The organism is Bradyrhizobium sp. WSM2793 (assembly GCF_000379585.1).
Taxonomy (GTDB): domain Bacteria; phylum Pseudomonadota; class Alphaproteobacteria; order Rhizobiales; family Xanthobacteraceae; genus Bradyrhizobium.
In genome coordinates, this window is the sequence record NZ_KB902774.1 from 115,093 (window position 1) to 207,176 (window position 92,084).

The 92,084-nt window shown below is 62.0% G+C and carries 78 protein-coding genes and 1 pseudogene (1 of these 79 running past the window's edge); 27 read left to right on the plus strand and 52 right to left on the minus strand.

The genetic code is table 11. The annotated features are described in order from the left end of the window. The 3 genes in view from A3AS_RS0109640 to rfaD are tightly spaced (at most 12 nt apart) and all read right to left on the minus strand, a layout consistent with a single transcriptional unit that may run on beyond the window. A protein-coding gene (locus A3AS_RS0109640; protein ID WP_018317387.1) for an O-antigen ligase crosses the window boundary here: on the minus strand, positions 1-690 show its 5' portion. It extends 597 nt beyond the left edge of the window; the window shows 690 of its 1,287 coding nt (coding positions 1-690); it begins with the start codon at positions 688-690; its stop codon lies off the left edge, out of view. Continuing rightward, on the minus strand, positions 687-2,171 hold the full coding sequence (rfaE1, locus tag A3AS_RS0109645) for a D-glycero-beta-D-manno-heptose-7-phosphate kinase (RefSeq protein ID WP_020508654.1): 1,485 nt from the start codon (positions 2,169-2,171) through the stop codon (positions 687-689). The genes A3AS_RS0109640 and rfaE1 overlap by 4 nt, the downstream gene beginning before the upstream one ends. A gap of 12 nt (positions 2,172-2,183) precedes the next feature. Continuing rightward, positions 2,184-3,164: an ADP-glyceromanno-heptose 6-epimerase gene (rfaD, locus tag A3AS_RS0109650; RefSeq protein ID WP_018317389.1), complete on the minus strand. Its 981-nt coding sequence runs from the start codon at positions 3,162-3,164 to the stop codon at positions 2,184-2,186. A gap of 159 nt (positions 3,165-3,323) precedes the next feature. On the opposite strand from rfaD, the gene waaF reads away from it, so the two are divergent. Beyond that, the gene (waaF, locus tag A3AS_RS0109655) at positions 3,324-4,388 is read left to right on the plus strand and encodes a lipopolysaccharide heptosyltransferase II (protein ID WP_026201840.1); all 1,065 of its coding nucleotides are present in this window, start codon (positions 3,324-3,326) and stop codon (positions 4,386-4,388) included. A 36-nt stretch (positions 4,389-4,424) separates the two neighbouring features. Here the strand turns inward: waaF and A3AS_RS0109660 are convergent, their stop codons facing one another. From A3AS_RS0109660 to A3AS_RS0109670, 3 genes are all read right to left on the minus strand, one after another. After that, entirely contained in the window at positions 4,425-4,808 is a 384-nt protein-coding gene (locus A3AS_RS0109660; RefSeq protein ID WP_026201841.1) for a type II toxin-antitoxin system HigA family antitoxin, read from the minus strand. Beyond that, positions 4,808-5,104, minus strand: coding sequence for a type II toxin-antitoxin system HigB family toxin (locus A3AS_RS0109665; protein ID WP_026201842.1), 297 nt, complete (start codon positions 5,102-5,104; stop codon positions 4,808-4,810). Before A3AS_RS0109665 ends, A3AS_RS0109660 begins: the two co-directional genes overlap by 1 nt. 277 nt (positions 5,105-5,381) lie before the next feature. Then, positions 5,382-6,419: a glycosyltransferase family 4 protein gene (locus tag A3AS_RS0109670; RefSeq protein ID WP_018317393.1), complete on the minus strand. Its 1,038-nt coding sequence runs from the start codon at positions 6,417-6,419 to the stop codon at positions 5,382-5,384. Positions 6,420-6,545: 126 nt separating this feature from the next. Between A3AS_RS0109670 and galE the strand changes: the two genes are divergently transcribed. The 3 genes from galE (at position 6,546) to A3AS_RS0109685 (ending at position 10,216) form a co-directional block, all read left to right on the plus strand. Then, complete coding sequence (gene galE, locus A3AS_RS0109675) at positions 6,546-7,559, plus strand: UDP-glucose 4-epimerase GalE (RefSeq protein WP_018317394.1); 1,014 nt, start codon at positions 6,546-6,548, stop codon at positions 7,557-7,559. A gap of 118 nt (positions 7,560-7,677) precedes the next feature. Further along, positions 7,678-9,480 (plus strand): ABC transporter ATP-binding protein, encoded by a 1,803-nt coding sequence (locus A3AS_RS0109680; protein ID WP_018317395.1) that lies wholly within the window; start codon positions 7,678-7,680, stop codon positions 9,478-9,480. 34 nt (positions 9,481-9,514) lie between these two features. Next, positions 9,515-10,216, plus strand: a complete 702-nt coding sequence (locus tag A3AS_RS0109685) for a fumarylacetoacetate hydrolase family protein (RefSeq protein WP_018317396.1) — start codon at positions 9,515-9,517, stop codon at positions 10,214-10,216. A 75-nt stretch (positions 10,217-10,291) separates the two neighbouring features. Here the strand turns inward: A3AS_RS0109685 and A3AS_RS0109690 are convergent, their stop codons facing one another. The 4 genes from A3AS_RS0109690 to A3AS_RS0109705 all read right to left on the minus strand — a co-directional run bounded on the left by A3AS_RS0109690 (position 10,292) and on the right by A3AS_RS0109705 (position 13,360). Beyond that, on the minus strand, positions 10,292-10,750 hold the full coding sequence (locus tag A3AS_RS0109690) for a nuclear transport factor 2 family protein (protein WP_026201843.1): 459 nt from the start codon (positions 10,748-10,750) through the stop codon (positions 10,292-10,294). Between the two features lie 326 nt (positions 10,751-11,076). Beyond that, the gene (locus tag A3AS_RS0109695) at positions 11,077-12,006 is read right to left on the minus strand and encodes an aspartyl/asparaginyl beta-hydroxylase domain-containing protein (protein ID WP_018317398.1); all 930 of its coding nucleotides are present in this window, start codon (positions 12,004-12,006) and stop codon (positions 11,077-11,079) included. A gap of 128 nt (positions 12,007-12,134) precedes the next feature. Beyond that, positions 12,135-12,308, minus strand: a complete 174-nt coding sequence (locus tag A3AS_RS47110) for a hypothetical protein (RefSeq protein ID WP_157644247.1) — start codon at positions 12,306-12,308, stop codon at positions 12,135-12,137. Between the two features lie 128 nt (positions 12,309-12,436). Continuing rightward, on the minus strand, positions 12,437-13,360 hold the full coding sequence (locus tag A3AS_RS0109705; RefSeq protein WP_018317400.1) for a LysR family transcriptional regulator: 924 nt from the start codon (positions 13,358-13,360) through the stop codon (positions 12,437-12,439). A 214-nt stretch (positions 13,361-13,574) separates the two neighbouring features. On the opposite strand from A3AS_RS0109705, the gene A3AS_RS0109710 reads away from it, so the two are divergent. From A3AS_RS0109710 to A3AS_RS0109720, 3 genes are read left to right on the plus strand one after another with little or no spacing between them, the layout of a single operon-like run. Continuing rightward, entirely contained in the window at positions 13,575-14,285 is a 711-nt protein-coding gene (locus tag A3AS_RS0109710; RefSeq protein WP_018317401.1) for an SDR family NAD(P)-dependent oxidoreductase, read from the plus strand. Between the two features lie 19 nt (positions 14,286-14,304). After that, positions 14,305-14,541 (plus strand): 4-oxalocrotonate tautomerase family protein, encoded by a 237-nt coding sequence (locus A3AS_RS0109715; protein ID WP_026201844.1) that lies wholly within the window; start codon positions 14,305-14,307, stop codon positions 14,539-14,541. A gap of 32 nt (positions 14,542-14,573) precedes the next feature. After that, positions 14,574-15,827, plus strand: a complete 1,254-nt coding sequence (locus A3AS_RS0109720) for an MFS transporter (RefSeq protein WP_084674815.1) — start codon at positions 14,574-14,576, stop codon at positions 15,825-15,827. An 18-nt stretch (positions 15,828-15,845) separates the two neighbouring features. Here A3AS_RS0109720 and A3AS_RS0109725 read toward each other — a convergent pair whose 3' ends face one another. The 5 genes from A3AS_RS0109725 to A3AS_RS0109745 all read right to left on the minus strand — a co-directional run bounded on the left by A3AS_RS0109725 (position 15,846) and on the right by A3AS_RS0109745 (position 22,060). Next, entirely contained in the window at positions 15,846-17,312 is a 1,467-nt protein-coding gene (locus A3AS_RS0109725) for an NAD(P)/FAD-dependent oxidoreductase (protein WP_026201845.1), read from the minus strand. A 49-nt stretch (positions 17,313-17,361) separates the two neighbouring features. Then, positions 17,362-17,781 (minus strand): nuclear transport factor 2 family protein, encoded by a 420-nt coding sequence (locus tag A3AS_RS0109730; RefSeq protein ID WP_018317405.1) that lies wholly within the window; start codon positions 17,779-17,781, stop codon positions 17,362-17,364. Between the two features lie 166 nt (positions 17,782-17,947). Continuing rightward, positions 17,948-19,369, minus strand: coding sequence for an adenosylhomocysteinase (gene ahcY / locus A3AS_RS0109735; RefSeq protein ID WP_018317406.1), 1,422 nt, complete (start codon positions 19,367-19,369; stop codon positions 17,948-17,950). Positions 19,370-19,445: 76 nt separating this feature from the next. Beyond that, positions 19,446-20,642, minus strand: a complete 1,197-nt coding sequence (gene metK / locus A3AS_RS0109740) for a methionine adenosyltransferase (RefSeq protein WP_018317407.1) — start codon at positions 20,640-20,642, stop codon at positions 19,446-19,448. 62 nt (positions 20,643-20,704) lie between these two features. After that, positions 20,705-22,060: a hypothetical protein gene (locus tag A3AS_RS0109745; RefSeq protein ID WP_018317408.1), complete on the minus strand. Its 1,356-nt coding sequence runs from the start codon at positions 22,058-22,060 to the stop codon at positions 20,705-20,707. A 177-nt stretch (positions 22,061-22,237) separates the two neighbouring features. Between A3AS_RS0109745 and A3AS_RS0109750 the strand changes: the two genes are divergently transcribed. Both A3AS_RS0109750 and A3AS_RS0109755 read left to right on the plus strand, forming a co-directional pair. Continuing rightward, positions 22,238-23,326, plus strand: a complete 1,089-nt coding sequence (locus A3AS_RS0109750) for a TIGR02281 family clan AA aspartic protease (RefSeq protein WP_018317409.1) — start codon at positions 22,238-22,240, stop codon at positions 23,324-23,326. 102 nt (positions 23,327-23,428) lie between these two features. Continuing rightward, complete coding sequence (locus tag A3AS_RS0109755) at positions 23,429-25,153, plus strand: caspase family protein (protein WP_018317410.1); 1,725 nt, start codon at positions 23,429-23,431, stop codon at positions 25,151-25,153. 155 nt (positions 25,154-25,308) lie between these two features. Here A3AS_RS0109755 and A3AS_RS0109760 read toward each other — a convergent pair whose 3' ends face one another. The 6 genes from A3AS_RS0109760 to A3AS_RS0109785 form a co-directional block, all read right to left on the minus strand. Then, a complete protein-coding gene (locus A3AS_RS0109760; RefSeq protein ID WP_018317411.1) occupies positions 25,309-26,427 on the minus strand; it encodes a cobalamin-independent methionine synthase II family protein in 1,119 nt (372 codons plus the stop codon). Positions 26,428-26,451: 24 nt separating this feature from the next. Then, complete coding sequence (locus A3AS_RS0109765) at positions 26,452-27,168, minus strand: ABC transporter ATP-binding protein (protein ID WP_018317412.1); 717 nt, start codon at positions 27,166-27,168, stop codon at positions 26,452-26,454. Then, positions 27,161-27,916, minus strand: coding sequence for an ABC transporter ATP-binding protein (locus A3AS_RS0109770; protein ID WP_018317413.1), 756 nt, complete (start codon positions 27,914-27,916; stop codon positions 27,161-27,163). The genes A3AS_RS0109765 and A3AS_RS0109770 overlap by 8 nt, the downstream gene beginning before the upstream one ends. Continuing rightward, positions 27,913-28,941 (minus strand): branched-chain amino acid ABC transporter permease, encoded by a 1,029-nt coding sequence (locus A3AS_RS0109775; protein ID WP_018317414.1) that lies wholly within the window; start codon positions 28,939-28,941, stop codon positions 27,913-27,915. The genes A3AS_RS0109770 and A3AS_RS0109775 overlap by 4 nt, the downstream gene beginning before the upstream one ends. A gap of 8 nt (positions 28,942-28,949) precedes the next feature. Beyond that, positions 28,950-29,819 carry a branched-chain amino acid ABC transporter permease gene (locus A3AS_RS0109780; protein ID WP_018317415.1) on the minus strand — a complete coding sequence of 290 codons (870 nt, stop codon included), beginning with the start codon at positions 29,817-29,819 and terminating at the stop codon, positions 28,950-28,952. A 181-nt stretch (positions 29,820-30,000) separates the two neighbouring features. Then, entirely contained in the window at positions 30,001-31,179 is a 1,179-nt protein-coding gene (locus A3AS_RS0109785; protein ID WP_018317416.1) for an ABC transporter substrate-binding protein, read from the minus strand. 479 nt (positions 31,180-31,658) lie between these two features. On the opposite strand from A3AS_RS0109785, the gene A3AS_RS0109790 reads away from it, so the two are divergent. Further along, positions 31,659-31,952 carry a hypothetical protein gene (locus A3AS_RS0109790; protein ID WP_018317417.1) on the plus strand — a complete coding sequence of 98 codons (294 nt, stop codon included), beginning with the start codon at positions 31,659-31,661 and terminating at the stop codon, positions 31,950-31,952. A 75-nt stretch (positions 31,953-32,027) separates the two neighbouring features. Here A3AS_RS0109790 and purU read toward each other — a convergent pair whose 3' ends face one another. Beyond that, positions 32,028-32,891, minus strand: a complete 864-nt coding sequence (gene purU, locus A3AS_RS0109795) for a formyltetrahydrofolate deformylase (protein ID WP_026201846.1) — start codon at positions 32,889-32,891, stop codon at positions 32,028-32,030. A gap of 175 nt (positions 32,892-33,066) precedes the next feature. Between purU and A3AS_RS0109800 the strand changes: the two genes are divergently transcribed. Continuing rightward, entirely contained in the window at positions 33,067-33,906 is an 840-nt protein-coding gene (locus A3AS_RS0109800; RefSeq protein ID WP_018317419.1) for a uroporphyrinogen-III synthase, read from the plus strand. 5 nt (positions 33,907-33,911) lie between these two features. On the opposite strand, the gene A3AS_RS0109805 is transcribed toward A3AS_RS0109800, so the two are convergent. The 4 genes from A3AS_RS0109805 to A3AS_RS43350 form a co-directional block, all read right to left on the minus strand. After that, a complete protein-coding gene (locus A3AS_RS0109805) occupies positions 33,912-35,357 on the minus strand; it encodes an adenylate/guanylate cyclase domain-containing protein (protein ID WP_018317420.1) in 1,446 nt (481 codons plus the stop codon). Between the two features lie 137 nt (positions 35,358-35,494). Then, on the minus strand, positions 35,495-36,175 hold the full coding sequence (locus tag A3AS_RS0109810) for a redoxin domain-containing protein (protein WP_018317421.1): 681 nt from the start codon (positions 36,173-36,175) through the stop codon (positions 35,495-35,497). Positions 36,176-36,196: 21 nt separating this feature from the next. Next, positions 36,197-39,514 carry an adenylate/guanylate cyclase domain-containing protein gene (locus A3AS_RS0109815; protein WP_018317422.1) on the minus strand — a complete coding sequence of 1,106 codons (3,318 nt, stop codon included), beginning with the start codon at positions 39,512-39,514 and terminating at the stop codon, positions 36,197-36,199. A gap of 172 nt (positions 39,515-39,686) precedes the next feature. After that, positions 39,687-42,821, minus strand: a complete 3,135-nt coding sequence (locus tag A3AS_RS43350; protein WP_198293689.1) for a CHAT domain-containing tetratricopeptide repeat protein — start codon at positions 42,819-42,821, stop codon at positions 39,687-39,689. 375 nt (positions 42,822-43,196) lie between these two features. On the opposite strand from A3AS_RS43350, the gene A3AS_RS0109825 reads away from it, so the two are divergent. Continuing rightward, on the plus strand, positions 43,197-44,459 hold the full coding sequence (locus A3AS_RS0109825; RefSeq protein WP_018317424.1) for an MFS transporter: 1,263 nt from the start codon (positions 43,197-43,199) through the stop codon (positions 44,457-44,459). Positions 44,460-44,463: 4 nt separating this feature from the next. Here A3AS_RS0109825 and A3AS_RS0109830 read toward each other — a convergent pair whose 3' ends face one another. Next, positions 44,464-45,138, minus strand: a complete 675-nt coding sequence (locus A3AS_RS0109830; protein WP_018317425.1) for a Crp/Fnr family transcriptional regulator — start codon at positions 45,136-45,138, stop codon at positions 44,464-44,466. Positions 45,139-45,475: 337 nt separating this feature from the next. Here A3AS_RS0109830 and A3AS_RS0109835 point away from each other — a divergent pair, with 337 nt between their 5' ends. The 6 genes from A3AS_RS0109835 (at position 45,476) to A3AS_RS0109860 (ending at position 52,625) form a co-directional block, all read left to right on the plus strand. After that, positions 45,476-46,297 (plus strand): ABC transporter ATP-binding protein, encoded by an 822-nt coding sequence (locus A3AS_RS0109835; RefSeq protein WP_026201847.1) that lies wholly within the window; start codon positions 45,476-45,478, stop codon positions 46,295-46,297. Then, positions 46,294-48,225 (plus strand): long-chain fatty acid--CoA ligase, encoded by a 1,932-nt coding sequence (locus A3AS_RS0109840; RefSeq protein WP_018317427.1) that lies wholly within the window; start codon positions 46,294-46,296, stop codon positions 48,223-48,225. The genes A3AS_RS0109835 and A3AS_RS0109840 overlap by 4 nt, the downstream gene beginning before the upstream one ends. Before the next feature lie 118 nt (positions 48,226-48,343). Further along, positions 48,344-49,237, plus strand: a complete 894-nt coding sequence (locus A3AS_RS0109845) for a branched-chain amino acid ABC transporter permease (protein ID WP_018317428.1) — start codon at positions 48,344-48,346, stop codon at positions 49,235-49,237. A 3-nt stretch (positions 49,238-49,240) separates the two neighbouring features. After that, complete coding sequence (locus A3AS_RS0109850) at positions 49,241-50,314, plus strand: branched-chain amino acid ABC transporter permease (protein WP_018317429.1); 1,074 nt, start codon at positions 49,241-49,243, stop codon at positions 50,312-50,314. Positions 50,315-50,358: 44 nt separating this feature from the next. Next, positions 50,359-51,642 carry an ABC transporter substrate-binding protein gene (locus tag A3AS_RS0109855; protein ID WP_018317430.1) on the plus strand — a complete coding sequence of 428 codons (1,284 nt, stop codon included), beginning with the start codon at positions 50,359-50,361 and terminating at the stop codon, positions 51,640-51,642. Positions 51,643-51,785: 143 nt separating this feature from the next. Continuing rightward, on the plus strand, positions 51,786-52,625 hold the full coding sequence (locus A3AS_RS0109860; RefSeq protein ID WP_018317431.1) for an ABC transporter ATP-binding protein: 840 nt from the start codon (positions 51,786-51,788) through the stop codon (positions 52,623-52,625). A gap of 4 nt (positions 52,626-52,629) precedes the next feature. On the opposite strand, the gene A3AS_RS0109865 is transcribed toward A3AS_RS0109860, so the two are convergent. Beyond that, positions 52,630-53,784: an AGE family epimerase/isomerase gene (locus tag A3AS_RS0109865; protein ID WP_018317432.1), complete on the minus strand. Its 1,155-nt coding sequence runs from the start codon at positions 53,782-53,784 to the stop codon at positions 52,630-52,632. A gap of 86 nt (positions 53,785-53,870) precedes the next feature. Between A3AS_RS0109865 and A3AS_RS0109870 the strand changes: the two genes are divergently transcribed. Further along, positions 53,871-55,094 carry a phenylacetate--CoA ligase family protein gene (locus tag A3AS_RS0109870; RefSeq protein WP_018317433.1) on the plus strand — a complete coding sequence of 408 codons (1,224 nt, stop codon included), beginning with the start codon at positions 53,871-53,873 and terminating at the stop codon, positions 55,092-55,094. Between the two features lie 348 nt (positions 55,095-55,442). Here A3AS_RS0109870 and A3AS_RS0109875 read toward each other — a convergent pair whose 3' ends face one another. Next, positions 55,443-55,823, minus strand: coding sequence for a DUF5681 domain-containing protein (locus A3AS_RS0109875; protein ID WP_018317434.1), 381 nt, complete (start codon positions 55,821-55,823; stop codon positions 55,443-55,445). 727 nt (positions 55,824-56,550) lie between these two features. Then, positions 56,551-56,826: a helix-turn-helix transcriptional regulator gene (locus A3AS_RS44925; RefSeq protein ID WP_018317435.1), complete on the minus strand. Its 276-nt coding sequence runs from the start codon at positions 56,824-56,826 to the stop codon at positions 56,551-56,553. A gap of 53 nt (positions 56,827-56,879) precedes the next feature. Between A3AS_RS44925 and A3AS_RS0109885 the strand changes: the two genes are divergently transcribed. The 5 genes from A3AS_RS0109885 to A3AS_RS48235 all read left to right on the plus strand — a co-directional run bounded on the left by A3AS_RS0109885 (position 56,880) and on the right by A3AS_RS48235 (position 61,356). Next, positions 56,880-57,686 (plus strand): YqaJ viral recombinase family protein, encoded by an 807-nt coding sequence (locus A3AS_RS0109885; RefSeq protein WP_018317436.1) that lies wholly within the window; start codon positions 56,880-56,882, stop codon positions 57,684-57,686. A gap of 71 nt (positions 57,687-57,757) precedes the next feature. Then, complete coding sequence (locus A3AS_RS44930; protein WP_084674811.1) at positions 57,758-57,985, plus strand: hypothetical protein; 228 nt, start codon at positions 57,758-57,760, stop codon at positions 57,983-57,985. A 19-nt stretch (positions 57,986-58,004) separates the two neighbouring features. Then, entirely contained in the window at positions 58,005-59,183 is a 1,179-nt protein-coding gene (locus A3AS_RS0109895; RefSeq protein ID WP_018317438.1) for an ERF family protein, read from the plus strand. Positions 59,184-59,680: 497 nt separating this feature from the next. Continuing rightward, the gene (locus A3AS_RS46530) at positions 59,681-60,118 is read left to right on the plus strand and encodes a recombinase family protein (protein ID WP_198293690.1); all 438 of its coding nucleotides are present in this window, start codon (positions 59,681-59,683) and stop codon (positions 60,116-60,118) included. Further along, positions 60,082-61,356, plus strand: a complete 1,275-nt coding sequence (locus A3AS_RS48235) for a recombinase family protein (protein ID WP_198293691.1) — start codon at positions 60,082-60,084, stop codon at positions 61,354-61,356. Before A3AS_RS46530 ends, A3AS_RS48235 begins: the two co-directional genes overlap by 37 nt. A 655-nt stretch (positions 61,357-62,011) precedes the next feature. Here A3AS_RS48235 and A3AS_RS48240 read toward each other — a convergent pair. From A3AS_RS48240 to A3AS_RS0109960, 11 genes are all read right to left on the minus strand, one after another. Continuing rightward, a complete protein-coding gene (locus tag A3AS_RS48240) occupies positions 62,012-62,308 on the minus strand; it encodes a hypothetical protein (protein ID WP_198293692.1) in 297 nt (98 codons plus the stop codon). A gap of 107 nt (positions 62,309-62,415) precedes the next feature. Continuing rightward, positions 62,416-62,628, minus strand: a complete 213-nt coding sequence (locus tag A3AS_RS44935; protein WP_084674812.1) for a hypothetical protein — start codon at positions 62,626-62,628, stop codon at positions 62,416-62,418. An 823-nt stretch (positions 62,629-63,451) separates the two neighbouring features. Then, complete coding sequence (locus tag A3AS_RS0109915; protein ID WP_018317441.1) at positions 63,452-64,012, minus strand: HAD-IIIA family hydrolase; 561 nt, start codon at positions 64,010-64,012, stop codon at positions 63,452-63,454. A 590-nt stretch (positions 64,013-64,602) separates the two neighbouring features. Then, positions 64,603-65,325: an SDR family oxidoreductase gene (locus A3AS_RS0109920; protein ID WP_245283179.1), complete on the minus strand. Its 723-nt coding sequence runs from the start codon at positions 65,323-65,325 to the stop codon at positions 64,603-64,605. A gap of 8 nt (positions 65,326-65,333) precedes the next feature. Next, a complete protein-coding gene (locus A3AS_RS0109930; protein WP_245283180.1) occupies positions 65,334-66,695 on the minus strand; it encodes an FAD-binding oxidoreductase in 1,362 nt (453 codons plus the stop codon). A gap of 5 nt (positions 66,696-66,700) precedes the next feature. Continuing rightward, entirely contained in the window at positions 66,701-67,555 is an 855-nt protein-coding gene (locus A3AS_RS0109935; protein WP_018317445.1) for an NAD(P)-dependent oxidoreductase, read from the minus strand. Beyond that, positions 67,552-68,778 (minus strand): class I SAM-dependent methyltransferase, encoded by a 1,227-nt coding sequence (locus tag A3AS_RS0109940; RefSeq protein WP_018317446.1) that lies wholly within the window; start codon positions 68,776-68,778, stop codon positions 67,552-67,554. Before A3AS_RS0109940 ends, A3AS_RS0109935 begins: the two co-directional genes overlap by 4 nt. After that, positions 68,775-69,326 carry a dTDP-4-dehydrorhamnose 3,5-epimerase gene (rfbC, locus tag A3AS_RS0109945; protein ID WP_026201848.1) on the minus strand — a complete coding sequence of 184 codons (552 nt, stop codon included), beginning with the start codon at positions 69,324-69,326 and terminating at the stop codon, positions 68,775-68,777. The genes A3AS_RS0109940 and rfbC (A3AS_RS0109945) overlap by 4 nt, the downstream gene beginning before the upstream one ends. Beyond that, positions 69,323-70,408 (minus strand): CDP-glucose 4,6-dehydratase, encoded by a 1,086-nt coding sequence (gene rfbG, locus A3AS_RS0109950; RefSeq protein WP_018317448.1) that lies wholly within the window; start codon positions 70,406-70,408, stop codon positions 69,323-69,325. Before rfbG ends, rfbC (A3AS_RS0109945) begins: the two co-directional genes overlap by 4 nt. Beyond that, positions 70,408-71,175, minus strand: a complete 768-nt coding sequence (gene rfbF / locus A3AS_RS0109955) for a glucose-1-phosphate cytidylyltransferase (RefSeq protein WP_018317449.1) — start codon at positions 71,173-71,175, stop codon at positions 70,408-70,410. Before rfbF ends, rfbG begins: the two co-directional genes overlap by 1 nt. A 165-nt stretch (positions 71,176-71,340) precedes the next feature. After that, on the minus strand, positions 71,341-72,288 hold the full coding sequence (locus tag A3AS_RS0109960; RefSeq protein ID WP_018317450.1) for a glycosyltransferase family 2 protein: 948 nt from the start codon (positions 72,286-72,288) through the stop codon (positions 71,341-71,343). A gap of 953 nt (positions 72,289-73,241) precedes the next feature. Here A3AS_RS0109960 and A3AS_RS0109970 point away from each other — a divergent pair. Next, the gene (locus tag A3AS_RS0109970) at positions 73,242-75,614 is read left to right on the plus strand and encodes a hypothetical protein (protein ID WP_157644248.1); all 2,373 of its coding nucleotides are present in this window, start codon (positions 73,242-73,244) and stop codon (positions 75,612-75,614) included. A gap of 258 nt (positions 75,615-75,872) precedes the next feature. Here A3AS_RS0109970 and A3AS_RS0109975 read toward each other — a convergent pair whose 3' ends face one another. The 10 genes from A3AS_RS0109975 to rfbC (A3AS_RS0110030) all read right to left on the minus strand — a co-directional run bounded on the left by A3AS_RS0109975 (position 75,873) and on the right by rfbC (A3AS_RS0110030) (position 89,514). After that, entirely contained in the window at positions 75,873-76,139 is a 267-nt protein-coding gene (locus A3AS_RS0109975) for a hypothetical protein (protein WP_018317453.1), read from the minus strand. Positions 76,140-76,346: 207 nt separating this feature from the next. Further along, a complete protein-coding gene (locus A3AS_RS0109980; protein WP_018317454.1) occupies positions 76,347-76,679 on the minus strand; it encodes a hypothetical protein in 333 nt (110 codons plus the stop codon). A gap of 171 nt (positions 76,680-76,850) precedes the next feature. Next, positions 76,851-82,463 (minus strand): glycosyltransferase, encoded by a 5,613-nt coding sequence (locus tag A3AS_RS0109985; RefSeq protein WP_026201850.1) that lies wholly within the window; start codon positions 82,461-82,463, stop codon positions 76,851-76,853. Next, positions 82,456-83,820: an ABC transporter ATP-binding protein gene (locus A3AS_RS43360; protein ID WP_049814835.1), complete on the minus strand. Its 1,365-nt coding sequence runs from the start codon at positions 83,818-83,820 to the stop codon at positions 82,456-82,458. The genes A3AS_RS0109985 and A3AS_RS43360 overlap by 8 nt, the downstream gene beginning before the upstream one ends. After that, positions 83,810-84,628: an ABC transporter permease gene (locus tag A3AS_RS0110000; RefSeq protein WP_018317457.1), complete on the minus strand. Its 819-nt coding sequence runs from the start codon at positions 84,626-84,628 to the stop codon at positions 83,810-83,812. The genes A3AS_RS43360 and A3AS_RS0110000 overlap by 11 nt, the downstream gene beginning before the upstream one ends. 344 nt (positions 84,629-84,972) lie before the next feature. Next, positions 84,973-85,995 carry a hypothetical protein gene (locus A3AS_RS0110005; protein WP_063707555.1) on the minus strand — a complete coding sequence of 341 codons (1,023 nt, stop codon included), beginning with the start codon at positions 85,993-85,995 and terminating at the stop codon, positions 84,973-84,975. A 71-nt stretch (positions 85,996-86,066) separates the two neighbouring features. Continuing rightward, positions 86,067-86,936 carry a glucose-1-phosphate thymidylyltransferase RfbA gene (gene rfbA / locus A3AS_RS0110015; protein ID WP_026201852.1) on the minus strand — a complete coding sequence of 290 codons (870 nt, stop codon included), beginning with the start codon at positions 86,934-86,936 and terminating at the stop codon, positions 86,067-86,069. A gap of 14 nt (positions 86,937-86,950) precedes the next feature. Then, positions 86,951-87,835 (minus strand): dTDP-4-dehydrorhamnose reductase, encoded by an 885-nt coding sequence (gene rfbD / locus A3AS_RS0110020; RefSeq protein WP_026201853.1) that lies wholly within the window; start codon positions 87,833-87,835, stop codon positions 86,951-86,953. Positions 87,836-87,843: 8 nt separating this feature from the next. Beyond that, positions 87,844-88,893 (minus strand): dTDP-glucose 4,6-dehydratase, encoded by a 1,050-nt coding sequence (rfbB, locus tag A3AS_RS0110025; protein WP_018317462.1) that lies wholly within the window; start codon positions 88,891-88,893, stop codon positions 87,844-87,846. Between the two features lie 12 nt (positions 88,894-88,905). Continuing rightward, on the minus strand, positions 88,906-89,514 hold the full coding sequence (gene rfbC, locus A3AS_RS0110030; protein ID WP_018317463.1) for a dTDP-4-dehydrorhamnose 3,5-epimerase: 609 nt from the start codon (positions 89,512-89,514) through the stop codon (positions 88,906-88,908). Between the two features lie 285 nt (positions 89,515-89,799). Between rfbC (A3AS_RS0110030) and A3AS_RS0110035 the strand changes: the two genes are divergently transcribed. Continuing rightward, positions 89,800-90,657, plus strand: a complete 858-nt coding sequence (locus A3AS_RS0110035) for an ABC transporter permease (RefSeq protein WP_157644249.1) — start codon at positions 89,800-89,802, stop codon at positions 90,655-90,657. Positions 90,658-90,662: 5 nt separating this feature from the next. Beyond that, positions 90,663-91,448 carry an ATP-binding cassette domain-containing protein gene (locus A3AS_RS0110040; RefSeq protein ID WP_018317465.1) on the plus strand — a complete coding sequence of 262 codons (786 nt, stop codon included), beginning with the start codon at positions 90,663-90,665 and terminating at the stop codon, positions 91,446-91,448. Between the two features lie 150 nt (positions 91,449-91,598). Here the strand turns inward: A3AS_RS0110040 and A3AS_RS0110045 are convergent. After that, positions 91,599-92,084: pseudogene (locus tag A3AS_RS0110045) on the minus strand (protease); the annotation flags it as partial.

The window sequence follows — 92,084 nt, forward strand, 5'->3', positions numbered from 1 at the left end:
CACGCCGAACATGATCGGAACGGTGACGAGCGCTGTGCGTGACACCACCACGAACGTCATGTTGACGAAGAAGCTCAGTGCCAGCGCCGTCAGCAGCCCGGCGAACCAGTATCGCTTCTCACGCAGCAGCATCACGATCGGATAGGCGAGCGCGACCGCGCAAAGCGCGAATTCCTGGCTCTGGTTGATGTAATTCTTGACGAAGATGCCGCGCTCGGCCGGATCGGTCTTGAGCGCGAGATTCGGGTAGAAGGCGACCAGCCAGGACATCACCGACAGCAGGGCGCAGGACGCCAGGAAGGCGATGAAGATCCAGCGCCCGCGCGGCGAGCGCTCGAAATGATAGAACAGCACCGGCAGCACCAGCAGCTTGATGGTCGGATTGACCGCATAGAAGCGGGCGCCCCAGCTCGCGTCCGACCACAGCGTCCCCACCAGCGCGAGCAGGACCAGCGCGATCGGGGCCGCGCAGATCGGACGCGTCAAGGATTGCAGGAACGCGCGGACGTCGAGAAACGGCACCATGCAAATCAGCATCAGCGCGCTGAATATCCCCGCCAGCGAGGTCGACCACGGCAGCGAGGCCGCGGTCAGGACCGCAAATATATCGACGGTCTCGCGCCAGGCCGCCGGGCTGCGCAGGCGGCGAAGCAACATTCCGCCGGTCGTCTCGCGTGCCAGTGCCGTCACTTGCCTCCTCCCCGGGCGCGATGGACCAGCGCCGTCGTGCTGAAGCCCTGCAGGATGTCGACCAGCACGACGGTGCCGCCCGCGGCCTCGACGACCTCGTGGCCGACCACCTGCTCGCGGGTGTAGTCGCCGCCCTTCACCAGCACGCCAGGCTTGATCCGGGTGATCAGGTCGATCGGCGTGTCCTCCTCGAAGATGACGACGAGATCGACGGCCTCGAGCGCGGCGAGCACCTCGGCACGCGCGCGCTCGTCCTGGACCGGCCGCTCGGCGCCCTTGAGCCGCCGCACCGAGTCGTCGCTGTTGAGCCCCACGATCAGGCGGTCGCAGGCGGCGCGCGCCGCGGTCAGCACCTTGACGTGGCCGGGATGCAGGATGTCGAAGCAGCCATTGGTGAAGCCGACGCGCTGGCCTTGTGTTTTCCATTCGGCGAGTTGCGCATCGAGTGCGGCCGGCTCGAGCACGATCTTCTCCTCGGCCGCCAGAGTGGCATGCGGCAGGATCTTTCGGCGCAGCTCGGCCGCGCTCACACTGGCGGTGCCTTGCTTGCCGACGGCGACGGCGGCAGCGGCATTGGCCATGCGCAGCGCCGTGTCCCAATCCGCGCCTGTAGCAAGCGACACCGCGAGCGCGGCGGCGACGGTGTCACCGGCGCCGGAGACGTCGCGCACTTTCACCGGGAAAGCCGGAACGTGAACCGCCGCGCCATTGCGCGGCACCAGCGTCATGCCGTGCTCGCCCTGGGTGACCAGGATCGCCTCGCAATCGGCGAGCCGCATCACGTCCTCGCTGGCCTCGACGATGCTCTGCACCGTCTCGGCGCGGCTGCGGGTCGCTTCGGAGAACTCCTTGCGATTGGGCGTCAGCAGCGTGGCGCCGCGATAGATCGCCCAGTTCAGGCTCTTGGGATCGACGATCACGGGCTTGCCGAGCTTTCGCGCGGCATCGATGGCGTGGCGGATGACGCGCGCCGTCAGCACGCCCTTGGCGTAGTCCGACAGCAGCACGATGTCGGCGCGCGCGATCTGCGGCAGGATCGCCTCGATCAGCTTCGTCTCGATGTCATCGGAAGCAGGCGCCGCCTGCTCCCAGTCCGCGCGCAGCATGTGCGTGGAAAAATACTCGGAGACGAAGCGGACTTTTCGCGTGGTCGGGCGCGTGGGATCGCACACCAGCACGCTTTCGATGCCGGCGTGCCCGTCCAGCGCCGCCTTGAGCCGTGCACCGGCATCGTCCTCGCCGACGAGGCCGACGAAGATGCAGCGCGCGCCCAACGAGGCGACATTGCGCGCGACATTGCCGGCGCCGCCGATATGGATCTCGCTGCGCTGGGCCGCGATGACGGGCGCCGGCGCTTCCGGCGAGATCCGCGACACCTCGCCATAGACGAACTCGTCCAGCATGATGTCGCCGATGCACAGCACCGTGCGGCCTGAGATGGCCTGCGCGAGGGCGTCGAAATCGAGAATGGGCGTCGGCATGGTCAAAAGGCCTCAGCGGAAGCGGTCGGGCCGGTCGAGGTAATCCCCGACATAGGCCTTCACCGCATCCTCGAGCGTCGTGAAGCCGCCGTTATAGCCGGCGCGGTGCAGGCGATCGACCTCGCTCTGGGTGAAATACTGGTAGGCCCCGCGGATCTGCTCGGGCATGTCGATATATTCGATGTTGGGCCTGGTGCCGAGCGCCGCATAGGCCGCCAACATCAGATCCCTGAAGCTGCGCGCCTTGCCGGTTCCGACATTAAAGATGCCGGATACCGACGGCGTCGCCAGCAGCCACATCACGACGCGCACGACGTCGTCGACATAGATGAAATCGCGGCGCTGATCGCCGTCGGCGATGCCCTCGCGATGCGACTTGAACAGCTGCACCACGCGGCCTGCCTTGACGTCGTCGAAGCGGCGCGCCAGCACGCTCATCATCGAGCCCTTGTGATACTCGTTGGGGCCGAACACGTTGAAGAATTTCAGGCCCGCCCATTGCGGCGGGAGCGGATCGCCGTTCGCTACGCGCCCGGCGACCGCGAGATCGAACATGTGCTTGCTCCAGCCGTAGAGATTCATCGGCCGCAGTTTCTTCAGTGCCGGCAGCGAGGCGTCGTCGTCAAATCCCGTCTCACCGTCGCCATAGGTTGCCGCCGAGGAGGCGTAGATGAACGGCACCGCGCCCGCCGTGCACCAATCGAGCAGGCGCATCGACAGGCGGAAATTGGTTTCGAACACGAGGTCGCCGTCGGTCGCGGTGGTCGCGGAAATCGCCCCGAGATGGATCACAGCCTCGAGCTTGCGGCCCTTCAGCCAGTCCATCAGCTCGGCCGGCGGGACAATATCCACAAGCTGGCGCTTGGCGAGGTTCCGCCACTTGCCCTCGTTGCCCAGGAAATCGCAGACCACGACGTCGCTGCTGCCCGCGTCATTGAGCGCGGCCACGACATTCGACCCGATAAAACCGGCCCCGCCGGTCACCAGCAACATTCCGAAATCCCTGCCCGATCTTTGCGGCCCGGTCCTGCCGTAGCGCATGAGCCGCCAAAGTGTAAGCGGTTTTGGGATTGAGTGGTCTGCCGGCTTTACCTGCCGGCCTGGAGCGGCTACCGAACCGCCACAATCAGATCGTCTCGGCCCTATTAACGAATGAACCAAGATTCGACACTTAGCGGAGATGCAGATCGGAGCGACACCCGCCCGATTCTGATCATTCCCTACATGTGGATCGGCGATTTCGTCCGGAATCACACCGTTGTCCGGGTCCTCAAGGAGCGCTGGCCGAACCGGCCGGTCGATCTTCTGACCACCTCCCTGTGCGCCCCGCTGGTCGATTACATGCCTGGCGTGCGCGAGGGGATCGTCTGGGACCTGCCGCGCGGACGCCTCGCCGTCGCCCGCCAGCTCGCCCTGGGGAAACTCCTGCGCGAGCGGAACTACGGCACGGCCCTGGTGCTGCCCCGGACCTGGAAGGCGGCCATCGCCCCCGCCCTCGCCGGCATTCCTGAACGGGTCGGCTTCGTCGGCGAGTTCCGGTTCGGCCTGCTCAACCGCTGGCGCTGGGGCGAGAAGAAGCTGCCGCGCTTCATCGACAAGAACGCCGCCCTGGCCCAGCCCGACGGCGCCCCGCTGCCGGCGGAATGGCCGGTACCGCAATTGCGGGTCCCGGCCGACGATATCGTCCGCTGGCGGCAGGCCAACGGAATCGGCGCCGGCGCGGCAGTGGCGCTGGCCCCCGGCTCGGTCGGCGTCTCGAAGCGCTGGACCTACTATCCGGAGGCCGCCCGGCTGCTGGTCGAGCGCGGCCTCGAGGTCTGGGTGGTCGGCGGCCCCGCGGAAAAGGGGCTGGCCCAGGAGATCGTCGCGGCCGGCGGCTCAGGCGTGCGGGACCTCACCGGCAACGATCTGCGCAACGGCGTGCTGGCCATGGCGGCGGCCGGCGTCGCCATCTCCAACGATTCCGGCCTGATGCACATCGCCGCTGCGCTGGGCACGCCCACCATGGGCATCTTCGGCCCGACCAGCCCCTATCTCTGGGCCCCCCTCAACGGTCTCGCCGCGACCGTGGTCCAGGACAAGGAAGTGCTGCCCTGCCAGCCCTGCCAAAGCACGGTCTGCAAGATGAACGACCACCGCTGCATGCGCGATATCGCAGCGAGCGAGGTGGTGGCGATCGCGCAGCGGGTGCTGGGGGAGGCTGGAAAGCCGGCTTAGAATTGAGCGTGGCGCCCGCGGAAGCCGGGCATGAGATCAAGCATGCGCGCGCGTCAGTTCGTAGGGAGCGGTGAGAGCATCAATTGGAATGCTCCATTCCTTGCTGATGATGCGGATCATGTCCAGCGTCAGCGGACGGACACGATTCAAGATCTCGGACGCTCTGTTGCGACCAATCAGACCCGCCAACTCTGACTGCGACCGTCCCATGGACTCGATCGCGAAATGGAGAACGTCGACTGGATCGCCGCGCGAGGTCGCGAAGTGATTGTCTTCGTATTCCTTGATGAGTGAAGACAAAACTTCGAAGCGATCACCATCGGGCGTGCCAGGCGCCGGCTCGGCCTGGAAATAACGAGATACTTCGCCGATAGCCCAATCGTAATCCTGTTCATTGCGAAGAGGCCTTACGTCCATCATCACACGGTCTCCGCGTCTATTCCGTCATATTCTTTGTGCGTGCCGACGAACTTGATGAGAGCAGTTTTGAATGTGTAGGAGAAATGAACCACAAGGCGATACTTGTTGCCGCCGATGTCGAAGATCGCTCTGTTATCGCCAACGAAGTCCACGTTGTTTCCGAACGCCTTCTTCAAGTCGGCCGGACCGCTCCAATCGCCTTTGGACACGATCTCATACCAAGTCCCCAAAGGGGTCCGCGCCTTGGGGTATCGCTCACAGAAGACCTTCAGTGCCCTTCTTGCGATAACGTTCATTGCCATAGCACGTTCCCGAAATGGGATCAATCGAAAATTCCCATTACGGGAACAAAATCGACTTCCGCTGGCCTTAACGCTAACCGAGAAGGCGCAATTTGACTGTTGGGCGCGAACAGGATCGGATTGTCTAGAGATGTTTTGCCCAACGAGTCAAATCGATTTCGTAAAATCGGCAGCCGGACGAACCCATCGCCAAGCCATTGATTCCGCTCATCCCGGCTACTGTGCATGGGGTTGTTTTCGCGTTTTTTGCTTTCGGCCCTCGCGGCGTGGCTCAGAGCAGCGGCCGATAGACCTCGCCGATCCGGGCCGCTTCCGCATCGAGGCTGAACTTTGCGAGCACCCGCGCTCGGCCCCTCTCGCCCATCGCCGTCGCGGCATCCACATCGCGCATCAGCGGCTCCACTGCCGCAGCCAGCGCATCGGCATCGCCGGTCGGGACCAGCACGCCGCTCACGCCATCCTCGACCACCAGCTCGGCCGCGCCGGCGCGTGCGGCGACGAGCGCGCTGCCGGCCGCCATCGCCTCGATCAGCGTCAGTCCAAAACCCTCGTTGCGCGAGGTGAAGGCGTAGATCGTCAGCCGCTGGTACCAGCGCTGCACCGCTTCGATCGGCAGCTCGCCGGTGATGACGATGCGCGAATGCAGGCCGGCCGCTTCGATCTGCTTTTTCAGCTCGTTCGCAAAGGCCATCTGCTCGGCCGTGACCTGACCAACGATCACGGCGGTGAAATCGGGATAGCGCGGCAGCAGCCGGCACATCGCGTCGACGAACACGTCGGTGCCCTTCTGCGCGCGCACGCGTCCAAAGCAGCCGATGGCGTAACGGCCGGGCAGCGCGGCCTCCGTGAACGCAACAGCGCGGTCGGTCGGCGGCGCATAGATGTCGGTATCGACGCCATGCGGGATCACGGTCGCCTGCACTTTCAGGAACGAGGCCGAGAGATCCGACGTCGCGATGATCGCGTCCATGCGCCGGATCAGCCAGCGCGTGATCCAGCTGTGGTGCCGCTGCGCCGCCGAGGTGAACACGAGTTTCAACGGCCAGCCGAGCGCGCGTAGCGCGACACCCGCGATCATCTCGTTGTTGCGCCGCGCATGCCAGATCAGCGGCGCCTTGCGGCGCCATAGCTTGAGGAAATCGGCAACGCTCAGCCGCGCAATCCCAGCCGGCGCGTGCGAGCCGAACCAGGCGGCGCGGTACAGTTTCGCCAGCCGCGGCGCCACCATCCGGTTGGTCGCGGTGACCCCGGAATAGCGCCTGTGCAGATTTGGCACGATCACTTCGAGATCGCCGGGGGAATTGGCCACGTCATGCTCCGTTTCGCAAAGTCCCTATACGCAACATTAAGCATAGTGACCAGTTCAGCCGCGCCGATACCCCCTCTTCACCACGCAAGCGCTAACTTTGCGCGTTGATCGAAGACGGGTGAGATCATGACTGTGCTAGTCACCGGCGGCGCCGGCTATATCGGAAGTCACACGGTCCTTGCGCTGGCGGAAGCCGGCGAGGATGTCGTCGTGATCGACGATCTCTCGACCGGTTTCTCCGCCTATCTGCCCGAGGGCGTGCCGCTGTTCATCGGCGATGCCGGCGACGAGAACCTGCTCGAAGGCGTGATCGCGCAGCACAACATCGAGAGCATCATCCATTTCGCAGGCTCGGTGGTCGTGCCGGATTCGATGCGCGATCCGCTCGGCTACTACCGCAACAATTTCACGACCGCGCGCAACCTGCTCAATGTCGCCGTCAAGCGCGGCATCGGCCGCTTCATCTTCTCCTCGACCGCCGCCGTCTACGGCAATCCGGACCAGGTGCCGGTGCCCGAGCTCGCGCCGACGCGGCCGTTGTCGCCCTATGGCTCGTCGAAGCTGATGACCGAGATCATGCTGCACGACGTCGCCGCCGCCTACGGCATGCAGTACGTCACCTTGCGCTATTTCAACGTCGCCGGCGCCGATCCGCAGGCGCGCATCGGGCTTGCCACCGTCGGCGCCACCCATCTGCTCAAGATCGCGGTCGAGGCCGCGACCGGCCAGCGCGCCAAGATCGACGTGTTCGGCACCGACTATCCGACCCCCGACGGCAGCTGCATCCGCGACTTCATCCATGTCACGGACCTCTCGCAGGCGCATCGTTCGGCGCTGGCCTATTTGCGCAACGGCGGCGCCTCGACGACGCTCAATTGCGGCTATGGCCGCGGCTATTCGGTGCTGGAGACCATCGACGCCGTGCGCCGCGTGTCGGGCCGCAGCTTCGCCGTGCAATACGCCCCGCGGCGCCCCGGCGACATCATGACCATGGTCGCCGACACCAGCCGCATCCGCGGCCTGCTGGACTGGAAGCCGCAATACGAGGACCTCGAGACCATCGCGGCTCACGCCTTGGCGTGGGAAGACAAGCTGTTCCATGAGCGCCATGGCGAGCTCCGCCACGCCGCCTCGGCCTAGATTCCATCTGAGCGCAAGCCCTTAATTGGGCTTGAAAAACCCCGCTTGAGCGGGCACAGAGGCCCTTCGATCCCTGACGTGCGGGCAGGCTTTGTCCTGCGCCGTCAATGGACACCGGATGGCCCAGTTTCCAAAGAAAATCACCGACGATCCCTATGCGGCAGCGGTCCTGATTCGCCGCCTGGTCACGGAACAGGGGGTCGTCTATTGGCGGCGCTACCTCGTCGCCTTCGCACTGATGGCGGTCGCCGCGGGCGCAACGGCAGGCGCGACCTATGTGCTCGGCCAGGTCATCAACCAGGCCTATGTCGACAAGAACATCCCGGGCATCGCGATGTTTTCCGGGATCACGGTGATCCTGCTCTTCATCAAGGGCGTGGCGACCTACGGCCACATGGTGATCCTGACCAAGATCAGCAACGCCATCCTCGCCACCAACCAGCGCCAGCTGTTCGCAAAGCTGATGCGCGAAAGCGTCGGCTTCTTCTCCGAGCGGCATTCGTCCGAGTTTTTGGCGCGGCTGACGGCCGGCGCCAAGTCGATCACCGACGTCCTCAACATGCTGGTCAACGCTGTCGGGCGCGACCTGTTGATGCTGCTCGCCATGATCGGCGTGATGGTGTGGCAGGATCCGGTGATGTCGTTCATCGGCCTCGTCGTGGTGCCGCCGGCGATGCTGGTGCTGCGCAAGCTGGTCAAGCGGATCAAGGGCCTCGCCTACAACCAGTTCACCGGCACCGCCGACATCATGGAGACCATGCAGGAATCGCTGCAAGGCATCCGCACGGTGAAGGCTTTCACGCTTGAAGACACCATGCAGAGCCGCATCGACGAGAACATCGCCATCGTCGAGCGCAACGCCAACAAGATGGCGCGCGTCGCCAACCGCTCCAACCCGCTGATGGAAATGCTCGGCGGCTTCGCGGTCGCCGGCTGCCTGCTCTATGGCGGCTACAGCGTGGTCGCGCTCAATGCCACGCCGGGCGCGTTCTTCTCCTTCATGACCGCGTTCCTGATGGCGACCGAGCCGGCCAAGCGGCTGGCGCGGCTCAACATCGATTTGAACAGCCAGCTCGTCGGCGCGCGCATGCTGCTCGAAGTGGTCGACAGCCCGGCGAGCGAGCACTCCGACGACGACAAGCCGGCGCTGAAGCTCTCCGACGCCCGGATCGAGCTGCGCGACGTCAGCTTCTCCTATCGCGCCAATGAGACTGTGCTCAACCGGATGAGCTTTACCGCCGAGCCCGGCAAGGTCACCGCGCTGGTCGGCCCCTCCGGCGGCGGCAAGTCGACCGTGCTGGCGCTGCTGCTCCGCTTCTATGAAGTGACGCAAGGCGACATCGTGATCGACGGCCAGTCGATCGGCGCAGTCTCTCGCAAGTCGCTGCGGGCGCAGACCGCCTATGTCGGGCAGGACGTCTATCTGTTCCGCGACACCATCCGCAACAACATCGCCTTCGGCCGGCCCGGCGCCAGCGAGGACGAGATCACCGAGGCGGCGAAAGCGGCTTGCGCGCATGATTTCATCATGGGCTTCCCGCTCGGCTACGACACGCCGGTCGGCGAGCACGGCACGCAGCTTTCAGGCGGCCAGCGCCAGCGCATCGCCGTGGCGCGCGCGCTGATCAAGAATGCACCGATCATTCTGTTGGACGAAGCCACCGCTGCGCTCGATTCCGAATCCGAGCGGCAGGTGCAGGAGGCGATCGAGCATCTCTGCCAGAACCGCACCACCATCGTGATCGCGCATCGCCTGCACACCATCATGCATGCCGACGCGATCCTGGTGATCGAGGGCGGCGAGATCGTCGAGCAGGGCCGGCATGACGAGCTGCTCCGCCGCGGCGGCCGCTATGCCTCGTTCTTCCGCCTGCAACACTACGATGCCGGCGCTCTGGCGCCGATCAGCGCAACCGCATAGAGTTCCACTTCACCTCAAGAGCAGCGAGACCCGCATGAACGCCGCCTCCTACGTCATCCCGCTTCCGCCCCAGGCTTCACTTCCCGTCGTCGGCGAAAGCGGCCGCTATCCGGTGCGCCGCATCTGGTGCGTCGGCCGCAACTATCTCGAGCACATCCGCGAGATGGGCAATGACGAGCGCGCCCCGCCGTTCTTCTTCGCCAAGCACGCCGACATGCTGGTGCCTGATGGCGCCACCATTCCCTATCCGCCGCTGACCAAGGATTTGCATCACGAAGTCGAGCTGATCGTCGCGATGAAGAGCGGCGGCCTGAACATTCCCGCCGACAAGGCGCTGGATCACGTCTATGGCTATGCCGTCGGCATCGATCTCACCCGCCGCGACCTCCAGATCGCCTCGCGCAAGAAGGAGCGTCCCTGGGAGATCGGCAAGTCGTTCGACGGCTCCGCGCCGTCCTCCGCGATTCAGCCGGCCTCCAAGATCGGCCATCCCGCCAAGGGCAAGATCTGGCTCACGGTCAACGGCAAGGAAGCCCAGAAGGGCGACCTGACCGAGCTGATCTGGAACGTGCCCGAGATCATCTGGCAGCTCTCCCAGCAGGTGAAGCTCGCCGCCGGCGACATCATCATGACGGGCACCCCCGCCGGCGTCTCCCAGCTCCAGCCTGGCGACAAGCTCGAATGCGGCGTCGACGGCGTCGGCACGCTGAAGGTGAGCATCGGCCAGCCTGAATAGGCCGCACGACATCCGGAAATCGAAAGGCCCCGGACGTGTCCGGGGCCTTTTGCATTTCGGGCGGACGGGGTGGATCTACCAGGCCTTCACCGGCCGATTGGCGTGGCTCACCTGCGGCACACCGCGATTGAGCGACATGTGCGAATGCACGCACAGCCAGCCATCGGCATTCTTCGCAAAGATCATGGTCGCACGGCCCGGGCGCGGAAAGGCGCCGCCGTCGGAATGATAGCCCGTGCTCGTCCACGGCGCGATCACCGTGGCCATCGTGCCGTCGCGGGATGCCAGGACCGAGGTCTGATCGAGCACAAAACGGAAGTCCGTCGTCTTCGGCCAGACATTGTCCCATTGCGTCGAGACCCACTGATCGAGGCCGGGGATGACGTCGTTATGCGTGCCGAAGGCAAGCACGTCCGGATGGAAGAGCGGCCGCGCCGAGGCGTAGTCGACTTCGCGGACGTAGCCCGCGAAGGTTTCCAGCCACGCCAGGAAGAATTGCTTCGTCTCGCTGTCGGCGGTCGGCAAGAGGGCCATCACCTGCTCCATCTTCGGCTACGTGATCACGGCAAGCCTTGTTGCCATGGGACAGACCTTCCAGCAAGATATGGACTTACCTGTCGACCGCGGCCTTGCTCAATCAGAGCCAAATGCAAAGATACGCAGAACTGCGAGGTTATCAGCGCCCTGATGCTCCGCAGGGCACAAACACCATCACTAGACACGCGCGGGATCACCGCAGGGATCGCAGGGCGGATTAGCGTAGCGTAATCCGCCAACGCATCGTGCCACACGGGAATCGTCAATCGCCGATATGCCGAATGGTGGATTACGCTTCGCTAGTCCATCCTACACATCCGCACTTAACGCAGCGCCGACAACACGATGAGGCCGAGGATCAGCGCGGTCAGCGAGTATTTCAGCGCATAATAGACGTTGCGATTCCACGCCTTGACCTTGCGGCTGGCGAGGTGGATCTCGTAGAGCTTGCCGAACACCCTGTTGAGCACGCCGACATTCTCGCCGTCGACGTTCTGGGTCGCCGACGCCTTGACGATGTGATGGCTGACCCAGCGGTTGATCGCGGTCATGAAGCCGAATTTCATCGGGCGCTCAACGTCGCAGAACAGGATGATGCGGTTGACGTCGGTCGCATTCTCGGCGCTGTGGATGAAGGTCTCGTCGAACATGAAGGCCTCGCCGTCACGCCAGACGCATTCGACGCCGTCGACCAGGATGCGGCACTTGTTCGAGTTCGGCGTGACGAGCCCGAGGTGGTAGCGCAGCGAGCCCGCGAACGGATCGCGATGCGCCCCTAACTTGCCGCCCGGCGGCAGCATCGCGAACATCGCGCCGTGCACGCTCGGGATCGCGTTGAGCAGCTCCACCGTCTTCGGGCACAGCGTGCGCGCCGAAGGCAGGAAGTCGTCATACCATTTCAGGTAAAACCGCTTCCAGCCGCTCTTGAAGAACGAATAGAAGCCCCAGTCGTTGTTCTTCGCGGCGGCACGGATGAAGCCTTCGTCGAACAGGCGAACCGCCTCGTCACGGATCGTCTCCCAGTTCTCGTTGAGCGGCTTCAACTCCGGAAATTGCTCGACCGGGATCACCGGCTTGTTCGGCACCGCCGAGCCCGCATACATCAGCACATTGTAGGGCGCGAGATAGGTCGAGTGATCGCCGAGCTGGCGCGCAAAGCGCAATCGCTGCTTGCCGCGGAAGTGAACGTAAATCGTCGAGGCCGCAAGCACATAAAGGATGACAAGTTGCGGTGCAAAAAGCTGTTTCAGCATATCCCCGTTCCCCAGAGACTTAGCTGAGGACGTCATCTACCTTGAGCCGGGCCGAGCGGCAATATATTCACCGCTGCGCTGCGGTCACACTGGCGAGAGCGCAGGGATGGCCCGCCGAAACCAGCCGGCTACGCCCGCGACAGTGCCTGCAGACCCTTGAAGGTCAGGCGTTTGGGGTCGGTCACCCCGGCGAGATAGAGCTGGCGGATAAAGGCTACGACAGCGCTGCGGTCGCAATCGGTCAGCGCGACGACGGCGTCGACCGCGATCTTCTGGGCTTCCATTAGGCTCACCTCGGCCATGCGAGTAACCCCGGCCGGGACAGGCTAGGAGTCCGCGGTTAATCCGGCGTTAACCGTTCGGGGCAGCGTCGCCGATTCCTCCTCGCGGCCGAATACGTAAAACGACGCATTGCCGGGCGCGCGGTAGCTCAGTGCGCACTCACGCTCTTCCTCAGCTGCGCAAAGTGCTTTTTCAGCCGCGGCACGGCAAAATCAGTAAAGGCCCGCACCTTCGGCACGGAGAGCCGACCCTGCGGGCAGATCAGGTGCGCCGGCATCTCCGGATCCTTCTCGCCGGCCAGCACGATCTCGAGCTCGCCGCGCGCAACCTGCTCGGCCACCTGGTACGAATACATCCGCGCGACGCCGCGGCCGGCAACGGCGGAGGCTACGGCCGCGTAGGTGCTGTTGACGATAAGACGCGGCGTGAACTGCACCGTACGCGGCACCGACCCACCGGCCTGCGGCGCGAAGGTCCAGGAATTGGGCAGATGGGCCATCGCCACGATCTGATGCTTGGCAAGATCGCCGGGCTCGGTGATGCGGGGATGCTGCTTCAGATAGCGCGGGGCCGCGACGACCACGCGGCTGATCTCGCCGACCCGCATCGCCACCATTGCCGAGTCCGCGAGAGGGCCGATGCGAAGCGCGATGTCGATGCCCTCCTCGATCAGATTGACCGCGCGATCGAACAGCAACAGCTTGGCCGACACCGTCGGACAGGCGTCGAGAAATGCATCCAGAATCGGCCGCAACACTATCTCGCCCGACACCACGGGAGCGGTGATCGTGAGCAGGCCGCGCGGCGCCGACCGCGGTCCGGCCGCAATGTCGTCGGCCTCCTCCAGCTCGGTGAGCACGCGACGGCAGATCGCGACATAGCGCTCGCCCTCCTCGCTGAGCTTGATCGAGCGCGTCGTCCGGTGCAGCAGCTCCGCGCCGACGCGTTCCTCGAGAAAGGCGATGGCGCGGCTCACCGCCGCCGGCGAGCGGCCGAGCTTGCGGCCGACGGCAGCCAAGCTGCCCTCGTCCACCGCAAGGACGAACACTTTCATCGCATCCAGACGATCCATGCCTTCCCGTTGCCCCCTTGGATTCCGGCCGCAGGCTAGGCGTTCCCCTCCGCGGCGACAACCGTCGCCAGGCGCCGACCCGGCATTCGTACGCGCCGCGAAAGAGTGTCTGACGGACGGCGGGCATTCGCGGCCGGGCTGCCACAGCGTACCTCAGGACCCAAGCCAGCCGAGTGCTGACGCAGGTTCTCAAGGCCAACAACAGGAGCCCGTCATGGGTATCGAGCAGAAAGTCGCCATCATCACCGGTGCTTCGCAGGGCATCGGCGCCGCCCTGGTCCAGGGTTTTCGCGATCGCAACTACCGCGTCGTCGCAACGGCACGCTCCATCAAGCCGTCGGGTGACGACGACGTCCTCGCCGTGGCGGGCGACATCGCCGAGCGGAGCACCGCCGAGCGTGTGGTTTCGCAGGCCGTCGCCCGCTTCGGACGCGTCGACACGCTGGTCAACAATGCCGGCATCTTCGTCGCAAAGCCGTTCACGCAGTACACGGCCGAGGATTACGCGGCGGTGATGGGCACCAACGTCGCGGGCTTCTTCCACATCACGCAGCTCGCCATCGCCGAGATGGAGAAGCAGGGTTCGGGCCATGTCGTTCAGATCACGACCACGCTGACCGATCAGGCCAATTCGAACGTCCCCTCGGTGCTGGCCTCGCTGAGCAAGGGCGGCCTGAACGCCGCGACCAAGTCGCTTGCGATCGAATACGCCAAGCGCGGCATTCGCGTAAACGCGGTCTCGCCGGGGATCATCAAGTCGCCGATGCATCCGGTCGCGACGCATGCCCAGCTCAACGCGCTGCACCCGGTCGGTCACATGGGCGAGATGTCCGACATCGTCGAAGCCGTCCTTTATCTCGAGGGCGCCTCCTTCGTCACCGGCGAGATCCTGCATGTCGACGGCGGCCAGAGCGCCGGCCACTGAGCGTGAGAGGAGAGCCACGATGCCCATCGTCACCATCCAAGTGACCCGCGAAGGAACGACGCCGGGGGCGGCGTCGCTCACCGTGGAGGAGAAGGCCGCGCTGATCAAGGGATCGAGCCAGCTGCTGCTCGACGTGCTCGGCAAGCCGCTCGATTCGACATTCGTCGTGATCGAGGAAGTCGACACCGACAATTGGGGCTGGGGCGGCCTGCCCGTGCCGGAGTTCCGGCGCCGTCGCGCCGCCCAGACAGGATGATCCGCGCGCGATCGTGCGCGCAGGAGGATGACATGACCAGCGCAGATCTGAAACCACACGCCGAGGCTCGGCCGCATCCGAGGACGGCATCGGCTTCACGAGAGGCTTCGTCAAAGCAACGTTCTTCGCAACAGACCTGGCGATACGCGGTGGCGGGATTGTCCGCCTCACTCGTCGGACTTGGCCTCGCCCGCTTTTCCTACACGCCGCTGATCCCCGCCCTGATCGCTGCAAACTGGTTCAGCGCATCGGATGTCGTCTATCTCGGTGCTGCGAACCTCGCCGGTTATCTCGCTGGCGCGCTCACCGCACGGCGTGCCGCCAGTCGGATCGGCGCGGTTCGCGCGCTGCGGGCGATGATGCTGCTTGCGACCCTCTCCTTCTTCGCCAGCTCATCGCCGGTGTCGTTCACCTGGTTCTTCGCCTGGCGCTTCCTCTCCGGCCTCACCGGCGGAATCATCATGGTGCTGGCGGCCTCCGTCATTCTGCCGCACACCTCGGCCGCAAGGCGCGGCATCGTCGGCGGCGTGATCTTCGCCGGCGTCGGCCTCGGCGTCGCCGCATCAGGCACGCTGGTGCCGCTGCTGCTGCAACAGGGCTTGCAGCAGAGCTGGTATGGGCTCGGCGTGCTCTCCGCCCTGCTCACCCTCGCAAGTTGGTGGAACTGGCCTGCCAAAGCGAACAGCGACACTGCGCCTTCTCAAACCAAGCACCAAACCTCGTCCATCGCCCGCGCGCTGATGATCCAGTACGGCCTCAACGCGGTGGCATTGGTGCCGCACATGGTCTTCATCGTCGATTTCGTAGCGCGCGGCCTCGGCCAGGGCATTGCCGCTGGATCGCGCTATTGGGTGCTGTACGGCCTCGGCGCCATCGTCGGTCCGCTCGTCACCGGCCATCTCGGTGACCGCGCCGGGTTCGGTCCGGCGCTGCGGGCGGCCTTTCTGATCGAGGCGGCCGCCGTGCTGCTGCCGACCGTCAGCACCGCGCCTCTTTCGCTGATCGTATCGAGCATCGTGATCGGCGGCTTCACGCCCGGCATCGTGCCGCTGGTGCTCGGACGCATCCATGAACTCGTTCCGCACTCTGGCGAGCAGCAGCGCGCGACCTGGAGCCATGCCACTACCAGCTTTGCACTGTTCCAGGCCGCGGCCGCTTACGGCTTCTCCTGGATCTACGCGCAGACCGGCGGCGATTATCAGGTGCTGTTCGCACTCGGCGGCGGCGCGGTGGTGCTGGCGCTCGCGGTCGACCTTGCAATGGCGCTTGCCAGGCGCAAGGCGTAACGACCGGCGGCGGCGCGATCAGGAATATCGCATCACGCCGTCGTCGATCCGGCCGAAGCGCAAGGATACGATGTCGAGCGCGTAGTTCTGGTACAGCCGCCACGGCTGCTTGGAGCCCTGCTTCGGCATCTTGGCCACCGAGCGCTGCACATAGCCCGAGGTGAAGTCCAGCGACGGCTGCGCGGTGATCTCGGGGTCGTCATTATGCGGCACGCACTGGCGGAAATTGTGCCGGTCCATGTAGTTGATGAGCCGGCAGACGTATTCGCAGGTGAGGTCGCATTTCAGCGTCCAGGACGCATTGGTGTAGCCGAAGGCCGAGGCCATGTTGGGCACGTCGGCATACATCATGCCCTTGTAGGTCAGCGTATTGGCGAAATCGACGGCACGGCCGTCGACACTGACGTCGAGACCGCCGACGACCTGAAGCACCAGCCCGGTCGCCGTCACGATGATGTCGGCCGCAAGTTCGTTGCCATCCTTCAGGCGAATGCCCTCGCACGTGAACGTGTCGATCTCGCTCGTCACGACGGCGACGCGCTGCTCGCGGATCGCCTTGAACAGGTCGCCATCAGGCACCAGGCAGAGCCGCTGGTCCCAGGGATTGTAGCGCGGCGTGAAATGGGTGGCGACGTCGTAGTCCGGACCGAGCGCCATCTGCACGCCCTTGAGGACGAGCTCCTTGACCTTCGCAGGCCGGCGCCGGCTGAGCTGGAAGAAGAACATCCCCCACATCACGTTGCGCCAGCGGATGACATGATAGGCGAGCCGCGTCGGCAGATTTCGGCGGATCTTGTTGGCGACGGGATCCTGCGCCGGGCGCGACACCACATAGGTCGGCGAGCGCTGCAGCATGGTGACCAGTGCCGCCTTCTTGGCGAGCTCCGGCACCAGCGTCACCGCGGTCGCGCCCGAGCCGATCACCACGACGCGCTTGCCCGCGTAGTCGATGTCCTCGGTCCATTTTTGCGGATGCACGATGCGGCCGGCGAAATCAGCGGAGCCCTTGAACTCCGGCGTGTAGCCCGCCTCGTATTTGTAATAGCCCGAGCACATGAAGAGAAAATTGCAGGTGAAGCGCACCAGCTCCGTCGCGCCCTCGCCCGTGATGCGCTCGGCCTCGATGGTCCAGCGCGCGTCCGGCGTCGACCACGAAGCCCGCTTGACGCGATGGCGGAAGCGGATGTGCTTCTCGATGCCGTTCTCGGCCGCCGTCTCACGCACATAGTTCAGGATCTGCGCCCCGTCGGCGATCGCCTTCGGATCGGTCCACGGCTTGAACGAATAGCCGAGCGTGAACATGTCGCTGTCGGAGCGGATGCCGGGGTAGCGGAACAGGTCCCAGGTGCCGCCGATGCAGTCGCGCCCCTCCAGGATGACGTAGCTCTTGGTGGGGCACTTGGTCTGCAAGTGATAACCCGCGCCGATGCCGGACAGCCCGGCACCGACGATGAGGACGTCGAAATGTTCTTTGGCTTCGGTCATGGCGTTCTCCCTCGTCATAGCATGGGCAGCGCCGCACCGAATTGCAACATCACGGGACGGTGGCGCCGTACACTGTGGCGGTGTCGAAATACTCGTGGAATTCGACCACCTTGCCGTCCTTGAAGCGCCAGTAGTCGACCTTCGGTGTCTTCGCGACCTTGTTGGTCTTCTTGTTCGTCCACGCGCATTCGCCGCGCGCGAAGACGGTGTCGCCCTGCGCGACGAATTCGTTCATCGTATAGTACTGCATGCTCCAGTCGGCCAGCAGGCCGTCGAAATAGCTGCGCAGCGCATTGCGATCGTCATAACGCTTGGCAAAAGGCACCGCCGCAGCTCCCTGCGGAATCGAATCGAATTTGATTTGCGGGCCAATGACATGGTCGAACCAATAGTCGACGTTCTTGCCCTTGCTCTCGCTCCACTCGCGATAGGCTTCCTTCAGAAGCTGAACGTTGGCTTCGCTGGACATCGCATTCCCTCCATATGCATTTTGACAATGAACGTAGGAAAAAGCGGCCGCCCGCTCCGGAAGTGGCAGGCTTGTTTCGGCTCTACCTGAAAGCGTACCACAGGAAGGCCCAACAAAAAAAGGCCCCGGATCACGCCGGGGCCTTTGTGTCGCAACTGCGTGCGGATCAGTAGCGGTAGTGGTCCGACTTGTACGGACCTTCCTGCTTGACGCCGATGTAGTCGGCCTGGTCCTTGCGCAGCTCGGTGAGCTTGACGCCGATCTTGGCGAGGTGCAGGCGCGCGACCTTCTCGTCGAGCGACTTCGGCAGCACGTAGACTTCCTTCTTGTACTTGCCGTCATTGTTGTTGGCGAACAGCTCGATCTGCGCCAGCGTCTGGTTGGTGAAGGAGGCCGACATCACGAACGACGGATGGCCCATCGCGTTGCCGAGGTTCACGAGGCGGCCTTCCGACAGCATGATGATGCGATGCTTGTCGGGGAATTCGATCTCGTCGACCTGCGGCTTGATGTTGGTCCACTTCAGGTTACGCAGACCCGCGATCTGGATCTCGTTGTCGAAGTGACCGATGTTGCAGACGATGGCGCGATCCTTCATCGCGCGCATGTGCTCGATGGTGATGATGTCCTTGTTGCCGGTCGCGGTGACGAAGATGTCGGCGCGGGGCGCGGCGTCTTCCATGGTCACGACTTCGTAGCCTTCCATCGCGGCCTGCAGCGCGCAGATCGGATCGATTTCCGACACCATGACGCGGCAACCGGCCTGACGCAGCGAGGCCGCCGAACCCTTGCCGACGTCGCCGAAGCCGGCGACCATCGCGACCTTGCCCGACATCATCACGTCGGTGCCGCGGCGGATGCCGTCGACCAGCGATTCACGGCAGCCATAGAGATTGTCGAACTTCGACTTGGTGACGCTGTCGTTGACGTTGATGGCGGGCCACAGCAGCGTGCCGGCCTTCTGCATGTCATAGAGACGATGCACGCCGGTGGTGGTCTCTTCGGACACGCCCTTGATGCTCTTGGCGATCTCGGCGAAGTAGCCCTTGGGCTTTTCCTTGAGCTGCTTCTTCAGCAGCGCGAAGAAGACTTCCTCTTCTTCCGAACCCGGCTTGTCCAGGAACGCAGCGTCGCCGTTCTCGGCGCGCAGGCCGAGATGGACGTACATGGTGGCGTCGCCGCCGTCATCGAGGATCATGTTCGGGTGACCGCCGCCGTGCCAGTCGAACAGTTTTGCGGTGTAGTCCCAGTACTCGGTCAGCGTCTCGCCCTTGACGGCGAAGACGGGGATGCCGGCGGCCGCGATCGCGGCGGCAGCGTGGTCCTGCGTCGAATAGATGTTGCAGGAGACCCAGCGAATGTCGGCGCCGAGGGCTGCCAGCGTCTCGATCAGCACGCCGGTCTGGATCGTCATGTGCAAGGAGCCGGCGATGCGGGCGCCCTTCAGCGGCTGCTTCGGGCCGTACTCTTCGCGGGTGGCCATCAGGCCGGGCATCTCGGTCTCGGCGAGCGAGAGCTCCTTGCGGCCGAAATCGGCGAGCGAAATGTCCTTGACGATGTAATCGGTGAAGCCGGGCTTCGCGTTCATTGGAGGTTCCTGTTTGTTTGGCTCGTCGTTCCGGACCCGCTCGCGAAACGAGCGAACCCGGAATGACGCAAGTGAATCAGAGCGCGCGCTTGAGCTGCTCGACGAGATCGGTCTTCTCCCAGGAGAAACCGCCCTCGTTGTCAGGCGTGCGGCCGAAATGGCCGTAGGCCGAGGTGCGCGCGTAGATCGGGCGGTTGAGGTCGAGATGGCTGCGGATGCCGCGGGGCGTCAGATCCATCGCCTGCGCCGCCGCCTTCTCGAGCTGCTCCTCCGGCACCTTACCGGTGCCGTGGGTGTCGATGTAGATCGACAGCGGACGGGCCACGCCGATCGCGTAGGCGAGCTGCAGCGTGCAGCGGTCGGCAAGGCCGGCGGCAACGATGTTCTTGGCGACGTAGCGCGCAGCATAAGCCGCCGAGCGGTCGACCTTGGTCGGATCCTTGCCGGAGAACGCGCCGCCGCCATGCGGGGCCGCGCCACCATAGGTGTCGACGATGATCTTGCGGCCGGTCAGGCCGGAGTCGCCGTCCGGACCGCCGATGTAGAACTTGCCGGTCGGGTTGATGTGCCAGATCGTCTTCGGCGTGATCCAGTCCTTCGGCAGCGCCTCGCGCACATAGGGCTCGACGATGTCGCGGATCTGCTTGGACGAGATGTCCTCGACCAGGTGCTGATGCGAAACCACGATCTCGCGCACTCCGACCGGCTTGCCGTTCTCGTACTGCACGGTGACCTGGCTCTTGGAGTCCGGACCGAGCACCTTCTCCTTGCCGGAGTGACGGGCTTCGGAGATCAGGCGCAGGATCTTGTGGGCGTAGAAGATCGGCGCCGGCATCAGATCGGGCGTCTCGTTGGTGGCGTAGCCGAACATGATGCCCTGGTCGCCCGCGCCCTCTTCCTTGACTTCGCCCGGCTGCAGCGCATCGACGCCCTGGGCGATGTCGGCCGACTGCGGATGCAAGAGGATCTCGATGTCGCAGGTCTTCCAGTGGAAGCCTTCCTGCTCGTAGCCGATGTCCTTGATCGCGCCGCGGACGACGCCCTCGATCTGCTCGTTGGTCACCGACTTCGGACCGCGGGTCTCACCGGCGATCACCACCTTGTTGGTGGTCGCGAGCGTTTCGCAGGCGGCGCGGATCTGCCAGGGGTCGATGCCGGCCTTCGGCCCTTCGCGGTAGAACAGATCGACGATCTCGTCGGAGATCCGGTCGCACACCTTGTCCGGATGGCCCTCGGACACGGACTCGCTGGTGAAGAGATAGGACGCGCGCATCAGTAACCCCTTGTTCCGCCGCTGAACCGGCGGGCGTTTGCGATGTTTACCTGTGGATGATGTCAATCACGCCGGCGCGAGATGACGTAGGATTCGTCGAGAAACCAGAGCCCATTGTACTTCCGCAGCACGTCCCTGGCGGCATCCAGAGTGCGGCCGTTTTGAGTCATTTCTGTCAACCGGTCGTCCTCAATCTGAGCGACATACACCGCCGCATTCCACGCTGCAAAGGCCGTCGAGGTTCCGATCGTCCCGGTTACCTCGTTGGGCAGCGCTTCCATATCATACCTGAAGATCGAGCGGTTATCCGCATATGCATTAAAATTTAAGTCGCGGCCCAACGAACCAAGTTCGTACTTAACGGCGCGCAATAGCTCATGACGGCTCACAGCGAAAGGATTTTCTCCGGGCCAGATCGCCTGGATCATTTCCATGCCCGGATCCTGGCCATGGGAGTGGATTCCGATCAGACGGCCTCCCGGCCGAAGCGCCCGCGCCAGGGGGGCGATGATCCGCTTGGCCCGGAAGTTGACCGAGGACAGGGCGCGGTAGGGCTGGGATGCGATGACGAGGTCGAAATTGGCTTCGGTCTGGCCCGGCCGCGGAATGGTCGAATCCAGCAAGAACCTGTGGTCCTCGCGATAGAGCACCAGGACGACCGGCCGCTCGTACAGCGGCATGGCGGTGCGTGGGCTGATCGCGGCACGCCAGTTCTGCTCGAGGAACGGCCTCAGCTCCGCGATCTGCTGCTCGAACTCGCCCGATGAGGCGCCCCGCAGCGGGACCTCGTGCCAGACGGTCGCCGCCGCCGCCGCAGGCGATGCCGGCGTCAGCCAGGGCGCCTCCGAATAGAACATGTTGGTGAAGACGAACACCGACGCCGGATGCTCGAAAATGCGATCCGGCACCTTCTCCAGCGTCAGGCGCAGGTCCTCCAGGCTGAGCTCCTTGCCGGCGACATAGAACGGCATGTGCGGGTAGCGCTGGTGCGTCGCGCGCAGCACCCGCGCCAGCACCGTGCCGTCGCCGACGCCGGCGTCGAACACGCGCAGGGCCGGCGGGCGCGGATGGATGGAGGAAAGCTCCAGCGCGACCCTGTCGGCGATCACCCGCTTTTCGCTGCAGGTGTGGACGAACAGCAGGTATTTCTGGCGGTTCTCGAAGAAACGGAAATTGCCGCGTGGATCACGCTTTTCGGGCGGCACCTGAAGCCCGCGCGGCGGCGGCACGCCGCCGGCCATGGACGCCGCCATATAGGCCTGGATCCGGTCCAGCGTATCGATGGTGATGCGCTTGCCCTCGCGCAGGCGATGCACCAGCTTCCCATCGTTCACTGCGCGCCGGCCGAACGTCGATTCCGCCATGTCCGCCTTGCGGCAGAACTCTGTGATCTGGCTCAGGATTTCGTCGTTTTTCATGGGTGGGAACTTGGTGGGCAGAGCTGTTGGGCACTGTCCTCTAACAAATTCTGCCCACTCAGGGAATACCCTGGAATTGCTCCACGTGCTGTTGATTGGCGGCGCTGCGCCGAATGGGGACACTCCGTGCCTACACTTATCGGTATACATGGCGGACAAGGATGTTCGGGGCTGGATATGTTCAGGTCGTTTTGGCTTGCAGCGATATTGCTCACTGCGCTCACAGGTATTGGTCACGCGGGCTACCTGACCGACAATCCCGACGAAGTCTTCCAGTCCGTCTATGCGCGCATCGGGCCACTCCCGGTCGCCGCCGCGCGCGACCCATCCGTCTGGCTGAAGCTGGAAGAGCTCAAGCGCGAGCCCTGCGACCAGAAGAGCATCGATGATCTTGCGCAGTGGCTCGACAAGCTCGGCTATCGGCGACAGGCCGCTGACGGACTCTTCAATTTCGTCAAGAACTGCGGAGCGCCGCTGACCGCACTGAACAAGGCAGTCAGCATCTACATAAGACTGACCGACTACCCGAAAGCCGTCGAAGCGGCGGACGAGTACGTCAGGCGCGCCCCATCCGACCAAACCGCGCGCTACCTGCGCGGCATGGCGCTGGATGGCGCCGGCGACTATCGCCGCGCGCTGACCGACTACTCCGACACGATCGAGCTTTTCGCCGGCGACAAGAAGATGGTGTCCAGCAGCGTGTTCCTGCGCATGGCCAACGCCTACGCCGCCTTGAAGCAGTTCTGCGAGGCGACAGCGCCGATCAACCGTTGGGTTGCGTTCGATCCCGCCACGCGCGACACCAGCAAGACCCAGAAGATCATCGCCGACTATGAGCGACAGGGTAATTGCGTCTCGTCGAACGAGCTTCGCAAGGAGAGCTTCCCATTGCAGGGACAGAGAGGCGTCGTCACCGCCAAGGCGGAGATCAACGGCGTCCGCGGGCTGTTCGTGCTCGACACAGGTGCAAGCTATGTGTCGGTGAAGTCGGCCTTCGCAAGCAAGGCCAAGATTGCGGACGGCGGCGCGAGCGAGATCACGCTGAACACCGCCAACGGGCAGATCAAGGCTAAGCTCACCAAAGCCGACAAGGTCGCGCTGGGCAAGCTCGAGGCGACCAACGTGCCGATCGCGGTTCAGAGCAGCGACGACAAGAGTTATGGGCCAGGCATCGACGGCCTCCTCGGCATGAGCTTCCTGTCGCGGTTTGAGGTGCAGATGGCGCGTGGATCGATGGAGATCCGGACCCGGCAGCCAAGGAAGTGACTTCGCGGCTGCCTGGGTAAGCCCGGGCGTGAACCGGGACATAGGCCGGCGCGACCAAACGGCTGAAACCACCGTCGAAATCCGCCTGTCGCCGAGGTCTGCTTGCGCCGCCTGCTGCTGATCCCCGCTCTGCTTGCCGCCCTGCTCTGGTCTGCGCCCGTCTTCGCACAGGCGCGCAATCAGCTCGGGCCGCTCTGCACCACCGACACGACGCCGGCGGACAAGATGATCGACGCCTGCTCCAAGATCATCGGATTGAAGGTGTTTCGGGGCGAGCAGGTCGCGACGATCTATTTCTGGCGCGCGGTCGGCTGGAACAAGAAGGGGGATTACAGCAAGGTCATCGCCGACGTCACCGAGGCGATCCGGCTGCAGCCGAGCCAGGCGGCCTTTAATCTCAGGGGATCGGCCTATTACGACAAGGGCGAGTACGACATCGCGATCGCGGACTTCGACGACGCGCTGAAGCTCGGCCCGCCCAGCGGCATCATCTTTCACAACCGCGGCAACGCCTGGCGCGGCAAGGGCGACTACGCCAGGGCGATCGCCGACTATGACGCCGTGATCAAGTCCGATCCGAAATCCGCGTTCTCGTTCCAGAACCGCGGCATCTCAAAGGAGGCGCTCGGCGATTACGACGGCGCGCTCGCCGATATCAACCAGGCGATCCGGCTCGATCCGACGCTGCCGCAGCCCCTGATCAACCGCACCGCGATCTGGCGCGCGAGGGGCGACCTCGATCGCGCGATTGCCGACGGCAGCGAGGCGATCCGGCTCGCCAAGGAAAAGCCGCCGGTCAATATCATGACGCCGCCGAACAGCGTCCTGATCTCGGGCTACATCCATCGCGCGCTGGCCTATGAGGCCAAGGGCGACTACGCGCACGCGCGCGAGGACTACAAGGCAACGCTCGGTATCACTGCATCCGACGCCGGCAGCAAGGCCAATCAGGCCACCGCAAAGGTGCGGCTCTCGCTCGTGACCGAAGCGCCCACATCGGTCCCGCGCGACGCGCCGACATCGATCGCGCAGCAGCCCAGCACGCCGTCACAGCAGCAGGCGACCGCAACGTCGGCGCCCTCGCCGCCTCCGCTCGCGAGCGGCCGCGGCAAGCGCATGGCGCTGATTATCGGCAACGGCGCCTATCAACACGTCAAGGCACTACCCAACCCGTCCAGCGATGCCCGTGCGGTCGCAAAGAGCCTGCGCGAGATCGGCTTCACCGTATCGGAAGGTATCGATCTCGACCGCGCCGCGATGCAGAAGATGACGCGCGACTTTTTGCGGGAGGCCGCGCGGGCGCAGGTCGCGGTGGTCTATTACGCCGGCCATGGCGTGCAGGTCGACGGTCGCAACTACCTCATTCCCGTCGACGCCGAGCTCAAGCCCGGCGCGGGCATGACCGAGGCGATGATCGACATGGACACGATCATGGCCGGCCTCGACGACCAGGTTCGCACTAACATTTTGATTTTCGATGCCTGCCGCAATAATCCGATGGCGCAACAGGTCGCATCCGCCGGCGCCAATCGCGGCATCGAGGGCGCCTCGGGCCTCGCAGCACCAACGAGTCTCGGCACCGGTGCAACATTGGGGGCCGGCACGTTGATCGCATTCGCGACCGCGCCGGGCCAGGTCGCACTCGACGGCGAAGGCGCCAACTCGCCGTTCTCCGCCGCCCTCTCCCGCCATCTCGGCACGCCGGGACTGGAAGTGCAGCAGATGCTGACACGGGTGCGGGCGGAGGTGGTGTCGAGCACGAAGAGCAAACAGGTGCCGTGGTCGAATTCTTCGCTGCTGGGTGAGGTTTACTTGGCGGAGAGGTGAGACGCTATCGTGCTCCGGACGCAGCGCAGCACTTCTTCAGCGATGCGCTGCAGAGCCGGGGCCCATATCTCCTGAGAGCAAGTCAAGCAGCATGGGTCCCGGCTCTGCGCAGCAACGCAAGGGCGTTGCAGCGCGTCCGGGACACCAACAAAGGCTCAATTACCCCACACTTCCTTCGCGATCTCGACCGCAAGGCTCAGCTTCGCCCACTGCTCTTCCTCGGAGAGGACGTTGCCCTCTTCCGTCGAGGCAAAGCCGCATTGCGGCGACAGCGCGAGCTGCTCCAGCGGGGCGAACTTGGCGGCTTCTTCCAGACGGCGCTTGATATCGTCCTTCTTCTCGAGCTCGCCGAACTTCGAGGTGATGACGCCGACCACGACGACCTTGTTGCCCTTGGGCAGGAAGCGCAGCGGCTCGAAGCCGCCGGCGCGGTCGCTGTCATATTCGAGGAAATAGCCGTCGTAATTGGTGCCGGCGAGCATGGTCTCGGCAACCGGCTCATAGCCGCCCGAAGAAATCCAGGTCGAACGGAAATTGCCGCGGCAGACATGCGTCGTCACCACCATGTCCGCGGGCTTCTCGGCCAGCGCGTAGTTGATGATGCGGGCATAGATCTGCTGGAGACCGTCCGGATTGTCGCCGCGCTCGCGCGCCTTCTGCAGTTCATCCTGCGAGCAGAGATAGGCCCAGACGGTGTCGTCGAACTGGAGATAGCGGCAGCCGGCGTCGTAGAACGCCTTGACGGCTTTCCGATAGGTCTTGCCGAGGTCTTCGTAGAAGGCCTCGAGATCGGGATAGACGTCCTTGGAAATCGACTTGCGGCCGCCGCGGAAGTGCAGCACCGCCGGCGAAGGTATCGTCATCTTGGCGGCCACGTGGGCCTGATCGGCGACCTTCTTCAGGAAGCGGAAGTGGTCCAGCATCGGGTGGTCGTCGGGAAAGTCGAGCTTGTCGATCACCCGCACCGCGTCGTGCCGGGTCTGCACGCCTGCGAACTGGATGCCGGTGTCGGGATGAAACAGCTCGCAGCCGGTGAGCTTGGCGAGGAAGTCGAAATGCCACCAGGAGCGGCGGAACTCGCCGTCGGTCGCGAGCTTGAGCCCTATCGAGGCCTGCTTGTGCACGACCTTCTCGATCTCCATGTCCTCGATCTTGCGCAGATCGTCGGCCGAGATCTCGCCCTTCTCGAGCCGGCTACGGGCTTCCTTGATCTTGGCCGGACGCAGGAGGCTGCCGACCTCGTCGGCGCGGAAGGGGGCTTTGGTTCGCTGCATGTCTTACTCCCTGGACATTTTAGTTTAGTGAGCCGCCGCCCCGGCGACGCCGAGATGGCGTTCCAGGACCGAGGGGTCGGTTTTCAGCGCGGCGCTCGGAGCGTCGTGGACGATCGTTCCGCGCTCCAATATCACAACGCGGTCGGCCAGCCCCAGAATCTTTTGGGCATTCTGTTCGACGATGATCGAGCAGATGCCGCCTGCCCGCGTGATGCTGCCGATCGCCTTCAAGAGCTCCTCGACGATGATGGGGGCAAGGCCCTCGGTCGGCTCGTCCAGCAGCAGCACTTTCGGGTTGAGGGTGAGCGCCCGGCCAATCGCCAGCATCTGCTGCTCGCCGCCGGAGAGCTGGTTGCCGAAGTTTGTCCGTCGCTCCTTCAGCCGCGGGAACATCTCGTAGACTTTCTCGACCGTCCAGGGACCGGGCTGCGCCACCGCGGTCATGTTCTCTTCCACAGTGAGCGAGCGAAAGATGTTGCGCTCCTGCGGCACCCAGCCGATGCCGGCGCGCGCGCGCTGGTCGGGCCGGAGCGAAGTGACATCGGTGCCAGCGAGCGCCACGCTGCCTGAGAAGCGGCGGGTGACGCCGACGATCGAATTGATCAGCGTGGTCTTGCCGGTGCCGTTGCGGCCCAGCAGCGCCAGCACCTGGCCCTCGGCGAGGCGCAAGGACATGTTGGGCAGCACCACCGCCTCGCCATAGCCGGCGCGCAACGCCTCGATCGCGAGCAGGTCAGACATTGACCGCCTCCTCGCCGAGATAGACGGCCTTGACCTGCGGATCGCGCGCGACCTGCTCGGGCGGGCCCTCGGTGAGCAGCGCGCCCGAAACCAGCACGGAGATGCGGTCAGCGAAGGAGAATACGAGATCCATGTCGTGCTCGATCAGCAGCACCGTGACGTCGCGCGGCAGCGCGCCGACCACGGCGAGAATGTCGTGGCGCTCGCTCTCTGGCACGCCGGCGGCGGGCTCATCGAGCAGAAGCACGCGCGGCTTGGCGGCGATCGCGACCGCGATCTCGAGCAGGCGCTGCTTGCCGTAGGGCAGCGTCACGGTCTGCTCATTCATGACGTCGAGCAGATGGAAGCCCGCCAGCAGATCGGCGATCTCGCCGTTGACGTCGCTGCGCGTGCCCATCCGCCGCCACCAGTCGCCGCCATGGCCGAGGCGCTCGGAGACGGCCAGGCCAATGGTCTCGAGCGGAGTCAGGTCGGGATAAAGCTGGTTGATCTGGAAGGTGCGCGAGAGGCCACGCAGCACGCGCTTGTGCACCGGCAGATCGGTGATGTCCTGGCCCTCGAGCAGGATGCGGCCCGAATTCGGCTTGAGCACGCCGGTGAGCTGGTTGATGACCGTGGTCTTCCCGGCGCCGTTCGGGCCGATCAGCGCGTGGCGGGCGCCCTGCTCGATCTTCAAGGACAGATCGCGGGTGACGCGCAGCCCGCCGAACTGCTTTTCGAGATTTTGGGTTTCGAGCACGATGGTCATGCGTCGCTTTCCGGCACGGCGACGACGGCCTTGCGTCCCGCAATCTGCCTGATGACCAGATTGGGCAGGTACAGCACCCAGCGGTGCAGGCGCTGACGGCCGACCAGCACGATCACGACCAGCACCAGGCCGATCCAGAACTGCCAGTATTGCGGGGTGATGGTGGAGAACACTTCCTGGAGCATGCGGAAGATCACCGCGCCAACCAGTCCGCCATAGAGGTAACCGGTCCCACCGATGACGAGCACCAGCATCAGATCGGCGGAGCGTTCGAAGGCAAACACATCGAGCGAGGCGATCGCCGTGGTCTGGGTGAACAGCGCGCCCGCGACGCCGGCATAGAACGCCGCGAGCGTATAGATCGCGATCAGGCGGCGGTTGACGGGAATGCCGATCGCGGCGGCCCGCAGCGGATTGTTCTTGATCGCGCGCAGCGAAAGGCCGAACGGCGAGTGCACGACGCGGCGGGCGAACAGGAACAGCAGGAACAGGACGGCCAGCGAATAGAAGAAGCCGGCCTTGCCGAACATGTCGAACGGAATCGCGCCGAAGATCGGCTGCATCTCGATGCCCTGCAGGCCGTCGGTGCCGCCGGTGATGTTGGAGAAGCGTTCGGCGAGCGCTTCCAGCAGCAGCGCGATGCCGAGCGTCACCATCAAGCGCGTCAGGTCAACGCCGCGGATCACCAGGAAGCTGGTGGCAAAGCCGAGCACCATCGCGGCGAGGCCAGCGACGATCAGCGCCAGCACGGGCTCGCTCACGATACCATGGAGCGCGAGAAGCCCCGCGGCATAGGCGCCGACGCCGAAGAAGGCAGCATGCCCGAGTGAGACGATGCCGGCATAGCCGAGGATGAGATCGAGCGACATCGCAAACAGCGCCAGCCGCAGGATGTCGGTCATGATCAGATAGCGCGTGGGAAATGCAAAGCCGCAGGCCAGCACGATCAGCCAGAAGGCGACTTCGCCGTAGTGCCAGCGCGCCTGGCGCTGGGCGTGAAAACCGACGTCGGAGGAAGCGCTCATCGGCGAACTCAACGCGCGGCCGTGCGTCCGAACAGGCCGTTCGGACGCCAGATCAGGATCACGATCATCATGGTGTAGATCACGAACGGGCCCATCTTCGGCACGTAATATTTGCCGGCGACGTCGCCGATGCCGAGCAGGAGCGAGGCCAGGAACGGGCCGGTGATCGAGGACGAGCCGCCGACGGTGACCACGATCAGGAAGTAGATCATGAACTTCAGCGGGAAATACGGATCGAGGCCGAGGATCTCGGCGCTCAGCGCGCCGCCGAGGCCGGCGAGGCCGCAACCGAAGGCAAAGGTGAAGGCGAACACCTGCGGCACGTTGATGCCGAGGCCGCTCGCGGCGCGGGGGTCGTCGACGGCGGCGCGCAAGCGGCTGCCGAAGCGGGTCTTTGCCAGCACCATCTGGAGCGCGATGGTGAGCAGGCCGCAGATCACGATGATCATCAGCCGGTAGCGGCCGATGCCGACGCCGAACAGGTCGAACTGCCCCTGAAGCGCCGCCGGCAGGTTGATGAAGACGCGCGAGGACCCCTGGATGTAATCGACAGCGGCGACCGACATGAAGGTCAGGCCGATGGTGAACAGCACCTGATCGAGATGGCTGCGCGCATAGAGGTGGCGGTACAGCGTCCGTTCGAGCGCGATGCCGATCGCGGCAGAGGAGACGAAAGCGAGCGGGAGCGCTGCGAAGAACGGCCAGCCCATCCGGTTGACCAGCACCATGCAGATATAGCCGCCGGCCATGGCGAAGGCGCCATGGGCGAGATTGACGAAGTTCATCAATCCAAGCGTGACTGCGAGCCCGCACGCGAGCACGAACAGCAGCATGCCGTAGGCGACGCCATCGAACAGGTTGGTGAGGATAGAGGTCATCGTCTCAGCTTAGAGTTATCGTCATGGCCGGGCTTGTCCCGGCCATCCACGTTCTTGTCCGGACTTTGTTTTCCTGGCTTCGCGTGGATGCCCGGAACAAGCCCGGGCATGACGCGGAGCAAGGGGTGTGAGATCCCGGGTTCGCGCTAATGCGCGCCCCGAGATGCCCCGCTTTCGCGGGTCACTTCTTGGTCTTGCCGAGATCCTTGACGGCTTCGAAGGTCGCGAACTCGACATTGTAGAGCTCGCCGTCGACCTTCTCGACCTTGCGGATGTAGATGTTCTGCACGATGTCGCGGGTCTCGGGGTCGATCGAGATCGGACCGCGCGGGCTCTCCCACTTCTGGCCCTTCATGGCCTCGACCAGCTTGGTGCCGTCGGTGTCGCCATTCGTCTTCTTGAGCGCCTCGTAAATCAGGTGGATGCCGTCATAGCCGCTCACCGCCATGAAGCCCGGACGATTGCCGAACGCCTTCTTGTAGGCTGCGACGAAATCCTTGTTCATCTGCGAGGGGTGCGCCGCGGAGTAGAGATGCGCGGTAACCGTGCCGAGCACCGCATCGCCCATGTTGTTGAGCAGGTCGTCGTCGGTGACGTCGCCCGGCCCGATCACCTTGATGCCGGCCTTGTCGAGGCCGCGCTCGGCATATTGCTTCATGAAGTTGCCGCCCTGGCCGGCCGGCACGAACACGAAGATCGCGTCGGGCTTGGCGTCCTTCATGCGCTGCAGGAACGGCGCGAAGTCGGGGTTTTGCAGCGGCGTCTTGACCTCTTCGACCACCTCGCCGCCGCCGGCTGTAAAGTTCTGCTTGAAGAAGTTCAGCGCGTCATTGCCCGGCGCGTAGTCCGAGGTCAGCGTCGCCACCTTCTTGATGCCGTTCTTCACCGCCCAGTCGCCGATGATGGTCGAGGACTGCGCCAGCGTGAAGCTGGTACGCACGATATAGGGCGAGCGCTCGGTGATGATGGAGGTGCCGGCCGCCATCACGACTTCCGGGATCTTGGCCTGCGTCGCTAGCGGCGCGGCCGCGAGCGCAGCCGGGGTCACGCCGAAGCCGGCGATGAAATTGACCTTGTCGTTGACGATCAGCTCCTGCGCGGCAGTCTTGGTCTTGTCCGGGATCGCCGCGTCGTCCTTGAGGATGATCTCGATCTTCTTGCCAGCGACGGTGTCACCCTTCTGCTGCATGTAGAGCTTGATCGCGTTCTCGATCTGCTTGCCGGTCGAGGCCTGGCCGCCGGTCATCGGCAGGATCAGGCCGACCTTGACGCTGTCCTCGGCCTTGGCAGGCGTAAGGCCTGCAACGCCCGCGATAGCGGCTGCTGCGACGGTGCGTGAAAAAATTCTGCGTACGAACATCCGATGTCCCTCCCCTTCATTCCTGACCTGTTGTGCGCCAGACCGAGTACCCGGTCCTTGCCGCGCTCTAACCTACGGACAAGCCATGCCGCACGGCCACATGGCGTCCTCTGCAACCCCGTTGTCAATCGGACGTTGGGCGACCATTCGGCGCAAGCCGCGCGATCGGATCGACGGCGGGGGAGACATTTGTACGATTGTACAAATAAAATGGCGATGTCAACAAGAAAGCCTTTCGCTGCGCTGGCCGGCCCCTCCGGGGCCGATGCTGCACTCTAAGAACGCAACGTGAATACGGATTGTATACCGTATCACCTTGGCAAAGGCGATCAATGCGAAAAACAGCGTATTATCTTACCTTAATGTATACAAACATATTCGCCGCCGAATAAGCCAATTTTACTTGTTGAGGACTAGAGTGCGCCGCTGGCGCCATCGGGCGTCCCGCCATCCGCGCCCGGTCCAGCTCGACCCAGAAGATGCTCATGCGTTTCCGTTTGCCTTCAATCGCTGCCGTCGTTGCCTTGCTGGCTTCCAACCTTGCAGGCTGCGGCACCGTCAACGAAAGACTCTCCGCCGGCATGGGCGACTACGTCCCGCAATGGGCCGGCGGGCTGCCGGCCGACGCCCCGCCGCGAGCGGGCACGCCGCAATACGATGCCTACATGAAGGAGCGCGAACGCAAGCGGCTGTTGCCGGCGGCGGATCGCGAGAAGGAAGAGCAGGCGCAGAAGGGCGCGACGGGGGCGACGTCGGGCAGCGCGGTGCGTTAAGGAAGCAATGGCGAATAAGGAATCGCGAATAAGGCGCTCTCCCGCTTCCACTCGCTATTCGCCACTCCCTATTCGCTAATCCACGAACACCACGGTCTTGCGGCCATTGAGGATGACGCGGTCGTCGAGATGGTAGCGGATCGCGCGGGCCAGCACGCGGCGCTCGATGTCACGGCCCTTGCGGACCAGATCCTCCGGCGTGTCGCGATGGCTGATGCGCTCGACGTCCTGGTCGATGATCGGGCCCTCGTCGAGGTCGCGCGTGACGTAATGCGCGGTAGCCCCGATCAGCTTGACGCCGCGCTCATGGGCCTGGTGATAGGGCTTGGCGCCCTTGAAGCCCGGCAGGAACGAGTGGTGGATGTTGATGCAGCGCCCCGAAAGCTGCGCCGACAGATCATCCGACAGGATCTGCATGTAGCGGGCGAGCACGACGAGATCGGTCTTGGTCTTGGCGGCGAGGTCGAGGATCTGCGCCTCCTGCTCGCGCTTGGTCTCCTTGGTCACGGGCAGATGGTGGAACGGGATGCCGCCGAAATCGAGCCCACCATAGACCTCGCGCGGGTGGTTGGAGACGATGGCAGCAAGCGTCATCGGCAGTTCGCCGGTGCGCCAGCGATAGAGGATGTCGACCAGGCAGTGGTCCGACTTCGACACCAGCAGCATCACCTTGCGATGCGCAGCCCGGTCGCGCATCTGCCAGTCCATGCCGAAACGCTCGGCGATCGCGGCAAAGCCGGTCTGCAGCGCCGACAGTTCCACGGCGAGATCGGCCGCGGTGAACACCACGCGCATGAAGAACTTCTTGGTCTCGATGTCGTCGAACTGCTGAGCATCGAGAATGTTCTGTCCGTTGTGGGCGAGGAACGTCGACACGGCCGAGACGATGCCGGGACGATCCGGACAGGACAGGGTCAGGACATATTGATGATCGGGCATGTTGATGAACAGGCTTGGCTCTTGATGAAGGTTTGGGCAAATGATGCGGAACGACCCGCGATTTGCGCCCTGCTCTATCACCGACGTCCCCCTGCGCCAATCCCAAGACTTGCTTCGACCTGAAGCGCGGAGTCAGGATGAACGGACGATTGCTTTGACTAACCGGAGTACGCCCATGGCCGAGCGCTTGAACGGCTACCGCATCCTGATCCTGGAAACGCGCGAGGAGGCGCAGTTCTCGAAGCTTCTGGCCGAGCAAGGCGCCGAGGTCGTGCAATGCCCGATGTTTACCATCCAGGATGCACCGGACCCTGCTCCGGTCGAGGCCTGGATCCGCCGCGCCATCGACAGGCCCCTTGACGACCTTGTGCTGATGACCGGCGAAGGCCTTCGGCGGATCATGAAGCTCGCGTGGGCGCGTGGGCTCGACGGCGCGTTTGTCGCGGCGCTCGCCGGATCGCGAAAATTCACCCGCGGCCCGAAGCCCGGCAAGGCGTTGCGCGAGGTCGGTCTCGAACCGCAGCAGACCACGGAGAAGCCGACCACCGAGGGCGTGATCGAGATGCTGGGCAAGCTCGACCTGAAGGGCCGGCGCCTTGGCCTTCAGCTCTATCCCGACAAGGACCATGGCGCGCTGATCGGCGCCCTTGCCGCGCAAGGCGCCGAGGTCGATGCCGTGCTGCCCTATGCCTACGATTCCAAGGCAGCGGATGCCAACATCGTCACCGCCATCGACGACATGGCCGCGGGGCGGATCGATGCCGTCGCGCTCACCAATCTCGGCCAGGTCCGCCGCCTGATCGAGGCCGCGAAGGCGCATGGCAGCGAGGCGAAGCTGCGCGCCGGCTTCGACCGGACGCTGATTGCGTCGGTGGGCCCGGCGGTTTCGGGCGAGCTTGCTGCGCATGGACTGCGGACGGACGTCTCGCCCGCGGAAGACGCCTATTTCATGCGGCCGCTGATCTCGGCGATGGCAGTCGCGCTCGCGGAGAAACTGCCCCGGCAAGGGACGTAAGGGTCCTACCCGGGCACGACACGATACACGCTGGCATTTCCTTCAACGCCGCGAAGAGGAGCTTCAAACACTGCGATTGCATGCCCGGAAAGGAGATCGCTCACTCCCGGCGCCGAATACAGCGCCTCCGAGATACAAATCTCGCCCGCGTCCGCCAGCGACTGGACACGCGCGGCAACATTTACGGTCTGGCCGAAATAATCCAGATTGTCGTTCAGGGTCACGGCGATGGAGGGGCCGCAATGGGCTCCAATCTTCAGGATGATGCTCGGATCGCCGTGGTCTGAATTGTAGCGCTCGATTTCCCCCAGTATGTGGAGCGCCGCCGAAATCGCGTCCGTCGGGCGGGAGAAGACCGCCATGACCGCATCGCCGATCGTCTTGACGATGGCCCCGGAATGTTCCTGAACGGTCGCACCGAGCAAAGCAAAATGTTCGCGGACCAGCGCATAGGCATTGAGATCGCCGAGCCGTTCGTACATGGCGGTCGAACCTTTGAGATCCGTGAACAGCAGGGTCACCTGCCGAATACCCAGGCCCTCCTTTTCGTCCACGCGTTCTGACCGGAACAGGCGGCGAAACGTCTGTCTCGCGAGCAACATCCCGCCGGACATGTAGGGATCGAAATCAAGCGGCGGCTTGATCGCTTGAGCTAGAACCTCAGGCGGCCAGTTGATCAGGAGCAGGGAGCCTCGCGTAGATCCGCGGTTCTCCGCCTCGACAATGACGGGGCCGGGCGGCACGGCGGCCAGCGAGGGGGAAAAGCGCTGCCCATCGTATCCAACTCGCAGGATTGTCGGCGAGGTTGTCGGCTCGCCGGCCACCGCGACGGCGAACGCAGCCTGGGTTTGGATATTGACCCCCGCCAGCGCGCCGGGACCGAGTTCGCAACGAATGGTCGTGGCGGAGCCTGGCGGCAAGAACGAAAGGCCGCGAACGAACGCATGCAAATAGTCGAGAAATCGGATTTGTTGGCCAGGTATCCGCGCGTCATTCAGAAATCGAAGCTTCCAATGGAAATCCTCGACCGAGAGGGAGGCAGGATCATGAAACGGAAGCCGCCGAAGCTGGGGCGATACCGTAAACGTGACCTCTATGAAGTCGTCGAGATCGGTTTCACCAGTGACGTCGCACAAACCACAAACATAGTGCGTCTTGAGCGTGCGCAAGGCGCCGAAGATATCGAGCACCATGCCGGATTGGGGACAAACAACGTCCCAGCTCATCTCGAATAGCCCGCTTCTCGTCGCATAGAGAAACAGGTCAATACTTTCCGGCTCTGCAATGGCGCGGTCGCGCGCGAATGCCAGCGGATTGACGCGGTAGAGCGATAGATCGTCACCGCTCCTGATGAGCGTTTCGAACTTGGAGATCACGCGGGGGCTCCAGGATCGGGCCCGCTCGATCTCGGTCATCTTGCTTTCGAGGAGCCTTTCCTGAATGTCGGTCATTGTGCGCTCGGATTAAGTGCGCTCGGATTAATCGTTCGTCATGCGCAGGCGTGGTCGGGAAAATGGCGGCGGCACCTCGCGCGCACCGGCTCGTGCCTGCTGCGGTCAGGGGCACCACGCCAACCGCGCGACGATGCCTAGCCCGCCACCTGCGAGGCTGCCGACATCAACTCACCCGGGCTCGGCATCCCGAACATGCGCTGGCCGCCTTCCGGAACTTCTGTAAAGGCCCAGCGCACGACCCCTTCCCGATCGAGCAGGAACTGGCCGAATAGCTGACCCTGGCCGGTTGCCGCCATGCGCTGATCGGCCTCCATCATCTCGTAGCCATCCTTGTTGTTGAGCTGCTCGGCGGCCGCCAAACGATTCATCGGCCCGGGCAATTCTCCGGGAATGTCCACTTGCATGCTCATGACCACATCCATGCCCACCTTGCGCGGCCACTCGGTTTCCTTCTCGGTGAATTCCAGATTGGGCAGGCCGAACGCGCGGTGCGAGATCCGCTCGGGATCGGACGCGGCAAGCAGATTGGGCAACGGGTGATAACGGAAGTAGAGCCGAGCACGCTCGATCGGCGTATTGACGACCGTCAGACTTTCGACGCCCTTGTCGCGCAGTGCCGCGTCAAGCTGCGCCTGGGCCGCGATATGGCGGCGGCAGAACGGGCAGTGCAGGCCTCGAAACAGGCCGACCAATATCGGACTTTGCCCGCGAAAATCCTCGAGCGCGATCTTCCCTTCGCGGGTGATGGCGTCCAGCACGATGTTCGGTGCGCGATCACCCGGTTGCAGCGGTCCATCGACATGACGTTCTGACATGGTTGAACTCCTTCACATGACCTAGTCAAGAAATGGCAATACAATCAGTCCGGCGGGATCAAGCCCGTGCTTGGTGCAGACGTCATCGGCCAGCGCGAAATACCGCTCGGCCTCGGGCATGTCGCCGCGATCAAGGTTCAGCGTCGCAAGACCATCATAGCACGGAAAAAGCTGCTGCGGCTCGCCGGTTTCGCTCGCGACCTTGATGGCCTCATTGTAGCAGCGGGCGGCCTGATCGGGCCGGAAATGGCATTGATGGATTTGCCCGAGCACGATCAGGGGCACGGGGAGATGCTCGCGCTGATCGAGCGCACGGTCGATCTCGATTGCCTTTTCGGCAGCCGGCACACCTTCGTCGGTGCATTTGTCCGTGAAGGTGCAACAGGCAACGGCAAAATTGGCGAGAAGACGCGCCTGGAACCCGAGATCGCCAATACGATGCGCGACGTCCAGTCCGCGCCGGCAAACCTCCATGGCCTGCGCCGGGTCAACGATCGTGTAGAGCACGCTGAGATTGGTGTAGCCGCGGCAGGCCACATTGAGAAGGCCGGCGGCTTCGGCTGCCGCGACACTTTGCTCCACTTCGCGCACCGCATCCTGGTGTCGTCCAAGCCGTGCCAGTGCAACCGCCTTGGTATTGAGAGCCTCGGCAATGGCGCGCGCCGCCTCGAGTCCGGCTTGCTCGTCCGCGTCCGCCGGGACGGATCGGGCGTAGCCAAGCGCCTCGTCCGCCCATGTCGCGGCGGCCACGTGATCGCCCATGCGAAACGCGAGACGGCCGCGCTCCTGCAAGAGGTGCGCCCGTTCGATCGGCGCATCGGTCCCTCCAAGCAGGTCAGCCGCCTCGGCGTAATGCCTCTCTGCGTTGATCCGCTTGCCGGCGTCCCACAACAACCTGCCAAGCTTGCGAAGGATTCGCGCTTCGCCAATGCGGTCCTCTGCGGCGCGGTGCCCCTCCAGTGCGCTCTGGTAGTGCTCCTCGGCCGTGTTGCGGCGGCCCGCCGCGGCGCAGAGGTCCGCGATCCGCTCGTATAGAACCAGGCGCTCCGGCACGCATTCGCCGCCGGTCAACAACATGGCGAGGGCCTGCTGGTAGAGACGGATGGCATCGGCATTGGCATAGGTCGCGCGTGCACGATCGCCGGCCGCGCGCAGATAGCACGCGCCTTTCGACTTGTGCGCGCTCAAGCTGAAATGATGGCCGAGCAGGATGAGGTCCTCGAGCCGTTCGGGCTCGCTGCCATAGAGCCGCTCCAGCGCGGCACCAATCCGTCCATGGAGCTCGATCCGCCGCTGCAACAGCAGGTTTTGATAGATCACGTCCTGCAGCATGGTCTGCGTGAAACGGTAGGATCGCAGCGAGATCGAGTTTGCGCCCGCAACCTCCTCGACAATCTCGGCGTCGCACAGAAGTTCGAGGCCCACTTCGACCTTTGCCGGCGCGGTTGCCGTCGCACCGAGCAGAGCCGCATCGAAGCGCGGGCCGATCACCGCTGCCTCCTGGGCCAGCCGGCGCACCTCATGCGGCAGCCGGTCCAGCCGCGCCAGCAACAGCGCCTGAATGCTTGCCGGGATGTCGGCGGCGGCCTCATCCGACTTTATCCGCCACTGCGAGCCGTCACGCTCCAAGGCGCCGGCCTCGATGAGACCGCGGATGATTTCCTCGAGGAAAAGCGGATTGCCGCTCGCGCGCTCCAGGATTCGACTGAACAGATTTCCCGGCGGCTCACGCCAACCGTGACTGAAATAAGCCGCCAGCAAGTTCTGTCCGTCGGCGTCACCGAGCGGAAGCAATCGAAGGGTCGTGTGGCTGATCCGACCCGAACCGAACTGATCCAGCTCCAGCATTGGCCGATGCGTAAACAACAGCATCAACCGCGTGCGCTCCAGCCGATCCATCAGGAACCGCAGCGCCTCAAGGGAGACGGCGTCGGCCCAATGCAGATCCTCGACGATGATCAGAAGCGGTGACAAGGCCAGGCGCCGTTCGAAAACGGTCCGGATCGCAAAAAAGATCTGCCGCCGAAGCTGTTCCGGCTCGACGTGCTGCAATGCGGCGTCGGGGCCGCCGAGGCCAAGAACATGCACATAGAGCGGCATCAGCCGCTCTGCCTCTTCGGCCGCAAGGCCAAGCTCCGACAGCGCCTCAGCCAGCCTGGCCTCAGCCGCCGCGGCGCTGGCCTTTTGCGCGATGCCATAGGCGCTGCGCAGGACCGCGGCGAGCGTGCCGTAGGATTGTTCGCCGAGTGGCGAGCAGGCGGCCTGCCGGATCGCCACACCTGCGAAGCGCTCCTCATCGCGGATGCGGGCGACGAATTCGTTCACCAGGCGCGTTTTGCCGATACCCGCTTCGCCGACCAGCCGCACCAGTTGCGCCGCACCGCCGCACGCGCGATCGAGGCTGCCGATCATGCGGGCAAGCTCGGCGTCGCGGCCGATCAGCGGCGCACTGAGGCCCAGCGTGTCGAGGCCTCGCGCCGCACGCGGCATGTCGAGCGGTCCCTTGAGACGATGGACCAGGACACTGCCCATCTTGCCCTTGAGCGAGACCTCTCCGAGCGATTCATACGAGAACGCATGCCGCGTCAGGCGGTGGGTCAACGGCCCGACCAGCACTTCGTCCGGCGGCGCCATCGACTGCAATCGCTGCGCGGTATTCACCGTGTCGCCGGTTACCGAATAGGACTTGGCAGCGCCGACACCCAGTCCGCCCGCAACCACGTGCCCGGTATTGATGCCGATGTGGAGCTGCAGCGGGGCGCCGGCGTAGACCTTCGCACGCCCGCTGAGCTGCTCCGTCCGCTTGATCATGTCGAGTGCAGCGCGGACAGCCCGCTCCGGATCGTCCTCGTGCGCTGCTGGCGCGCCGAACAGCGCCAGCAGCGCATCGCCGATGAATTTGTCCACGAAGCCGCCAAAGCCTTGCACCGCTTCCGTCAGCTCCTCGAACAATTCGTTCTGAAGCATCTGCATGACCTCGGGGTCGAGGCGCTCGCTCATCGCGGTGAAGCCGCTGAGATCGGCAAACAGCACAGTAATGGTGCGGCGGTTGGCTTCGTTGTCCATCCTGCCCGGCTGCGGTCGAAAAGCCTGGTGAGCGTCGACCGCCGGCGCCAGCGGCGGTGACGACGCTCTGACCGGCGCTGTCGGCCGGCTCGGCTGCGCCTGTCCCCCGGCTTTGGGAGCCTCACTGACGAGGGCACCGCATTTCGGGCAATACGCGAAATCCGGAGCGCAAGCATAGCCGCAGCCGGGGCACGCGTTCGGCTGCTTCGTGCCGCACTTCGGGCAGAAAGCAAAGCCGCTCTGAACCTCGGAACCGCAGCAAGAGCAGTTCATGGGTCAAGACCCCGCGGAAGCCGCGATGACGCGGTCTACTGGACCTGTCCGATGGGCCCAGCAACCTGGCAAGCATGGGCTCGTCGTGCAGGAAGAGCAAGCGGTGGTTGGTTAACGGCCGCGAGCGCGGCTTCGCTCATCCCGGTTCAGCGCGCGCCGGCGCGCTGGTCGGCTACATCGCGCCGGCCCCCACCAGCACGAAGGGCGCCCAAGTTGCGGGCTGCGCGCTGACGCCGCCCTTGGTGATCAGTGCCGAGAGCGAACGACGCAGCGCCTCGGCGCGGCCAATGTCGGGATGCGTCTTCATCGCGTCGATCGTACCGGTGGTGATGGCGACCGCGGCGTCGGAGTTCACCGCCCAGTGCGACACCAGCAGCGCGCGCGTGCCGGCATAGAAGAACGCCCGCGCAAGACCGGAGAAGGCCTCCGAATTGGCGGCCTGCCCTCCGGCGGTGTTGCAGGCCGACAGGATCACCCAATCGGCATCGAGCTTGAGGCCGGATATCTCCGACGACGAGAGATAGCCGTCATCGGTGGGCGTCGGCGCCGCTGGCGGGCTGAGGATGAGTCCCGGCTCGATCGATCCACGCACCTGCCCCGCAAGCGCGCCATGGGTCGCAAAATGCAGGATGCGGTATTTCGCGAGATCGCCGCTTTGGCCGAGCGCCTTCATCCTGGTCTCGGAGGCGTCGCCGGCGAGGACGACGTCGCCTTTGACGGGCACAAAGGTGCTGGCCACCGCGCACAGTTCGAGCGCAGTTTCCGGCAGCGGCATCTGCCGCCTGAGCTGGACGATGTCCGCCGTGCCGCCCGACAGCGCGTCCACGGCGCGCAAGCTCCGTTGTGCGACCTGGGTCGTCTGCGTCGGAATAGCGGCGCAGGTCTGGATCTGGCGCGCCAGCTTGGCACGCGCCATCGCGACATCGCTGCGGCCATCGCCGTCGAGCACGGGATTGCCGACGCCGAGAAACGGTTTCGACGCCGCGCTCTTGCGTGCGACCTGCCGCAATGCCTTGAGGCTGGAGACGGAGGGCAGCACTGTGGTGGCAAATCGCTTGACCAGCCAGGGCGCCTTCGCGAGGTCCTGGCCGGCAGCCGGTTTCTCGGTCAGCAAGACCTGAAAGGGCAGCGTCGCAAGCGGGCCTGACGGCACCAGGATCAGCTCCTTGCCGTCGATGTCGCGCGCGACAGGCCCGAGCAGCGCCTGGTAGAGCGCAAAGGCGCGCTCCTGGTCGAACGGCAATGGCTCGTCCGCCCCAAGCGGGGTCTTGCGGCCGAGCTTCTGCGGACATGTGGACGCCTTGTCCAGCCATGCATCCGTATCCAGACCGCAGCGCAAGGCGCCGACGGCCTCATCGAGTTGCTTTTCGCCGAGATCCGCCGAATGCCAGCGCACGTCCGAGCGCGTCACGGTCCAGACGAAGGTGGCGCGCGACGTCGTCGTGAACAGCAACATCGCCTCGTTGGGACGAAGCTGCTTCTGGGCATCCTCGATTGCAATCGGCGCCTTGGTGACGAGCGCTGCGTAGTCCGGAAACTGCGCAGCGATCGTGCGATCCAATTCCCGGATTTGACCTGCGATGGTTGAGGCTCTGGCACGAAGCGCCTGCTCCGCCGCCGGGTTGCGCGCAGCATCCGCCTGCGAGATCGCCGCCACGAGCATCTTGTCGGTCGCAACAGCTTGCGCGGCGAGATCCTGCCGCTCGCGGACGCGCGCGGCGAGATCCCCGCTGCCATCGGCGATGCGGGCCGACATGCCGGCGATTGCCCGCGCAGCCTGCTCGTCACCGATCCATTGCGCCGCCTCGAACGCCTGCGATCGCAACGCGCCGGCCTGCCCCGCATTGGCGCTCGCGAGATTATAGGCGGCTACGATCAGTCCGGGATAGGGATTGGTCTCGTCATGGACCTTCACATCGCCGCGGCTCTCCTGCTCGGCGGCGCGGCGGCCGTTCTGGATCGCGACCGCGCGTGCGAAGGCGTCGCGGGCCTGCTGCCAATCCTTCAAATCGATATGATGGGCGCCGAGATTGGCAAAGCTGTTGGCCACATCCGGATGCTGCTCGCCGAGAGCGCGCAGGCGGATATCCAGCGCGCGCTTCAGCAGCGGCTCGGCCTCCTGCGGCCGGCCGGTGCTGTCCAGAATGACGGCCAGATTGTTGAGACTGTTGGCGACCAGCGGGTGAGAATGCCCGACCGCAGCCTCGCGTATCGCAAGCGACCGGCGCGCGAACGGTTCGGCCTCGGCGTAACGATCGGCCTCGCTCATCAGCGTCACCAGATTGTCGAGCGCGATCGCGACATCCAGATGCGCCGGACCGAGCGCCTTCTCGCGGATCGCCAGCGACTTGCGGAACAGCTGCTCCGCCTCCTGTTTGCGATTGAGATGGGCCCAGGCCTCCGCAAGGTTGTTCAATGCCGTCGCCACGTTCGGATGCGCTATGCCGACGGCCTTCTCCTGAATCGCGAGCGCGCGGGTCAGCAGCCCCTCGGCCTCGGCGTCCCGGCCCTCGCGCGAGAACACCAGAGCCAGATTGTTGAGGCTCGCGGCGACATCGGGATGATCAGGTCCGAGCGCCTTCTCCCTGATGGCCAAAGTCCGCCGGGCCAATTGCTCTGCCTCCGGGAGCCGTCCCTGGGCCCGCCGGAGCTCGCCGAGATTGTTGAGCGTCGCCGTCAGATAGATGCTGTCCGGGCCATGCTGCTTCTCCTGAAGCACAAGCGCTTCGGCAAAACTCGCTTCGGCCTGCTGCAACCGCCCTTGCGCCCGATTGACCTCCGCGATGTTGTTCAAGGTCACCGGGATCATGATGTCAGCCTGTCCCGGAGATTTCCTGAACACCACGAGCGCACGGTTGAACAGATCGAGCGCCTCGGTCTCCTTCAACTGGCGGTGACGGAGATTGCCGAGCTGCATCCGCGCCAGCGCCGTGGTGAGATGGTCAGGGCCCAGCACGCTCTCGTCGATGGCGATCGCGCGCGACATGTCGCGTTCGGCATCGCCGAGCCGGTTCTGGCCGAGCTCGATCTGGCCCAGCGTAGCGAGCACGGCTGCGACATCGGGATGATTGGGACCAAGGCTCTTCTCGCGAATGACGAGGGCCCGCCTCAGCACGCTTTCGGCCTCAGCGGTCTCGCCTTTCGTCTGGAGCGCCTGACCCAGCACGACGAGCGTGGTCGCGGTCAGGGGCGATTGTCGCCCCGTGCTTTTCTCGGCCTCAACGACGAGCTTCCTGGCAAAGCCGACCGCCTCGCCATAGCGGCCCTCCTTCGCCAGCGCCGTAATGCGCTGCATCAGCGCCAACATGTCTTGCGACCCCGCCTGCACCGGCGAGACCATGACGCTTACGAGAAGTACAAAACAAAAAGACTGCGCGGCAAACCTCGGCCACCCTATCCACATGCTGCGATCGCTCCGATCCCCCCGCGCCCGCGACCTGTTGGGCCACAGCAAGATGAAGACACTATGACCGCCTCCTGCGTCCATGGACGAACCGATCGCAGAAACCAGGGGACGACATTCGTACGGACGGTCACGCGCCCGCGGGCGGCCGTGCTGATGCAGCCATGCATGGCAGCATGCGGCGGGTCCGATTGACACGCGCGTCGCCAACGCTACGTTGCTGATCCGAAAGAAGAAACAACAAGGCAAGGGATTCGCCGTGACACGCGTCATCGCGTCTTGAGCGCAGCCACGCGGGCGTCGGCGCTCGCGCCATTCCGCATCCGCAACTATCGCTTCCAGTGGCCGTCCGACCTGCTCACCTCCTGGGCTTTCGAGGTCGAGACGCTGGTGCTGGGCTGGTACATCCTGGTCGAGACCGGCTCGGTGCTGCTGCTGACCGTGCTTGCCTCGCTCCAGTTCGTCGGGACCTTGGTCGCGCCGGTGTTCGGCATGATCGGCGACCGCATGGGCCATCGCGATCTGCTGGTCGCGATGCGTCTTGCCTATACGGTGCTCTCGTCGACCATCATGGTTCTGGCGCTGACCGGTCATCTGTCGCCGCTGAGCGTCATGATCATCGTCGCGGTCATGGGCCTGATTCGTCCCTCGGATCTGGGCGTCCGCGGCGCGCTGCTCGCCGAGATCATGCCGGCCGAGCAGCTGGTGGGCGCGATCAGCGTTGCGCGCACGACCCAGGACAGCGCGCGCATCGCCGGAGCGTTGACGGGCGCCGGCCTGTTCGCCGTCCTCGGCATTGGCCTCGTCTATGTGGCGATCGCCTGTCTCTACTTCGTGGCCGCGCTTCTCATGCTCTGCCTGACCCGGCCGAAGAGGACGGTCACCACGAGCGATCTTCCGGCGAATAGCCATGCCGTTTCGCGACTGCTGGGAGACCTCAAGGAAGGGATCGTCTACGCCTGGAGTGGCCCGGGAATGCGTGCGGCGCTGTGCGTCGCCTTCCTGGCCAATCTCACCGCATTTCCCTTCACCGGCGGATTGCTGCCCTACATCGCCCGAGAAATCTTTCATACCGACCAGACCGGCCTCGGCTACCTCTCGGCGAGCTTCGCCGTCGGCTCGCTGATCGGCTCCATCACGCTCAGCCTGGTCGGCGGACTGCGCATTGCCCGGCTTCTGATCGGCGCGACGCTGGCCTGGTACGCCATGCTGCTGGTATTCGTCGAGATCAGGACCATGCCGGTGGCGATGGCCTGCCTCGTGCTCGCCGGCATCGCCCAGAGCATGTCCATGATCTCGGCGGCCGTGATCCTGATGCGCACCGCAAGCGCACACCTTCGCGGCCGCGTGATGGGCGTGCGCATGATGGTGATCTACGGCCTGCCGATCGGATTGCTCGCGGCCGGCAGCCTGATCGACGTCATCGGCTATTCCGCGACGGGTTCGCTCTATGCCGCCGCCGGCTTCATCGCGATGCTGGCGATCGCGATCCGCTGGCGCGCCGATCTATGGCCGGTGCACGCACCCGCCAACGCGCGATGACCGCCTAATCGCCATACCCGCGCAGCCGCTCGATATCGAGGATGGTGACGCCGCCATATTCGAGCCGCAGCAGCCCCTCCTTCTCGAGCCGGTTCAGCGCGCGGTTGGCGTTCTGGCGGGACATGCCGGAGAGCGCACCGATCTCCTCCTGGGTGATCTCCAGATGAGCGGTCGATTCCGGATAGAGGATCGGATTGAACAGTGAGGCGATGCTGCGGGCGAGGCGCGCGGTGGCATCCAGGGTGCGGTTGACCTCGAGCATGCCGATGAACTGGCCGAGCCTTTCATTGAGCTGACGCACCAGAAATCGGTTGAAGCCGACGCTGTTCTCGAACAGCCACATGAAGGCGCTGCGTTCCATCAGCGCGACGCGGCTATCGCGCAGCGCGACCACGTCATAGCGGCGCGGCTCGTTCTTGAGCACGCTGCCCTCGCCGAACCAGGCCCCTGCCGTCAGCCCGGCGAGGCTGGTCTCCTTGCCGTCCCTGGAGACCCCGCCCATGCGGGCAAGGCCGCCCACCATGCCGGCCCAGTAGCCAAAAATATCACCGCGCATGAACACGGTCTCGCCGGTGCCGTAGGACCGCTCCGTAATTCCGGCGCGCGCGACCTCGATCTCCGCCTGCGTGAGCTCGCGCGACCAGGCGGCGACGCGCTTCAGTTGATCTTCTGAAATCATGATCTCGCGGCCAGCCGCACCGTTTCGTCACTCCGTCTTCTGCTGCATTGCAGCATGATGATTCCAACCGCCATCCGACGAAAGATGAAGGCCGCCGCCGCCCGGCAAACTTTGTCGCAGAATTGTCAGCCGCGAGACATTTCAAAATAGCGCTTTCCCCTATTGAGGACCACCTCGGACGATGCGGCTTTTGATCCCTGACGGGAACGAGAGTGGCGCGGCTCCGGTCGAGACCATCTGCTGCATGGCCTCACCGGCACCGCCGTACTAGGATCGCTGGGCAGGAACGGACGAAGAGCGCCGCTAAAAAGCGCCATCACCGGGAGGGTTTCGTTTGGTGGCTACCAGTCTTGAAGTGCGCGACGTGTCCCTGCGATTCGGCGGCGTCCGGGCGCTGACCGACGTCGGCTTCTCCATCAGGGAGGGCGAGCTGTTCTCGATCATCGGCCCTAACGGCGCCGGCAAGACCTCGATCGTGAACTGTATTTCCGGCCGCTACAAGCCGACCGAAGGCCAGCTGTTCTACCAGGGCCGCGACATCACCGCCCTGACGCCGAACGCCCGCGCCTCGCTCGGCATCGGCCGCACCTTCCAGAACCTGGCACTGTTCCACCACATGAGCGTGCTCGACAACATCATGGTCGGCCGCCACCACCTCCTGAAGAACAATTTCCTCACGGGCTCGCTGTACTGGCTCACCGGCGCGCGCAAGGAGGAGCTCGAGCACCGCCGCAAGGTCGAGGAGATCATCGACTTCCTCGACCTCCAGTCGGTGCGGAAGGCCACCGCCGGCACCCTCTCGTACGGCCTGCGCAAGCGCGTGGAGCTCGCCCGCGCCATGGCGCTGGAGCCGCATCTCATTCTTCTCGACGAGCCGATGGCCGGCATGAACTTCGAGGAGAAGGAGGATATGGCCCGCTACATCGTCGATCTCAACGAGGAGTTCGGAATGACGGTGGTGATGATCGAGCACGACATGGGCGTGGTGATGGACATCTCCCACCGCGTCATGGTGCTGGATTTCGGCAAGAAGATCGCCGAAGGCGATCCGGCGACGGTGCTCGCCGATCCTCACGTCAGGCGGGCCTATCTTGGTGAAGAAGACGAGGTACTGGTCGACCCTGATGACGCTGCACCCGCGCAGGAGAGCGCGGCATGATGGATTACGCGGGGCGCGTCGCGCAGGCCGACACCTATCCGAAGATGCTCCGGCTGAATGCGAAGGAGCACGGCAACGAAATTGCATTGCGCGAGAAGGATCTCGGGCTCTGGCGGCTGTTCACCTGGAGCGACTACCAGACCCGCGTGCGCGACTTTGCGCTCGGTCTTCTCGAAATGGGCCTTGGCCGCGGCGACGTCATCGGCATCATCGGCGATAACCGGCCGGATTGGGTGGCGGCGGAAGTGGCGACGCACGCCATCGGCGGCCTCAGCCTCGGACTTTATCGCGACGTGCTGGACGAGGAAGCCTCCTATCTGCTCAACTATGGCGAGGCGCAGCTCGTCTTCGCCGAGGATGAGGAGCAGGTCGACAAGCTGCTCACCCTCGCCGACCGCGCGCCGAAGCTGAAGCACATCATCTATTCCGATCCGCGCGGGATGCGGAAATATGACGACCCCAGGCTGATGTCGGCGGAGAGGTTTGCCGAGCTCGGCCGGGCACGTGCCGCGCGGGAGCCGGAGCTCTACGACAGGCTGGTCGATGCCACCAAGGGCGAGGACGTCGCGATCCTCTGCACGACGTCTGGCACCACGTCCCATCCCAAGCTCGCGATGCTCGCCGCCGGACGCGTGCTCGGCCACTGCGCGACCTATCTTGCCTTCGACCCCAAGGGCCCGGACGACGAATACGTCTCGGTGCTGCCGCTGCCGTGGATCATGGAGCAGGTCTACGTGCTCGGCAAAGGCCTGCTCTGCCGGATGAAGATCAACTTCGTCGAAGAGCCCGACACGATGATGAACGATCTGCGCGAGATCGCGCCGACATTCGTGCTCTTTGCCCCCAGGGTCTGGGAATCGATCGCCGCCGACGTCCGCGCCAAGGTGATGGACGCGACGCCTCTCAAGCAGCGCCTGTTCGACGTCGGCATGAAGAGTGGCCTCGCCGCGCTCGAACACGGCAAGCGCTCGGGCCTTGCCGACGCGATCCTGTTCCGGGCGCTGCGCGACCGCCTCGGTTTCACCCGGCTGCGCTCGGCTGCCACCGGCGGCGCGGCGCTCGGGCCCGAGACCTTCAAGTTCTTTCAGGCCATGGGCGTGCCGCTGCGCACGCTGTACGGCCAGACCGAGCTGCTCGGGGCCTATACGCTGCATCCCGAGGGCAAGGTCGATCCCGACACCACGGGCGTTCCTATGTCTGACCAGGTCGAGATCCGCATCGACAATGCCGACGTCCACGGCGTCGGCGAGATCGTGGTGCGGCATCCCAACATGTTTCTCGGCTACTACAAGAATCCGGAGGCAAGCGTCGCCGACATCAAGGACGGCTGGATGTTGTCGGGTGACGCCGGCTATTTCAACGCGAACCAGCAGCTCGTCGTCATCGACCGCATCAAGGATCTCGCCGAGACCTCGCGCGGCGAGCGCTTCTCGCCGCAGTTCATCGAGAACAAGCTGAAGTTCTCGCCCTACATCGCCGAAGCCGTGGTGCTCGGAGCCGGCCGCGATGCGCTCGCGGCGATGATCTGCATCCGCTACTCCATCATCTCGAAATGGGCGGAGAAGAACCGCCTCTCCTTCACGACCTACAGCGATCTCGCCTCGCGGCCGGAGGTCTATACGCTGCTGCAGAAGGAGGTTGAGACCGTCAACGCCACGCTGCCGCCGGCGCAGCGCATCTCGCGCTTCCTGCTGCTCTACAAGGAGCTCGACGCCGACGACGGCGAGCTCACCCGCACAAGAAAGGTGCGCCGCAGCGTCATCAACGAGAAATACGAAGGCATCATCGATGCCATCTACCGCGGCGATGCCGACATCCCCGTCGACACCGTGATCCGCTTCCAGGACGGCACCACCCAGCGCGTGCGGACGACCCTGCGCGTGGTCGACCTCGGCGGACATGGGCACATGGCGGAGGCTGCGGAGTGAAACAAATGGTCGTCATGCGCGGGCTTGACCCGCGCATCCATCCTCTTCCGAACAATCTTCCTTCCGCATCGATGGATTGCCGGGTCAAGCCCGGCAATGACGAGCTGGGTCAACCGACATGAACACCGCCTTCCTCATCCAGCTCCTGGTCAACGGCCTCGTGGTCGGCACGCTCTATGGCGTGGTCGCGATGTCGTTCGTGCTGATCTACAAGGCGACGCAGGTCGTCAACTTCGCGCAAGGTGAATTGCTGCTGGTCGGGGCCTGGGTGTGCTGGGCGCTGCTTGCCAAATATCAGGTGCCGTTCTGGATCGGCATGCCGATGACGCTGGTGTTCATGTTCGTGTTCGGCATCGCGGTCCAGGTGCTGATCCTGCGGCCGATGATCGGCGAGCCCATCATTTCGGTGATCATGGTGACGATCGGCCTCTCCACCGTGCTCCAGGCAACGCTGAAATGGATGTTCGGCGTCAATCCGCAGCCGTTCCCGCGCGTGTTCGAGAGCCAGTCGGTCAGCTTGCTGGGCTTACAGATCCAGACCGTCTATGTCATGAGCCTGGTGGTCTCCGTCGCCATGATGATCGGCATGGCCTGGTTCTTCCGCGCCTCCAAATACGGCCTTGCGATGCGCGCCACCGCGTTCAACCAGCAGGTCGCGCAATCGCTCGGGATCTCCGTGAAAAGCGTGTTCGCGATGGCCTGGGCGATCTCGGCGACGGTGTCGGCGGTCGCGGGCGTCGTCGTTGCGGTCGTGAACGGCGTGTCCTCGGGCCTTGCCGCCTACGGCATCAAGGTGTTTCCGGCGGCGATCCTCGGCGGGCTCGACTCCGTCGGCGGCGCCGTGCTCGGCGGCATCATCATCGGCCTGCTCGAGAACGTCGCACAGTATGTCGACAGCGAGTACCTGCACTGGGGCAATCTCTACGAGATCGCGCCGTTCTACGTCCTCATCATCGTGCTGATGATCAAGCCCTATGGGTTGTTCGGCACCCACGACATCGAGCGGATCTGACCCATGGCCGGCCCTGCCCTCATTCCTGCTGGTGATTTCCGCACCTCTTATGCGGCCGACACCACGATCTTCCCGACCACGACCAGCCGCAACTTCGCCATCGCAGGCGTGCTGTTGCTGTGCCTCGCGCCGCAATTCTTCAGCGGATACTGGCTCAGCATCCTGATCCAGATCGGCATCTTCTCGATCGCGGCGCTCGGGCTGAACATCCTGGTCGGCTTCACCGGCCAGATCTCGATCGGGCATGCTGCCTTCTTCCTGCTCGGCGCTTTCACCTCGGCTTACATCTCCAACAACGCGCCGATCCCGGTGTTCTTCGCGATCCCGCTCGCCGGCGTCGTCACCGCGCTGGTCGGCCTGATCTTCGGCATCCCTGCGGCGCGGCTGAAGGGGCTCTATCTCGTCATCGCGACGCTGGCCGCGCAGTATATCCTGCTCGACTTCTTCTCCCGCGCCGAATGGTTCACCGGCGGCTCGGTGCCGGCGAGCGCCAACCCGTTCTCGATCTTCGGCTACACACTGCGCGGCGACAAACAGTATTTCTACGTCGTGCTGGCCTATGTGCTGCTCAGCTACATCCTCGTCACCAACCTGATGCGCACCCGCGACGGCCGTGCGCTGGTGGCAATCCGCGACCATTATCTCTCGGCCGAGATCATGGGCATCAACCTCACCAAATACCGTACGCTGTCGTTCGGGCTCGCCGCCTTCTTCGCCGGCATCGCCGGCGCGCTCTATGCGCACTACCAGCTCGTGGTGTCGCAGGAAGGTTTCGGTATCGAGCGCTCGATCCTGTTCCTGGCCATGATCATCATCGGCGGTACCGGCTCGATCATGGGCACGCTGATGGGCACCGCCTTCGTGGTGCTGCTGCCCGAAGGGATGGAGTTCATCAGCCATTATTTGAAGGGCGGCGCGATCGACAAGGCGCTATCGCTCAACACCAACATCACCTTCCTGCGCGAGATCGCGATCGGGGTGATCATCATCGCCTTCCTGATGTTCGAACCCGACGGGCTCGCGCATCGCTGGCGGCAGATCAAGGCGTATTGGAAACTCTACCCGTTCTCGCATTGAGCGCGGGCAACTTCACTTAAACAATAAACAGGAGGAACCGACCCATGACGATGAAATCCTTTTTGAGCACCGCATCGCTCGCCGTCGCGATCGCCGCATTCTCGGCCGGCGCACAGGCGCAGATCGCGATCGGGCACCTCGCCGACTATTCCGGCGGCACCTCCGACGTCGGCACGCCCTATGGCCAGGCCGTCGCCGACACCTTCGCCTGGGTCAACAAGAACGGCGGCGTCGGCGGCAAGCAGATCAACGTCGACACCAACGACTATGGCTACCAGGTGCCGCGCGCGATCGCGCTCTACAAGAAGTGGTCGGCGCCGGACAGCAAGGTCGCCGCGATCATGGGTTGGGGCACCGCCGACACCGAGGCGCTGACCGGCTTCCTCGCCCAGGACAAGATTCCCGACATGTCCGGCTCCTATGCCGCCGCCCTCACCGACCCCGAGGGCGTCAGCGGCAAGGCCAAGCCCGCGCCCTACAATTTCTTCTATGGCCCTAGCTATTCGGACTCGCTGCGCGCGATGCTGATGTGGGCGGCCGAGGACTGGAAGGCCAAGGGCAAGTCCGGCAAGCCGAAATTCGTGCACATGGGCGCCAACCATCCCTATCCGAACGCGCCGAAGGCCGCCGGTGAAGCGATGGCGCAGGAGCTCGGCTTCGAGGTGCTGCCGCCGCTGGTGTTCGCGCTCGCGCCGGGCGACTACAGCGCCCAGTGCCTGAGCCTGAAATCCTCGGGCGCCAACTACGCGTATCTCGGCAACACCGCCGCCTCCAACATCTCGGTGATGAAGGCCTGCAAGACTGCCGGCGTCGAGATCCAGTTCATGGGCAATGTCTGGGGCATGGACGAGAACGCCGCCAAGACGGCCGGAGACGCCGCCAACGGCGTGATCTTCCCCTTGCGCACCGCGGTGAGCTGGGGCGGCGATGCGCCCGGCATGAAGACGCTGATGGAGATCTCGAAGATGTCCGACGCCAGCGGCAAGGTCTACCGTCCCGTGCACTACGTCGCGGCGGTCTGCTCGGCGCTTTACATGAAGGAGGCGATCGACTGGGCTGCCAAGAACGGCGGCGCCACCGGAGACAACGTCGCCAAGGGCTTCTACCAGAAGAAGGATTGGGTTCCGGCCGGCATGGAAGGCGTCTGCAATCCCTCGACCTGGACCGACAAGGACCATCGCGGCACGCTGAAGGTCGATCTCTATCGCACCAAGGTCTCGGGCGCGACCGACGGCGACCTCAACGACCTCATGGCCAAGGGCACGATCAAGCTCGAGAAGGTCAAGACCGTCGAGCTGCCGCGCAAGCCGGAATTGCTGGGCTGGTGAGGCACGCTGTTTCCCTACACACAACTGTCATCCCCCGCGAAGGCGGGGGATCCAGTACGCCGCGGCCTCTCGGGGAACGTCAGGCGTCTCTGGAATACTGGGTCGCCCGGTCAAGCCGGGCGACGGCAGCGGAGTTTTGAAGCATGAGTCAGATCGCAGAAGCCACTCGCACCACTCCCACAGCAGTGCCCGCCGCCGCCCTCCTCGCCGTGCGCAACATCGAGGTCGTCTATGACGACGTCATCCTGGTGTTGCGCGGCCTCAGCCTCGACGTACCCAAGGGCGCGATCGTGGCGCTGCTGGGCGCCAACGGCGCCGGCAAATCGACGACGCTGAAGGCGATCTCGGGGCTGCTCAAGACCGAGGACGGCGAGGTCACACGCGGCGAAATCGTGTTCGAGAACGAGCGGATCAACGGCATCGACCCCGACAAGATCGTCCGCCGCGGCATCTTCCAGGTGATGGAGGGCCGGCGCATCGTCGCCGACATGACCTCGCTGGAGAACCTCAAGCTCGGCGCCTTCACCCGCAGGGACCGCGAGGTCGATGCCGATCTCGACATGGTGTTCAACTATTTCCCGCGCCTGAAGGAACGCACCGGCCTTGCCGGCTATCTCTCCGGCGGCGAGCAGCAGATGCTCGCGATCGGCCGCGCGCTGATGGCGCGCCCGAAGATGATCCTGATGGACGAGCCGTCGATGGGCCTGTCGCCGCTGCTGGTGAAAGAGGTGTTCTCCATCATCCAGAAGATCAACCGCGATCTCGGCGTCACCATCCTCCTGGTCGAGCAGAACGCACGCGCCGCGCTGTCGGTGGCGAGCCACGGCTACATCATGGAGCAGGGCAAGGTCGTGCTCGACGGCACCGCGGACGAATTGCGCGACAATGAGGACGTCAAGGAATTCTACCTCGGCGGGGCCGGCGACCAGCGCAAGAGCTTCAAGAACCTCAAGAGCTTCAAGCGGCGCAAGCGCTGGCTCTGAACTCTTAGGGTTCGAGCACCTGCTCCGCTTCCGTGACCGCGCAGAGAACATGATAGAACGACGACGCAGGAATGGTGTCGATCAGCGATTTGCCGTCGCGATCGAACTGGTCGTACCAGCCGCCCCTCACGGGATGGCTGAGATAATGCCGTTCGAGCCGCACCAGCGCCGCGCGCGCCTCGTCCGCCGCACCCGCCTCGCCGGATTCGGCCTGCGCTATCCACGCCTTCGCGATCTCGGTCTGCGGCCACAGCCGGCGCGTGCTGCGGCGGATATTGCCGATGTCGTCGCCTTCGTCGATCAAGCAGCCAGTGGCCTCGTCGCGATAGCGCATCGAGGTCGCAAGCAACTCGGCACGGCGCTGACCGGTCGGGCATCCCGTGATGCGCTCGAACCCCTTCAGCAGCCATACCCATTCCGCCTGGTGGCCCGGCTCGACGCTGACCGGCTCTATCTTCGACCAGTCTTCCTCGAAATACTCGGTCAGGATGCGCTTCTGCTTGTCGTAGAGATTGGCCAGGAACAGCGCAAAGAACCCGCCTGCACGGTTCTGGAACACCAGGTCGTGGGTCGCGTCGAAACACGCGATCATCGCCTCGAACAGGTGCATGTGCGGGTTCTGCCGGCGCGGCAGCGAGACCGGAAGGCCCTCGTGCACGCCTCCATGCGGCGAGCGGAGATGACCGTCGAGGAAAGCGAGCAGCGCGTCGATCTCGGCACGAACCTGCGCGTCCTGGTCGAGCGCGTAGACGGTCGCGAGGGCAAACAGGATGAAAGCGTGATCGTAGGCATCGCGCCGGCCGTCCAGCACCGCACCTTCCGGCGTCAGCCGGTGCACATAGCCCGGCCGGCCGTCAGGCGCCTTGGCGTTGCCGAGCAGGTGCTCCAGCCCCTTCAGCGCGATGGCGCGGCCCTCAGGGTACCAGCCCATTTGCGCGGCCTTGGCGTAGCAATAGATCTGGCGGGCCTGCACGAACACGCGCCGCGGCGCGGCCGCATCCGCAGTTCCGTCGCGGTGCAGCCGGTCGATGAAGCCGCCTGCAGCAGGATCCCAGCCGACGGTCGACCACAGCGGCAGCGCCTCCTCGATCATGCGGCGCTTCAGGCGCGCGACGACGTCCGTCGCCTCCTCCGCCGCAATGATTCCTTCGTCCGCCATCGCGTCCTCTCTCGGCCTCGCCAATCGCCGTCTGATACCCACGCCAGCGGCGGCGCGCAACGGATGCCAACACGGAAAGAACAGCCATGACCGCCCACTACGATGCCCGCGAGACGCGTGAACAAGCCGCTCGCGAGGCCGATCTGTTCTCCCGCCTGCCAGAGGTGCTACGAGCCGCAATGGCCGCCCCGGCCTATGCCGAGCGGCTGAGAGGCCTCGATCCCGCCACAGTGACCTCCCGGGAGGCGCTGGCGGGCCTGCCGGTGTTGCGCAAGTCGGAACTACCCGCCCTGCACAAGGCCTCCGCGCCCTTCGGAGGCTTCGTGGCGGCGGCGCCGGGGTCGTTTGCCCGCCTCTTCACCTCGCCAGGGCCCATTTTCGAACCGGAGGGACGGCAGGCCGATCCCTGGCGCGGCGCAAGGGCGTTGTTCGCGGCCGGGTTCCGCCCCGATGACATCGTCCTCAACACCTTCAGCTACCATCTCACCCCCGGCGGCTTCATTTTCGATGCCTCGGCGCGGGCTCTCGGCTGCGCCGTGATCCCGGCAGGGCCTGGCAACACCGAGCAGCAATTCGAGCTGATCGAGGCCTACCGCCCGGTCGGCTACAGCGGCACGCCGGACTTCCTGAAGATATTGCTCGATGCCGCAGCGAACGCGGGACGCGACGTCTCCTCGATCAAGCGCGCACTGGTCTCCGGGGCGGCGTTCCCGCCCTCACTGCAGTCGGAGATCAAGGCGCGTGGCATCGATGCCTACCAGGCCTTCGGCACCGCTGATCTCGGCCTCATTGCGTTCGAGACCGAGGCGCGCGAGGGCATGGTCGTGAACGAAGACCTGATCCTGGAGATCGTCAAGCCCGGCACGGGCGATCCCGTGACGCCGGGCGACGTCGGCGAGATCGTGGTGACGTCGCTCGATCCGCACCATCCCTGGATCCGGCTCGCCCTCGGCGACCTCACCGCAGCGCTGCCGGGCCCAAGCAAGTGCGGCCGCACCAACATGCGCATCAAGGGCTGGATGGGCCGCGCCGACCAAACCACCAAGGTCAAGGGCATGTTCATCCGCCCCGAGCAGATCGCCGAGATCGGCAAGCGTCATTCTGCGCTCGGAAGACTGCGCCTCGTCGTCACACGGCAGGGCGAGACCGACGCGATGACGCTGAAAGCGGAAACGGCGGCCACGAGTGACGCCCTGCGCGAGGAGATTGCGACCAGCTTGCGCGCCGTGACGAAACTCGGCGGAAGCGTCGAGTTCGTCAGTCCCGGCGCGCTGCCGAACGACGGCAAGGTGATCGCGGACGAACGGTAGGGGATGTCAAATTCCCTGCGAGCAGGGAATTTTGCAGGGAATAGATCGTTTTTTTCGGACCTTTAGACAGCGGGCACCGGAAATGCCTGAGAACTATGGATCTCCAGCGGTTCGCATAGATCACTGCAGGGAATCCAAGCGTTCCAGCAGCGAATTCGGGCCCCAGCAGGAAAACTGAGGTGAGTCCACTTGGTGGAGTCGGCGGCATCATTTTCTCCAAAAGCCCAAATCATATCCTCGTCGCAAATTGCGCCCCCGCGCAGATCCGCAAAGACCAGCTGGACCGGTCCGCGGAATAGCATGCCTACTGTGCAGCCCGGTTCTTAAGGCAGCCCCTGGCGCAATGGACTAGTCGTTCAGTTTGCGCCCCAGCAGCCGTTGCGACAACCTATTCAGTTTCTCTGTGACCCGCTCCCTGGCTTCGCTCTGCTCCCGATGTCTCGCCTCGGTCGCTTGGAGAGATCCATCAACTAGCGGCTCGAGGCCCTGCAAGATCTTGAGCGGTCGCAATTCTCCCTCGTCGACCGCCGACGTCACGGCTTGCTTTACCAGCGCTTGCAATTTTGTGATTTTGTACTCTTTGCCGTGCTCACTCACCGTAATCTCCTGTTGAAGCTCTTCGTGCAGCACCTCGGCGATCCATTTCATCGGCTTGCGGTTGGATGGATTCCTGGGCTTGCGCTTGCCGCTGGGATTTCCCGACTGCCCCTTTTTGAATCGCCCCTGCATCGGTGGCCTCCGATACCCAACTTTGTAATCATCTCCATCGCCGTCAGACATGGCTCGCCGCCTCCGCATCGCCATCAAAGCACTTCCCCGTCAGCGCCTGCGCTGCGGACCTGCCCATCAGCGTTTGCTGACGCCAGATGGCAAGGTCGACGCCGACCAGGCGCGATGCACCGACGCTTGTTGCTCGCGCGGCAACCCACGATCGTTGCCTGCCGATCGATGCGCGGAGGACAGGCCGCCTGCGCGAGGCCAAGCGGCGATGAGCATGTTGAGAACGACAGCCGGAATAAGGCTGTCGGCGGTCCGGCGGGATTTGGCGCTTGCGGCGACTTCGCGGCGAACCCCTGCCCTTCAAGATCAATCGATCAAGTTCTCGATGTAGGATTTTCCATTGATGACGCATGGCGGCTCCTTTTTTCACGGACGAATGGCAAGACCGATGCCCGAGGACATCAGACATCCTTGTTCCGCTACAAAATCAGGGAAACGCCGCCTGAACTCCGCCTCGTAGCTGGCCCACGACGGTTACCCGTTCGGCGTTCAAACACGATGGCCCAGCTAACAGGCCAGAGCTTCTCTGAAACTTCTTAGCGAATCGTAACATCAAAGCAGATGGCATTGGCTTTTCCGCTGATGATCCGCGTGAGCCAAAACGCGGCCGCCGGCATCGCTTGATGCGGCGACTCGGAAATCCAAACAATAGTGCTCGGCCGTGGAGCTGCGGATATTAGGTCTTTGAAACGTTCGGCTTGCGAAGCCGTACGCCTGGTCCGCTTCCATTTTCGAATAGGAAGTCGATCCCGGCAGACACGACTGCATTTACGATCTTCTGAACCGTTTGATCACGTCCCCCAAGCGATCCATCCGATGCCTCAAGCCGCTTGATAGTTGGGATCGACACTGCAGCAGCTCTGGCCAAGTCATCTTGGGACCAGCCCAGCAGCGCCCGTGCGGCTTTGAGTTGGCGCACTGATACTTTTAGTATTGACTTTGATTGATCCATTTAATACTTTTAGTATCGTTGTGGAGCTTCCGAATCGAATGAGGAGAATTGCAATGATGCCAGAATTTGCCAATGCAATTGCCAAACGCCGCGCGTTCATAGGCGGCTCCGATGCCCGCACCATCATGGGCAATGATGCCGCGGCTCTGCTTGGGCTCTGGCAGGAAAAGCGCGGCGAGGCTGAGCCCGCGGACCTCTCGGGAGATCTCATCGTCCAGCTCGGCACCGCAACCGAGCCCCTCAACCGCGCCTGGTACGAGCGGCAAACCGGCCACGCGATCGAGCACGTTCAGCGACGGGTTTTGCACCCGGTCCACCGCTGGATGGGAGCGACCCTAGATGGGCGGGTGCACCAAACCGGTGATGTCTTCGAAAGCAAATTCGCGCTGCCCTGGAATTTCTCTGAGGAAGCGGCGGCGGACAAACACATGGCGCAGCTGCAGCACAACATGTGGGTGGTCGCCGCCCGCGCCGCGGTGCTGTCGATCATCACCGGTGGTGGCAAATGGGTCGAGATCAAGGTCCATGCCGACCCGCTGTACCAGCATCTGTTGCTGACCGCGGAAAAGAAGTTTTGGCGCTGCGTGCAGACCGGCGAGGCGCCGCAGCTGTTTGGCATCGAGCCGCCGCGGCCGCGGCTGTCGGCGGTGCGGGTGGTCGACATGGCAGGCTCAAACGCCTGGGCGGAACTGGCCGCGCTCTATCGCCAAACCCGCACTGCCGCGCTGGAGCACGAACGGGCGAAAACCGAGCTAAAGGCACTGGTGCCGGAAGACGCCAAAGAGGCGAGCGGCCACGGCTTGCGGGCCAAGCGTTCCAAGGCGGGTGCGATCAGCTTTGAAGTGGTCGAAGCCGCCTAAGCGCCCCCCCGAGCTCAGCCACGGGACCGCCGCTTGCCAAGCGCGACCTCCCGCTTTCGGAGGCTCTGCCGATGCAGCTAACCTTCGACTTCGTCCATCTCGATCCCTCCTCCGATCCTCCGGAATCCTACCAGGTCGCCGTCGAGCTGTTTGGCGAGCTCTGGACTAAACTGCGCGCCTTTCAATCGAGCTACGCGCAGGACCAGGTCCTTCTGACTGTAACTCAGCACCTGGAGCAACAGCTGGTGGTCGCCGGGCTGTTGCTCGCGATCCAAGTTGATCTCTTCAGCGACCGATAGCCCAGCAGCGGAGAACGCCATGCAGCGAACCAGCGAGACCATCAGCCAAATCGCTAGCGCGTTGGCCAAGGCGCAGGCGGAGCTGGAAAACCCGGAGAAATTATTGACCGCGACGATCATATCGCCGTTCCCACGCGAGGAGAGCCGCACCTTTCGCTACGCCTCGCTCGCCAGCGGCCTTGAGATCGTGCGCAAGTGCCTTACCCGATACGAGATCGCGACCGTGCAGGCCACTGCGATCGATGCCGGCACCGGGCTGATCAAGCTCACGACCACCCTGCTCCACAGCTCTGGCGAATGGATTGCCTCCGATTGGCCAGTGTGTCCGGTCACCGACACCGCCGCCCCACACCGGATGGGCGCCGCCCTGACCTATGCCCGGCGTTACGCGTTATTTACCCTGGTCGGCATTGCCGGCGAGGACGATCTGGATGCGCCGGACCTGATGGCTGGCCCATCGCTCACGTCGCAGAGCGCACCCGTGGCCCAGGGGAAGCCGGTCAAGGGCGTCGTGAACCAGCCGCTGCGAGATGCGCAAGCATCGGCCGAGCTGCGGGACCGCCTGCTCGGCGAGCTGAGTTCACTGTTGAGCGGGGATGACCTCCTGAATTGGGCCAAGACCAGCCTGCCGCTCAAGAACACCCTGTTGGAGCGGGACGCTCGCGCGATTGAGGCGGCCTATCAGACGCGGCTCGAGGCGGCCGTCCCTTGTGAGATCAGCATCGCGCCGGACGAGCTTGCGCCCGGAGACCTGGTACCGGCGGAACGATCGGTTCAGGTGGATGCAGAGCGAGTTGGCGCAGCCGACGGCCCATCTACCCCAGAGCCAAGCATTGGGCTGGCCTTCCCCAAGGAAGCCTCCCGCAAGCGCAACAAGACGCACCTCGCATTCGTGCGCGCCCAGCCCTGTCTCGTCTGCAAGCAGACGCCCTGCGATGCGCACCATCTCAAATTCGCGCAACCGAGAGCTCTCGGCCGTAAGGTCAGTGACGAATTCACCGTGCCCTTGTGCCGTGCGCACCATCAAGAGCTGCACCGCCATGGAAACGAAAGGGCGTGGTGGGCGAACGTGCAGATCGCGCCATTGCCGGTAGCGCAAGCCCTGTGGGCAGCAAGTCCGGCCGCCCATGGTCCGGCCGAGGCCGCTGTCAAGACCGCGCCGCTTGCCGGAAAGCTTGGTTTGGAGAGCGCCCGATGAAAAGGCTCTTCCAACCACGCGCAAGCTGCCCGTGATCCCATAGCTGGAACGAGATCGACGCACGGCTTGCGAGCTATGGCTTCGACCAAACAGGCAATTACCACCTAGGCGTAGCTGGGCGAGGTTCTGGTCCTGTTCAAGCAGTTGTTGAACGCTGCACAAACCAAGCGCATGCGCTCATTCATAATCAGGAATCAGCGCCTCCCAACCCGCGCGATGCGCCGACCGCTCGTCCGAGGGCGACCAAGCTAGATCGCCAGCGCGACTGATATCTGGGCAGAAACCGGCAGCCCTTGCAAACGGCGCATTGCGCATCTCTATCAATCGGGCCGGCACGACTCGTCTGCGTTGCTTGGCCAACGGCGCAGTGGAGAGTGGCGCTGCGAATGCAATTCGTAAGCGCAGCAATCCAACTGGCACGTTCAAGGGATTCATCCTTGAACAGCAACCGAACAAGTAGTCCTATGTCTGCCACCTCGAGTTTGGATGAGTGAAGAATGAGTAATGACCTCATCATTCATAAAGCTCATCTGCCAAGATCGCTCCTCAGTGTTCGCGCAGCTCAATATGTCAGGATGTCAACGGCCCGGCAGCAATACCCGATCCTAAATCAGGCCGCTGTCATTGCGGCGTACGCCAACGCCCACAACTTTACGCTGGTTCGCCCCTACAAGGACGAGGGCGAGAGCGGATTGCTGATCAAGAACAGGACCGGGCTGCTTCAGTTGCTGGAGGATGTCGAGAGCAACCAAGCCGATTTTGGCCATCTCCTGGTCTACGGCGTCAGCCGGTGGGGACGCTTCCAGGACGTTGACGAAGCGCGCGTTACGAGTTCGTGTGCAGACGCGCTGGCATCAAGGTTGCCTATTGTGCTGAGCAATTCGAAAACGACGGCAGCATGCTTGCGAGCATCGTCAAGAACATCAAGCGGGTGATGGCGGCCGAGTACAGCCGCGAGCTTTCGGCGAAAGTCTACGCCGGTCAATGTCGGTTTGCGCGGCTCGGCTACAAGCCATGCGGTCGCGCCGGCTACGCTCTGGTGCGAGAGCTCGTCGATGAAAAGATGCAAACCAGACGTGTGATGAGGAAGGGGGAGCGAAAGTACATCCTCACTGACCACATTCGCATAAGACCCGGTGCCCCGAAGGAAATCGCGGTCGTGAAGTGGATATTCGAAAGATTCTTGGAGGTCAGATCCGAGACGGTCATCGCTTGGGAGCTCAACCGGAAAGCGCTCGCCTCGAGCACTGGCGTGCCATGGACCCGCGCTGCGGTCGGCATTGTTCTTAGAAATGAGAGCTATATCGGAAACCTCGTCTTCAACCGAAAGTCTCAAAAGCTACGGCAGGCGGCAGTGAGGAATCCGCCTGAACAATGGATCAGAACCGAGGGCTGTATCGAACCCATCATCGATCGCGAGGTCTTCTTCAGAGTCAAGAAGATCATCGAGGAACGCCGCGTTGATCTCTCCGAGCAGGAGATGCTTGTCCGGCTGCGCCGAACCCTACTCAAAGAAGGCCGTTTGACCCCGGCCATCATCGATCGAACACCGGGATTGCCCTGCTCGGCGACCTGTCAAATACACTTTGGCAATTTTCGAAACCTCTATCGATTGCTCGGTTACACACCGAAGCGGAATTACGAATATCTCGACGCTCGTCCTCTCTGGTCCGAGTTGAGGTCAAAGCTTGTCCAACAGGTCGCCGCCGCGATTAGGGCGGCAGGCGGGCGCATTGGTTCGGGCGGCTGGAGCGATTGCCTGCGGGTGGACGGAACCGCCTGTCTCTCCGTTAGGGCGGCCCGCTGGACCCCTGGTCGAAAGCCAAGCCATGCCCCCCACTGGAGCATTCAGCGCGAGACGTGCCTCCCTGACGGCTGGATTGCCGCTATCCGGCTAGCCGAGCACAACACAACCGTACTCGATTACGTATTGTTGCCGACCGACGGCAAAGTAAGGCGCACGATCCGCTTTTCCGAATCATCGCGAGCGCGGCGGGGAATTGCGAGCTTCAAGACGATCAATGGCCTCGTTCACGCCATCACCCGACGACTAACAAAGCCGGATCCAGCCTCCCGCGCCACGCAGAAGCCAAGGAGCAAGCGGCCGAAAGCACCTCATCTCAAAACCAGCAACATCCACCGACGACGTCGACGTCCGCCAAACCGCTTTTAAGAACTTGTGCCGACGCTCAGGGTCAGCTTTGATGCTCGCATTTAGGATATGCCTACAACGAGTGTCCAGTATGAGTGTTAAGTCGATTGTCGCGAAAATCCTAAGGGACGAACTCACCTCTTTGGGTATCCGGTCGCTGACTGTCCAGGAGTCGGAGAGGATCGCTGCTCGCATCTTCGAGCGGATCACTGAGCTCGAATTGGAGCTTGCCGCTCGTGATTTCGCTTCCGTAAGCCCGGATCGCGACTAGCCTCTTTCTCGTTGTGTTGCTTCGACGAGCAGCCATGCAAGTATTGGGGCGCCTCCGAGCCGGCCCGACTTCCGTCGGCAAGTTGCAGAGGGCGGAACACGTCAGGCTCGAAAGGGGGTACCGACCGGGCTGCTGCCGGGTCAGCAATCTCAGCTATCGGCTGCTGTAAATCACAACGCCGTCGCCGCCGGCCGCATGAGCAAAAAACAAACAAGCCCTCCCGTTAACGCTGGCGAGCCACCGTGCTAGGGTCAGTTGGCGACCACTAGCGCGGTCGCAATCTCAGTTAACTCCCGCCGGCTCCCAAGTCGGCGGGTTTTTCTATGAACAGGACCGATGAGAGACGCCGGTCCAGACTGTCGGACATTAACTTAGCTTTAACACCCGTTGTGCAGCGGCGCCGTCTCATATAGACAAGGCCTTCAGCATCAGTTGCGTTTGAGAGTCATGATTACGTACAAGCAGTACCACATCGAGCGATTTGAGCACGGCCATAGGGGTTGGGTTGCCCGCATTACGCGGGCGGATGGCCAGAACATCCGCACCATCCTGCCGGCCTCTGAGCATCCTTACCTCGATACGAAGCCCACCGCTTCCGCCGAGGAAGCCGAGGAGCTTGCCAAGGAAGGCATCGACTTCGGCGGGGTGGTTTAACGGGCCCCTCGACAGCACGTCTTCACCTTGCAGCGAGATCTCGCGCATCGCTTGGAGAAATCGCTCGCCTGGTGCACGGCCCTTTGATTGAGAGAGCGCGGGCGTAAATCATGCACCGCCAAGGGCCAACTGTTTTCCAGCCCGTCACCTGCGGCTCATAGCGAGACACCCCGCTTCTCCAGCCACGCCAGCGCGGCGGAGCAAACGGCTGAAAGCAAAGCGGTCCAAAACCAGGACCTTCCACGAGCGGCACTGATCGAACGCAGATATAAGAAAGCTCCAAGAAGCTTCCCGTAGTTCCTGCGGAATTCCCCATTAAGCTTGGCTAGTTCCGGCAGATCGGACAAAGCCTTGCATTCGTCGGCCATTGGCTGGGCTCCATTAGCGGCTGGACCAGCATCTCATGAACCACTGTTTTGCCCGACGGCGCAAGCGAAATTTCGGTTTTTTCGATGCGTCCTATTTGGCGACCGCTGGATTGTGGGCCGAAGCCTACTGAATTGCTAATGTAAGTCGCTGAGGCGCCTATCTCAGGCTGGAGTCAGGCCAACAAGGAACCTCATCGGTGGGACGGGATCGACGAAAGTTCTGCCGCACCATCGCGTAGAGCACAAAAAGGCCGAGGGTAATGACGACGGCCAGTAGTGGGAAAATGTAGTTCATGCACCCTCCAAGGCTATGAAAATACTAGCAGCGAATTGCCAGCTGTCCAATCGAACGGAGTTCCCCGGCTTGCGCGCGCGCTTTGAGTCCCGCCTCTACGGTCCTGACCCGCTTGTGATCCTCATACGTTGTGCCGCTACAAGCGTTTGAGCCCCGCCGCTGCCGCAAAAGCGGAGCCTTCTCATACCGCTCCAAGTTCGACAGGAATCTCATGTCCTTTGTCCAGCGCCCTCAACCACGACCAGGATCAGACCTGGCCTGAGGAGCTCGCGGTCGATGCTGTCGACTCCTTAGTTGAGTCAGGCCCTAAGTGCGGCTTCCATATTCGCGCCCTTGAGCTCCCCGGCAAAACTGCATCGAACCAGCAAAGCCCGAGAAGGGCTTCGTCCAACGAGATAAGCCATGCCGATAAGCGTTGCGGGTTGCTATTACTTTCCCAGCGCTGGTTTGCCGGCCGGTACTCTTCGGTGCGTTGCCCTCCCGGATTTCAGCAGCTAGCGATCGATCCGTCGATTGCGAGACACGGCATCAATCCTTCGTTCCCCCACCTCTGCGCGACAGTATTTGAGGCGGGGGATCGGGGGACCACTCCGTTAATAGCCGAGCGATGAACGAATGGAGGTTTGACCCATCAAATAGGTAGGCCGCGATGCCGGCCGCTTGGGCCGCATCAAGATCACTCTGCTTGTCGCCAATCATGAAGCTAGCATCGATATCAACTGGGTACCGCTCAAGCAGGGCTCTGATCATCCCCGGCTGCGGCTTACGACAATTGCAGAGGACACGGTAACGCTCAATCAGGCCATCTGGGTGATGTGGGCAAAACTCGAACGCATCGATATGCGCGCCAAAGCTTCCAAGCTCACGCGACATCCATTCGTGCAAATTGCGAACATGACGTTCCTGGTAAAACCCCCTCGCAATTCCTGATTGGTTCGTCACGACAAACGCGAGATAACCGGCGTCATTGACCGCTTTGACGGCCTGTTGGGCTCCCTCAACCCACCGGATCTTGTCCGGATCAAAAGCATAGCCGTCGTCCTCGTTGAGGACGCCATCACGATCAAAAAACACTGCCGGACGCTTCAAAGCTCAGTGGCCCAAGTTGTAGGAGATATCCGCCAATCTTCCGACAATCATTGCTTCTTTTCAATATGTCGCACCCTCCGACGGGAGCTCTCTACTCGCTGTATGCAGCCAGCTCATTGCTGTTCATCCTTAAATTGGGTTCGTTTTGTCACTTCGAAACTAGGTAGCCTCGACCGCCATGTCATCGGTGGCTCGGACGCCCGCATCATCGCCTCTAGCAAGGTCTTCTTCCTGGGAAGGCCACGTAGCGACGGGCATTACGTCAACGCCGCTCCCATTCGGTGCGGCGCCTCGACGTCTTCGCTTTTGTCGGGTTTTCTTCCATCCGTTACTGGGTCGCAGCTCGGCGATGAACCGTCGTCAATGGTATCTCCTACGTAAGGACAAGCGGCCTTACTTTGCGGCACTGCCTGTTGACCGAGATTGTCTCGCTCAAAACAGACGAGGACTTACGCCGGTATCTCACCGCTGACGCGGGGCTTCGGGTAACCTGATGATGATTTGGCGCGTCCGCACCATTCAATTGACGCCACGGGGGCAAGTCCGGACGTCGCTTCAACCATAAGAACAGATCTGTTCAACGCGTGAAGTTAGAAATTCAGTTTTTTGAAAATTCGCCAGGGTAGCCGAGAAATCGCGAGGGCGACTCCCGCCCAAAACCTCGGAAAAAAAACCGCTCCGATGTCGTTATCAGCGTTCGCCATTACATAATCTGCAACTCGCGCAGGCGATACGATGGGGAAGAGCAGACGCTTGCCAAACGACTGCTGGGTTTCGACGTAGCCAAGTCGAAAGAACTGAACCAGCACGCCGGCGCCGACGGTGAGATGGCGCAGACTTTCAAAGTAGCTCTCCAATCCCCTTTTTGCAGCGGAATATACCACGTTGGCTCTCCTGCCGCGAACGGCGGCGATCGAACCGAAACCTACAATGCGCGCTCGCTTTTGTTGCAGAAGCTGCGGCAGTAAGTGCGCCGTGACTGCCATCACGACGGTGAGGTTGGAATTTACTATCCGAAGCGTGTCCTGCGCGTTTAACAGCCCAAGGTCATCCGGCTGCGATGCCCCAATCGGAAAATAAAGCCCATCGATCTCGCCGAACTGCGAAGCGGCCGCTGCGATCTGCTGCACACAGACCGAGGGGACACTAGCATCGGCGGCGACCCTTCGCACCTCGACGCCGTGGACCAATCGAAGATGGGCGGCGAGCGCATCAAGGTCCTGTGCATCGCGTGCCACCAGAAGCAGCGCCGTACCACGCGCCGCAAGTGCTTCGCATAGCGCGCGTCCCACGCCCGCCGATGCTCCAATCACCAGGGCTCTCAAAGGCCGAGCCTTTCGGATAGATCGGAACGAAATAGGCGTTTCGGATCGAACGCGTGGAGCGCGTCTCGGAAACGATCCGCTCCGTCATAGCAAAAGTCGACCACACCGCGGGGCAAGCGCGAATCCTTAATGATGTTGGGCAGGCCGCCAAGCGCCATCACCCGTTCGTCGAGAAAAGCCATGAACCGATCAGCGGCTGCACCAGCCGGCACATCGAGGGCGAGACAAATGCCTGCCCCGGTGAATCGCAGCAACTCCCGCCTCCCGGCAAATGCCTTTGCGGATGACAGTGTGATCGGCAGAGGTTGGGCACGGACATAGGCGCGGACTGACTCGACATAGTCCTCAATCGCCTCGTCAGGCAGGATCGCCTGATACTCGCGAAAACCTGCGGCGCCGAACAGCTGAAAGTACAACTGCGTCTTGTGAGCCGGAAACAGCGCATCCTGCAAGGAGACGACCTGTCCCCCCAGTGTCCTTTTTTGTCGGCGCCGAAACTCCAGGTTGAGGGCACGCGATGAGATCGCATTCATCAGGGAAACCGGCCAGCGGCCGCGGCTCTCGGATGATAGCACGGGCGGTTCCGCATCCGATGCCCTCGATGCGCCTTCGTCGACGAACCTGCCCTGAAATAGATAGCCGCTTCCGAACCCGGGCCTTGATGATGCCATGTCGTGCCACGTATAGGCGAAATCGGTGCCGCGGGTGGCGAGCCGCAGGCGCTCGAATCCTTCTGCGGCATCGGCGAACGGCACGCCGCGCATCTGGACCCAGGCCATCGGTGCTGGTGAGGCGCGCAGTCGTGCGCGGATGATGTGTCCGGTCAGACCGTAACCGCCACAGGTCAATCGAAACAGGTCCGGATTTTTCTGTGGCGACAGCTCTAATATCCCGTGAGACGGATGCAATAAATCAATCGACTCGACCTGATTGATAAACGTGCCATCGCGACTTTGGTTCTTGCCATGGACGTCGGCGGCGATACAGCCCCCTACCGAAATTCGGCCATGCCCCGGCTGGATGGGCAGATAAAGCCCGCGCAAAGACAGGAAGCGGTGCAGCGCGAACAGCGAGATGCCCGTCTCGACCTCAACGACATGGCATGCGGAATCGAAATCCGTGACGCGATCGAACGATCGGTGCGAGACCGACAAACCATCCTGCAGGAAGCTTGCTGCCGCGTAAGAAAGCCCGGAGCCTCGCGAAATGCGCGGTGTTTCTGCCAAGTCGGTTCGCCAATAGCGATACCGATCGGGCTGCTGGAGTTGCCCTCGGGCATGGATGCGGCCGTCGAAACTGACGAAATCTGAGTCCGCCTCCGGAGCGGCGGATGGCATCGACGAGACTTGGCCGCCCACGATAGTCACTGCGACGACAGCTTCAGCGCGTTGAGCTTGGAGGGCACGCCCCAGAAGGCCATCGGCTCGTAGTCGGGATACGGGAAGTGACCGCGGCGGAGTTCAATCCCACTTGATCGTGAGCGTCGGCGTTGCGACACAAGATCCAATACTGATATCGGCGCGCCGCTGCAGCAGTTGATGACCCCATTGCAGGCTAGTGGATTCTCAAGAGCCAATGCGAAATTCGCGGCAACATCGTTGATCGGCAAATAGTCGCGCAGCTGATCGCCCGCCGACATGTTGAAAAATGGAGCGTCTTCGTCAATTGCGCGATCGAGTTGCGCGAGCAGGCTACTTGGGTTTTGCCCCTCGCCATACATATAGAACAGCCGCATCCACTGCAGAGTGAACGGCTTTTGCTGCTGCAAGAACTCCAGTGATTTCCGCAAGGCGTCCTTGGCAAGACCATAGGCCGTGATCGGCGCCGTAGCGCCTTGTTCGGTCAGCGGCCCATACTCCATGCCATATTCAAGGCAGGTCCCCGCCACCATGATTTGCGAGACACCCGAATCCACGGCTGCTTCCAGAAACGACAGGTCAGCAGGAAGATTGCGGCCGAGGTGAAAGAAGTCGCGATAGTTCGGCAGACCGGGCCAGGCCAGATGGATCAGGGCATCCGGCTGAGATCCATCCGAAAGCGCCGGCCGGAAGTCCTGGTGAAGGTCGCAGGAGATAAATTCCAGCTGCGTGAACCACGGCAGCGATCGGGCCTTCTCGCCGTTGCGGGCAACAGCGACAACAGAATGACCTCGGCCAAGCAGCGTGTTAACAACGTGCCGCCCGACAAATCCCGTCGCGCCTGTCACCAGGATTTTCACGGAATAACCTTGAGCTCCGGAACGGCTATGACGAACTTGCTGCCTGATGCCAGAAGCTGCTGCTGCTGCTGCACCACCTCGTCGGCGATGTTCCAGGGGAAGATGACAACCCAATCGGGCTTGACCTTCGCAAGCTGGGACGGCGGCAGGATTGCGAGGTGATTTCCCGGCATGTAGCTCCCCTGCTTGGAGGCCGCGGCATCGCACACGAAACTCACGAGATCATGTTTGACCCCCGCATAGTTCATCAGCGTATTGCCCTTCGCCGCGGCACCATACGCAGCCACCGATTTGCCTGCGCGCTTTTGGGTAATCAGGAATTCAAGAAAGTCATCCTTGACCTTGTCCGCCTTGCGCTGAAATCCTTTGTAGATGGCCAGGTCACGCAAGCCATAGGCCTTCTCCTTTTCCAGCATATCCATCACAACCGGCTGTGTCTCCCGCGGATCGCTTTCGTGGCATCCGTAGATGCGCACGCTTCCGCCGTGCGTCGGCAGTTCTTCCAGATCGAAAATTCGCAGTCCTGACCTTGCAAATATGTGGACGACGGCGGTCAGCGAGAGGTAAGAAAAATGCTCATGATAGACCGTATCGAATTGATTGAGCCTGATCAGGTTCATCAGATGCGGGAACTCCAGGTTGATGGTGCCGCCCTGCTTCAGCGCAATCCGAAGGCCGTCCGTGAAGTCATTAATATCGGGGACGTGCGCGTAGACGTTGTTACCGCAGATTAGGTCGGCGCGCTTGCCCCCTTCCGCCAGCTCCGTCGCGGTCGCCTGTCCGAAGAACTTGCGCAGCACCGGCACGCCGATTTTTTCTGCAGCGTCGGCGGTACTGCTGGTCGGCTCAACCCCTAGACATGGGATGTCCGCCGCAACGAAGTTCTTCAGCAGGTACCCGTCATTGGACGCGACCTCGATCACGAAACTGTCGCGGTTCAGCTTCAGGATTTCAGTGATCTTCTCCACATAACGCGCCGCGTGCTGCAGCCAACTGCGGGAGGTTGAGGAAAAATACGCATAATCGCGCGAAAACAATTCGTCGGCCGCCGCATAGTCCTCGGTCTGGACCAACCAGCATTTGTCGCAGACATAAAGCCGCAGCGGAAACGTCGTCTCCGGCGCGCGCAGCTGGCCGGCCGACAGATAGGCATTCGATGGGGGCGCGTGACCGAGATCGAGAAAGACGTGTTCGAGCTCATGATGGCAATGACGGCATTTCATACGACGATACCTTCGAAATTCCTCTCGAGAAGCGGATGATGGAGGTCCCTATCGGACAGGTCGGTCGGCGCCAGCGGCCACTTCACACCAATCATTGGATCGTCAAAGCGGACGGCACCTTCTGCTTCGGACGCGTAGAACGCAGTATGCAGATATAGAAGTTCGGAATCCGGCTCCAGCACCTGGAAGCCATGCGCGCATCCTTCCGGGATGACGAGAGCGCGGCGATTGTTTGGCGTGAGTTCCAGCGACGTCCATTTCTGGAACGTCGCCGATCCCTTGCGCAAATCGACGGCCACGTCGAACACGCGACCGCTCAGACACCGGACGATCTTCATTTCCGCATGTGGCGCGTTTTGATAGTGCAGTCCCCTGAGCGCGCCGACGCGACGCGTGATCGAATGATTGATCTGAACGATCGATCGTGATCCGATAATGTCCTGTTGCTCACGAGAGCAGAAGAGCCGGGAAAATGCCCCACGCGAGTCTTGGTGGGCCACGCTCTCCGCAACCCAGACCCCCTCGATGCCTGTCTGCTCAAGCTTCATGAAGCCGAACCCTCGGCCCACGCCAGCTTCCGGGCACTGGCGTGCGCGACATACCGATCGAGCTGCGCACGGCTCATGACATCGCTTCGTTCGAGCCAGGCCTGATACCACTCGGCGGTGGCTGTTACACCTTCGTCGAAGGTCCATACCGGCCGCCAGTGCATGCGCTGACGGGCCTTGTCGCAATCGACCTGAAGCAGATGCGCTTCGTGGGCCTGGACCTGACCGGCGTCGTACCATTCCGCAGCCGGCCATTGCAGCTTGATCGCGTCGAGGACCTGCCGAACCTGGCGGTTGCCTTCCCGATCGGGCCCGAAATTCCAGGCCTCGGCAAAGGTGGAATCGCGTTCGATCAATTTCTGTCCGAGCATGAGATAACCCGAGAGGCATTCGAGAACATGCTGCCAGGGTCGCGTCGCCGTCGGCGATCTGATCTCCACCGGCCTGCCGTGCCGGATCGAGCGCACCAGATCCGGAATCAGACGATCTTCGGACCAGTCGCCACCGCCGATCACATTACCGGCGCGCGCCGTGGCCAGCAGTGGCGCGTAGGGCGAGTTGAAGAATGATTTCCGGTAGCTGGCTGCAACCAGTTCGCACCCGGCCTTGGACGCACTGTAGGGATCATGCCCTCCTAGACGATCGGTCTCGCGATAGCCCCAGACCCACTCGTTATTTTCGTAGCACTTGTCGGTGGTCACGACGACAATCGCAGCAAGGCGCTCCGCCTCGCGGCATGCGTCGAGCACATTTGCCGTGCCGATCACGTTGACGGCCCAGGTCTCCAGGGGACTGCGGTAGGAACGCCGCACCAGTGGTTGGGCGGCCATGTGGAACACAACATCCGGATTTGACTTGCGGATCCGATCGCGGAGCAATTTTTCGTCGCGAATATCGATGAAGTGGGTCTCGAGGTCGAGATTCAGCAGGCCGAAATGGTGGGGATCGGTCTCCGGCGGAAGCGCTATTCCCGTCACCTTCGCGCCCAGCGCCTTGAGCCATAGTACCAGCCAGCTTCCCTTGAAGCCGGTGTGTCCGGTCACCAGCACATGGCGACCCTTGTAGATATCGCCGAACATCATCACCAACTCTTCCAGGGGGCCTTCCCCGACGACCACAATTCCTCGAGATGATTTTTGTCACGAAGCGTGTCCATCGCCTGCCAGAAACCGCTGTGGCGATAGGCTGATAATTGGCCCTCGGCAGCCAGCCGCTGCAATGGCTGCTGCTCCCATATCGTCTCGTCGCCGTCGAGATAGGACAGCACGCCGGGCTCGAGCACGAAAAACCCGCCATTGATCCAGGCGCCGTCGCCCGCCGGCTTTTCCTGGAAATGGTGGACCGCTTCCTTCTCAATGTGCAGTGCGCCGTAGCGACCGGGGGGTTGGATCGCGGTTACGGTCGCCAGCCTTCCAGCGGCGCGATGCTTGGCGATGAGAGCCGAAATATCAAGGTCCGCGACACCATCGCCGTAGGTGAAGCAGAACGATTCATTGCCGATATACGGCGCGACCCGCTTCAGGCGACCGCCGGTCATGGTTAGTTCGCCGGTATCAACCAGCGTCACGCGCCAGGGCTCGGCGAACTTCTCGTGAATCTCCATGCTATTCTCACGCATGCTAAACGTGACATTGGACATGTGCAGGAAGTAATTGGAGAAGTACTCCTTGATGACGTAGCCTTTGTAGCCAAGACAAACCACGAAATCATTGATCCCGTGATGCGAGTACATTTTCATGATGTGCCAAAGAATTGGCTTGCCTCCGATCTCAATCATCGGCTTCGGCTTGAGGTGGGATTCTTCGCTGATACGAGTGCCCAAACCACCGGCGAGAATGATCGCTTTCATCTTATCTCTCAGTCAGTTCAAGAAACGGAAACACCGCTTCGGCTCGCCCCTCGCAGAGCGGCTCGTCCGGATGCATAGACCTAGGAAGCCTCGCATTTATCAGAAAAATGCCCAAAATCCCATACCGGTATGTCCGGCTTAAATCAAGATATGCCCTGTTCTCACTTACGACACCACGACGGAACACTGCGCGTGCGTGTAGCGGCGGTTCACCACGTAGTTTGGTCGCCCAAGGCTGTTCTTGTAGGACCTCGCCACGTAGAGCGCTGTGAACGCCGCCGTAAATCCGAAATACGTGCAGCCGCACAGAAGGTTCAGCAGCAATAGCCACGGGCTTTCGGCCAATATGTACGCAGCTCCCAATACAGCCGTGAGCAGCAGCCACAAAGGCAGCACATAGATTGGCAGGCGTAGGGGCAGCGTGGTTGACGATAGGATACCGGCGATGGCGAAGATCGTCATTCCGACGAGATTGTAATTTGTCTTCCCAGCGATGCGGCGTTGCCGCTTGTAAGGCAGGCCGATCCGCTTGAAGCCGACCCGCGAGATCGACGCACGGATGAACGGGAACGAGCTGTGGTCGTTTACAACCGCATCGCGCACTTCGGAAGTCAGGAGCGAGAACTCGGCCATGTACAGGATAATGTCCTCGTCCGCCAACGATCGGACGACATGGTAGAAAAACTTGCGTAGCATCTTGACTGGCCGCGCTTCCTCGCGATCCACGCGCGCACCATAAACGATATCGAAGCCCTTCTCGTAATAGCTGACGAAATCCAGCAGCATCTCCGGCGGGTCTTCGCAATCGACGTCGATGAAGGCAATGACGTCGCCCTGCGCGTTGCGCAGTCCACATTCCAACGAGCGCTGGTAGCCGACATTGGCGCTTAGCGTGATCACATAGACGAAATCATATTGCGCGCGCAGCTTGCCGATTTCGGCATAGGTCCCATCTGTGGAGGCGTTATTGAGGAACAGCAGCTCGACGCGGTAACGCGCGGAAAGCAGCTCGATCACCGGCAGCGCCCGCTCGAAGAACAGCGGAACGACCTTTTCCTCGTTATAAACAGGACAAACAATGGTGATGCGCGAAAACTGTCGATGGTCGTTCAAGGCTGCGCTGCGCCTCAGTCTCGCAATCAGCGGGCCAGCAGCACCGTTACCGCTACCCAGGTGGGCTTCTACGTGATCTGCCGAAAAGTGTAAAGTGGCTGCCTTGGTTCCGACGCCACCGATTGGCAAGCAGCGTCGGCGGCAGGCTCGGGGCGCCGGCGCCGGGCCGGAGGGCGGCGCCAAGCTGACGGCGCCGCCGGGCTCGGGCTCTATGGTCTGGCCTCTGGATTTGCGCCGGGTGGGTAAATCGATTCTCCATGCCTAGCGATGCAGCCGACCTTCACGCCGGCCACGTTCGGTCAGGACACCATCAATACATATGGCCCGCTTTCCTTTCCTTTGGTCATCGAGGACGCCGGAATCAACCTCCCACTCGGATATCCGTTCTGAACCTTTGGCATGCCGTTTTAGCTGCACCGACGTCCTATTTCATCATCAGCCGGACGAAAGGTCGGTTCTCGCTAGCAGTTTCTTCTTTGGCGCGCTCGTCGTCGGCTTTATTAACACCGACCACTCTTTTCAACTATCAGTGGGCAATACCGCGGCCTTTGCCTTCGGTCCGGTAACGCCGGCGGTGTTCGCCAGCGCTTTCACCATCGCGTCCGGAAGCTTGCCGGTCCAATCGGCGAGGATCTGTGCCCGCGACTTTTGGCCGAAATCATACCCCAGTGCCGCCAGTCACGCCGGACTGTTCGCCGGGCCACTCAATGGCAATGGCGCCTGCCCGCCTGGCTGGTGACCACCTCCGCGACAATCAGATCAAACGACGCGCGCGAAATTCCACGCAAGTCGACCATTTTTCCCATGAAAAGTCCCCGAAAGGGGTTGGCTTTACTCGGGCTGGCTGTGACGGTAGCTTGCGCCCCATTCAGAAAGAACGGTCCACAACCTTTCACACCTCAGCCGCATCAGACTTCCATGCGAGCCAATCCAGCCAAAGCATAGAGTTCGTCTTGATCAGCAGCCTTAAGCTCTACCGGCCCCCTGTTCTCTTTTTGATCGGGACACTGATCATATTTTTGCAGGCCTACAGGGTGCCGTTCGTACCGATGGGCGCAGGACTGGATGCCTCATTCCCTCACATCTTAAATCTCGGTGCTTCCACCGGGACAAAATTTGGAACCGACATCGTCTACACCTATGGCCCGTTAGGCTTTCTCCTTGCGATAGAAGACGTCGGAATCAATCTCACGACAGGATTCGTGTTCTGGACCATAGTGTACGCGGCTTTCGCGGCCGCCACGTCCTACTTCGTGATTAGCCGTACAGAAGGATGGCGCGCAATTTTAGGACTTGCCGTCGGCGCAGCCGTCTCCGGCTTTATTGATGTCGACAGACTGCCGTCGTGCTTTGTCACATTGTTGCTATTTCTGGGGTACGAAGAAACTCGGTTTAGATACCCGATCATCGCATGCTGCGGATTTTTGGCTGCCCTCGGGCTCTTGATGAAGGTGACGATAGGTATTGGCTGCCTCGGCGCCATACTCGCAAGCACCCTGGTTCCTTTCACCTCAGTGCGTGAAATCTTTCAACGCGCCATAGTCGCAGCGATATCTAGCGTGGCGACTTTCTGTATCGCCTGGATTGTGCTCAGCGGCTCCCTCAGTGGAATGGCCTCTTACTTCTACAACTCACTACAACTATCCGCCGGATATACAGCCTCGATGAGCGTCTCTCGAGCAAATGAGAGCTTGAGCCTGAGCCTTTTCTTATCTGCGATGGCGCTACTCGCAGTCTTTGCGGGTTTGCTGCCGCGCTGGCGCAACCTGCATGCGCTAGCCATCGTAATTCCATCGGTCGCCATCAGCTGGAAACACGGCGTTGTTCGATACGACACGGTGCACGTTTTCGCGCTCGTTTTTATTCTGGTATTCTCGACCTTCTGCGTCTTGATCTTGCATCTGAGCAAACGATCGTCTTCGCCGAATAAGGCAAACAACAAATGGGTCACTCTTGCCTTCTACCGTCCAGCGATCGGCATCCTCGGTGCGACGGCAATCACATTTCTGACCGCAACAGCGCTTGTAAGTGCTGACATACAATTCACCCCCAAAGTTGCAGCCGGACTGGAGCCGCTCGCGCATCTCCGTCATTATTCGCAGTATCGATTGCACCTCAGACGGGTCTCTGATTCACAATTAGCCAAGTCTCGGCTGGATCCAGATACGCTAAGCCGGATCGGCAAAAAGACAGTCGACGTCTACTCCTATGAACTTGGTTTCATCGCGGCCAATCCGCAATTGAACTGGCACCTGAAACCGATCTTTCAGCATTTCAATGCGTTCACGGAACATCTTGACAGGCTCAATGCCGATTTCCTCAGAAGTCCGAACGCGCCCGCGTTTCTGATCATGCATCATCCAAACGACTCGATCGCCGGAGTCGATGGTCGTCACCAACTTTTCGATGATCCGATCGCCTTCCTTGAGGTCATGCGACACTACCGAACCGTCTTTGTGGAGAACGACCCTTCGAAACCTCAGATTGGCTTGTTGGAGCGCTCCTCGGACGCGGAGCGCCGGTTTAGCGAGCCGACGACTTTCAGGTCGGAACTAGCACGCTGGAACAACGCAATTCCCTTGCCGCCGGCGTCGCCCTCGACGATTCTGCGGATTAAGGTTGACCTCACAAAATCCCTCTCGGCGAAGCTCCAGGAAGCTCTGTTCCGCCTGGAACCCATACACCTGGTCTACATCCTTTCCGACGGTACCGAGCAAAAGTATCGGCTGATGCCACCGCACCTAACGAGCGGGGTTTGGATAGCTCCTTTTTTTGAAGATTATTCATCCCTCTACAAGTTTCTCGGTGGCGTCGAGTGGGCAGGCCCGAAAGTTGTTGGCATCCGCTTCGAGAGCAAGAGCCCAACCGACTACAGCGAGCCCTTCTACGTATCTTGGGAGAAGATAGATTGCGAGGAGGCTACGCCATGCCAGCCGACATATTCGCGATTTGCTTCGACTTTCGCCAACGGGCAGAAGGGTGTCCCATCTCTCATTCGGCCAACAATCGTCACGGAATTTCCCGTTCCGGTTCACACAATCGGAGCAATTGAAGTTCGGCTATCCACTTATGGACAGGTCAACAAGGGACTGTTGACCCTTGCGGTCGTCGACGGTAATGGGAGCAATTTGGGCCAATCACAGCTGGACGCCACGCTCGTGCGTGACAACGGCTACGCAATGTTCGTTTTCGACCCGATCATTCAACTCAATGGCGGCAAGGTCGTGCTGAGATTGTCGTATGAGCCCGTCGGCCAAGGAATGATAGCCGCCTGGAGAACTTCTGAGAGCGCCACCGACCTTGACTTGCGAGCTTACGGACAGTGATCCTTACACCTCCCCATCCCAATGGATGCCTGGCGTGCTGGAGTCCGTCCACGGCACGATAAATTTTGAAGCATTCAGTGTGCCGATCTGAAATTCGTAATCACACGCTCGAGGGCGACATTGACGTTGGACGGCGGCCTAAAGAGGCCCTGCGCGATCGCAAGACTCGTCGTTGCGCTTCCGTTCGAAAGCGCGTGTTTGGTTATCTGAGACGAGGATGTTCTCTTGCGCGCCAGATCGGAAAGTCTTGCTGCTCGATCATTCAGAGGAATGGGATGGCTCACCATCATCACCAACGACAACAGCGTACAGACCCTGCCGCACAACCCTGTTCGTCACGCTCGCATGACTGCTTTCGAACTCAAAGCAGTCTTCTTTCGTAGCAAGCCTTGGCGGGAGCGCATCCAGGAACACCGGCCGCCGCATCATGAAGGCGTTGCTGCGAATGTGATGGTTGGGAAATGGAGGCAATTTAGCATAGATAGCGCCTTGCTTCGCCCATAGGGTCTCGAAGAGATCTTCCATCTCTTGGCGACTCGGCGGTTTCAATTGCACCCGATTTTTGCGCCAGGGCCCGTCGGGCAAACCGCCGCGCGCGCCTGTAGAGCGACGGCGGCCGCCGCGCCAATCAGTTAGGAGCGTGCTTTACGATCTCGTGGCCCCACTGTTCGGCGCTCAGCGGATCATAGGGGATACCCTGGACACAAAGCCATACGGGCTTTGACATGCTCTTCATGCTGCCGCGGACGCTTTCCAGCGATGCGTGGCGCCGGCGATGCCGATATTGGCCCGTAATGCGTGATCGTAGAGCTTGCGCAACCAGTCGTTGGGATTCGATCTCGGAAAAGTGTTCAAGAAGCAAACGTGGTTGTGCGACAGTGTTTCGCCGGCCAGCTTGTAAGCTGTAATATCGAAGCCCTTATCGGTCATCGTGATGGATCGATGCTCAACCTGATCGCAAATCGCTTTCTGCGGAGAGCCGGCGGGATCGCTATTGGGAAAGCCCTTCCAAACGATCACCAGGTCATGGGCGATGCCGACCCGGCGGCGCTTATAGGGATCCATGAACTTGCGAACTGGCGCGACGCCTTCCGTGAACCTCGCAAGGTAAACGACGGCGATTGTGGCTTTACCGCGCCGGCAACATCCGACGACACGAGCGTCTCCACTTTCACCCGCAATTCAGTGCCGCAACCTCTCCGCGCACCCGCAACTCAAACACGCCGGGGCTACCCGTTAGTCGCTGTGACCGAGAGCTGTTCCATATCTGACCAGCGCCTGGCTTTCGCGCCGTACATTGGGCAGTGGTCGAGCGCTGGCTGGGTCGCTTTGAACTGCGAGGCTGCTCCGCGCCCGCACAAGCGGTGAGAACGCGGTGCTCCAACCGTCCTTTGCGAGAAGAAGGCATATGTCGCGGACGGAGCGCGGCGAATGCTCGTTTATTACCAGCGGCCAGAGATCCGCCTGCTTCAACGCCGCCACCCTGAAGAACGCAAGCGAATTGCCAGTCGTCGTCACGATCTGCGGCTTCAGTGCTAGGGCATAGGGGCCGGGCCACGCCGCGCTCCGGCCCAGCCACGGCGATTCCAGCAAGCCGGCCCGATTGACCATGCAGCATCCATCCGTCACGAAATCGTCTGGACCGACAACGATGCCTCCGACAGCGCCGACCACAGGATGCAACTCAAGCAGACGGGCCACCTCGCCGGCGACGTCTTCGGACTGAATTATCACGCCGCTGGCGGCGAACACCAGAATCGCATCGGAATCGACGGACTCGACCCGCGCCGCGTCGCCTGCCCAGACCAGCTGAGGTAGGTGATCGATCTTCCGCGCAATATATAGCTCGCGCGCGCCGCGATATTCCGGCCATTCTGTCACGCAGAACCGTTCGGGTGCGGCCAACCGGGCGATTTGACGCTCGAGGACATGCCTCACCGCCCCTATCGAGCGCTCGTCTCCTTCGGGCTTGTGGGTAGTGGAAGCGGCATGTTGCCGCCAGTGATAGAGCACTTCGGGAACGTGCTCGATCCGGCCGCCCGCGTTGGCGATCCGCATCACGCTGTCCCAATCGTGACACCATGTAGCGCCGGGGTCAGTATAGAGGCCAAGCGATAGGGCGCGCTGCCGGTTGATAGCACACAGGTGCCAAATATACGAACTGTCGAGATTGAGCATGGGATCGAACGCAGCACGGAGATAGGGCGACACCGGCTTGCCTTCGACAAGCGCGTCTTCGTCGGAAAAGATCATGTCCGGCTGGTCCAATCGCGCGATGGAACTCGCCAAAATCTGAACGGCATCCACGGTGAGCAGGTCATCCGCATCCACCGGCACGATGTAGTCGCAGTGAGCCTTATCTAGTCCGCGACGCATGGCGCCCATGATGCCGAGCGACGCCGGGTCAACGATCACCGTTGCGCGCCAATGATCGGCGCCCTCGCGTACGATGTGGGCAAGCGCGTCGGGCGCAATCGGTCCGTGCGCGACAATGACCCACTCCACCGGCTTTAAAGTTTGCGCCACAACCGACGCCGCCAACGCGTCGAGTAGGTCGATCTTCGTGCCTTCGTAGACCGTCGTAATGAGCGACACCGAGACCGCCTCAGCTGGGAGCGGATAGCGCGAACGCCGCCCGGCAATATGCATTTCGAGCCAGTCGGAGTAGCTGAGAAGCCCGGCGTGCAGCTGTGCCAGATGCTGGCGATTGGCCTCGGGTTGGACTTCCCGGTAGGCGAGTTCTGCAGCCAGGCCCAGCCTCGGCGAATACACTCGCTGGTCTGGGATCAGTGACCAGAAGCGGGACAACCAACGCGCCGTCCCGCTCCCGGAAACAACCGCCGCGTCGGCTCTCTCCACACGCGCGCGCATGAACGGCGAATAGACCACCCTCTTACCTGCCTCCGCCGCCATTGCCCCGAGCCAGGGGCCGAGCATTTCAATCGCGACGGCTTCGCGCTGCAGTTCACCCAGACACTGCTTCAGAAAGGATGTCCTGGCTACGCAATGCGCCGTCGAAACCGCCGAAACCGTATGCGGCTTCCACATCCGCGCGCCGTAGCCAGGATCGGTCAGCGCGCGCCCCTGATCCGGACAACCACAGCCATCGCCGTAGCCAAACACGCGCGGACCATCCACGATTGCGGAGCCGTCATCCAGCATGCCGCCAACCATCACCGCATCGGCGAACAATTCAAGCAGCGCCATGGCGTCCCAGCGCCACTCGTCATCGAGCGGCAAAACGCCGTGCCATTGCAGATGGACGAGATCGGTGCCGATTCTGTCAACTGCATCGGCGAGATCGGCAACGTTTCCGCGCTCCAGCACGATGGCCGTTGTGTCCGGCAGCGCGTCAGCCGTACCATTCGCCGCGCCAATCACGACCGTCCGAATCGATTGCGCATGCAATCGCTTTCGCCGGAACCACCAGTCCACATTGTACTGGAACAGCGGGCTGTTCACGAGCTCGATATTCGTTGCGCCGAAGCGATCAAGAAATCTCTGCAGCGTCCGCCGGTGGGACTCGGTGATGTAGGACTTCGATTCGATGTTTCCGGACGTCGATGCGGCATGCATGCGCCAACTGTAAAGCACTTCCGGAACATGCGTCGGCTTTTTGCCGGCGAACATGAATCGGATAAAGCTGTCCCAATCGTGGCAGCCTTCGGCAGAGCTGTCGCTGTATAAGCCCAGCTGGATTGCCAGTTCGCGATCAATGGCGCAAAGATGCGCAATGTAACACGAGTGCAGGAATAGGACGGGATCCCAGTCCGGCTTAAAGTACGGCGTATGAAACCGTCCCGCGTCCAGCTTGTCTTCGTCGGTAAAGAGCAGCGCTGGATAATTGTTATCCTCGATGAAGCGAGTGAGAATGTGGACGCAATCGGGCTCGATCAGATCGTCGGAATCGAGCGGCAGAATATAACGCCCGGACGCCCGTTCGAGGCAGTACCGCATTCCGCCGATGATACCGAGATTGCTCTCGACGCGCTCGAGCCGCACGCCGGGATGGCGTGCGAGCCTCACAAGGGTGCGGCGGGTGCCCTCTTCTGTGGAGCCATTGTCGAGGATCAGCCATTCGAAATGCATTCCCCCGTCCTGAAGAAAAACACTGTTGCCAAGCTCTTCGAGGAACCGAGGATCGGTGTTGTAGACGGTGGTTACAAAGGAAAGCAGACCGGGCGTCTGATGGTACATTCCATCCCGGCGACGACGGGCGAGACTCGTCTTGCGGTAGGCCTCGTAGTCGCTCTTCGCCACCGACGGCAGGCCCGGCGCCACCGATTGCGCGGTTTCCAGCGCAGGCTCGCGCATCCCTTCCAGGCGCGCAAGCAATTCCGTGACGATTCCGTTGAGGCTCTGATCCCAGTCCGCCGGCAATGCGATCGCGCCGGAGGAATCATAACTCGGCAGCCCGCAATTGATCCGCCCTGCTGCGTTCTCGATAGCCTGCCCGACGCTTTCGGCATTCGGCTCCGCAACGATAATGTTCGGCGAGAACGCCTGCATGCGTTCCGCCGTCTTTACCGAGAAACTGTTGGTGACGACCAGCTTGCCGGACGCAGCCATTTCAAGCGGCGGATAGCTCGGATGTGGCGACAGCATCAATGACAGCATGAGATCGGCGGTGCGCACGCGTCCGGCATAGTCGTCGAAGCTCATCCACGGCAGCGGATTGAGCATAACGCCTTCGCCGAGCGCAATTGGCGGAATCTTTTCGCCCATCGCCCAGACCTCCCAATTGTCCTTGTCGATGGCGCCGGAGGCAACAGCGCGACGCAGCGCGACAAGGCCAATTTCGAACAGGTTGCGGCGGGCGACGCTGGGGCGAGCGTAGAACAGCAGCACCTTCTTTTTGGATTGAGTGGCGACGGGAAAATAATGGGTGCGATCCAGGGCCGGATTGAACCATAGCGCATCGGCCGCAAATGCCGGGTCTGCAAAGCGCCCAGCACCTTCCCGGACCAAATGGTCGAGCAGAAGTTGGGTATTGATCACCGGAATATGCGGCAATCCATAGGTTTCGAGCGCACGGGCCTGGAAGGTGGAGCCCTCGTGAAGAATCGGTTCGAAATCCTGAATCAGATAAACGAAAGCCTTGTTGGCAGTATTGGCAACGGCGTATTTCGCAATCTGGGCGGTCCACCAGGCGGTCGCGAAAAATACATCGCGGATGCCGATCGGGATCGGCTTGGTGCGGTCGAATCCATCGACGATCTCAATGCGGTCCCTGGCGACCGGCCGATTCAATAGCCGCTCCATGTAAGGGAATAAGGCGGCGTCTTCGCCCTCTAGCGGCACATCGCAGGCGATCAGTCGGAAGCGCTCGCCGCGCTCCGCCAGCATGGACGCGAGCAGCAGCGCGGTGTTGGGGCCGCCCGACATGTGCTTCAGGCGGAGGCTCGGCAACAGCACGTTGACGGAGGGGCGAACGGCGAGGTCGTCGGCCACCTCGAAATTTAGCGGAAGGCTTAGGTGGTAGCCTGGCACCTGCGAATGGACCTCGGCGCCCGAGACGTGCACAGGTTCGGACGCGACGATCTCCAGCCTGGCTGAACTGATCAGCCCACGATCACGGATATATTGCCCGATAGCGCGGCCGAACTGGGTGTGCCTCATGTGCTGTTGATAAAAAGCAAAACCGTGTCGCAAGACGAACTTATGAAGACGCTCGGCGGCCGTCGAATTACTCCTCGAAAAGGCGCGCCGGATCGACTTCACGCCTCCGATGAGTATCCGACGAAGATTGCCGGTCCACGGCGCGTCGGACGCCAGACTTCGCCCGCGAGTTACCAGAAGCCTCGGGATCGCCATCATTCGCCAACTGGTCGATCTGCGAATGTCGTCGAGCTCGCGAGTTAACTGTTCGTCTCTCTGCTTCAGATCGCGAATTGACTGTTCGTTTCTCTGCTTCAGATCCAACATTTCATCGAGCTGCTCGCGAATTAGCTCTTCGCTTCTCTGCTTCAGATCCAAAATGATCTCGGCTGACGCAGCAAGGTCTCGCTCTAAGTCAGGGAACGTCTCGTCGGGCGGCGCAGATCGATTGGTCCAGATGTTCTTGCTTTCGTCGAAGATCGGATCCAGCTGGTACGGAGTGCCGCTCCATTCCTTGTTGGCCGGAACCACCAACTCCAAGGTGCCGGAAATAACGCGCTGACCCAGGCCGTTCTTTGCGGCGGGCGATTTTCTCACCACGCACATCGAATTGATGAATTCGACCGAATGAATCAACGCCAGACTTTCTTCGGACAGCTCGCACCCGTATTTGCCGAAGATGCCGCGCAGAATTTCGCCACGGTCCTTGGGCATCCCCCAATGCTCATGGTTGATGACATCCGCAAGGCGCTTGAAAAACGTGATCGAGGAATAGGGATGGTAGAGTCCACCCTCGAACTTGTCCCAGTAGCTGCAATGCAGATCCTCGGCGATGAAGATTCCACCCTCCGCAAGATGCGGAAAATACAGCGCGAATGTCTTGACGATGTCGCTGGACAGATGGGACCCGTCATCGATCACGATGTCGAACTGTCTGGACCGCTGCAGTATCAGCTGCTGCGTCTGCGGATCATTCGCATTGCCAACAATGACGCCGACGCGCGGATCATCATATGTCAGGCGCTCGCAATCCGGATTGATGTCACAGCCGACAATGGCTTGCGCCTTCGGAAAGAATTGCGACCAGATCTCGAGCGAACCGCCGTTCTGGACACCGATCTCGAGCAGCCGGACCGGACGATCCCTCATTGAGGAGAACAAACGATCATATTCATCGAGATAGAGCGACCACTTGTCGGACATCTTTCCTGAGTGGGTGGCGTAGAGTTCGTGAAGCGTTCGTTTAATCATTCGTGACCTGCAACTCTACCCGCTCGAATGGAATGCCGACGAGCCCGTAACGAATCTTGCTTGAAGCGACGTTGACGATCAGCGCGTCATGCATCCAATGATGCTGAATGTTGTCGTAGCGATCGCCGTTTGCGACCGACGCCATGACCGCATATTGCCCGTTCGGAAGCATCGGCAGACGGAACTCGAACACGCCTTCGAATGTCATGCCCGGCTCGATGCGAACCGGCATGCGATCGGTGAACGGAAGCGTATTCTCTCCAAACAGATCCTGCCCCAACCGATCGCGAATCAGAAATCCCAGGATCGGCTTGTCGAGTAGACCATGCGCCTTGGCGCGCACGGTCATGCGAACGCGCTCGCCGCCTTCATAAACCCCCTCCGGACCGGCTGACAATTTCGTCAAGGAAACGGATTGAATGGCGGCATGGCCGGTCTTCCAGCCCGTGGCGACAGCGGTATTGTCGCGTACGCTGGCCACGGCGCCGTAATCCACAGCGGGCGCCGCGTGCGGATCCATTGGCGATGTTTCAGACGCCGGCCCGGTGGCCTGGTCCGACGCGACCGAGATCAACTTGGCTTCTTCGCCGTAAACTTCCTGAAGCGTGAACTGGAGGTAGCTTTCAGAAACCTCTCTCGACGTACCGGTCATCTTGATCTGGCCGTGGGACAGCCAGATCGCGGATTCGCACAGGTTCTGCACGGCAGCGGTATCGTGGCTGACAAACAGCAAGGTGCCGTGCTTTTGAAACTCTCGGATGAAGCGCATGCATTTTTGGGTGAACACCGCATCCCCGACCGCGAGCGCTTCGTCGACCACCAGAACATCGGCGTCGACATGCGCAATCACCGCAAATGCCAGCCGGACATACATGCCACTCGAATAAGTCTTCACCGGCTGCTCGATGAACTCGCCGATATCGGCGAACGCAGCGATCCGCTCGAAACGGCTGCCGATCTGGCCCTGGGTCAGCCCGTATAGGGTGCCGGCCATATAGACATTCTCGCGGCCAGTGAATTCCGGATTGAAACCAGCCCCGAGCTCCAGCAGCGCAGCCACGCGACCGTTAACCTTGATCGCGCCGCCGCTCGGATTGAGGGTTCCGCAGATCATCTGCAATAGGGTCGATTTCCCACTGCCGTTACGCCCGATAATGCCGACGGTTTCGCCCTTCTTTACCTCAAAGGAAACGTCTCTGAGCGCCCAGAACTCCCGAAAATACTGCTGCGGCGTCTTGCCGATCAGCGCTCCGAGTCGCGGAAACAAGGACTGCTTTAAACGATCGTGCGGCTTGTTGTAGATCTGGTAGCACTTGCTGAGGCTCTGTACCTTGATTGCAGTTTCCCTAGAGGACATCGGCGAACCCCCGGCGGGTCTTCTGAAACCAGGCAAAACCACACCATGCGACCAAGGCGCCGCCTAAAAGATAAATCAGGTACATCGACGAGTCCGGCACCTTCCCCCAGAACAACACATCCCGCGCCTGCTCGATCGCGGGCGTGATCGGATTGAGGAACAGCAGGCTGCGATATTTCTCCGGAAATGCATTCACCGGATAGAAGATCGGCGACAGGAACATCAGGATCGTGGTGATCATGCCTATGAACTGAGCGACGTCGCGCAAATAGACGCCGAGTGAGGCCAGGAACCAGCTCACCCCCAGAATGAAAAGCAGCAGCGGCAGCAAAACCACAGGGATCAGCACTACCGTGAGGTGCGGCATTCCAAACAAGAACAGATACGCGATAAACCACACGCACATGCTCACCGCGCCATGAAAGATCGCCGAACCCAGCGCAACGGAAGGAAGTATCTCTAACGGAAAAACCACCTTCTTGACGTAGTTCACGTTGCTCAGGATCAGGCTGGGCGCGCGGTTCAAGCATTCCGAGAAAAGCGTGAATACGATCAGGCCGGGAAACAGCACCATCGCAAACTCAGTCTTCGAGTCACTCCCGACATTCCAGCGCATCTTGAAAACCACGCTGAAGACTAGTGTGTAGATGATTAGCATCAGAATCGGATTGAAGAACGACCAGAACAGTCCGAGCACGGATCCGCGATAGCGTCCGACCACTTCCCGGTGCACCAGAGCGCGTATCAGGCCGCGGTTGCGCCACAAGTCCACCAGCATTTTCAGCGGAGAAATCGAAAACTCCTGCATCAACCAAGAACCGCTGCAGCTTCAGATCGCAGAGCCCCAGCTTCGTCGGTAAGCAAATCTGACCAGCAGCTAAAGAGCCGCGAACCGGTGGGTTCCGACAGCAATCGGACACGGCAAATTTTCTCGACAACGCGCATTCTTCTTCACCAGAAATTGTGAATCTCGGTTCAACCGTTGGAAGAAGTCCCCCGTTCTCGTGCCCGCGAGGCCCCACCCTTCGCTGGCTTATGTACCAACCTATGCCACGCAGCACAATCTAACTGCGCTCCGCAGTTGGCAATTCTACCCTCCCCCTCACCGCTCCCGCGGCGATCGGATTCCGGCGCATTTGCCCTGTTCATAATCTACCGGGAGAGGGTACCTTGGTCGTCGCCCCAGGTCATCCTCGTGAAGGCACGCTGCCCGGCCGCATTCATGTTTTGGAACGCCCGAGTCTGGTTGTCCTTGATGAGAAGATTGCGCTGGCCTCCAAAGCGAAATGTGCCGCTTTCGGCCCATTCTTCCATCCCGTAAACGCGTCCATCCGCACCCACCACCACGATTTTTAGGCCGCGCTGAAGGATGCGCTGCGTGAGCCCGTCCGGCCCGCTCTCGAAAAGGTATGTATCGTTCTTGGTTTCGATCGAATCCGGCAGCACATCGAGAAAGACCTGTCGTTCGATCATGAAGGCATTCGTTCTGATGTGCGGGTTCGGAAATGGCGCCATGTCTTTCAGACGGGCCAGCGCGCCGCCGGGCCCGATCTCGTTGGCCCAATACGCTTCAAACTTGTCGTCTAGTGTGCAGTCGAGGCGTGACGAGCGCACGGCGAAATAGGAAATCGCAGCGGCCACGACTCTAGTCGCCAGCCGCTTCGGCAACCGCGTCCTGATTGCTCGGAACAACCGTCGGAGGCCGGCCGGTTTTGGAATCCCCTCGTTCTGAAACAGCCACCATCCCTTTTGGACGTGCTTCATGCTGCTGAGAAGGCTTTCATAGGAACCGGTGGCCCCAGCGATTCCGACCGCCGGATCGGCAAACGCCGAATGCAGTTTGCGAAGCCAGTTGTCAGACGTGATTTCCGAGAACGTGTTGAGGAAGACCACACGCGTGTGCGGAAGCTGCGCAGCAGCCTTGGCATAGGCGTTGATGTCGAAGCCGTCATCCGACACTGAAATGAAATGAGGGAATGCACGCTTCAGGACTTTGTCGAGCGTGGATTTCCCCGGCGGGAAGCCTTTTCGGACCACCACGCAATCATGCGCAATCCCGGGTGGATGACGCTCGAAGGATTCAATGAAATTCGTGACTGGACCTTTTCCTTCGGCATGGCGTGCCAGATAAACAACAGCGAGATCGCTGGTGAAGGTGGAAGCCTGGCCTGGCACGACGTTGTTGTCCTTGTTGCTGGATCACCGAAGCACTAGAAGATCTGCGGCGATGATCGGAAAGACAGAGCTCACAGGGCTTCAGCGAGGTCGCTGATGTAGCGCGCATAGGCGCTCTTTCCCAGCGCCGCGCCCAGGCGTGCCAACTGATCGCGATCGATGTATCCTTGGCCGAAAGCCACCTCTTCGGGACAGGCGATCCGAAATCCCTGTCGCCGCTCGAGCGTGGCGACGAAGTCGGCGGCTTCCAACAGGCTGTCCGGCGTACCGGTGTCCAGCCAGGCGAAGCCGCGTCCCATCAGCTCAACCGCAAGCTCTCCGCGCTCAAGATAGGCCCGGTTCACATCGGTGATTTCGAGTTCGCCGCGTGCTGACGGCTTGATGTTGGCCGCAATATCGACAACTCGGTTATCATAGAAATAGAGTCCGGTAACGGCGAAGTTCGACTTCGGCTGTAGTGGCTTTTCCTCGATCGAGGTCGCATTGCCCTTCCTGTCGAACGCGACCACGCCGTAGCGTTCTGGATCGGCAACGTGATAGGCAAACACCGTTGCGCCGGTGGTCCGCGACGTGGCGCTGGCGAGCAAATTCGGCAGGCCATGGCCAAAGAAGATGTTGTCGCCGAGAATGAGCGCCGAGGCGTCGCCGCCAATGAAATCGGCGCCGATCACGAAGGCCTGCGCCAGACCTTCAGGTTTGGGCTGCACCGCGTAAGACAGCGACAGCCCCCACTGATTGCCGTCTCCCAACAACGCCTCGAACAACGGCAAGTCCTGCGGCGTCGAAATGATCAGGACGTCGCGGATGCCGGCCAACATCAGCGTGGTCAGCGGATAATAGACCATCGGCTTGTCATAGACGGGCAGCAACTGCTTGGAGGTCACGAGCGTCATGGGGTAGAGGCGAGTACCGCTTCCGCCAGCAAGAATAATGCCCTTCAAAGCAGACCTCCCGTTCAAATCCCAAGAAGACGATCAAGGCAATCCGTCAGAGACTGCTTCAGCGGCGGCAGCCCCACATCGAACACCGCCGCCAGTTTCGCGCTCGAAAGCTGCGAATTCGCTGGTCGGACGGCAGCTGTCGGATAATCGGAAGTCGAGATCGGGTCAAGCAATACTGACCGCCCGCCGCGGGACGCGGCGAGATCGGTGATCTGTTTCGCGAAGGCGTACCAAGTCATCGGGTCGGGCCCGGCAAGATGCGTGACACCCGCATAATGCGGCTGCCAGCCCCCCGCCACCCGCCCGGCGATGGCGCGGATCGCGTCGGCGATATCCGGCGCATATGTGGGGCAACCTACCTGATCGTTCACTACCCGTAGCCGGTCGCGTTCCGATGCAAGGCGAAGAATCGTGCGCAAGAAATTACTTCCAAACGGCGCATAGACCCATGACGTACGCAAGATAACGTGCCTTGGGTTCGCCGCGGCGACAGCCAGCTCGCCCGCCAACTTGGAGCGGCCATAGACGCTTTGCGGGTTGACCGGATCGCTCTCGACGTAGGCGCCGGTCTTCATCCCGTCAAAGACGTAGTCGGTCGACAGATGGATGACTGGAATGCCTTGATCCGCGGCCGCCGCCGCTACAAGGCCTGCGCCATCGCGATTGAGCGCAAATGCGAGATCGGGTTCCGACTCAGCCTTATCCACCGCCGTGTAGGCCGCGGGATTGACCACCACGTCGGGACGGAATGCGGCAATGGCTCGCTCGATCGAGACTGCGTTCAGCAGATCGACGTCCGGTCGTCGGCCAAAGCCGAACTCAATCTCCTTGTCGGCGGCCGCAGCCTCCCGGAGCGACCGCGCGACCTGGCCCTCGCCGCCAAGCACATAGATCCGCATCGGTGGATTCACGCCCCCACCAGACCGAGACGTTCGCCGCCATAGATCTTGTTCCGCAACGGTTGCCACCAATCTTCGCGCGCGAGATACCACTGCACTGTTTTTTCGATCCCGGTTTCGAACGTTTCCCGCGCTCGCCATCCCAGATCGGTTTCGAGCTTGCTGGCATCAATCGCGTAACGCTGATCGTGCCCCGGGCGATCGGCAACGAACGTAATCAGCTCGTGATGCGAGGCGTCCTTCGGGCGCAGGCGATCCATCCACGAACAGATCTGCCGAACCACTTCGATGTTAGTCCGCTCATTGCGTCCGCCGATATTGTAGGTTTCGCCGGGTCTTCCTGTTGCGAGAATGATGCCAAGCGCCCGGGCGTGGTCGTCGACAAACAGCCAATCCCGGACGTTGGAGCCGTCGCCATAGACCGGAAGCGACTTGCGATCCAGTGCGTTGAGGATAACCAGCGGAATCAGTTTTTCGGGAAAATGATAGGGCCCGTAATTGTTGGAACAATTGGAGACGATCACAGGCACGTCATAGGTCCGGTGCCAGGCCTTCGCCAGATGGTCGGAAGCAGCTTTGGTGGCCGAATAGGGAGAACTGGGATCGTAGGCCGTGGTTTCTGTGAACAGCCCGTCCTCTCCGAGCGACCCGTAAACCTCGTCCGTCGAGACGTGCACGAAACGGAAATCATCCGCATTTTTTTTGGCCGACGCGATGTAGCGGCGAGCCGTCTCGAGCAGCGTGAAGGTGCCAACCACATTGGTTTTTAAGAACAGGTCGGAGCCGGATATCGAACGATCGACGTGGCTCTCAGCGGCGAGATGAACTATCGCGTCCGGCTGGTATTTCTCGAAGATCGCAGCCATCGCGGTGCCGTCGCAGATATCGTGCTTTTCGAACGCAAAATGCGGACTGGACGCAACCAGCGCCAGCGATGCCATGTTGCCGGCATATGTCAATTTATCGACCACGACGACGTCATAGCCGAGATCAGCGATGAAATGACGACATACCGCCGATCCGATAAACCCAGCTCCTCCAGTCACGATCACCCGCATTGCGCCACCTCCTCAACCGCCGAATTGAAAGCTCGGAGGGACATCTTTCAAACGCGGCTGCTTCCGGTCCTTGTCCGATAAGACCACGTCACCTAGCGAAATCCGCCAATCGATGGCCAGGTCAGGATCATCCCATGCGATACCACGATCGCAGTCCGGCGCGTAGTAATCGGTCACCTTGTAGATGACCTCGCAATCGTCGGTCAGGGTGACGTAGCCATGAGCAAAGCCAGGCGGCACCCACAATTGACACCAGTTCGCCGCCGACAGTTCGATGGCAACGTGCCGGCCGAAGGTCGGCGAGCCTGCCCTGATGTCAACGCCGACATCGAGAATTGCTCCGCGCGAGCACCGCACCAACTTACCCTGCGCGTGGGGCGGAAGCTGGTAATGCAATCCGCGCAGCACGCCCTTTTGCGTCGATAAAACGTGATTGTCCTGCACGAACGCCGCTTCGATGCCACTCGCAAGAAGCGCGTCCGCACGAAATGTCTCCGAGAAAAATCCCCGGGGGTCGCCATGCCTCGCTGCGGTCACCAGCAGAATGTCCGGAATCTCGAGCCGTTCAATTTTCATATCCACTTTCGGATGTTGGTCTTTTGTATCCGCTTGCGTCTGCATGCCCCAATTGGAAGAACATGATCAACAGAATTCTACTTTGCGCCAGGTTCCTCTGGCTGCATGCCTCATTGGGCACCTGGTCACGCGGATGCTCGCTCCCAAACCGACCGCAATCTATAATTATTCAAGCATCTGCGCGCTAGACGCGACTGACATTGTATGGCCTAAGGCATTGTCTGGAACTTGCATCATGTACCTTGATGGCGTCATGGTACTGAAAACATTGTGCTTTCCGGATCGAGATGCGGATTCGCCTGCAACCCACCATAAAGTTGAACTCGATCGATGTTAGCGACTGTCGAAACACGAACCGTCGAAAGACGCCCGTCGGCGACCGTTACTTGGGGCGCCGGAGAAAAGCCCGCCGAAATGGCTGTTGCCGACATTCTGGACGGTTTAGCCGCCTGGCGCCTGTGGGGCCGGATGGGCTGGAACGACATCCTTCAGCGCTATCGCCGCTCCCTGCTGGGACCGTTCTGGCTGACCGCCAGCATGGCAATCATGGTGGTGGCGCTGGGATTTCTCTACGCTGAACTGTTCAACACCCCGATTCGCGATTTCCTGCCCTTTCTCTGCACCGGCCTGCTGGTCTGGAATCTTCTCGCGACCTTCCTTAGCGAAGGCGGCATGATCTTCACGGCGGCCGAGTCCTATATCAAGCAAGTCCGGCTGCCCTATTCGATCTATGTGTATCGGTCTAGCTGGAGCAAGATCATCATCTTCGCCCATAACTTCGTGATCTATTTTGGGGTACTGATCTATTTTGGGATCTGGCCCGGCGCCACGGCCCTACTAGCAATTCCCGGATTGATCCTCCTGGTGTTGAACGGCATGCTGGCGACGGTCTATATTGGCATCCTGTCCGCCCGATTCCGCGACATCCCGCCGCTCATCGCCTCCGTCGTGCAGCTAATATTTTTTGTTACGCCGATCATGTGGAAGCCGGAATTGCTCCAGCGCCGGGCCTACATCGCCGACATCAATCCGTTTTTCCATCTGATTGAGATCGCTCGGACGCCGTTACTGGGAAATGTGCCCGACCTCAAGAACTACCTTGCAGTGCTGTTGATCACGGCGGTCAATCTCGGGCTTGCCGGACTGGTCTTCACACGCTTTCGATCGCGTATCGCCTACTGGATCTGAAGACGATGAATAACGGCAAAATGCTGTCAGAGCTGACGCTGGAAAATGTCAGCGTGTCGTTTCCCATTTATCATGGCGGATCGCGGTCCTTGAAGAAGAGCCTGCTATTCCGTAGTTCCGGTGGCCATCTGGCAAACGACGCGAACCACCGCGTCGTCGTCGAAGCACTGCGAAACGTCTCGACGCATATCACCGCCGGCGATAGGGTCGCGCTGATCGGATCAAACGGCGCCGGCAAGACCACCTTGCTGCGCGTGATGGCGGGCATCTATGAGCCGGCTGTCGGCACGGTCCGCACTCGCGGGATGATCTCTCCGATGCTCGACATCGGTCTTGGCATCGACCAGGACATCAGCGGCTACGAGAATATCCGCATGCGCGGCCTGATCCTCGGCATGACGCCCGATGATATCGCCAGCAAAATGCAGGATATTTCCGACTTCACGGGGCTTGGCGAATATCTGGACATCCCAGTGCGCACCTATTCCTCCGGTATGATGACACGATTGACCTTTGCGGTGGCGACCAGCTTTGCCCCCGAAATCCTGTTGATGGACGAGTGGATCATGGCCGGCGACGATAGCTTCATCACCAAGGCCAGGCATCGCATCGACAATTTCGTAGCGAAGGCGAGCATCCTGGTGCTCGCTTCCCACAGCGCCGAGACCTGCCGCAAGTTCTGCAACAAGGCGCTTTGGATGGATCGGGGTATGATCAAAGCCGCAGGTTCCCTCGAGGAGATCCTCGAAAGTTACGCGGAGACGCAAAGAGAGCGCGTGGCGGTAGCGTGAACTACTGCCGACCATCAATCCTGATCTTCGAATCCCGGACCGGCACCATGTCGCGAGCTTATGCGCCGTTCCAACCGGGTTCTACCGCCACCCTCGCCGTCTTGTGGATGGCTGCGCCATAACGAGGGCGAAGAGCTTTTCAAGCATGAATCAAAGAACGTGAAAGTCGCTTAAGTATTGCTGCAGTGTGGCCGTCGTGATCTTTTGAAGTATCACGACATCATTGCAATCGGTAGTTATGATTGAGTTTCCATGCCCATCATCTACCATGTGCGAAACAATGGAGGCGACGTCGGCGAAAATCGGGCGGCGGAATTGAATAGCATCCGTTCCGGGTTGGAAATTGAGGATGGTGGCTTGGCCGAAATTCGGGTCGAACGCAAATGTATCGCGGCCGGTAGTGCCGATCATCAAGTTGCTGTTCTCGTCGCCGAGGTAAACATTGTTGGACGCAGCCTCGTTCGCGTTCGAACTCGCGATGACCGTGGTGCTCAGGCTAATATGTCCATCGCCGTTGAGGTCCTGGGAAAAACTGGACTCCGCCGTTTGCAATGCATAGTCGGCTCCCGGCAAACCCGCCGTCGATGACATGAAGTTGCCGCTGCTGTCGGTGGTCCAGATCGAATACATGTCGGA

Excerpts from the sequence above, each read along its gene's own strand:
- rfaE1 (WP_020508654.1), bottom strand. The coding sequence starts at position 2,171 with ATGCCGACGCCCATTCTCGATTTCGACGCCCTCGCGCAGGCCATCTCA.
- rfaD (WP_018317389.1), bottom strand. The coding sequence starts at position 3,164 with ATGTTGCTGGTGACCGGCGGGGCCGGTTTTATCGGGTCGAATGTCGTG.
- waaF (WP_026201840.1), top strand. The coding sequence starts at position 3,324 with ATGAACCAAGATTCGACACTTAGCGGAGATGCAGATCGGAGCGACACC.
- A3AS_RS0109660 (WP_026201841.1), bottom strand. The coding sequence starts at position 4,808 with ATGATGGACGTAAGGCCTCTTCGCAATGAACAGGATTACGATTGGGCT.
- A3AS_RS0109665 (WP_026201842.1), bottom strand. The coding sequence starts at position 5,104 with ATGAACGTTATCGCAAGAAGGGCACTGAAGGTCTTCTGTGAGCGATAC.
- galE (WP_018317394.1), top strand. The coding sequence starts at position 6,546 with ATGACTGTGCTAGTCACCGGCGGCGCCGGCTATATCGGAAGTCACACG.
- A3AS_RS0109680 (WP_018317395.1), top strand. The coding sequence starts at position 7,678 with ATGGCCCAGTTTCCAAAGAAAATCACCGACGATCCCTATGCGGCAGCG.
- A3AS_RS0109685 (WP_018317396.1), top strand. The coding sequence starts at position 9,515 with ATGAACGCCGCCTCCTACGTCATCCCGCTTCCGCCCCAGGCTTCACTT.
- A3AS_RS0109690 (WP_026201843.1), bottom strand. The coding sequence starts at position 10,750 with ATGGCCCTCTTGCCGACCGCCGACAGCGAGACGAAGCAATTCTTCCTG.
- A3AS_RS0109695 (WP_018317398.1), bottom strand. The coding sequence starts at position 12,006 with ATGCTGAAACAGCTTTTTGCACCGCAACTTGTCATCCTTTATGTGCTT.
- A3AS_RS47110 (WP_157644247.1), bottom strand. The coding sequence starts at position 12,308 with ATGGCCGAGGTGAGCCTAATGGAAGCCCAGAAGATCGCGGTCGACGCC.
- A3AS_RS0109705 (WP_018317400.1), bottom strand. The coding sequence starts at position 13,360 with ATGGATCGTCTGGATGCGATGAAAGTGTTCGTCCTTGCGGTGGACGAG.
- A3AS_RS0109710 (WP_018317401.1), top strand. The coding sequence starts at position 13,575 with ATGGGTATCGAGCAGAAAGTCGCCATCATCACCGGTGCTTCGCAGGGC.
- A3AS_RS0109715 (WP_026201844.1), top strand. The coding sequence starts at position 14,305 with ATGCCCATCGTCACCATCCAAGTGACCCGCGAAGGAACGACGCCGGGG.
- A3AS_RS0109720 (WP_084674815.1), top strand. The coding sequence starts at position 14,574 with ATGACCAGCGCAGATCTGAAACCACACGCCGAGGCTCGGCCGCATCCG.
- A3AS_RS0109725 (WP_026201845.1), bottom strand. The coding sequence starts at position 17,312 with ATGACCGAAGCCAAAGAACATTTCGACGTCCTCATCGTCGGTGCCGGG.
- A3AS_RS0109730 (WP_018317405.1), bottom strand. The coding sequence starts at position 17,781 with ATGTCCAGCGAAGCCAACGTTCAGCTTCTGAAGGAAGCCTATCGCGAG.
- ahcY (WP_018317406.1), bottom strand. The coding sequence starts at position 19,369 with ATGAACGCGAAGCCCGGCTTCACCGATTACATCGTCAAGGACATTTCG.
- metK (WP_018317407.1), bottom strand. The coding sequence starts at position 20,642 with ATGCGCGCGTCCTATCTCTTCACCAGCGAGTCCGTGTCCGAGGGCCAT.
- A3AS_RS0109745 (WP_018317408.1), bottom strand. The coding sequence starts at position 22,060 with ATGAAAAACGACGAAATCCTGAGCCAGATCACAGAGTTCTGCCGCAAG.
- A3AS_RS0109750 (WP_018317409.1), top strand. The coding sequence starts at position 22,238 with ATGTTCAGGTCGTTTTGGCTTGCAGCGATATTGCTCACTGCGCTCACA.
- A3AS_RS0109760 (WP_018317411.1), bottom strand. The coding sequence starts at position 26,427 with ATGCAGCGAACCAAAGCCCCCTTCCGCGCCGACGAGGTCGGCAGCCTC.
- A3AS_RS0109765 (WP_018317412.1), bottom strand. The coding sequence starts at position 27,168 with ATGTCTGACCTGCTCGCGATCGAGGCGTTGCGCGCCGGCTATGGCGAG.
- A3AS_RS0109770 (WP_018317413.1), bottom strand. The coding sequence starts at position 27,916 with ATGACCATCGTGCTCGAAACCCAAAATCTCGAAAAGCAGTTCGGCGGG.
- A3AS_RS0109775 (WP_018317414.1), bottom strand. The coding sequence starts at position 28,941 with ATGAGCGCTTCCTCCGACGTCGGTTTTCACGCCCAGCGCCAGGCGCGC.
- A3AS_RS0109780 (WP_018317415.1), bottom strand. The coding sequence starts at position 29,819 with ATGACCTCTATCCTCACCAACCTGTTCGATGGCGTCGCCTACGGCATG.
- A3AS_RS0109785 (WP_018317416.1), bottom strand. The coding sequence starts at position 31,179 with ATGTTCGTACGCAGAATTTTTTCACGCACCGTCGCAGCAGCCGCTATC.
- A3AS_RS0109790 (WP_018317417.1), top strand. The coding sequence starts at position 31,659 with ATGCTCATGCGTTTCCGTTTGCCTTCAATCGCTGCCGTCGTTGCCTTG.
- purU (WP_026201846.1), bottom strand. The coding sequence starts at position 32,891 with ATGCCCGATCATCAATATGTCCTGACCCTGTCCTGTCCGGATCGTCCC.
- A3AS_RS0109800 (WP_018317419.1), top strand. The coding sequence starts at position 33,067 with ATGGCCGAGCGCTTGAACGGCTACCGCATCCTGATCCTGGAAACGCGC.
- A3AS_RS0109805 (WP_018317420.1), bottom strand. The coding sequence starts at position 35,357 with ATGACCGACATTCAGGAAAGGCTCCTCGAAAGCAAGATGACCGAGATC.
- A3AS_RS0109810 (WP_018317421.1), bottom strand. The coding sequence starts at position 36,175 with ATGTCAGAACGTCATGTCGATGGACCGCTGCAACCGGGTGATCGCGCA.
- A3AS_RS0109815 (WP_018317422.1), bottom strand. The coding sequence starts at position 39,514 with ATGAACTGCTCTTGCTGCGGTTCCGAGGTTCAGAGCGGCTTTGCTTTC.
- A3AS_RS43350 (WP_198293689.1), bottom strand. The coding sequence starts at position 42,821 with ATGTTGGCGCTGATGCAGCGCATTACGGCGCTGGCGAAGGAGGGCCGC.
- A3AS_RS0109830 (WP_018317425.1), bottom strand. The coding sequence starts at position 45,138 with ATGATTTCAGAAGATCAACTGAAGCGCGTCGCCGCCTGGTCGCGCGAG.
- A3AS_RS0109840 (WP_018317427.1), top strand. The coding sequence starts at position 46,294 with ATGATGGATTACGCGGGGCGCGTCGCGCAGGCCGACACCTATCCGAAG.
- A3AS_RS0109845 (WP_018317428.1), top strand. The coding sequence starts at position 48,344 with ATGAACACCGCCTTCCTCATCCAGCTCCTGGTCAACGGCCTCGTGGTC.
- A3AS_RS0109850 (WP_018317429.1), top strand. The coding sequence starts at position 49,241 with ATGGCCGGCCCTGCCCTCATTCCTGCTGGTGATTTCCGCACCTCTTAT.
- A3AS_RS0109855 (WP_018317430.1), top strand. The coding sequence starts at position 50,359 with ATGACGATGAAATCCTTTTTGAGCACCGCATCGCTCGCCGTCGCGATC.
- A3AS_RS0109860 (WP_018317431.1), top strand. The coding sequence starts at position 51,786 with ATGAGTCAGATCGCAGAAGCCACTCGCACCACTCCCACAGCAGTGCCC.
- A3AS_RS0109865 (WP_018317432.1), bottom strand. The coding sequence starts at position 53,784 with ATGGCGGACGAAGGAATCATTGCGGCGGAGGAGGCGACGGACGTCGTC.
- A3AS_RS0109870 (WP_018317433.1), top strand. The coding sequence starts at position 53,871 with ATGACCGCCCACTACGATGCCCGCGAGACGCGTGAACAAGCCGCTCGC.
- A3AS_RS0109875 (WP_018317434.1), bottom strand. The coding sequence starts at position 55,823 with ATGCAGGGGCGATTCAAAAAGGGGCAGTCGGGAAATCCCAGCGGCAAG.
- A3AS_RS44925 (WP_018317435.1), bottom strand. The coding sequence starts at position 56,826 with ATGGATCAATCAAAGTCAATACTAAAAGTATCAGTGCGCCAACTCAAA.
- A3AS_RS0109885 (WP_018317436.1), top strand. The coding sequence starts at position 56,880 with ATGATGCCAGAATTTGCCAATGCAATTGCCAAACGCCGCGCGTTCATA.
- A3AS_RS44930 (WP_084674811.1), top strand. The coding sequence starts at position 57,758 with ATGCAGCTAACCTTCGACTTCGTCCATCTCGATCCCTCCTCCGATCCT.
- A3AS_RS0109895 (WP_018317438.1), top strand. The coding sequence starts at position 58,005 with ATGCAGCGAACCAGCGAGACCATCAGCCAAATCGCTAGCGCGTTGGCC.
- A3AS_RS46530 (WP_198293690.1), top strand. The coding sequence starts at position 59,681 with ATGAGTAATGACCTCATCATTCATAAAGCTCATCTGCCAAGATCGCTC.
- A3AS_RS48235 (WP_198293691.1), top strand. The coding sequence starts at position 60,082 with ATGCTTGCGAGCATCGTCAAGAACATCAAGCGGGTGATGGCGGCCGAG.
- A3AS_RS48240 (WP_198293692.1), bottom strand. The coding sequence starts at position 62,308 with ATGCGCGAGATCTCGCTGCAAGGTGAAGACGTGCTGTCGAGGGGCCCG.
- A3AS_RS44935 (WP_084674812.1), bottom strand. The coding sequence starts at position 62,628 with ATGGCCGACGAATGCAAGGCTTTGTCCGATCTGCCGGAACTAGCCAAG.
- A3AS_RS0109940 (WP_018317446.1), bottom strand. The coding sequence starts at position 68,778 with ATGAAATGCCGTCATTGCCATCATGAGCTCGAACACGTCTTTCTCGAT.
- rfbC (WP_026201848.1), bottom strand. The coding sequence starts at position 69,326 with ATGAAGCTTGAGCAGACAGGCATCGAGGGGGTCTGGGTTGCGGAGAGC.
- rfbG (WP_018317448.1), bottom strand. The coding sequence starts at position 70,408 with ATGATGTTCGGCGATATCTACAAGGGTCGCCATGTGCTGGTGACCGGA.
- rfbF (WP_018317449.1), bottom strand. The coding sequence starts at position 71,175 with ATGAAAGCGATCATTCTCGCCGGTGGTTTGGGCACTCGTATCAGCGAA.
- A3AS_RS0109975 (WP_018317453.1), bottom strand. The coding sequence starts at position 76,139 with ATGGAAGATCTCTTCGAGACCCTATGGGCGAAGCAAGGCGCTATCTAT.
- A3AS_RS0109980 (WP_018317454.1), bottom strand. The coding sequence starts at position 76,679 with ATGGATCCCTATAAGCGCCGCCGGGTCGGCATCGCCCATGACCTGGTG.
- A3AS_RS0109985 (WP_026201850.1), bottom strand. The coding sequence starts at position 82,463 with ATGATTAAACGAACGCTTCACGAACTCTACGCCACCCACTCAGGAAAG.
- A3AS_RS43360 (WP_049814835.1), bottom strand. The coding sequence starts at position 83,820 with ATGTCCTCTAGGGAAACTGCAATCAAGGTACAGAGCCTCAGCAAGTGC.
- A3AS_RS0110000 (WP_018317457.1), bottom strand. The coding sequence starts at position 84,628 with ATGCAGGAGTTTTCGATTTCTCCGCTGAAAATGCTGGTGGACTTGTGG.
- rfbD (WP_026201853.1), bottom strand. The coding sequence starts at position 87,835 with ATGCGGATCTATGTGCTTGGCGGCGAGGGCCAGGTCGCGCGGTCGCTC.
- rfbB (WP_018317462.1), bottom strand. The coding sequence starts at position 88,893 with ATGCGGGTGATCGTGACTGGAGGAGCTGGGTTTATCGGATCGGCGGTA.
- rfbC (WP_018317463.1), bottom strand. The coding sequence starts at position 89,514 with ATGCAGACGCAAGCGGATACAAAAGACCAACATCCGAAAGTGGATATG.
- A3AS_RS0110035 (WP_157644249.1), top strand. The coding sequence starts at position 89,800 with ATGTTAGCGACTGTCGAAACACGAACCGTCGAAAGACGCCCGTCGGCG.
- A3AS_RS0110040 (WP_018317465.1), top strand. The coding sequence starts at position 90,663 with ATGAATAACGGCAAAATGCTGTCAGAGCTGACGCTGGAAAATGTCAGC.